We start from the raw sequence: 115,343 nt of genomic DNA, 5'->3' as shown, positions 1-115,343 counted from the left end.
TGCCTGGCGGGCGCCGAGCGGGTCGAGGGCACCTTGTTCGGCAACGGTGAGCGCACCGGCAACGTCGATATCCTGACCCTGGCGATGAACCTCTACACCAGCGGTATCAGCCCGCAGCTGGACTTCTCGGACATCATCCACGTGCAGCGCGAAGTCGAGTTCTGCAACCAGTTGCCGACCCACCCGCGCCACCCGTATGCCGGCGAACTGGTGTTCACGGCGTTTTCCGGCTCGCACCAGGACGCCATCAAGAAAGGCTTCGCCCACCGGCGCAACAACCCCGAGGGCTACTGGCAGATCCCTTACCTGCCGATCGATCCGGCCGACATGGGCCGCAGCTACGAGGCAGTGATCCGGGTCAACAGCCAGTCCGGCAAAGGCGGTGTTGCCTATCTGCTCGAGCAACACGGCATTGTCCTGCCGCGGCGCCTGCAGATGGAGTTCAGTGGCCTGGTGCAACAAGTGGCCGACGAGGCCGGCCAGGAGATCACCAGCGACATGATCCTGTCGTGCTTCACCGACAACTACCTTGAGCAAGGCAAGCCCTACACCCTGCAGCAACCTCGGCTTGCCAGCGAAGACAGCTGCACCTACCTCGATGCCCAGCTGGACATCGCCGGCGCGCGCCTGGCGCTCAGCGGCGAAGGTAACGGGCCGTTGGCGGCGCTGGTCAATGCCTTCGCCCAGCAGGGCCTGAACTTCGATATCGCCGACTATCACGAGCACGCCATTCGTGACGGTGCCCAGGCCGAAGCCATCGCCTATGTCGAAATCCGCGTCAACAGCCAGCTGCTGTTCGGCGTCGGCAAAGACAACAGCATCCTCCAGGCATCGCTCAAGGCCGTGGTCGGTGCCGTGTCGCGGGCCACCCGCCAGGGCTTGCTCAAACCCCTGCACGCCGCCAGCGTTTCTGCCTGAGGAGAAAGGCATGGAACCATTAGCGATGGACTATGAACATGGCGAGGTCGTGGGCAGCCACTGCCATGCCGAGGACCAGTTGATCTACGCTACCAGCGGGGTCATGCGCGTGTGCAGCGACGAAGGCAACTGGGTGATCCCCTGCGGGCACGCCCTCTGGGTGCCGGCAGGGGTCAGCCACGAGGTGCGCATGAGCGGCGAAGTGAGCATGCGCACCTTGTTGCTCAGCGCCCACGTCGACCGCTGTCAGGTGATCGTGGTCTCGGGGCTGCTGCGCGAGCTGATCCTGGCCTCATCACGCATGCAGGAGCAGCGCGACGAGTCGTTGGGCGAGCATGTGCGCGCGCTGATTCACCGCGAGCTGGAGGCGGCCGAACGCATCGAGGCGCATGTGCCGGTGCCGCAGCATCCACGCCTGCGGGCCTGGTGCGAGCGCTTTCTCGAAGACCCCGCGCAAGACCTCACCCTGGAGCAATGCGGCGCGCAGTTGAACATGAGTGCGCGCACCGTGGCGCGATTGTTCCAGCGCGAGGTGGGGATGTCCTACGGTGAATGGCGCACCCGCACGCGCATGATTCTCAGCCAGCAGCGCCTGGCCGGTGGCATGCCGATCCTGCACGTGGCGCTCGAACACGGCTACCAGAGTGCCAGCGCCTTTGCCGCGATGTTCAAGCGCATCCTCGGCTACACCCCACGCGACTGGCAGGTCAGCGCCCTGGAAGGCAGCGCCACGCGCAGCCACTGAGACCCGCAGCGAGGATGGCGGCCACGCCCTCCTCGCTGCCGGGCCAGGTTGTCCCGGTCACGGCCATGGTTGTCCCGCTCGCGGCAGAAGCGCTGCCCTCCCCTCGTTAATCTGGCATCACGACCCTAGATGTGACTTTCGTGATGCGTGCACTTCGATCCCCGCCGTTCCCCGCCAGGCTTCTCGCCGCCACCAGCCTCCTGGCTGTGCTCTGCGCTTGCAGCGGCCAATCCGTAACGACCCCGGCGCCATTGGCACTGCAAGCCGATCCACTGGCCAGCCTGCCCGCCGGCGTCAGCCAGCAGGCCTTGCCCGAGCGCTGGTGGGAGCTGTACCAGGACCCGCAGCTCAACACCTGGGTCCAGCAAGCCCTGGCGCATAACCAGGACCTGGCCCAGGCCGAGGCCAACGTGCAGGCCATGCTCGCCGGTATCGGCGAGTACGACGCCAGACGCTGGCCCTCGACCAGCGTCGAGTTCGGTGCCAGCTACGGCAAAAGTGCCGACGACCAGACCCTGGCCCAGGCCACCGACAGCCATGCGCCGTCGCAATGGGAATTCAACCCGGGCATCGAGCTGGCCTATCAGGTCGATGTCTGGGGCCAGGTGCGGGCTGCCATCGAGCGCGCCCGGGCCCAGGCCGACGCCTCCCGCGAGGCCATGGAGCTGGTGCGTTTGCAGGTGGTGACCCAGACCAGCCGCGCTTACATCGACCAGTGCGTTTACGGCGCGCGCCTGCAGGAAACCGAACAATCCCTGCAGACCCTGGAGCGCAGCGTGCAGCTCAGTGACCGCCAGCGCCAGGCCGGGATCGCCACCGAACTCGATGCGGTGCGCCTGCGCGGGCTGCGCGAGCAGGTCCGCGCGCAACTGCCGATGCTTGAAGCGCGGCGGCAAATGGCGCTGTTCGAACTCAGCGTGCTCAGTGGCCAGCCGCCTGCGGCAATCAGCGCCGGTGCCGCCAGCTGCCGAAGCATCCCGACCCTGAAAGCAGCGTTGCCTGGCGGCGATGGCTGGCAACTGCTGGCCCGCCGCCCGGATGTGCGCAAGGCCGAGCGCGACCTGCGCGCCGCCGACCTTGAAGTCGACATCGTCAAGGCCGACCTGTACCCGAAGGTCAGCTTCGGCGCCTCGCTGACGTCCTCGGACCATCACCTGTCCAACCTCGGTGACAGCCAGGCGGTGATGTTCGCCGTCGGCCCGCTGATCAGCTGGGAGTTCCCCAACATCAAGGCCAACCGCGCCCGGGTCAGCAAGGCCCGGGCCCTGCAGCAAGCGCAGATCGCCCACTACCGCGGCGTGGCCCTGGGCGCGCTCAAGGATGTGCGCCAGGCCCTGGCCGGCTACGACGGCGAACGCCAGCGGGCACGGGCCCTGGATGCGGCCCTGGCGCACAGCCAGCGCGGCTTTGCCCTGGCCCAGGACAACTACCGCGCCGGCACCGTCGATGCCCTCGAGGTACTCGACAGCGAGCGCGACCTGATCAGCGTCCGCGCTCGCCACGTCGAGGCCCAGGGGCGCCTGGCGCGGGCACAAATCAATCTGTTCCGGGCCCTGGGCGGCAGCTGGCAAACGCCACCGGCCGCGGCCGCGACCCTGGTGCAGAGCGCACCTACCGACACTGGAATCCAACCATGAATATTGCCGTTGAAAAACCACCGCTGGCTGCCGATGAGCAGCAGCGCAAAGCCCCTTTGCCCACCCTCACCCGGCGGCGCCTGGCGCTGTACGCCACAGGCGGCCTGAGCGTGGTGGCGGTGCTGGTGTTCGGCGGCTACTGGTTTAGCACCGGGCGCTTTCTGGAGACCACCGATGACGCCTACGTGCGCGCCGACTGGGTGGCCTTGAGCCCGCGCGTGGCCGGCTATATCGCCCAGGTTGAAGTCGATGACGACCAGGCGGTAAAAGCTGGCGACGTGCTGGTACGCCTGCAAAACCGCGACTATCAGGCCCGCCGCGACCAGGCCGAAGCCGGGGTGGCCGAGGCCCAGGCTGCGCTGACCGCCGCCCAGGCCAGCCAGCAGGTGGCAGTGGAGCGCATCAACCAGCAGCAGCAAGCCATCCTCCAGGCCGAATCGGCGGTGCACAGCGCCGAGGCCGAGCGGCGCCGCAGCGAACTGGACATGCAGCGCTACCAGGGCCTGGTGCGCGACAACGCCGCCACCGTGCAGCGCCTGGAATCGGCCAACGCCAATGCCATCCAGGCCCGCGCCGCCTTGCAGAGCGCCCAGGCCCGCCAGCGCGAGCAGCAGTCGCAACTGGCAATGGCCAAGGCCCAGGCGCTGCTGGCCGAGGCGCAGATCAAACAACGTTCGGCAGCCCTGGCCAGCGCCAAGGCCCGCCACGCCCTGGCCGACCAGGACAGCCAGGACACAGTGATCCGCGCGCCCATCGACGGCGTGGTCGGCCAGCGCCGGGTGCGCGCCGGGCAATACGTGGTGCCCGGCCAGCCATTGCTGGCGGTGGTGCCGCTGCACCAGACCTACGTGGTTGCCAACTACAAGGAAACCCAGCTGGCCCACATGCGCCCGGGGCAGCCGGTGGAAATCAGCATCGACAGTTTCTCAAGCCAGCACCTGCGTGGCCGGGTGGCCAGCTTCTCGCCGGCTTCGGGCAATGTCTTCGCCCTGCTGCCCTCGGACAACGCCACCGGCAACTTTACCAAGATCGTCCAGCGCTTTCCCGTGCGCATCCTGCTCGACCCGGCCGAGGACGGCGTGCAGGTGCTGCCGGGAATGTCGGTGGTAACCACCGTCGACACCCGTGGGGAGCCTGCCGATGAGCAGTGAACAGCCGGTCTCGTTGCGGGCCTGGGTGGCCGTGATCGGCGGCTTGTTCGGCTGTTTCATGGCCGGCATGAACGTCCACGTCACCAGCGCTGCGCTGCCGGAAATCCGCGGTTCGCTGGGCGCCAGTTTCGAGGAAGGCTCGTGGATCTCCACCGCCTACCTGGTGGCGGAGATCGTCATGATTCCGCTCACGGCCTGGCTGGTCGAAGTATTCTCCATGCGCCGGGTGATGTGGACCGGCTCGTTCATCTTCCTGCTGGCCTCGATCGCCTGCTCCTGGGCGCCCAACCTCGAGGCGATGATCATCATCCGGGTGATCCAGGGCGCCGCCGGTGCGGTGCTGATCCCGCTGTCGTTCCAGCTGATCATCACCGAACTGCCGGCCAGCAAGATGGCCATGGGCATGGCCCTGTTCAGCCTCGCCAACAGTGTCGCCCAGGCCGCGGGGCCGTCGATTGGCGGCTGGTTGACCGATGCCTATTCCTGGCGCTGGATTTTCTACCTGCAGCTGTTCCCCGGGGTGGCGCTATTGATTGCCATCGCCTGGTCGATCGAGGCCAAGCCGATGAAGCTCGAACTGCTGCGCCGCGGTGACTGGCTGGGGATCTTCGCCATGGTCGTGGGCCTGGGCGGCCTGCAGATCGTGCTCGAGGAAGGCGGGCGCCTGGACTGGTTCGGCTCGGGCTATATCCTCGGCATGTCGGTGGCCGCCGGCATCGCCCTGGTGGTGTTTGTGGTCACCCAGCTGTACGGCAGCCGTGCCTTCATCAACCTGCGCCTGCTCGGGCGCTACAACTTTGGCGTGGCCAGCGTGGCCATGTTCATCTTTGGCGGCGCCACCTTCGGCCTGGTGTTCCTGGTGCCCAACTACCTCTCGCAGTTGCAGGGGTTCAGCGCCCGCGACGTCGGCGTCAGCCTGATCGCCTATGGCCTGGTGCAATTGCTGCTGGCGCCGCTGATGCCGCGGTTGATGGCCTGGACCAGCGCCAAGTTCATGGTTGCCAGCGGCTTTCTGATCATGGCCCTGGGCTGCTGGCTGGGCGCCAGCCTCAACGTCGACAGCGCCGACAACGTCATCATCCCCTCCACCGTGGTTCGCGGCATCGGCCAGCCGTTCATCATGGTAGCGCTGTCGGTGCTGGCGGTGGCGGGCCTGGACAAGCGCGAAGCGGGCTCGGCATCGGCGGTGTTTTCCATGTTGCGCAACCTCGGTGGCGCCATCGGTACCGCCGGGCTGACGCAGATCGTCGCCACCCGTGAGCGCTACCACAGCGAGCGTATTCACGAACATGTCACGGTGTTTTCACCAGGTTTGCAGGAGCGCCTCAACCAGGCGGTGCACACCTGGCTGCCGCAACAGCAGCAGATACTGGAGGGTCTGGCTGCAACCATACGCCGCGAGGCGTACCTGATGGCCTACAGCGATGCGTTTTATGTCGCCTGCCTGGCCCTCATTGGCTGCGCAGTAGCAGCGCTGGTGCTGCGCACCCAACGGGCGGCCTGAAGTTTACATGTAATTAATAGTTATAACGGTATAAGCGAACAGGGAGTTCAATGACATGGCATGCACTAAACCCAATTAAATAGCGATAAAAATCGCTATTAACAGTCTCTTGCCGCTTGGCAACTTCAGCAATGAAGTTGCCTTTTTCGCGTGCCTGCAACTTATTAATCGGCGGATAAATTTTATGTTTGCGAAGTCTTGATTTGTAACTTCTTATGTCTTAGCTTTCCGTTGCCTGGCGCCATAACGGTTCCGGCCACTGCATGACGCAAACGCGCCAACAGGCCAGTTTCTGGCCACCTGTGCGGCTGCCCTAAAAACGATAACGCTGTTTTATATCCCGACAAAAAACCTGATAACCGAGGAAAACATGCACAATCAAAAAGCCGTTCTTGAACACAACAAAACCGAACTTGGCAACCACCCGATCTTCGCTGAAATCGGTTCTTTGCAGGTATTGCGCACGTTCATGGAGACCCATGTTTTTGCGGTCTGGGACTTCATGTCGCTGACCAAGCGCCTGCAGCAGGAGCTGACCTGCACCCGCCTGCCGTGGCTACCACCGCTGGACCCCGCCGCCGCCCACCTGATCAACGAAATCGTCCTCGGTGAAGAGTCCGACCAGAACCTGCAAGGCGGCCACTACAGCCACTTCGAACTGTACCTGCACGCCATGCGCGAGATCGGCGCGAGCACCGACCGTATCGAGCATTTTGTCCGTCTGCTGCGCGGCGGCGTTGAGCTTGACGAAGCCCTGCAGCACTGCCATGCCTCGCCGGCAGCGGTGCGGTTTGTCGGCAACACCCTCGACACCGCCATCAACGCCAAGCCTCATGAAGTTGCCGCAGCCTTTCTGCACGGGCGTGAAAGCGTGATCCCACGGATGTTCCAGACCATTCTCGATGACTGGGACATCGGTACCGACCAGGCCCCGACCTTCCGCTACTACCTGCAGCGCCATATCGACGTCGACTCCGACGACCATGGCCCGGCCGCCGAAAAACTGCTCGATCGCCTGGTCCAGGGCGACCCGCAGCGCCAGCAGGAAGTCTACGCCGCCGCCATTGCCGCAGTCGAAAGCCGCCGCGTGCTGTGGGACGAACTGCGCGCCGAAATGGCCGTGCAGATCGCCGAGTGTGTCGCATGAAGTTCGAAGTCATCGAGCACGACCAGGCCACCTGGCAAGCGGTCAGCAGCGAGCGCGGCATCACCCTCACGGTGTTCAAGGACACCCTCGATGCCAGCACCCGCACCGGTATCCGCACACGCCTGGTGCGCTTTAACCCCGGTGGCGGCACGCGTGAAATCTATACCCATGATTATCACGAAGAAGTGTATCTGATCGAAGGTGATCAAACCGAACAGGCCGCGCCCGGGCGTGCACAAAAGACTTACGGGCAAGGCAGTTACTTCTTTCGCGCGGCGCACACGGAACATGGTCCTTTTCATTCGGACCAAGGCTGCCTGTTATTTGAAGTTCATTACTATTGAACGGTGGGCAAGGTTAAATGAACGCACATGAGTATCAGTCTTTCGCCGACTCCTGGGAGCGGCGAGCGACCATTCGCACGCGTCCGCGACGCACCGTGGAAGATGACGGCAAGTTGATTTACCCGACCAGCCGTCAACCCCTGGTGACCAGCGCCGTCTTTATGGAACAGTGCCCGCACTTGACAGACTTTGCCCTGGTGCAAAGTCTCTACAAGTTCATTAATGACGTGGTGATCTTCGAAACCGAGATTGTCGACAAGACCGCACGCAGCATTGCCAAGGACAGCTTTGCGATCCGCTTTCCGTTTGCCTGCCGCTACGACGCCATGACCGTGGTGGTGGATGAGGACTACCACGCCCTGGTGGCCATGGACTACCTGCAGCAGACCATCGAGCTGACCGGTATCGAGCCCATCGCCCTGCCGCGGGAAATCGAGCTCAGCCGCTCGATCCCCAAAGCCATGGAGATGGCCCCCGAGCACCTGAAAGCGGCGGTCGAGCTAATTTGCGTGGCGGTTGCCGAGAACACCTTGACCAATGATGTCGCCGCCTTCGCCCGCGACGACACGGTCAAGGAATCGGTCAAGGGCCTGATGGCTGACCACCTGGCCGACGAAGGCCGGCATTCGAGCTTCTGGGCGCGGCTGACGCGCATCTACTGGAGTGCGGCGCCGGCTGAAGACCGGCAGATCCTCGCTTCGATCATGCCGGTGTTCCTCAGCCACTACCTGACCAACGACATCCAGAAAGCCTTCGACCTGGCGCTGATCGCCCACCTGGACACCAGTGAGCAGGTCAAGGCAGCGCTGCGCCTGGAAGTTGAAGCCATGGACTTCCCGATCACCCCGGGGCATCCCCTGGTGGGCAACATCATGCGGTTTTTCCGCGCCAGCGCAATGCTCGAAGATCCGGCCGTGCAGTCTTCCCTGGCCGCCTACCTGATCTGACATCAAAGGAATCAATGCCGATGAGACGTCTTGAAATTCTGCTGTGCGGGAGCAGCCGCGGGCTGGCCTGCCTGGCGGACGAGTTGCGGCGAATGGGCCATGGTGCCCATTTGCTCGACACGCCGGCCAGTTACGATCACTGGCAACTCCACGCCTCGGACCTGGTCATCGACGACGCGACCCTGGCGCCGTGGCCGGAAACGGGCAACACCTGGCAAGTCTCGTTGCAGGTCAGCGGCAGCGACCTCAGCGACCCGCTGCAAGACCTGCAACTGCACCTGCTGGGCCGCCAGGGCAGCCAGCCCTGGCAATGCCTGGAACGCCAGGATGTACCTGCAGAGGCCTCGGGCAATGGCGCCGACCTGGTGAACAGGGCCGTGCAGGAACTGGTCGAGGCGGCAGCGGCGCATGTCAGCGGCTACTCGCGCCATGACGACTACTTCAGCCAGTACCGCTTCCAGGCCCTGGGCCAGGTGCCCAGCGCCGGGCTGGGCGTGCTCGACACCCTGGCCTTCGCCCACCGTTGCAACCGCACGGCAGCGCCGGCCATTAGCGAGGCGGCCAGCGTGCCGTTCATCCAGCGCCTGGCCGCCAGCCTGCGCCAGCACCATGACGCCCCGGCCTTGCTGGTCGAAGGCCGCAGCGTCAGCTATGGCGAGCTGCATGCCCTGAGCGTGGCGATCCAGGAGCGCCTGGTGCCGCTGCTGGGTGAAGACCGGCAGCAGCCGGTGGTGGCCATCGCCCTGGGCAAGGGCGTGGCCCTCTACGCCTCGATTCTCGCCGTGCTCGGCTGCGGTGCCCTGTACCTGCCGCTGGACCCCAGCCACCCCGCCGAACGCCGGGCGCTGATCGTCGAACATGCCCGGGCGCGGATCGTCATCCACGACGATAACCTGGCCATCCCTGCCGGCTGCATCGGCCTGGATGTCAGCCACCTGAGCGCCGTGCACCAGGGCGCCGATGGCCACCAGGGCATTGCCCTGGCCCAGCATCAGTCGCTGCTGCGCGGCACCTGGGAAGGTGCGCGGCCGTGCGTGGCGATCTACACCTCGGGCACCACCGGAACGCCCAAAGGCGTGCAGTTGACCGTTGCCAACCTCAGCCACTTCTGTGCCTGGTACGCCGAGCATGTCGAGGTCGGGCCCAAGACCCGCGCCTTGCAGTTCTCGACCATCAACTTCGATGCTTCGCTGCTGGACATCTTCCCGACCCTGCTCGAAGGCGGTTGCCTGGTGGTGCCCAACGAGGACCAGCGCCGCGACCCGCTGGCCCTGGCGCAACTGGTGGTCCAGGCCGAAGTCAGCCATGCCTTCTTGCCACCGGCGCTGCTGAGCATCCTGCCGCTGCACAGCCTGCGCGGCATGACTCACCTGATCACCGGCGGCGATGTGTGCGAGCCGCACGTGATCGACGCCCTGGCCGAGCACTGCCACCTGCACAACATCTACGGCCCCACCGAAACCACGGTGCTGGCCACCAGCCGGGTGATGCGCGCCGGCGACTCGAACCGCCTGCTCGGCCTGCCGATCGCCAATACCCGCCTGTACCTGCTCGACGAACAAGGCCTGCCGGTGTCCGAAGGCCAGAGCGGCGAGATCTACATCGCCGGGCCCGGCGTCGGTGCCGGCTACCTGCACAACCCCGCCGCCAGCGCCGAGCGCTACCTGAACGGCAGCGGCGGCCTGCACGGCGAGCGCCTGTACCGCACCGGCGACCTGGCGCGCTGGGGCCGCGCCGGCGTGGAAATCATCGGCCGCCTGGACAATCAGGTGAAGATCCGCGGCTTTCGGGTCGAGCCCGAAGAGATCGAGCACGTGCTGCGCAGCAGCAACCTGTTCGGCCAGCAGGCCGTGGTAATCGATGAGCAGCGGCGCATCCTGGCGTTCTTCGCCGAACCGCGCAACGGTGATGCGCACAGCGCCACCGAAGCCTTGAAGGCCCATGCCCAGCAGCACTTGCCGGACTACATGCGCCCTGCCCGCTGGCGCCTGCTCGAGACCCTGCCCGCGACCACCAACGGCAAGATCGATCGCAAGGCCCTGCGCCTGATGCCCGACGACAGCCGTCAGCGCCAGGTGCGCGCCCAGCCGCTGAGCGCAGCCACGCAAAGCCTGCTGGCGATCTGGGCCAAGCTGCTGGAAATCGACGCCGACGACATCGGCCTGGACGAGAGCTTCTTCAACCTCGGCGGCCATTCGATCCTTCTCTCGCGCATGCTCATGGACATTCGCGAGACCTTCGCCAAGGGCGTGTCGATCAACCGCTTCATCGAGCAGCCGACGCTGAACAACCTGGCGCGCCTGCTTGAGCAGGACGACACCGCAGATGCCGTGGTCAGCGCCCGGGCCCTGGCCGACGCCAACCTCAGTGTCGACCTTGAGGTGCTGCCGCTCAGCCGCCAGGGTGACGTGCACAAGGTCATCGTCACCGGCGCCAATGGCTTTCTCGGTGTGCACCTGGTCGAGGCCCTGCTCGAACTGGGCTCCAGCGAAGTCGCCTGCCTGGTACGCACATCCCCCGGGCAATCGGCGCAGCAGCGTTTTGCCCAGGCCCTGGTCGACAATCGCCTCGAACACCTGGACATGAGCCGTGTGCGGGTGCTGGCCGCGGACATCAGCCAGCCGCTGCTGGGCCTGAGCGCTGAAGAGTACGAACACCTGGACCGCGACTACGGCGCGCTGATCTACAACGCGGCCAACGTCAACCACGTGCTCGACTACGAGTCGCTGATCAAGGACAACGTGGCGCCGCTGCTTGAATGCCTGAAACTGTGCGAGGGGCGCAGCAAGAAGATCTTCAACTTCATCTCCACCCTGTCGGCCTCCAGCAGCATCGATGCCCAGGGCCGGGTGCTGGAAACCCCGCCCGCGGCGACGCCGCCGATCTACATCCGCAATGGCTACAACCTGTCCAAGTGGGTCGGCGAGCGGATTCTCTGGAACGCCTGCGAGCGTGGCGTGCGAGTCAACATCTATCGCCCCGGGAACATTGCCTTCAATACCCGCACCGGCGTCTGCCAACCGCACCAGAACCGCCTGATGCTGATGCTCAAGGGCTCGCTGCAACTGAAGGAAGTGCCGCAACTGTCGCTGAACTTTGACCTGATGCCGGTGGACTTCCTCGCGCGCTTCATCGGTTTTCATGCCAGCCGCCACACCATCAACCGCGCGGTGTTCAACCTGCACAACCCGACGCCGCTGAGCTGGGACAACTACGTCGAGGCGTTCCGCCACATGGGCCACGACTTCCAGCTGGTGCCGGTCAGCCGCTGGCAGCAGCGGCTGTCGACCATCGGCAGCGACAACGCCTTGTTCGGTGTAGTCGGTTTCTACCTCAACGGTTTTGAGGAAGACATCGGCGACATCTCGATGATCGAGCACGGCAATGCCCGCCACGGCATCGACAACATGGGCGAGGAGTACCCCGCCAAAAGCCCGACCCTGCTGCGCCGGGGTTGTGAATTCCTCAAAGAAATCGACTTCATCTAACCCGTCAAAGGAGCTCGACATGTCACATCTGGAACCCGATACCCTGATCAAAAACCCTGTTGGCGAGCCCGTGGTTGCCACGGTGGCCGTCAATGCCGACGCCCGCAGCGTGTGGAACATCGTCGGCAACTTCGCCGGTTTTCCGGTGTTTATCCCGGCGCTGTCGCACATTGAAATGACCGGCAGCGGCGTGCGCTCGGTGCGCAAGAAGCTGTTCAAGGATGGCAACGTGGTGATGGAGCAACTCAATAGCCATGATGACCAGCAGATGGTCATGACCTGGTCGTTGATCTACACCTCGCTGAACATCGGCAACCTCTGGGCGCGCATGGAGGTCAAGGCCCAGGGCGCCAATCAGTCACTGGCCACCTGGACCATCATTGGCGAGCCGCAGACCGGCGGCGCGCAAGACCTGCCGGCGTTCCAGGCGTTCCTCCAGGGCTTTGCCGATGGCGCCATGAACAACGTCAAGCAGATGTTCGCTTAAGCCGCAGCGCAAGCCCGCTCCCACCGCCCGGTAGGCGCGGGCTTTGCCTCGCGGTTCACTACACAACGCACAAGCGCAGCCGGGCAAATGCCCGCCGATGTCCTACCCTCATAAGCTGGGAGATCAATAACCGAACCGGGCATAACCATGCGCAGTGCTTTGCAGATCATCGGCTTCATTGCCCTCACCCTGCTGCTGTCCAGCCCTCCCGGGCAGGCCGCACAACCCCCTGCGCCAGCACCCGCCAGTGCTGCCGTGCCTGTGGTCAAGGTCACCCAGCAAGACCTGCAAGCCCTGCAACTGCGCCTGGACAGCCTCAAGCAGCAGATTTCCCAGGCCAACAACTACAACCAGCTCGAAGGCCCGCAAGACCGCTTGCAGGCGCTGATCGTCGATATCGACCGGCTGAGCGCGGCGCTGTTGCCCGAACAGGCGCAGTTGCGCGCGCAACTGGAAGTGCTCGGCCCGGCGCCGGTCGAAGCCCTGGTGCCGGGCACCTCGGACATCGCCGCGCAACGCACGGCGCTTACCGAGCAGAAAAACAGCCTCGACACCACTCTCAAGGCCCTGGCGGCGCTCAAGGAAAACGCCAGCAACCTGCTGACGCAGATTTCCGCCATTCGCCGCACCATGCTCGAAAGCGAACTGACCCTGAGCACCCACAGCTTGCTCAACCCGGCATTCTGGTCGCCGGTGCTCGCCCCTTCGGCGGACGACCGCCAGCGCTTGCAGGCGTTCTTCGACGAGGTCAGCGATACCGCCAACGCGGTCTGGCAGCCCGGCCAGCGCTTGGCCACCCTGCTGCTGGTGCTGCTTGCCATACTGGCCTGGACCCTCGGCCGCCGGCTGCTGGAGCGCTGGCTGGCCTGGTTATGCATGAACCGCGTGCCTGAAGGCCGCCTGCGCCGCAGCTCGCTGGCTCTGGCCTCGGTAATGGCCACCCTGCTGGCCACCGGGGTAGCCCTGGAGCTGCTGTTTTACGCCTGCACCCACCACCTGCCGTTGCCGTCGATGCTGGCGACGTTTTCTGAAGAGTTCGAAAAGCTTGCCTATACCTGCGTGCTGATCACCGGCTTGAGCCGCGCACTGCTGTCGACCTCGCATCCGTCCTGGCGGCTGCCGGACATCGCCGACCCGGTGGCGCTGGCCTTGCAGCCCTTCGCCCGCTGGCTGGCCAGTACCTTGCTGGTATTGGTGGCCCTGGTGCAGATCTCCAACGCCGCCGGCATGAGCAGCCAGCTGGTGATCGCCGGGCGGGGAATCGCCGCGCTGGTGATCAGCGCCCTGATCATCGCCCTGTTGGTGCGCACCAGCCGCGCGCGCCGGGTCATGGCCGCCGCCGGCGATGCACCGGAAGCCGCCTCGACCATGGCCGGGCTGATCTACAGCATCGCCAGCATGGCCATGGTCATCTCGGTGATTGCCCTGCTGACCGGCTACGTGTCGCTGGCGCGCTTTGTGACCTACGAGGTGGTCTGGGTGTTCATCCTGCTGGCCGGCTTCTATGTGCTTATTCAGGTGTTCAAGGACGGCTGCGAATATGTCTTCTCACCGCGTCAGGCCAGCGGCAAGGCGCTCAAGGAACTGCTGGGCATCGGCGACCGGCGCCTGGACCAGATCGAGACCCTGGTCTCCGGCTTCGGCCGCGCCGCGCTGTTGCTGCTGGCGGTAATCACCCTGTTCGTTGGCGGCATCGGCACCACCCTGGGGCAGTTGATCAGCAACATCGTCGCGTTCCTGGGCGGCGCCGGCTTGCGCCAGTTCAACATCATCCCCGGGCACCTGTTCAATGCCGTGCTGGCCCTGGTGCTGGGCATCTACCTGATCCGCACGCTGCGCCGCTGGCTGGACAACGAGTTCCTGCCCAAGACCGACATGGACCCGGGCATGTGCGCCTCGCTCAGCACCCTGTTCGCCAACATCGGCTATGCCCTGGTGATCCTCCTGACCCTGTCGTCGCTAGGGGTGAAGTGGACCAACCTGGCCTGGATCGTCAGTGCGCTGTCGGTGGGTATCGGCTTCGGCCTGCAGGAAATCGTCAAGAACTTCGTCTCCGGGCTGATCCTGCTCACCGAGCGCCCGGTCAAGGTCGGCGACCTGATCAGCATCAGCGGGGTCGAGGGTGATATCCGCCGCATCAATGTGCGCGCCACCGAAATCCAGCTCAGCGACCGCTCGATCGTCATCGTGCCCAACTCGCAATTGATCTCGCAGAACCTGCGCAACGTCACCCTCGGTGGCAGCGCCCAGGGCGTGGCGAGCCTGGAGCTGGTGTTCCCGCTGGATATCGACCCCGAGCAGGTGCAGACCTTGCTTTACGATACCTACTGCGAGCACGAAACCATCCTCGACAAACCGGCGCCGTTCGTGCGCTTCAGCAAGCTCACGGCCGACGGCATCACCCTGACCGTGACCGGTTACGTCAGCAGCCCGCGGATTGTCGGTACCACCAAGAGCGACCTGCTGTTCGAGATCCTCAAGCGCCTGGGCGCGGCGGGTATCGAACTGGCCAAGCCGGCCGCGCCGGCAAGCTGAACATTGTGGGAGCAACTGCCTTGGAAGGCTTACAAGTGTTGGGGCGGCCAGGCTGTGTTTGAGTTGATCCATTTGATGATGAGGCGCTGCCGGCGCCTTCCGCCCTTACGGCGGGTCACTTTTGCTTGGCGGCAAAAGTAACCAAAAACGCCCTGTCCCTTCATCGGCCCTGCGCTGCGCTCCGGGTTCCCTCCTTCCACCCTTGCTCCCGTGGGGGCGCGCCGAAGGGCCGTCCCTGGCCCTGCGGCGCTCGCCGGCCATCCATGGCCGTCGCCCCACTACGCAAGGGTTCCACTCGGCCTTCTGCAAGGGACGATCGGTGGCGCCTGCGATTACGTACATCTAGAAGCAAAGCGCTTCTTTGCTTTCGCTTTTCGTGCATCGCCGATCCATTCACCACCACTCGTAGCCCGCCACAAAAGCGTAAAGGTGAGGTGTGAGCAGCGTCGCCAATGGATCCGCTCACGCCTCTCAAGGCCTACGCCACCTGTGGGAACCGGCTTGCCGGCGATGAAACCTGCTAGCGCGCAAGCTGCAGCCTTGACTGCGATCGGTAGCCCAGCGGGCTGGTGCCCAGTTGCCGCTGAAAACTGCGGCGCATGCGTTCTTCGTTACCGAAGCCGGTGGTTTCGGCGATGCGCTTGATCGGTTCCTGGCTGGTTTCGAGCAAGCGGCAGGCAGCTTCAAGCCTCAGGGTTTCGACGGTTTGCGCCGGGGTGCCGCCCGTAGCCGCGGCATAGGCGCGGGCAAAGTGCCGGGGGCTCATGCCGAGTTTTTCGGCCAGGCGTTCAACCCGCAGGTCGCCATTGAGGTTTGCCGCGATCCAGGCATGCAGGCGCACCAGGCGCTGGTCACGGTTGCGGTGCAGCGCTTGGCTCTGCGCCTTGAGTGGCGCGCTGAGCTGGGCCTGCTCGGCCGAGCGCTGCAAAAACACGGTGAAGTAACGCGCCAGGGCCAATGCCGCCTGGGCACCCAGGTCCTGTTCGAGCAGGGCCAGGCCCAGGTCGATGCCGGCCGCGGCGCCGCCGCAGGTCCATAAGCGCTCATCATGCAGGTACAACGCCTGGTGTTCCACGCGCAGCGCCGGGTAGCTGTGTTGCAGAGCCTGGGCAAACTGCCAGTGGGTGACCACCCGGCGTCCGTCCAGCAGCCCGGCGGCGGCCAGGGCGAAGGCGCCGGTGCCGATCGAACACAGGCGCCGCGCCGTCGGCGCCCGGCGTTGCAGCCAGGCGATTGCCTGCTGGTCACGCTCAAGCTCGGCAACCCCCGGCCCACCGATGACGATCAAGGTGTCGATTGCAAGCGCGCTGTCGACCTCGGCCAACGAACGGGTCATCACGCCAATCCCGGAGATCGTCTCGATCTCGCCGCCCTGGGCCGACGCCAGTATCACCCGGTAAGGCGGGTTATCGGCCAGTTCGCCGCCGAGCACCCGCGACGCCGCGGCAAATACTTCAAGGGGCCCGGCGGCGTTGAGCAGCAGCGCGCCGGGAAATGCCAGTACCAGCACCGTCCGGGCACTGTGCATGGCAGAAAAGGTGGGGTGTTTGGCATGGTGGCTGGCAGGTTGCGTCGACATACTCAAGGCACACGTGATTCGAGAGCCCAGACGATGCCGAGAAAGTCCTTCACTGCCAAGCACCTTGTGTTGCTGACCAGCCTGCTGGCCACCTTGCAGGTCTGGGCCGCGCCCGCGCCGGAACTTGAAGTCGGCGACCAGAGCGGCCTGACCCAGGCGCTGCTGGTGGCCGCCGGCCAAGACCAGGGGCTTGCCTACCGCCTCGACTGGCACCCGTTCGGCGCCGGCACCGCGCTGATGGAAGCGCTCAATGCCGCTGCCATCGACGTGGGTGTAGTCGGTAACGCGCCACCGGTGTTTGCCCAGGCCGGCGGCTTTGCGGTGCGCGTGGTCGCCGCGGCTGAAGGTGCACAGAACAACAACGCGCTGCTGGTGCAGGCGGACTCGCCGATTCGCCAGGCGGCCGACCTCAAGGGCAAGCGCATCGCCGTGGCCAAGGGCAGCAGCGGCCACTACCTGCTGCTGGCCACCCTCGCCCGCGCCGGGCTGCGGCTCAGTGACGTCAACGTGGTCTATGCAAGCCCGGTGGATGCGCAGAGCGCCTTTGCCAGCGGCAAGCTCGATGCCTGGGCGGTGTGGTACCCCTTTGTCGGCCAGGCCACCGCGCGCGGTGCGCAAAAACTGCTGGACGGCAGCCAGTGGCCGGAAACCGGGCTGAACTTTACCGTGGCAAGCCTCGCCGCCCTCGACGATCCGCACAAAGCCGAGGCGCTGGGTGATTTCGTCCAGCGCCTGGCTCGCGCCCAGGCCTGGGCCACGGCCAACCCCGAAGCCTGGGCGCAACAATTGGCCAGGGTTACCCGCCTGCCCTTGCCGCTGGTGCGCGACATGCTTGCCCAGCAGCACTTGCAGTACGTGGCCTTGGACGCCCGGGTCATCGGCCTGCAGCAACGCCTGGCCGACAGCTTTGCCCAGGCACGGTTGGTTCCGCGGCCGATCAAGGTCGCCGAGGCCTTCGACGACCGCTACAACCCCCTGCTGCCCTAACCCCCCTGCCCTTGTCGCCATGCCGCAAACGCCGGCAGGGCGGCGTTCATCTGGAGAAATGTGATGCCCACCCTCGATAACACAACCTTGCGCCGCCAAGCCACCGGCCTGCTCGCCGTCGACGCCGAGCGTTCGGCCGGCGGCTACACCCTGTTTGCCCCGCAAACCGCCGGCGGCAAGGTGTTTTTGATCGACCTGCACGGCAAAGAAGTGCACCGCTGGCAACTGCCCCAGCGCCCCGGGCGCGACGCGGTGATCCTCGCCAACGGCAACCTTGGCTACAACGGCAATCACCCGGATTCGCCCGAGCTGTTTCCGGGCTGGTCGGTGTGGCATGGCGGCGCCTTCAGCGAGGTGACGCCCGAGGGTGAAGTAGTCTGGCAGCACACCGATCTCGGCCATCATCATGACGCCCAGTGGCTGGCCAACGGCAACCTGCTGTACACCACCGCCGAGCCGCTGCCGCTGGACATCGCCCGCCGCGTGCAAGGCGGTATCCCCGGCAGCGAAGCGCCTGGCGGGGTGATCTACGGTGATGTGGTCAAGGAAGTCGATCGCGCCGGCAACCTGCTCTGGCAATGGCGCAGCTGGGAACACCTGGCCCCGGAGGACTACCCGCTGCACGCCTGCTTCGAGCGCTATCACTGGCCGATGACCAACAGCGTGACGCCGGGGCGCGACGGCAAGGTCATCCTCAGCCTGCGCAGCGTGTCCTCGGTAATCGCCGTCGACAAAGCCAGCGACCGCGTACTCTGGCGCCTGGGCCATGACCTGGTGGCGCAGCAGCATTGCCCCAGCGAGCTGGCGGACGGCCGTATCCTGGTGTTCGACAACGGCATCTCGCGCCCGCAGGTATCGATGCCGCATTCGCGGGTGATCGAGATCGACCCCGTGCGCCAGCGCATCGAATGGCAATATGCCGATACCCCAGGCTACGCCTTCTTCACCCCGTTCATGGGCGGCGCCCAGCGTTTGCACAACGGCAACACGCTGATCACCGAGGCCAACTTCGGCCGCCTGTTCGAGGTTACCCGTGCTGGCGAGGTGGTCTGGGAATACATCAACCCGCATTTTGCCGCCTACCCCGACGCCGCCTCACAGGCTTACCTGCCGGGTGAAAACAATGCGATCTTCCGTGCGCACCGTTACCAGGCGCAGGATATCGCCTGGCTGCAACGCGACTAGCGTTTTAGATCCGCCAGCCGCCGGCGCCGATCACCGGGTCCTGGCAAGGTAACGGCACCTGGGCGATGCGCGCCTGGCACGCCTCATGGGTCTTGGCGCTGGGGCGCTGGATGTCGTAGCCCTGCTGGCCCAGCGGGTAAGCGCCGACCACCAGAAAGTCCGCGCTGCTGTCGATGCTGCAGTGCCCGGTACCGGCCGGCAGCACCAGCACATCGCCGCGCTTGAGCCCCAGGAGCTGGCCCTGCGCACCGCCGAGCATCACCTGGGCGTGCCCGCAGGCAACGCCCAGGGCTTCGTGGGCGTTGGAGTGATAATGCTGGTAGGCAAAGATGCCCGCGCGCCACAAGGGTGGCCATTGATGGGCGCGGAACAAGGCTTCGAAGCCCGCCGCGGCATCGCTCTGCGGCGCGAGCCGAAGATGATAGAGCAGCACCGGCAAGCGGCTGTTGGGGGTCGCGCCGTCATCCTCGAAATACAACAGCCGGCGATTGCCGAGCATGGTTTGCGGGTCGATCTCACTGAGGTGCGGGTTCATCACGGTTGTCCATCTGACCTGCGCTGCTGGCACCCTTAGCGCTGATTGTCGCGCTCGTGCTCGCGGGCGATGCGCTCTTCGCGCCGTCGGCGCCGGGCCAACGCCGCGCCCCAGGCCAGTACCCCGACCGAGGCGATCAGCATCGCCGCCAACAGCAAGTAGCCCCAGTGAACTTCCATCATGCTGCGACACCTGGGGCCCGAATCAAGCCCTCACTGATCGATACACCTGGGTCCGCGCGACTTCGACCGGTGAGCCAGTACCTGAAGCTCAAGTATAGTCAATGATGGTAATGAGTTTGATCAGCAACAGATGCAGCGGATAGAACCAGTAGCCCCAGCGCCCGACGCGCCATACCTGACGTTGCAGTTGCAGGCGCAACAGCCCGAGGCCGAGCGGGGCCGACAGCAGTGCGGCGCCCAGGGCCATGAGCGAGATCGCCTGCAGCGGATGGGCGCGCAGCCAGAGGTTGCTCAGGTTGGCCGCCACCGCCAGGCCTGCAGGCAGCAGCCACGCTAGCGGCCCCAGGCGCAGGGCCAGCAGGAATGCCGCCGGCAGCAGCACCCCGGCCAGCCCGTACATCAACCCGTCGGCTGCCAGCGTCGCCACCACAGCTGTTGCCAGGGCAACCCACACACTGCTGCGCCGACGGTGATGGTGCAGGCCCCAGGCAATCAACAGGCCCAGCGCCAGGGTCGGCATGATGTTGAGCGTCGGCGACGGGCCATTGAGCCAGCGATACGGCCACTGCGACAGCACGGCAAAAATCACCAGCCCTTGCAGGTAGCGCGCCGTGCCCGCGGTAAAGGCCTGCCCGGGTGGGGCGCGGGCCACGTTGGCGGCAATCGCCAGGCAAAACCAGGGGAACGCCAGGCGGCCGACGACAAACAGCCAATGCTCGGCCGGCCAGATAAAACGCAGGTGATCGGCGATCATGCTGATGATCGCCAGCCACTTGAGCAGGTCCAGACTGATGTGCCGCTGGGCGCCACGCTGCTCGCTCATGTCCGTCCCGGTCGGAAAAAGGTTAGCGAACAATGCCACAGGCACCTGCAGTTTGTCGGCTGGACTGGAAAAAGGTTGTAAACATGGATTACTGTATATGCATACAGCAACAACGAGTAACCATGATGACCGACTACGAAGAAGACTTCGCCGCACCGGATTCACCGACCCTGGTGGAAATGTGGAAGCATCAGGTGGTCCTGATGACCAACGAAGCCGAGTACCTCAACAGCGAACTGCTCAAGGCCCGGCAGAACATTGCCAAGCTGGTGGCGATCAATGCCGAGCTTGCCGCGCAGTTGCGCGGGGTGCGCAGCAGTTAAACATGGCCCGGCTGATCCTCGCGCCGGCGCTGCTGACGCCCCAGCCACCAGCCGCTGCCTGCCCAGCCCAGGGCAATCCCCGCGCCGATGAGCATCGCCAGTTGCGGATGATCGCCCATCACATCCAGGCCGCGCTTGAGCCAGCCACTCACGGCATCGGCACCGCGATAAACCACGGTGTCGGTAAAGTTCTTGGCCTTGTACTTGTGCCCGGGCTCAACCACGGTGTAGAGCATTTCGCGTCCCGGCCGCACCAGCGCGTACTCGCCCACCCGGCGCACCACCATGACCAGCACGAACACGGCAAACAGCGGCGCCAGGGCCAGCCAGATGAACCCCAGCACCATCACCAGCGGCACCGCCACCAGCAACACCCCGACCCCGAGCTTGCGGGCGACATGCCCGGTGACAAACAGCTGGGTGAGGATCGCCAGGGCCTGCACGGCGCTGTCGATCAGGCCGAACACCTGGGTCTGTTCGGTACGGCTGGTGAAGTGCGCGGCCACCAGCCGCGCCTGCTCGAAATACAAGAAGGTGCTGACGCTGGCCAGCAGCACCACGAACAGCGCTATACCCAGCAGGTAGGGCGAACGCAACACCTCGCTGGCACCGGCAAAGGGGTTGCCGCCCAACGCCTGTGAACGCGGATGCTCGGTTTGCGCCGGCAGCGGGTACAGGTCGCGCCAGTGCTGCAGGTACATGGCCGCCACCACACTGGCGAGCAGGCACACCGTGGCCAGCAGCACCAGCCCGGCATGGCCGATCAGGCCCACCAGCAACGTCCCGAGCAATGGCCCGAGCAAGCCACCGCCGCTCGCCCCCGCCGCCAGCAGGCCGAACAGGCGTTTGGCCTGCTCGCTGGAGAACAGGTCGGCGAGCACGCTCCAGGCCAGGGAGATGGTCAACAGGTTGAACATCGACAACCAGATATAGAACGCCCGCGCGCCCCAGAGGTTATCGGGTTGCACGGCGAACAAGGCCGCAAACAGCAACAGGTTGCTGGCCATGAACGCGTAGGTCCAGGGCAGGATGCGCCGGCGCTGTACTTTCGAGGCCAGCCAGCCGAACAGCGGCAAGGCGATCAGGGTGACGACAAAGGTCCCGGTGAACAGCCACTGCAGGTTGTCCACGCCACCGGCCACGCCCATGGTTTCGCGCACCGGGCGCAGCATGAAGTAACCGGCGAACAGCAAAAAGAACAGCGCCAAACCGGCAACCACCGCCGGCGCCTCGCCAGGCCTGACGTTGAACACGCGGGTGCCCAGGCGTTTCATGGCTTCAGGCGAACTGCTTGATCAGGTCGTGTTGCTGCGCGCTGGTGAGCAGTGGCCCGCTACCGGCCTTGAGCTGGTCAAGCTGGCGGTCTGGGCGGCTGGTGGCCGGGATCACTGTGGTCACCGCCGGGTGGCTGATGGCGAACTTGAGAAACAACTGCGCCCAGCTGCCGATCCCCGCCTCGGTCGCCCAGCCGGGCAGCGCCTGGCCCTTGACCCTGGCAAACAGCCGGCCATCGTCGAAGGCGCGGTTGATCAACACCGCCACGCCTTTGTCCTGGGCCAGGGGCAGCACGGTGCGCGCAGCCTTGGGCGAATTGACCGAGTAGTGGATCTGGATGAAGTCCAGGGCTTCACTGCGCAGAATTTGCTCAAGCGCTTCCAGGCCACTGTCAATGTAGTGGGTCACGCCGACATAGCGGGTCAGGCCCTGGGCTTTGAGCTCGCGGGCATAGGGCAACTGGCGTTGCCAGTCGCGCAGGTTGTGAATTTGCAGCAGGTCGACCTTGTCGGTGCGCAGCTTTTGCAGGGTCCCGGCCCACTGCGATTGGGCGTCGGCGCGGCTGTCGGCGGCGATCTTGGTGGCGATAAAGGTTTTGTCCCGCCAGCCGCCCTCCTCCAGCAGCTGGCCAAGGATGGCGTCGGCGCCGCCGTAGTTGGGCGAGGTGTCGATAACCCGGCCGCCACCATTGAAAAACACCTTGAGCACTTGCTTGAGCTGCTGATAATCAGGCAAACCCGCCTCGACCTCGAAACTGCCAGACGTACCGGCACCGATCACTGGCAGCGCCTCACCCGTGGACGGGATCTTGCGGGTGAGCATTGCGCTGCTGGCCTGGGCCAAGGGCAAGCCAGTGAGGGCCAGCCCGGCGGCCAGGGTGGCACTGGCGGCAAGAAAGTGGCGACGGGTGGGCATGGCACACCTCCTGATAAAGCCTGCACTCAAGGGCTAAAAGCTTAGTGCGCGAGAGCGCTTTGCACCGCAGTATTCGTAACTGCATATGTAGTCGCTAGCTGCACTCAATCCCGAGGGCCGTTGTACGCAGGCTCACGCCCGGACCTTGAGCTCGATCCACACCGGCGCATGATCGCTGGCGTGCGCTTCGTTGCGCACCCAGGCATCGACCCCGGCGTTTTTCAGCTGCGTGGCCAGGGCCGGGTTGAGCAGCAGGTGATCGATACGCAGGCCGGCGTTTTTCTGCCAGTGCTGGCGAAAGTAGTCCCAGAAGGTGTAGACCCGCTCATCCGGGTACAGCTGGCGGATGGCATCGGTCCAGCCCTGGGCCAACAGGCGCTGGTAGCAGTCGCGGCTCTCGGGCTGGAGCAAGGCGTCCTTGAGCCAGGAGCGGGTGTTGTAGATGTCGAAATCGGTGGGCACGACATTGAAGTCGCCGGCCAGCAACACCGGGTGATCGTTGCCGACCAGGGTCTTGGCATGGTCGATCAGCCGCTCGAACCAGGCCAGCTTGTAGGCGAACTTCGGCCCCGGTTGCGGGTTGCCGTTGGGCAGGTACAGGCAGGCGATATGAATGCCCTGTACGGCGGCCTCCAGGTAGCGGCTCTGGCTGTCGTCCTCAAGGCCCGGCAGGCCGCGGCGGATCTCCAGCGGCTGGGCCTCGCGGGCAAGAATCGCCACGCCATTCCACGAGGCCTGGCCGTGGTGCAGCGAGCCATAGCCAAGGGCCTCGAAATCGGCGGCCGGAAACGCAGCATCGGCGGCCTTGAGTTCCTGCAGGCAGACCACATCGGGCTGTTCGCGCCGCAGCCAGTCGAGCAGGTTGGGCAGCCGCGCGCGAATGCCGTTGATATTGAAGGTGGCGATCTTCAAGGGGTCTTCCTCTGGCTTGCCAGCAATGGGCTGCAGCGCAGCCCGCAAAGCCTCAGACCACCACCGTCAGCGTTTGATCAACGAGATTTTCGTCCCTTCGATACTCACCCCGGCCATCAGCCCCTGCTGGTCGAATACGAAGGCGTAGGCATCCTGCTTGAGGGTCGAGGTCGAGAGGTTTTTCGCCACGCCCTGGTCAACCAGCACCACGGTCGGCCCAACACCCACTTCCCAGCCTTTGGTGTCCTGCACGTACTTGACCGCCTTGTCGGTCATCAGAAACACCGCATAGGCATAGGACTGCGCCCCGGCCTGCAAGCCCCAGGAGCCGGTGACCGAGTTGTAGTAGCCGGAAACCTTGCTGCCTTTGTACAGCACCCCTTCGCCATAGCTGCCGCCAAACACCAGCCCGGCCTTGACCACTTTCGGGAACACCAGCACGCCCTTGGCCGTGCGCGACATGGTTTCAGCCAGCGGGTGGGCCTTGTAGAGGATTTGCAACGCCTGGCGGGCGTCTTTGTCGAGGTCTTCGGCGGTGGCGGCACTGGCGCTGTTGTTCAGGCCCACGGCGGCCAGGGCGACGAACGAAAGCACGAGGGCGAAGAGAATTCGCAATGGATGGTTCATGGCTGTGCTCCAACACCGGCCGCTGCCGGCATTCAATGGATGACACACCTCAGGCTAAGCGCAATGGGCCAAGCGGTCTGTTCGCTAGCGTACAGACCCCGCCACAACGCGCGCGGCACACTGGAGCTGTCAGCCTCAGCCCATACAAGGACATCATGGACAACCCCTGGCCCCGTGCCCTGATGCTGCTCAAGCGCCTGTCATGGCGATCCGCACCGCGTACTTTCGGCTACGAGGCGCTGCTGCGCGCGGAGCTGCTGAGCGCCGAACAAATGGCCAGCCATGGCACCCTGCTCGCCCGCCAGCACCGGCTGGACCCGACGCCCCGTGCCGATGGCCTTTTAGCCCGCCTGGCCGACAATGAACGGGTCCTGGCCAGCAGTTGCGCACGCTTCATCGACGCCCAGCCCAGCAGCCGGCGAGTGACCCCCGCCGCCGAATGGCTACTGGACAACTACTACCTGGTCGAAGCCCATATCCGCCTGGCCAAGACCCACTTGCCCAAAGGCTACAGCCGCCAGTTGCCGCGCCTGGGCAACGGCCCGTCGACCGGCTTGCCGAGGGTCTACGACATCGCCCTGGAAACCATCAGCCACGGCGATGGCCGGGTCGATGACGAAAGCCTGGGGCGTTTCGTCGAGGCCTACCAGAGCGTCACCGCGCTGACCCTGGGCGAGTTGTGGGCGATTCCGATCATGCTGCGCCTGGCCCTGATCGAGAACCTGCGGCGCATCGCTGCGCGGGTCATGGCCAGCTGGGCTGACCGCAACCTGGCCAATGACTGGGCCGACCGCCTGAGCGAAACCGCTGAACGCGACGTCAAGAGCGTGGTGCTGGTGGTCGCCGACATGGCCCGTTCCGAGCCGCCGATGACCGCCGCCTTCGTTGCTGAACTCACCCGCCGGCTGCAGGGCCAGAGCGCAACCTTGATCCAGCCATTGACCTGGATCGAGCAATCGCTGGGCGAATCCGGCCTGACCATCGAGCGCCTGGTGCACCTGGACGCCCAACAGCAGGCCGCCGACCAGGTGTCGATCAGCAACAGCATCGCCAGCCTGCGGCTGCTCTCGACCAGCGACTGGCGGGCCTTCGTCGAGCGCCTGAGCCAGGTCGAACGGCAGTTGCACAACGACCCGGCAGGCGCCTACGCACGGATGGATTTCGCCAGCCGCGATCACTACCGCCATGTCATCGAGCGCCTGGCGCGGCATAGCCCGCACAGCGAAGAACAGGTCGCGCAAATGGCCGTCAACCTCGCCCAGCAGCGCGGCCAGCCGCCCGCCGCTGACGTCGCCGGGCATGTCGGCTTCTACCTGATCGGCCCGGGCCTTGAGCAACTGGAGCAGCACCTGAATGCCCGCGTGCCGCTGGCCCAGCGCTGGCAACGGCTGTTGCACCGCGCGCCGCTGACGTTCTTTCTGGTCCCGGTAGCGCTGTTGTCGCTGGGCTTCGCCTGGCCGTTCCTGCTCGACGGTTATCACGCCGGCTGGCCGGGCTGGGGCCTGGCACTGCTGGCCGTGGCGCTGCTGCTGATGACCAGCCGCCTGGCCATCGGCCTGATCAACTGGCTGGTGACCCTCACTGTTGCGCCGTGCCAGCTGCCGCGCCTGGACTACCGCGAAGGCCTGCCGGCCGAGGCCCGCACCCTGGTGGTGGTGCCGACGCTGATGGCCAGCAGTGCCGATGTCGAGGAACTGGTCGAAGGGCTTGAGGTGCGTTTTCTCGCCAACCGCGACGAGCAGCTGTACTTCGCCCTGCTCACCGACTTCATGGATAGCCCGGTCGAGGTGCAGGAGCAGGACGCCGGCCTGCTGACCGAGGCCAGCGAGCGCATTGGCGCTTTGAACCGCAAGTACCCGGCGTTGCTTGGCGAGCGGTTTTTGCTGTTGCACCGGCCGCGGCGCTGGAACCCCGCCGAACGCGCCTGGATGGGTTACGAGCGCAAGCGCGGCAAGCTGGCCGAGCTCAATGCGCTGCTGCGCGGGCACGGCGTTGAGCGCTTTGCGCTGATCGTCGGCGATATCGCGGCGTTGCCAGGAGTGCGCTATGTCATCACCCTGGACACCGACACTCAGTTGCCCCGCGATGCTGCCCGCCAGTTCATCGGCGCCATGCAGCACCCGCTCAATCAGCCGCACTTCGACGCCCAGGGGCGGATCCATCGCGGCTACGCCATATTGCAACCGCGGGTCGGCATCAGCCTGCCCAGTGCCGCCCGTTCGCGCTATGCGCGGCTGTTCGGCAGCGATGCCGGGGTCGACCCGTACACCCGCGCGGTGTCCGATGTGTATCAGGACCTGTTCCTGCATGGCTCGTTCATCGGCAAAGGCATTTACGCGGTCGATGCCTTCGAACAGGCACTGGACGGCCGCTTTGCCGAGAACCGCATCCTCAGCCATGACCTGATCGAAGGCTGTTACGCCCATTCCGGGCTACTCAGCGACGTGCAATTGTTCGAGGAATACCCGGCCCGCTACAGCGCCGACGTCAAGCGCCGGCACCGCTGGATTCGCGGCGACTGGCAACTGCTGCCGTGGCTGCTGCCCTGGGCGCCGTGCTGTAGCGGCTTGCAAAGCAACCACCTCAGCGCCCTGGCGCGCTGGAAGCTGTTCGACAACCTGCGCCGCAGCCTGGAGCCGGCGGCGTTCCTCGGTGTGCTGCTGTGCGCCTGGTTGATTGCCCCGCAACCGGGGCTGTGGTCCCTGGCCGTGGTCGCCCTGCTGCTGACTCAGCCGCTGCTGGACAGCTTGCTCGCGCTGCTGGGCAAAACCACCGACGTGCCGCTGGCCGAGCACCTGCTGGCGGTGCTGCACGGCGCCGCCCAGCACGGCATACGCGCCACTTTCAACCTGGCCTGGTTGCCGTTCGAGGCCCATTACAGCCTGGATGCGATTGCCCGCACGCTGTGGCGCATGCTGGTGAGCAAACGGCGCTTGTTGCAATGGAGCCCGTCGCGGGAGGTCGAGCGCACCAGCGTCAACAGCCTGGCGGGGCTGTATCGCACCCTGTGGGTCGCGCCGGCACTGGCCCTGGCGCTGATCGCCGTGCTGGCGCCAACGCCGGGCCTGCTCGCCCTCGCCGCACCGTTTTTGCTGCTGTGGCTGGCTGGCCCGGCCCTGGCCTGGTGGGTCAGCCGCGCCGACAGCGGCGCCAGCCAAGCCATCTCGCCCCAGGGCGTGCAGTTTCTGCGCTTGCTGGCCCGGCGCAACTGGGCCTTTTTCAACCAATACGTCAATGCCGAAGATCGCTGGCTGCCACCGGACAACATCCAGCAAGCGCCTTACGCCAACGTCGCCCACCGCACCTCGCCGACCAACATGGGCATGGCCCTGCTGGCCCACCTCGCCGCCCATGACTTCGGCTACCTGGGCAGCGCGCGCCTGCTGCAGCGCCTGGCAGCGATGCTACAGAGCATGCACAGCCTGGAGCGTCACCAGCAGCACTTCTACAACTGGTACGACACCCGCAGCGGCTTGGCGCTGCACCCCCTGTATGTCTCGACGGTGGACAGCGGCAACCTCGCCGGCCTGCTGCTGACCTTACGCCCCGGCCTGCTGGCTCTGGGCGATGCGCCGCTGCTCGATGGGCGCCTGCGCCAGGGGCTGCTGGACAGCCTCGATGTGCTGCTGCAAGCCTACAAGGCGGCGGGCATTGCCGATGAGCAATGGCAGGTGCTGCGCGCCGAGCTCGAGATCAACCAAGCACCGCAGCAACTGCCGACGCTGCTGCAACAGCTGCTCGACTGCCCGCTGTCGCCAGCCGAGCCCAGCGGCGATTGCGCCTTCTGGCGCGCTGCGCTGCAGGAGCACTGCCAGGACCTGCTCGATGAATTGCGCGCCTTCGAGCTGCCTGCTGGCGACGACCCGGCAGCGCAGCTACCGCTGAGCTGGCGGCAACTGGCGCAGCTCGACGCCCAGCGCTGGCCGCCAGCCGAGCGCGCGCGGGTTAATGCCGTGCGCAACCTCGCTCGCGAGCGTATCGCCAGCGCGGCGCACCTGGCCGAACAGGCTGGCGCCCTGGCCAACATGGATTTCCGCTTTCTCTACGATCTGCAGCGCGACCTTTTCGTGATCGGCTACAACGTCGACGAACAACGCCTGGACAGCGCCTTCTACGACCTGCTGGCCTCGGAAATGCGCCTGACCAACTTCGTCGTCATTGCCCAGGGCCAGGTGCCTCAGGACAGCTGGTTCGCCCTTGGCCGCCTGCTCACCAGCAATGCCGGTGAGCCGGTATTGTTGTCGTGGTCGGGGTCGATGTTCGAGTACCTGATGCCGATGCTGGTGATGCCCTCCTACCCGGGCACGCTGCTGGAGCAGTCCTGCCGCGCGGCGGTCAACCGGCAGATCGCCTACGGCAACCAGCTGGGCATCCCCTGGGGGGTGTCGGAGTCGGCCTACAACAGCCTCGATACCCACTTCAACTACCAGTACCGGGCCTTCGGCGTGCCCGGCCTGGGTCTGAAGCGCGGCTTGGGCGAAGACCGGGTGGTAGCGCCCTATGCCAGTGCCCTGGCGCTGCTGGTGGCGCCCGCGGCGGCCTGCGCCAACCTCCAGCGCCTGGCCGCACAGGGGGTTGCCGGGCGCTTCGGGCTTTATGAGGCGGTGGACTACAGCGAAGCACGGCTGCCGCCCGGGCAGGAGGCGGTGGTGATCAAGTCGTTCATGGCCCACCACCAGGGCATGAGCCTGCTTGCCCTGACCTCATTGCTGCTCGATCGCCCGATGCAGCGGCGTTTCGAGTCCGACCCGCAGTTCCAGGCCAGCGCTCTGCTGCTGCAGGAGCGCGTGCCGAAGACTGCCGCCGCCTACCTGCACGCCGCCCAGGCCCCGGTCAGCGAAGACGCCAGCGCAGGCGAGCAACAGTTGCGGGTGTTCACCGAGCCCAACCGGCGCTGCCCGGCCGTGCAACTGCTGTCCAACGGCCGTTACCACGTGATGGTCAACAACGCTGGCGCCGGTTACAGCCGTTGCAACGACCTGGCCGTGACCCGCTGGCACGAGGATATCGCCAGCGATACTCTCGGCATCTTCTGCTACCTGCGCGATGTTGCCAGCGGTGCGTTCTGGTCCACGGCGCACCAGCCGACCCTGTACCGGCCACAAAGCCAGGAGGCGATCTTCAGTGACGCGCGGGCCGAATTTCGCCTGCGCGAACGCGACATCGACTGCCACAGCGAAATCGTCGTCTCGCCCGAGGACGATGTCGAACTGCGCCGCCTGCACCTGACCAACCATGGCCGCCAGCGCCGCCAACTTGAGCTGACCAGCTACGCCGAGGTGGTGCTGGCCCCGGCGATCAGCGATGCGCTGCACCCGGCGTTCAGCAAGCTGTTCGTGCAAACCGAGCTGCTGCGCCCGCTGCAGGCCATTGTCTGTAGCCGCCGGCCGCGTTCGCAGCAAGAGCCGGTGCCGTGGCTGTGCCACCTGCTGGCCGCCCATGGCGTGGATATCGAAGCCATCTCATATGAAACCGACCGCGCCCGCTTCATCGGCCGTGGCCGTACCCTCAAGGCCCCGGCGGCGTTGATGCCTGAGGTTGAGCAGTTGTCCGACAGCGCCGGGGCGGTGCTCGATCCGATCGTCGCCATTCGCTGCCGGATCAGCCTCGAGCCCGGGCAGAGCGCGACCATCGACCTGGTCACCGGCATTGCCCCGAGCCGCGAGAGCTGCCTGCAGCAGATCCACAAGTACCGCGACCGGCACCTGGCAGACCGGGTCTTTGACCTGGCCTGGACCCACAGCCAGGTGCTGCTGCGCCAGCTCAATGCGTCCCTGGCCGATGCGCGGCTGTTCGAGCAGATGGCCGCCTCGGTGATCTATGCCAACCCGTCGCTACGCAGTGAAAGCGCAGTGCTGGCGAGCAACCGGCGCAACCAGTCCGGGCTCTGGGGCCAGGCGATTTCCGGCGACCTGCCAATCGTGCTGGTGCAGATCAGCGACCCGGCCAACATCGAACTGGTGCGCCAGATGGTCCAGGCCCATGCCTACTGGCGGCAGAAAGGCCTGAGCCTGGACCTGGTGATCTGGAACGAAGACCAGGCCGGCTACCGCCAGCAGCTGCAGGAGCTGATCATGGGCCTGGTGACTTCGGGCAGCGAAGCGGCGCTGCTCGACCGGCCCGGCGGGATCTTCGTGCGTCCGGCCCAGCAGTTGTCCAGCGAAGACCGCACACTGATGCTCAGTGTTGCCCGCCTGGTGCTCAGCGACAGCCGTGGCAGCCTCGCCGAACAGGTGCATCAGCGGCGCAGCGAACACGCCTTGCCGCGCTTCGAGCCCAACCCGGCCAGCCTGGTGCCGGCGCCGGTACGGCCAGCGCCGAGCGTGCAGCCGGGGCTGCTGATGGAAAACCCCTACGGCGGTTTCAGCGCCGATGGCAGCGAGTACATCATCAATCACCGCCCCGGCCAGCCGACGCCGGCGCCCTGGGTCAACGTGCTGGCCAACCCGCAGTTCGGCTCGGTGATCAGCGAAAGCGGCGGCGCCTACACCTTTGGCGACAATGCCCATGAGTTTCGCCTGACGCCCTGGCACAACGACCCGGTCAGCGACCCCAGCGGCGAGGCCCTGTACCTGCGCGACGAAGACAGCGGCCGCTACTGGTCGCCAACCCCGCAGCCGTGCCCTGGCCAGGGCAGCTACCGCACCCGCCACGGCTTTGGCTACAGCGTCTTCGAGCATGACGAGGACGGCCTGCACAGCGAGCTGTGGGTGTTCGTCGCCCTCGATGCGCCGGTGAAGTTCTCGCGCCTGAAGCTGCGCAACACCTCGGGCCGGCCGCGCCGGTTGTCGGTAACCAGCTATGTGGAATGGGTGCTGGGCGACCTGCGCAGCAAGACGGCCATGCACGTGGTCAGTGAGGCCGACCCGTTCAGTGGCGCGCTGTTTGCGCGCAATGCCTACTCCATCGAATTTTCCACCCGGGTGGCGTTCCTCGACAGCGACCTGCCCTACCGCAGCCTCAGTTGCGACCGCCTGGAGTTCATTGGCCGCAACGGCAATCTCGGCGCGCCGGCAGCCATGGGCCGGGCGCGGCTCTCCGGGCGCAGCGGCGGTGGCCTGGACCCTTGCGCAGCGTTGCAGGTGGCCCTGGAGCTGGCCGACGGTGAAAGCCAGGAGGTGGTGTTCCGCCTGGGCGCCGAGCACGACGCCACGGCCGCCACCCGCCGGGTCCAGCAGTACCGCGGGCTGCGCGCGGCGGCGGTCGAACTGGAACGAGTGCGCGCGCACTGGCGCGAGGTACTCGGCGCCATCCGCATCGAAACCCCGGAGCCGGCCCTGAATGTGCTGGTCAATGGCTGGTTGATGTACCAGGTGATTGCCTGCCGCTTCTGGGCGCGCAGTGGTTTTTACCAGTCCGGTGGCGCCTTCGGGTTCCGCGACCAGCTGCAGGACAGCATGGCGATGATCCACGCCGATCCGGCCGCGGCGCGCCAGCACCTGCTGCTGTGTGCCAGCCATCAATACCGCGAAGGCGACGTCCAGCACTGGTGGCACCCGCCGTTGCAGCGCGGCGTGCGCACCCGCTGCTCCGACGACATGCTCTGGCTGCCTCTGGCCACCAGCCGCTATGTGCAGGTGACCGGCGACCTCGGCGTGCTCGATGAACAGGTCGGCTATATCGAAGGCCGCGCGCTGAATCCTGGCGAGGAGTCCTACTACGACCTGCCGAACCGTTCGGCACTCACCGAGAACCTCTACCAGCATTGCCAGCGGGCGCTGCAACACGGCCTGCAGTGCGGCGTGCATGGCCTGCCGCTGATGGGCAGCGGCGACTGGAACGACGGCATGAACCGCGTCGGCGAACAGGGCCTGGGCGAAAGCGTGTGGCTGGGCTTTTTCGGCGTCGAGGTGCTGCAGCAGTTCGCCCGCACCGCCCAGCGCCAGGGTGACGGCCCGTTCGCCGAGGACTGCAACAGGCGCGCCGCCACCCTGCGTGGCAACCTCGAAGCCCATGGCTGGGACGGCGGTTGGTACCGCCGCGCCTATTTCGATGACGGCCAGGTGCTGGGTTCGGCGAGCAATGAAGAATGCCGCATCGACTCCATCGCCCAGAGCTGGGCAGTGCTCTCGGGCGCCGCCGCCCCTGAACGGGGCCGCCTGGCCATGGAGGCGCTGGACCGTTACCTGGTGCGCCGCGACATCGGTATCGTCAAGCTGCTTGATCCACCCTTTGACCAGGGCAGCCTGGACCCTGGCTACATCAAGGGTTACGTGCCCGGCGTGCGTGAGAACGGCGGCCAGTACAGCCATGCCGCCGTCTGGGCGAGCATGGCCTTTGCCCGCCTGGGCGACGGCGCCAGGGCCTGGGAACTGCTGCGCCTGATCAACCCGTTGCGCCAGGGCAGCACCGAGCGTATCGACACCTACAAGGTCGAGCCGTACGTGATGGCCGCCGATGTCTATGGCGCGCCGCCCCATGCCGGGCGCGGCGGCTGGAGCTGGTACACCGGCGCCGCCGGCTGGATGTACCGGCTGATCGTCGAGTCACTGCTGGGCTTGCAGCGCAGCGGCGAGACCTTGAGCCTGCAACCGCTGCTGCCGGCCGAATGGCCGGGTTACCTGCTGCACTATCGTTATGGCGCCAGCCGCTACCGCATCGAGGTGCGCCATGCGGGCGCGGGCGCGTTGAGCCTGAGCCTGGATGGCCAGCCCCTGGCCGACGGCGTGGTCAGGCTCGTGGATGACGGTCAAACCCACCAGATCAGCGCGCATTGCCTGCCGGCCACTGCCAGCCTCCCCTAGCCTGCGTGGATAGGAGTACCCTGAGGCCAGACAGCTCTCGTCTGCCATCGGTGGCTCCGTATGCCCGCATCACCCAAGCCACAGGCCAGGCCACAGGACAATCACCTGCTGGCGGCCCTGCCGACAACCGCGCTGGAGCGCCTGCTGCCACACCTGGAACTGGTCGCCCTGCCGCTGGGCAAGGTGCTTTATGAGTCTGGCGATGCCTTGCGCCACGTGTACTTCCCGACCAACGCCATCGTCTCGCTGCTGTACGTGATGGAAAACGGCGCCTCGGCGGAGATCTCCGTGGTCGGTAACGAAGGCCTGATCGGCGTTGCCGTATTCATGGGCGGCGAAAGCACCCCGAGCCGCGCCATCGTGCAGAGCGCCGGCCACGCCTACCGCCTGCCCGGCCAGCGCCTGAAAGACGAATTCAACCGCCACGGCGAGCTGCTGGTGCTGATGCTGCGCTACACCCAGGCGCTGATCACGCAGATGGCGCAGACCGCGGTGTGCAATCGTCATCACTCGATTGACCAGCAACTGTGCCGCTGGCTGCTGTTGTCGCTGGATCGGCTCAAAGGCAACCAGCTGACCATGACCCAGGAGCTGATCGCCAACATGCTCGGGGTGCGCCGCGAAGGCGTCACCGATGCCGCCGGCAAGCTGCAGCGCCAGGGCGTGATCGAGTACAGCCGCGGGCATATCAAGGTCCTTGATCGGGCGCGCCTGGAGCAGTTGAGTTGCGAGTGCTACGCGGTGGTCAGAAAGGAAACCGAGCGCCTGCTGCCGTATCTACCGACCCGGCCGCAGGCGTGAACCCGGCGTGGGGTACATTTGTACTCCACTAGTGGAACGGGAAGATGTAGTTCATCCACGCCGCCATGCGCAGGAGGATCTTGCGCATGGTGGCGATGTGCGGAAAGTGCTTGCTGTACAGCGCCGCCTGGCCATAGGCGCCGCCGGGCATCTGCGCGCTGTACTGGGCGTACGCCGGGTCGTCGATTTCAATGATGACCGGCACCCGCCCCGCCGGCGGCGAACCGGTGTAGCCGATCAGGGTGCCGGACGGCTGCACCTGGCCCTCGGCGATCACCGCGATGACGTTCTTGACCTTGCCACGGAAGACCTTGCCCGGAATGCCGTCGAAGGCTACTTCCGCCTCATCCCCAGGCACCAGGCGCAGCAGGCTGTTCTGGCGCATCCAGGCAGCAAAGTACTGGCCTTCCTGGGGAATGAACACCATCGATGGGCGCAGCGGCAAGGCGCTCGCGCGCATCCCGGTGCGCAGCGACACATGGGTGACATAACCCTTGCTCGGCGCCCGCACCACGGTGCTGTCGAGTTCGAACTGGGCGTTGTCCAGCTGCGCCTGCAGGTCATCGACCTGGGCGATGGCCGCTTCCTGCTCGCGGCGGGTACCGAAGTTGCGCTTGATCAGTTCGTTGATGCGGTACAGATCGCCCCGGGCCGCAACGATCTGCGCCTTGAGCGAGCGCACCCGGTACTCGAACGGCGCCGGATCGATACGAAACAGCACATCGCCCTTCTCCAGCGGCTGGTTGCCTTTGACCGGCACCTCGATCACCTGGCCGGTAACCGCCGGGATCACCGGCACCGAGACGAAGTAGGAACGCGCCACTTCCGAATACGGATGGTTGTAGTTCATGGTGAAGATCAGCGCGCCGATCATCACGATCCCCCCCAGCACCGCCGTGGGCACTGTCCACTTGTTCAGGGGGATGCGAAACAGCTTGAAGATCGCCACGCAAATGGCCGCGTAAGTGAGGATCAGCAGCAAGTCCATGCTCAGTGCCCTCCGTTGCCATCGTCGTGGCCGGGCGCAGGCTCGGCGGGCGCTACGCCTTCGAGGCGGGCGATGCGTTGCTGCAGCTCGGCGACCTGTTGTTCAAGGCGCACCACGTGGTTTTGCGGCGACTTGCCATCGCGAAAGCCCCAACCGCGATCTTCGCGGTAGAGCATTGCCCAGATCCACAGGAACGGCCACAGCGCGTGCAGGGTGAACAAGCTGACCCAGCCGGTGGCGTGGATCGCATCCTGGTGCGGGTGGTTGCGGTGTACGGCGATTTCATAGGGAATGTCGTGCAGGACGATGATCCCGTAGAACAGCACCAGGCCGACAAAAATCAAAATACCCAACGCGAAGTAATCAAGCATGTTCGCTTTCCACCGCAGCCAGGGGGTCCGTGCCAGCAGTGTAGTTCACCTGTAGTGTTTTCAAGGCCGTGTTGACCGTTGGTCGCGCCAGCCGGCGTGGGCAGAGCACGCTGATCTAGGCTCAGTTCACGCTCGACAGGAGGCCGCTCCATGTCATTGGCTGAAGAACAGAAAATCGCCCGCAGAAAAGAAACGCTGCTGTTCCTGTTTCTGATCGTCTGCCTGTTCCCCTTGATGTCGGTCGCCATCGTTGGCGGCTACGGTTTTCTCGTCTGGTTTTTCCAGTTGCTGTATGGCCCACCCGGCCCTCCCAACGGCTAGCCAACACTGCCGGAGCCCGCCCATGGACGACGTTCTGCACATTGCCAGCCTGGTGGTACATGCCCGCCCCGAACTGTTCGAGGCGGTGAAGGCCAACCTGCTGCTGCTCGACAACCTCGAACTGCATCAGCACAGCCCCGCCGGCAAGCTGGTGGTGGTGCTCGAAGCCCACCATGAACAGCAGATCCTGCAGCGCATCGAGCAGATCAACAACCTGCCCGGGGTGCTCAATGCCGCGCTGATTTACCACGAACTCCTCGCCCCAGAAGGAGACTCACCATGAGCATGACCCGCCGTGAATTTGCCAAGGCCCAGGCCGCCGCCATTGCCGCCGCCGCGGCGGGCCTGCCGATCTTCACCAGCGCCAGCAACCTGGTGACCGAAGCCGACCTGGTGACCCTGAACTGGAACAAGGCGCCCTGCCGCTTTTGCGGCACCGGTTGCAGCGTCATGGTGGCGACGCGCGACAACCGCGTGGTGGCCACCCACGGCGACGTCAAGGCCGAGGTCAATCGCGGCCTGAACTGCGTCAAAGGCTATTTCCTGTCGAAAATCATGTACGGCAATGACCGCCTGACCCAACCGCTGCTGCGCATGCGTAAAGGCCAGTACCACAAGCAGGGCGAATTCCAGCCGATCAGCTGGGAAAAAGCCTTCGACATCATGGCCGAAAAGTACAAGCAAGCGCTGCACAACAAAGGCCCGGAATCGATCGGCATGTTTGGCTCCGGGCAATGGACGGTGTGGGAAGGCTACGCCGCCAACAAACTGATGAAGGCCGGCTTTCGCAGCAACAACATCGACCCCAATGCCCGCCACTGCATGGCTTCGGCGGTGATGGGCTTCATGCGCACCTTCGGCATGGATGAACCCATGGGCTGCTACGACGACATCGAGGCCACCGATGCCTTTGTGCTGTGGGGCTCGAACATGGCCGAAATGCACCCGATCCTCTGGAGCCGGGTCACCGACCGGCGCCTGAGCCAGCCGCAGGTCAAGGTTGCGGTGCTGTCCACCTTCGAACACCGCAGCTTCGACCTGGCCGACATTCCCATGGTGTTCAAGCCGCAAACCGACCTGCTGATCCTCAACTACATCGCCAACCACATCATCGAAAGCGGCGCGGTGAACAAGGACTTCATCAGCAAGCACACACGCTTCGCCCTCGGCGCCGATGACATCGGCTACGGCCTGCGCGCCGACGATCCACGCGAAGCCAAGGCCAGGAACGCCGACAAGGCCAACACCTGGAGCGACATCGATTTCGAGCAGTTCGCCGCCTTTGTGCGGCCCTACACCCTTGAGCGCGCAGCCACCGAATCGGGCGTGCCGCAAGAGCGCCTCAAGGCGCTGGCCGAGCTGTATGCCGACCCCAAGCGCAAGGTGGTGTCGTTCTGGACCATGGGCTTCAACCAGCATACCCGCGGGGTGTGGGCCAACAACCTGATCTACAACATCCACCTGCTCACCGGCAAGATCAGCGAGCCGGGCAACAGCCCCTTCTCGCTCACCGGTCAGCCCTCGGCCTGTGGCACCGCCCGCGAGGTCGGGACCTTCTCGCACCGCTTGCCGGCCGACCTGGTGGTGACCAACCCCAAGCACCGCGCCAGCGCCGAAAAAATCTGGAAGCTGCCCGCCGGCACTATCCAGGAGAAAGTCGGCTTTCATGCCGTGCAACAGAGCCGCATGCTCAAGGACGGGGTGCTCAACGTCTACTGGACCCAGGCCAGCAATAACATGCACGCCGGGCCCAATATCATGCAGGAAGTCCTGCCGGGCTGGCGCAAGCCGGACAATTTCGTGATTGTCTCGGACGTTTACCCCACGGTGTCGGCCCAGGCTGCCGACCTGATCCTGCCCAGCGCCATGTGGGTAGAAAAGGAAGGCGCCTATGGCAATGCCGAGCGCCGCACCCAGTTCTGGCATCAGTTGGTGACCGCCCCGGGCGAAGCACGTTCAGACCTGTGGCAACTGATGGAGTTTTCCAAGCGTTTCACCACCGACGAGGTCTGGCCTGCCGAGTTGCTGGCCAAGGCCCCCGAATACAAAGGCAAGACCCTGTTTGAGGTGCTGTACAAGAATGGTCAGGTCGACCAGTTCCCGGTCGAGCAGTTGCAAGCCGGTTACCACAACGATGAAGCCAAGGCCTTTGGCTTCTACCCGCAAAAGGGCTTGTTCGAAGAGTACGCACAGTTCGGCCGGGGCCATGGTCACGACCTGGCCGCGTTTGATCGCTACCACAGCGAGCGCGGCCTGCGCTGGCCGGTGGTCGACGGCCAGGAAACCCGCTGGCGCTACCGCGAAGGCCTCGACCCGTACGTGGAGAAAGGCAGTGAAGTGCAGTTTTACGGTTACCCGGACAAAAAGGCGATCATCTTCGCCCTGCCCTACGAGCCGCCGGCCGAAGCACCGGATGCCGACTACCCGTTCTGGCTGAGTACCGGCCGGGTGCTGGAGCATTGGCACACCGGGAGCATGACCCAGCGCGTTGAAGAGTTGTACAAAGCAGTGCCCGATGCCCTGGTGTACATGCACCCTGACGATGCCAAGGCCCTGAATGCACGGCGCGGCAGCGAAGTGAAACTGATCAGCCGGCGCGGCGAGATTCGCGCGCGCATCGAAACCCGCGGGCGCAACAAGCCACCGCGCGGCCTGGTGTTCGTGCCGTTTTTCGATGCCAACAAGCTGATCAACAAAGTCACCCTGGACGCCACCGACCCGATCTCCAAGCAAACCGATTACAAGAAATGCGCCATACGCATCGAGCTGATCAGCGCGGCCTGAGGAGAACCGTCATGCCCATTCGCAGCCTGCCTTTGCTGCTGTTCGCGGTCATCGGCCTGGTGGTCGCCGCCGAAGTCGATTACCCCCTCGATGCCCCCGGCCCCGATGGCCGGCGCCCGGGCGGCACCCTGACCCAGAGTTTGCCGGCGCCGCCGCTGGCCAACGACGAGAACAAGGACCTCAAGCGCGAACGCAATTACCCCGACCAGCCGCCGACCATCCCCCACACGATTCGCGGCTATCAGGTCGACCTCAACGGCAACAAGTGCCTGTCCTGCCACAGCCGCGCCAACAGTGCGCGCAGCCAGGCGACCATGATCAGCATCACCCACTACATGGACCGCGATGGCCAGGCGTTGGCGGCGGTATCGCCACGGCGCTACTTCTGCACCCAGTGTCATGTGCCGCAAAAAGAGGTGCAGCCACTGGTGGGCAACAGCTTCGAAACCATCGACAAGCTGCTGCAAGACGACGCCAACGCCGCGCAAAAACCCTGAGGAGGCGCCATGCGAGCACTGTTCGGGCTACTCAAGCAATACTGGGGCATTCTCTGGCGGCCCAGTGTCTACTACAGCCTGGGCTTTCTGACCCTCGGCGGGTTCGTCGCCGGGATCATCTTCTGGGGCGGCTTCAACACCGCTCTGGAGGTGACCAACACCGAGAAGTTCTGCACCTCCTGCCATGAGATGCGCGACAACGTCTTTGTCGAACTCAAGGAGACCATCCACTACAGCAACCGCTCAGGCGTGCGTGCCAGTTGCCCGGACTGCCATGTGCCGCACGAATGGACGCACAAGATCGCGCGCAAGATGCAGGCCTCCAAGGAAGTCTGGGGCAAGATTTTCGGCACCATCGACACCCGCGACAAATTCCTCGCGCACCGCCGTGAACTGGCCGAGCACGAATGGGCGCGGCTCAAGGCCAACGATTCGCGCGAATGTCGCAACTGCCACAACTTCGAGTTCATGGATTTCACCCGCCAGAGCAAGCGCGCCGCAGCCATGCACTCGACCTCGCTGGCCAGCGGGCAGGCGACCTGTATCGATTGCCACAAGGGCATCGCCCACAAACTGCCGGACATGCGCGGGGTGCCGGGTTGGTAGCCGCTGCACCGGCCTCATCGCGGGTCAAGTCGGGTCGCCGCACCGCCGCTCCTACAGTGGAACTGTGTACACCGGACCTGTGGGAGCGGGCTTGACCCGCGATGAGGCCGGTGCAGCCAGCTCCTGCAGTGGGTAAAAAATCCGAAGCCCCGCGCCAGCGCCGACTATATTGAGCTAGTCCCCGCCCGCAGCCAGAGCGCGCGCCATGCTGGATACCCATCAGTTGATCATCTGCGAACATTGCGACTGCGTGTACCAGAAAGTCAGCCTCGGCAAACATCAGAAGGCCCTGTGTCAGTGCTGCGGCGCCGTGCTGCAGCGCTATAACGGCCTGAGCGTGCAGCAACGCCTGGCCCTGAGTGTCACCGCGCTGATCCTCTGGGTGTTCGCCAATTTCTACCCGATCATGAGCATCAGCCTCAAAGGCCTGCACAACAGCGCCACCCTGTGGGACTCGGTGCGAGCCCTGGCCAATGGGCCGATCACCTTTATCGCCCTGGTGGCGGCGATTTCGATCATCATCGCCCCGGTGTTCCAGTTGCTGCTGTTGATCTGGGTGCTCGGTTTTGCCCTGGCCGGCGGCCGCGCCCCGGGCTTCAGCCTGTGCATGCGCTGGCTGGAAACCCTGCGCCCGTGGAGCATGCTCGAAGTCTGCCTGCTCGGCGCCATGGTCGCGGTGTTCAAGCTGGCCGGCATGCTTGATGTGCTGCCGGGCATCGGCCTGCTGGCACTGGCGGCCCTGAGCCTGTTGATTCTGCGCATCGCCGGGCGCGACATCCGCGAGCTCTGGGACGTGCTGCCATGAGCCGCCCACCACGCGCCGCCGAGCTCAACCTGGTGCTCTGCCATGCCTGCGGCATGGCCTGCGACAACACTCATCAGCCGCACGAATGCGAACGCTGCGGCGCGCCGCTGCATGCGCACAAGCCCGATTCGCTGACCCGCACCTGGGCCTACCTGGTCGCCTCGCTGGTGCTCTATATCCCCGCCAACCTGCTGCCGGTGATGAACACCACGCTGTTCGGCAGCGGCGCCGACAGCACCATCATGAGCGGCGTCATGGAGTTCTGGGAGCATGGCGCCTGGGACATCGCCCTGATCATCTTCATCGCCAGCATCGCTGTACCGGCGACCAAATTCGTTGCCCTGGCCCTGCTGCTGATCACCGTGCAGCGGCGCAGCACCTGGGCGCAGACGCAACGGGCGCGCCTGTACCGCTTCGTCGAGCTGATCGGCTACTGGTCGATGCTCGATGTGCTGGTGGTCGCTCTGGTGGCGGCGCTGGTCAAGTTCCAGGCCCTGGGCGATATCGAACCGCGCCCGGGCATTCTGTTCTTCGGCATGGTGGTGGTGCTGACCATGCTTGCGGCAATGAGCTTCGACCCTAGACTGATCTGGCAGCACGACAAGGAGCAGGCCGATGACTGATACCCGCCAAGACAGCCCCCAACCCGGCCAGCCCGGGGTCAAGACCCGGCGCTTCAGCATCTCGCTGGTGTGGATCGTGCCGCTGGTGGCGGTGCTGGTGGGCTTGTCGCTGGTGGTCCACAACGTCATGCAGCAAGGCCCGACCATCGAGATCACCTTCAAGACCGGCCAGGGCCTGGAGGCCAACAAGACCGCGGTCAAGTACCGTAACGTGGTGATCGGCCAGGTCACCGCAGTGGAGTTGAGCAAGGACCAGAAGAGCGTCACCGCCACGGTCAAGCTGGTCAAGCAGGCCGACAATTTTACCCGCGAGGACTCCAAGTTCTGGGTAGTGCGCGCGCGCATCGGCGCCGGCGGCGTGTCGGGCATCGACACCCTGCTGTCCGGCGACTTCATCGGCGCCGATTCCGGCGAATCGAACACCCGCGCCAAGGCTTTCGTCGGCCTCGAATCGCCGCCGCCGATCACCTACGGCGAGCCCGGCAAGCGCTTCTTCCTGCACGCCAGCGACCTCGGCTCGCTGGGGGTCGGTTCGCCGGTCTACTACCGCAAGATCCCGGTCGGCCAGGTGGTCGCCTATAACCTCGACGAGAACGGCAAAGGGGTGAGTATCGAGGTGTTCATCAACTCGCCCAACGATGCCTTCGTCACCGACAACACGCGGTTCTGGAACGCCAGCGGCGTCGATGTCGAGGTCGGCGCCAACGGCTTTGCCTTTCGTACCGAATCGCTGTCGTCGGTGATTGTCGGCGGCATTGCCTTTCGCGCCCCCGACTACAGCCCCGATGACCAGGTGGCCGCCGAAGACCGCCAGTTCGAACTGTTCGACGATCGCGCCCGGGCCCTGTCGCCGCCGCATGGCAAGGCGCAGTACCTGAGCCTGCGTTTCGACCAGGCGCTGCGCGGCCTCAAGGTCGGAGCGCCGGTGGAGTTCCTCGGCGTCGAGATCGGCTCGGTGGTGTCGGTCAACCTCGATTTCGACGTCGACAAGCGTACCTTCCCGGTCAATGTCGGCATCGTCATCTACCCGCAACGCCTGGGCCGCGCCCACACCAAGCTGCTCAAGGCGCTGAACCACGACCCCGACGACGAAAAAGCCGCCGCGCAGTTGCTCGGCACCTTCGTCGACAACGGCCTGCGGGCCCAGGCGCGCAGCGGCAACCTGCTCACCGGGCAGTTGTACATCGCCCTGGATTTCGACCCCAAGGCGCCGAAAGTGGTGTTCGACCCGAGCGCCCGGCCGATTACCATCCCCACCGTACCGGGTAGCCTGGAGCAACTGCAGGAGCAGTTCCAGGCCATGGTCGAGAAGCTCAACCGCCTGCCGATCGAGCGCATCGCCAACAACCTCGACGCCAACCTGGTGGAACTGCGCAAGGGCCTGCAGCAGTTCAACAGCCGTACCTTGCCGGGCGTCCAGGGCACCTTGCAGGAGGTCAGCAAGACCCTGCAGTCGGCCAACTCGACCCTGGCCGAGGATTCGCCGCAACGCGAGCAACTGACCCAGACCCTCGACGAGCTGGGGCGCATGTCGCGCTCGCTCCGGGAGCTGGCCGACTACCTGGGGCGTAACCCCGAGTCGCTGTTGCGTGGCCGGCCCAAGGATGCACCCGCTGACGCTTTGAAACCTTCGTCGCGCAACTGACCGCAGGAGCACACCCATGGCGCATGCCTTCAAGATTGCCGTGTTAAGCCTGGCCTTGCTGCTGGCCGCTTGCCGCAGCGACCCGATCCACTACCACACGCTGATCCCGCAACAGCCGGCCGCAGCCAGCAGTGCCGATGTGCTACTGGAACAGGTCAGCGTGCCGCCGCAGGTCGATCGCCCGCAGGTGGTGATTCGTCAGGGAAACAGCAGCCTGGCGATCCTTGAGACCGAATGGTGGGGCGCAAGCCTCGCCGACGAGCTGCGCAACGCCCTGGTCAACCAGTTCGCCAGCAGCAGCGCCCAGCCACGCCTGGGCCTGCGCGTGGAAGTCCAGCGCTTTGACTCGGTGCCTGGGCAGTACGCCCTGTTCGATGCCCGCTGGCGTCTGCGGGCCGGCAACGGCGGCGCTACGCTTAACTGCCGCAGCGTGATCCAGACCCCGGCCGGCGCCAGCATCGACGCGCTGGTGCTGGCCCACCAGCAGAACCTCAAGCGCTTCACCGAACTGGTCAGCCAGGCGGCCAGCGGCGGCGCCAATCGCTGCCCGGCGCTGCGCTAAAGCGCCGATTGCCCGCCCAAGGAGACGCCGATGGCCAACAACCGCCCCCTGCACCTGGGCACCGCCCGCGAACTGCTGGATGTGCTGATCCGCGCTGGCCTGATCGCGGTGCTGGTGATGTTCTGCTTCGAGATCTTCCGGCCGTTTTTGAGCCTGATGCTCTGGGCGGTGATCCTGGCGATCACCCTCTACCCGCTCAACCAGCGCCTGGGCAGCTGGCTGGGTGGCCGCCCTGGCTGGGCCGCAGTGGTGCTGGTGATTATCGGCCTGGCCTGCCTGATCGGGCCGTTGAGCCTGCTCGGCACCTCGGTGGCCGACACCGTGCAGCAAGGCATCCACGGCTTCGAGGACCAGCGCATCGAAATCCCGCCGCCGCCGGACAACGTGCGTGACTGGCCGCTGATCGGCGCACCGCTGTACGGTATCTGGGCCCATGCCAGCAGCGACCTGAGCTGGGCGTTGTCGCAGGTGGCCCCGCACCTCAAGGGCGTGAGCAAGACCTTGCTGACGCAACTGGCCGGGATCGGCTCGGGCATCCTGGTGTTCGTGGTTGCCCTGGTGGTCGCCGGGGTGATCATGGCCAAGGGCGACAATGGTCAGCGCACCGCCGAGGCCATTGCCATGCGCATTTCCGGGCCACAGCGCGGCGAGCAACTGGCCGCGCTGTGCACCGCGACCATTCGCGCCGTGGCCCAGGGCGTGGTCGGCATCGCCTTCGTGCAGATGCTGCTGGTGGGCATCGGCCTGGTGGTCATGGGCGTGCCCGCGGCCGGGGTGCTGGCGCTACTGGTGTTGCTGCTGGGCATCACCCAGCTGCCGGTGCTGCTGGTGACCTTCCCGGTGGTGATCTACGTGCTTGCCCATGACGGAGTCAGTGCCAGCACGGTGATCTTCGCCATCTGGACCCTGCTCGCCGGGCTATGCGACAACGTCCTCAAGCCACTGCTGCTGGGCCGCGGGGTAGCCGTGCCGATGCCGGTAGTGCTGATCGGCGCGCTCGGCGGCATGTTGACCAACGGCATCATCGGCCTGTTCATCGGCCCGGTGGTGCTGGCCGTGGGTTACGAGCTGTTCATGAGCTGGGTGGCGCAGCCGCTGGCCGCCGACAGCCCGGCCGAAGAGCCTGCACTGGAGCAGCCGGGCGCTTCGCGCAGCACCATGGACTAGACTTCAAGCACGGGGGGCTGGCAACACAACGCTACCGGAGGTGCCCCATGAGCCAGTACCAACGCCTGTTCCTGATGGTAGGTTCCGACCTGCGCCACACCCCGGCGCTGGAGCGCGCCGCTGCCCTGGCCCACGCCACCGGCGCCACCTTGCATATCTGCGCCTTTGTCGACGAAATCGATACCCTCGGGCTGATGAGCGGTGACGAACACCGCCTCGATACCCTGCTGCAGGACAACCGCCAGTGGCTGGCCGATGAAGCGACCTTGCTACACGAAAACGGCATTCGCGTCAGTACCGAAGTGATCCTGGCCCGTGACGTGCTTCAAGCAGCCTTGACCCAGGTCACCGAGATCGACCCGGACCTGCTGATCAAGGACGTGCAGCACGAGCCGCTGCTCAAGCGCCTGGTGGTCGCGCCGCTGGACTGGCAACTGCTGCGCGAATGCCCGTGCCCGGTGCACCTGGTAACCGACGTGCATTGCCCGCTGCCGCGCATCGTGATTGCCGCTGTCGACCCGACCCACCCCGAACACCCGCATGACGATCTCAACGAAAGCGTGATCGACGCCGCGGCGGACCTCGCCCGCCAGTGCAACGCCGAGCTGCACCTGTTGCACGTGTGCGACAGCACCCACACCCACATGGCCGACTTCGGCGCCGGCACCGTGACCATGCCGGGCTTTGGCAGTGACGTGCGCAAGTCGATCCACAAGGCTTTCGAGCAAATGGCCGCGCGCCATGGCGTATCGGTTGAGCGCCAGCACTTTTTGTCGGCGCCGATCACCCGCAGCATCGCCGAGTTCATCGCCCACAGCCGCGCCGACGTGCTGGTGATGGGCAACCACCCGCGCAAACTGCTCGAACGCTTGACCGGTAGCACCACCGAGCATGTGCTGGAACAGCGCTTGTGCAATGTTTTGGCGATCAGGGCCGCGGCGTGAGACAGCCTCAGCCTAGGCGCAGCCAGTCGATAAAACGCGCGAACAGCTCGGACTGGGAGTTGATCTCAAGCTTCAGATAGAGGTTCTTGCGGTGCATGCGCACGGTTTCTGGCGATATGCCCATTTCGCCGGCGGTGGACTTCACCGAGTGGCCGCGCAGGATCATCTGCGCCACCTGCCGTTCGCGCTCGGTCAGTTTGTTGCAGCCGAAGCTGTCGAAGGCGGCCTGGACGCTGCCCTGGCTGGCCGCTTCACTGCCGGGCTCAAGGCCATGCTGGGCAAAGCGGCGGATCAGTTCGCGGACCATCGGCTCGACCGCCTGCAACACGTGCAGTTGCTCGACGCTCAGGCTGCTGCCGCCACAGCCCTGGAACAGGCTCAGGGATATTTTGCTGTGCGGGTCGATGTCGACGATGTAGTAGCTGTCTTCGCTGCAGCCGGTGCCCAGGTAGTAGGTCTTGTAGTAGTCGCTGTCGAAGAAGTGGTCCGGGGCGATGTCCTGCAGGTGGTAAAAACCCTGGGCCAGGCCTTTTTCTACCGCCAGGCAGAACGGGTCGAGCAGGTAGCCGGCACTGAAGTAACGGTTGAGGATGGCGTCGCGGTGACGCTCGGGGATGCCCTGCTGGTACAACAGTTGCGGTGGCTGGCCTTGGCGCTCGAGGCTGATCATCATCGACTCGACCGCCACCAGTTGGCTCAGGGCGGCGGCGAGGCTTGCCAGGGCGTCGGCCTCGCCGCTGCGGGCAATGGCATGCTGCAGCGCCGCATGCCATTGCTGCAGGGCTGAGAACGACAGGCAGATCGGGGTGTCGGCAGTGGCTCGGGTCATGCCCGGCAGTCTAACCCGCCGGGGGGCTGCGATGCAGCCCATCGCCGGCAAGGCCGGCTCCCGCAAGCGCTTGTCATGCACCCGCGTACAACCCTTCGCGGCGCAGTTCTTCAGCGGTTTCGATGATGCACTGGCGCAGGGTTTCAACGATCTCGTCGACCTGCGCGCGGGTGATGATCAGCGGCGGCGACATCACGTTCAGGTGCATGATCGGCCGCACCAGCAAGCCTTTGGCCTGGGCCCGGCGGTGGATGCGCTCGCCGATGTTCACCTCATCGGCAAACAGTGCCTTGGTGCGCTTGTCGGCGACGAACTCGACGCAGGCCATCAGCTTCATGCAGCGCACCTCGCCGACCAGCGGCAGCCCGGCCAGGCTCTGCAGACGCTGCTCCAGATAACCACCCACCTCATCGACATGGGCCAGAAGCTGCTCGCGCTCGATGATTTCGATGTTCTTCAGCGCCGCCGTGCAGCACACCGGATGGCCGCTGTAGGTAAAGCCATGGGTGAAGCAGCGGCCCTTGCCCGGCTCGGCGATGACCTTCCAGATGCGCGCCGAGAAGATGCACGCGCCCAGCGGCAGGTACGCCGAAGTCAGGCCCTTGGCGGTGGTGATGATGTCCGGCTGCACGCCGAACAGCGCCTCGCTGGCGAAGAATTTGCCCAGGCGGCCAAATGAGGTCACCACCTCGTCGGCCACGAAGAGGATGTCGTAGGTCTGGCACACCTGCCACATGCGCAGGAAGTAGTCCTTGGGCGGGATGATCACCCCGCCCGAGCCCATGATCGGCTCGGCAAAGAACGCCGCGACGTTGTCGGCGCCGAGCGAGAGGATCTTGTCTTCGAACTCGGCCACCAGAAAGTCGAGAAACTCTGCTTCGTCCATGTCATCCGGCGCCCGGTACGGATTGGGGTTGGAGACGTGGTGGATCAGCTCGTTGGCATAGTCGAACTCGGGCACGCGGTCGGCGGCCTTGTTGCCGATCGACATGGTCAGGCAGGTCGAGCCGTGGTAGGCGTTGTAGCGGGCGATCACGTGCTTTTTATCCGGCTTGCCACGGCAGTTCTGGTAGTACTGGATCAGCCGGTAGGCGGTATCGACCGCGGTCGAGCCGCCAGTGGTGAGGAACACGTGATCGAGATCGCCCGGGGCCAGGCTGGCCAGTTTTGCGCAAAGCTCGATGGCGACGTTGTTGGCCATGTCCGAAAACGGGTTGGAATAGGCCAGCTGGCGTACCTGGTCGGCGATGACCAGGGCCATCTCTTCGCGGCCCAGGCCGATGTTGGTGCACCACATGCCGCCGACAGCGTCGAGAAAGCGGTTGCCCTCGGTGTCGTAGATATAGGCGCCCTCGCCTTCGACGATGTTCAGCGCGCCTTGCTCGGCATGCTCGTCGAACACGTGGTATCCGTGCATGTAGTGGGCTTTGTCGGCGGCCACCAGGGCATCGTTGGCAGCATTTGTTGGCAAGGCTTGGTTTGGCGTGGCCATGGCAGTGTCCTTGGCGAAGGGAAATTGAAATGTCAGCTACCGCTCTTGACCGTGCTCCAGACCCGGGTGATGGCGCGCATGTCCTTGCCGCTCTGGGTTTTCTGCGCGAACAGGCGCTGGCGGGTGGCGGCGTCCGGGTAGATCGCCGGGTCGTCGCGAATCTCGGCCTGCACCAAGGGCGTGGCAGCGGCGTTGCTGTTGGCGTAGTGGATGTAGTTGCTGACCTTGGCGATGTTCTGCGGCTGCAGGAGGAATTCGATGAAACGGTGGGCGTTGGCCGGGTGCGGCGCGTCGCTGGGCAGGTAAAGGTTGTCGAACCAGATCAGCGAGCCTTCCTGCGGGATGAAGAACGACAGCTTGATGTTGTTCTTCGCCTCCTCGGCCCGCGCCTGGGCGGTGGCGTAGTCGCCGGACCAGGTCAATGCCAGGCAGGTATCACCGTTGGGCAGGCTGGTCAGGTAGTTGACCGAGTCGAATTTGTTGATGAACGGCCGCACGCCGAGCAGCAACTGCTGGGCCGCCTTGAGGTCATCGGCGCTGGCGCTGTTGGGGTCGCGCCCCAGGTACTTGAGGGCCAGCGGGATGACTTCGCTGGGTGCATCCATCAAGGTCACGCCGCAGTCGGCGAAGCGCGAGACGATCTTCGGGTCGAACAGCATGGCCAGCGAGCCGATGGGCGCATCGGGCATGCGTGCCTTGATCTTGTCGACGTTGTAGGTCACCCCCGAGCTGCCCCAGGTGTAGGGCGCCGAATACGCAAGGCCCGGGTCGTAGCCTTGCAGGGTGCTGAGCACCTGCGGGTCGAGGTTGTTCCAGCTGGGCAGCTGCTTTTTGTCCAGCGGCTGGAATACCCGGGCCTTGATCAGCGGCGGCACCAGGGAGGCGTTGAGCACCACCAGGTCGTAGCCCGAGCGCCCGGTCAGCAGTTTGGTCTGCACCGTTTCGTAGCCGTCGAAGGTGTCGTAGATGACCTTGATGCCGGTGGCTTGTTCAAAGTCGGCGAGGGTCGTTTCGCCGATGTAGTCCGTCCAGTTGTACAGCCTGAGTGTGTTGCCCGCCCCGTCGTCGGCGGCAAGGGCCGCCGCTGCCAGGGGCGCGAGCAACAGACTGGAAATCACCTTCAGTGTCTTTCGCATAGCCACTCCGTCGTGTCACCAGATCTGCTCGGTGTGAGCCGACGGAGTTACTATCGCGGGAGCCGTTGATGGCGACCATACCCCGAATGGGTAGGTGTCGTTTTTATCGCGGGTCAAGCCAACGGATACAACGCCTCATCAAACTGCGCCAGGCGCGGAAACACCAGCGGCTGGTCATCGGACAGATGCTCCAGGCGCTGCTGATAGCTGCGCAAAAAGTCCTTGCGCGCCTCGTCGCTGATATACGGCACGTGCCAGGCCACGAACGGCTCCAGCACCTCGAAGCCGACGTAGGCCAGGGTGCCGCGCAGGATCGGTCGCAGCATGTCCTCCAGCGGCCCGTGAATCGCCCCTTCGCCGAACATGTGCTCGCGCCCGCCGAGGGTCACGGTGACCAGCGCCTTCTTGCCCGCCAGCCCGCCCTGGTCATAAAAGCGCTTGCCGCCGTAGCACACCCCGGACACCAGCACACGGTCGATCCAGCCCTTGAGCATGGCCGGTGCCGAGAACCAGAAGATCGGGAAATTCAGCACCACAAGGTCCGCCCACAGCAGCTTGTCGAGCTCCTGCTGGATGTCGGCGGCAATCGACTGACTTTTGACTCCCAGGCGCTGCTCCAGGGCATACACCAGGTAATCGGGGTTCTCGCGGCTGACGAAGTCAGCGGCGCTGGCCACCGGGTTCCAGTTCATCGCATACAGGTCGCTGACCTGCACCTGGTGACCCTGGGCGGTGAAGGTTGCAACGGCCTGGTCGCGCAGGGCGGCAGTGAAGGATTGCGGCTCGGGGTGAGCGTGAACGATCAGTACATTCATGAGGGGTCCTTAAACGGTTTGCACAGGGGAAATCAGCGCCCGCTTGGCCAGCAGGCGGTCGAGCCAGTCCGGGTCCATTTCCGGCTCGCTGGAGAACAACAAGCCGGTGTAGTCGCGGTGCGGTGGGGTAAAGATCGCCTCGCGGCTGCCGTGATCGACCACCTGCCCGCGCTGCATCACCAGCACCTCGTCGGCGATGGCGCGCACGGTGGCGACGTCGTGGGTGATGAACAGATAAGCCACGCCCAGTTGCTGCTGGATGCGGGTGAGCAGCTTCAGAACGCCTTCGGCCACCAGTTGATCGAGGGCCGAGGTAACTTCGTCGCAGATGATCAGCTGCGGCTCGGCCGCCAGCGCCCGAGCGATGCAGATGCGCTGCTTCTGCCCGCCGGACAGCTCGCGGGGCTGGCGGTCCATGTAGCGCGCCGGGTCGAGCTCGATCATCTCCAGCAGTTCGGCGACCCGCTGGCGCAGGGCCTGGCCTTTGAGGCCGAGGTAGAAGCTCAGCGGCCGGCCGATGATGTCGACGATGCGCTGGCGCGGGTTGAGGGCGGTGTCGGGGATCTGGTAGATCATCTGCACCCGGCGCAGTTGCTCCTTGCTGCGCTGGCGATAATCGGCCGGCAGCGCTTCACCGTCATACAACACCTGGCCTGAAGTCGGCGGCAACAGGCCGGTGATCAGCCGCGCGGTTGAGCTCTTGCCGCTGCCCGACTCACCGATCACCGCCAGGGTCTGGCCGCGATGGAGCGTGAGCGAGACCTCATGCAGCACCGGCTGGTGGCCGTAACTGGCACTGGCCTTGCGCACCTCCAGCAGCGGCGTCGCCTGCGCCGGGTACGGCTTGGGTTCGGTACGAAAGCTGCGTACCGCCCACAGCGACTTGGTGTAATCCTGCTGAGGGGTGTCGAGCATGGTCCGGGTGTCGGCCTCTTCCACCAGCTTGCCGTGGCGCAGGACCATGATGCGGTCGGCCATCTGCGCCACCACCGCCAGGTCGTGGCTGATGTACAGGGCGGCGCTGTCGTAGGTTTTCAGCGCCTCGCGAATCGCCGCCAGCACTTCGATCTGGGTGGTGACGTCCAGCGCCGTGGTCGGTTCGTCGAAGATGATCAAGTCCGGGTGGCAGGCCATAGCCATGGCGGTCATGACCCGTTGCAACTGGCCGCCGGAGACCTGGTGGGGGTAACGCTGGCCGATCTGTTCGGGGTTGGGCAGGCGCAGCACGCGGTACAGCTCGACCGCTTCGGCTTGCGCCTTGGCACGGTCGATACCGCCGTTCTTCACCGCGGTCTCGACATGCTGGTCGATCAGCCGGTGTGCCGGGTTGAACGAGGCCGCCGCGCTTTGCGCAACATAGGCGATACGCAGGCCGCGCAACTTGCGCAGGGCTTCGGGCTTGGCGCCGACCAGCTCCCGGCCGTCGAAGCGCACCGAGCCACCGGTGATGCGGCAACCGTCGCGCACATAGCCCATGGCGGCCAGCCCCAGGGTCGACTTGCCCGCCCCCGATTCACCAATCAGACCCAGTACTTCGCCGCGTTGCAGGCTTAGGTCGATGCCCTTGATCAGTGGGTGCCAGGTGTCCTGGTAATGGCCTTCGATGCGCAGGTCGCGGATGTCCAGCAGCGGCTTGTCAGTTGAATGTACGCTCATGCTCAGCACTCCTTCAGGCCACTGGATTGATGCAGCACCCAGTCCACGACAAAGTTGACGCTGACGGTGATCAGCGCCACCGCCAGGGCCGGCAGCAACGGGCTGATATCGCCGAAAGTAATCAGCACGGCGTTGTCGCGGACCATGCTGCCCCAGTCGGCGGTTGGCGGCTGGATGCCCAGGCCCAGGAACGACAGCGCACTGATGAACAAAAACACAAAGCAAAAGCGCAGGCCGAACTCGGCAATCAGCGGCGCAGCGGCATTGGGCAGCACCTCGCGGCTGACCAGCCACCACAGCCCCTCGCCACGAAGCCGGGCGGCCTCGACGAAGTCCTGGACCACCACGGTCATCGCCACCGCCCGCGACAGGCGAAACACCCGGGTAGCATCGAGCAGCGCGATCACCAGCACCAGCGAGGTGGCATTGGTGCCAACCACGCTGAGGATCAGCAAGGCGAAGATCAGCTGCGGGATGGCCATGAGGATATCCACCAGGCGCGACAGGCCCTGGTCGATCCAGCCGCCCCTGATCGCCGCCACCAGGCCGCAGAAACCGCCGACGGCAAAGGCCAGCAAGGTGGTCAGGAAGGCGATCCCCAGGGTGTTGCGCGCGCCATACACCAGGCGGCTGAACATGTCGCGGCCAAGGTTATCGGTGCCCAGCAGGAACTGCCCGCCCCAGGGTGCGAAGCCCTCGCCAACCACTTCGGTCTCGCCAAACGGCGCCAGCACCGGCGCGAACATCGCCACCAGAATGTAGGCAACAATCACCAACAGGCCGAACTGGGCGCTCAACGGCGCCCGCAACAACGCTTTGATCAGGCTCATGGCTTACCCCTTCGGATGCATCAGGCGTGGGTTGCTGGCAATCGACAGCACGTCGGCCGTGGTATTGAGCAGAATGTAGGTGGCGGCGAAGATCAGGCTGCAGGCCTGCACCACCGGGATGTCGCGCTTGGACACCGAATCGACCAGCAGCTGGCCGAGCCCCGGGTAGACGAACACCACCTCGACCACCACCACGCCAACCACCAGGTAGGCCAGGTTCAGCGCCACCACGTTGATGATCGGTGCCAGGGCATTGGGCAAGGCGTGGTGGAAGATGATCCGCGCCTGGCTGATGCCCTTGAGCCGGGCCATCTCGATATACGGGCTGGCCAGCAGGTTGATCAAGGCCGCGCGGGTCATGCGCATCATCTGTGCGATCACCACCAGGCTCAGGGTCAGCACCGGCAGCAGCGACCGCTCCAGCACCTCGGCGAAGGACGCACCCGGGGCCAGGTTGGAGATGCTCGGCAACCAGTTGAGCTTGACCGCGAACACCAGGATCAGGATGTAGGCGACGAAAAACTCCGGGAACGACACCGCACTCAGGGCGCTGGTGTTGAGCAGCCGGTCGAACCAGCTGTTGCGGTACAGCGCCGCGAGCATGCCCAGCAGCAAAGCCACCGGCACCGACACCAGCGCCGCCAGCAAGGCCAGGGTAAAGGTGTTGCCCAGGCGCGTGCCGATCAGCTCGGCAATCGGCCGCTGGTTGGCCAGCGACAGGCCAAGGTCACCGTGCAGCAGTTGCCAGGCCCAGTGGCCGAAGCGGGTCAGCGCCGGCAGGTCCAGGCCCAGTTGGGCGCGAAAGGCGGCGACGGTCTCGGGGGTTGCCGCCTGGCCGAGCATGGCCTGGGCGACGTCGCCCGGGAGCATGCCAACGGCCAGGAAGATGATCACCGACACCGCCAACAGCGCCAGCAGGCCCAGGGCCAGGCGCTGGAGCAGCAGTTTGCAAAGACTATTCACCGTACAGCTCCTCGAACAGGCTCAACGAAAGAAGGTGCAAGCAACGTGTCGGGCTTACGCCTGCCACCAGCGCTCGATCAACCGCAGGCCGTCGAGCTCGCCGTAAGGCGCGGTCAGCCCACCGTGGGCCACCCGTTTGGAGCGCGCGGCCACGGAGTTTGCGAACAGCGGCACGATCGCCCCGCCCTCGTCGCGGCACAGGGCCTGCATTTCGTTGTACATCTCCTGGCGCAGCGGCGCGTTCATCTCGCCGCGGGCGGCGTTGAGCAACTGGTTGAAGCGGGCGTTGTCCCAGTGCGTCTCGTTCCAGGCCGCGCCCTTGGCGTAGCCGATGCTGAACATGCGGTCGGCGGTCAGGCTGCTGTACCAGAACGAGGTGGTGAACGGCTGCTTCATCCACACATTGGAGAAAAAGCCGTCGGCAGGTTCGCGCACCACGTCGATGTCGATGCCAGCCTGGCGCGCCTGTTCCTTGAACAGCACCGAGGCGTCGACCGCGCCGGTGTAGGCGGCGTCGGAGGCCTGCAGGCGCACCTTGAGCGAATCGACCCCAGCCTGGCGCAGATAGAACCGCGCCTTGTCCGGGTCATAGCCGCGCTGCTCCAGGGCGCTATTGATGAAGCGGCTGCCGGGCTGGATCGGGTGGTCGTTGCCGATCTGGCCGTAGCCGTAGAGCACCGAGGCCAGCAGGGTTTCACGGTTGATCGCATGCTTGAGCGCCAGGCGGATGTTGTTGTCCTGGAACTGCTGGCTGTCGGTGAGCATCGGGAAGGTGTAATGCTGGGCGCCCTTGGTCTCTTCGATGACCAGGTTGGGATTACGCTTGAGCAGAGCGACGGTCTTCAGGTCGACCTTGTTGATCACATCGACTTGCCCTGTGACCAGGGCGTTGACCCGCGCCGCGCCATCGGCGATGGCCAGCAGTTCGGCGCTGGCGAAATGCGCGCGGCCGGCTTTCCAGTAATCCGGGCTGCGTTCAAGGTCCATGCGTACGCCGGGCTCGAAGCCCTTGAGGCGATAGCCACCGGTGCCGACCCCGGCCTGCCAGTCGGCGGCGCCGTCCTTGGCCGGCATGATCACCAGATGATAGTCGGCCACCACGTAGGCGAAGTCGGCATTGCCCGAGTGCAGCTCGAACACCACGGTGTCGGTGCCCTGGGCGCTGACCTTGGCGACATCGCCGAGCACGGTCTTGGCCGCCGAGGTGGACTTGTCACCCAGATGGTGCTGGATCGAGGCGACCACGTCGCCGGCATCGAGGGTCTTGCCGTTATGGAAGGTCACGCCCTGGCGCAGGGTGAAGGTCCAGACACGCGCGTCGGGGCTGGACTCCCAGCGCTCGGCAAGCTCGGGAATCGCCGTGCCGTCGACGCTGATTTCACTCAAGGTGTTGTAGACCGCAGAGAAACCGACAAAGGTGAAGGTGTCGCTCCATGAGCCCGGGTCGCGGGAGTCGGTGGTGCTGCCACCGGCCAGGCCCATGCGCAGTACGCCACCGGCTTTCGGGGTGGCCTCCTCGGCCCGGCCGTGCAGCGGCAAACCCAGGGAAAGCACCCCGGCCACGGCCGCCGCAGCGGCGCTGTACTTGAGAAAATCCCGACGCGGCAGGCCGCTGTCGTGCATCGCTTGAGTAATCTTGTTGTTGTTATCGCTCATGGCATTGCCCCTGTAGAACTGCAGAGAAAAGGATTCAGCCAACCTCGCACGCATCGATGCAAATATTTGTAATTGTCATCGTAACAAATACATTAAACTCAAAAACACGTCGCTGCCAATCCCCTTCCTCTGTAGGAGCGGGCTTGCCCCGCGATAGGTTTTTTTCAGTCACATCGATTCGCGGGGCAAGCCCGCTCCCACAGACAAGGGACTTCGCCAGATGAGCCAGTCGACCCGCCTGATCACCGCCTCGTACATCCTCTCGTTCGTGGCCGCCAATGCGCCGCAAAAGCTGCGCACCGAGACCATCGCCAAGTGGGTCAAGACCCACCCCACGCGGGTGCGCAGCCTGGTCTCGCTGATGGTCAAGGCCAATATCCTCAAGTCCTGGCGTGGCGCCCATGGCGGCTTGACCCTGGCCCGCCCGGCCAGCGAGATCACCCTGCGCGAGGTCTATGACGCGGTGCAGGAGAGCTCGCTGATCGCCGAGAAAATCGACAACCCGTTTTCCGGCATGGAAGATCATTGCAAAGTGTTCGAGGTGTTCACCCGCCTGTTCGCCATGCTCGAAGCCAACATGCGTCTGGACCTGGGGGCCATCACCGCCGACCAGTTGTTCGTCGCCTTCGACAAGCCGCAGGACAACATCGGGCAGGCCTGAGCCTGCCCGACACTTCAGAGCTGAATGGCCTTGGTCTCGACGAACTCGGCCAGGCCCTCCTCGCCCCATTCGCGGCCATTGCCCGAGGTCTTGTAGCCGCCGAACGGCGCCTGGTAGTTGAACGCCGCGCCATTGATAAAGCACTGCCCGGCGCGCAGTTGCCGGCCCAGGTGCAGGGCCCGCTCGCGGTCGGCCGCCCACACTGCGCTGGACAAACCAAAGGGCGAGTCATTGGCGATGGCCAGCGCTTGCGCCTCATCGGCATAGGGGATCAGGCACAGCACCGGGCCGAAGATCTCTTCCTGGGCGATACGCATGCGGTTGTCGACGTCAGCGAACAGCGTTGGCGCCACGTAGAAGCCACGCTCGAAACCTGGCGCCGTGTCGCCGCCACACAACAGCCGTGCGCCCTCCTCCTGGCCGATGCGGATGTAGTCCAGCACGGTGCGCCGCTGCGCTGCCGAACACATCGGGCCGAGGAAGCTGCCGGGGTCTTGCGGGTCGCCCATGACCAGGCTGCGGGTTTCATCCACGGCGATTGCCAGAGCCTCTTCATAACGGCTGGCCGGCAACAGCATGCGCGTCAGTGCCGTGCAGGTCTGCCCGGAATTGATCATTACGTCCTGCACGCCATAGCGCACCGCGGCTTCCAGGTCGGCGTCGGCGGTGATCAACAACGGCGACTTTCCGCCCAGTTCCAAGCACACGCGCTTGACCGACGGCGCCGCCGCCTGGGCCACGCGCACACCGGCGCCGGTAGAGCCGGTGAACGACACCATGTCGACTTGCGGGTGGCGGGCCAGCGCCTCGCCGACCTTGGCGCCGGGGCCGCTGACCAGGTTGAAGACCCCGGCCGGCAAGCCGATGGCATCGATCATCTCGGCCAGCAAAAAGGCATGCAGCGGGGTTTCCTGGCTCGGCTTGAGCACCACCGTGCAACCGGCGGCCAGGGCCGGGGCGAGCTTGCCGATCAACTGGTGCAGCGGGTAGTTCCAGGGGTTGATGAAGGCGCACACACCGACGGCCTCGCGCACCACCAGCGAGTTGCCGACCTCGCGCACCTCATCCATCAGCCCGGCCAGTTCGATGTACTGCTCAAGGCCGACAATCGGCCCGTCGACCTGCACCGCCCGGCACCATTGCACCGGCATGCCCAGCTCGCTGGTGATCACGGCGGCCATCTCATCGGCGCGGGCCTTGAGCTGCTCGGCCAGGGCGCGGATGAAACCTGCGCGCACGCTGGACGGGGTTTGCGACCAACTGCCAAAGGCATGGCGCGCAGCTGCCACCGCGCGGTTGACGTCGTGCTCGTCGCCCAGCGGCACCCTGCCTGCCACGGTTTCGGTGGCCGGATTGATCACCTCGGCCAGGCCCTGCCCCGACGGCAGTTGCCAGCTGCCATCGATAAACAGCCGCGAATAGTCAGCCATGGGCCTTGCCCTCCATCAGTTCGGCGGCGCAGCGGGCAATACGCTGGCAAGCCTCGCGCAGCGGTTCGGCGCCGAGCACCAGGCCCAGGCGGATATGCCCGGCGGCGCTGGGGCCGAACGCTTCGCCGGCAAGTACCGAGACGCCATGGTGATCGAGCAGGCGATAGGAGAACGCCTGGGCGCTAAGGCCGGTTTCGCGGATATCGACCATCACGAACATGCCGCCATCGGGCTTGAGCGCACGCAAGCCCGGGCAATCGGCCAGGCACTCGCAGACCAGGTCACGGCGCTGGCGGTAGGCTTCGCGCATGGCCGCAAGCTCCGGCAGTTGTTGCTCCAGAGCCACCACGGCGGCGTCCTGGATGAAGTCCGGCGAGCCGTAGAGCATGCACAGTGCGAGGTTTTCCAGGTGCGTGGCCAAAGCCTGCGAGCCGACCACCCAGCCCACCCGCCAGCCAGTCATGGCATGGGACTTGGACAAACTGTTCAAGGTTGCGGTGCGCTCGGCCATGCCCGGCAGGCTGCCGGGGCTGATGTGCTCGCCGTCGTACAGCAGCTCGCTGTAGACCTCATCGGAAATCAGCCACAGGTCATGGGCAATGCACAATTCGGCCAGGGCCTCCCAGGTGCTGCGCGGCAGGCTGGCGCCGGAGGGGTTGTGCGGGCTGTTGAGGGCCAGGGCGCGGGTCTTGGGGGTGATGCGCGCGGCGACATCTTCAGCCTGGACCCGAAAGCCGTTCTCCGGGCGCACCGGCACCGGGATCACCGTGGCGCCACAGGCGCCGAACACCGCTTCGTAAGTAACGTACATCGGCTCGGCGACAATCACCTCATCACCGGGGTTGAGCAGGCACTGGGCCACGCAGAACAGCGCGCATTGAGCGCCGGCCAGCACCGTCACCTGATCGGCGCCGGTCGGCTGGCCGCTGCGTTGCTGATGGCGGCGGGCAATGGCCTGGCGCAGGGCCAGTTTGCCGCGCACATCGGAGTAATGGGTGTGGCCGTTGCGCAGGCTGTCGATGGCGGCCTCAACGATCGGCGCCGGGGTGTCGAAATCCGGGTCGCCGACCGACAGCAGCAACACGTCCTGGCCTTTTTCCAGCAGCTCAAGGGCGCGATAGTGAATCTCCCAGGCAGCGGCACCGTCACCGGCGATACGTTGGGTCAGAGCGGAAAAACGCATGGCAGTCTCCCAAAAAGGCAGTTGAAGCTCAGCGCGCGCAGGCGTGCTTGAGCTCGATCAGGGTCACGCCATTGCGGGCAAAGCCGCTGCGCAGTTCCCGTTGCAGGTCATCCAGGCTGTGTGGCTGCGCCACGTTGCAACCAAAGGCCCGGGCCAGGCCGATGAAGTCCGGGTTGCGCGGCAGCACGCCGATTGGCTCGATATCCAGGCCGAGCATGTCGTCGCGAATCTGCCCCAGGGCATCGTTGTTCCACAGCAGGACCACCAGCGGCCGGTCCAGTTCTTCGACCGCAGTGGCCAGTTCCTGGGCGGTGTAGAGGAACCCGCCATCACCGACCAGCACCAGGCCCGGGCGGTCAGCCGTGGCGAACATGGCGCCGATACCGGCAGGCAAGCCGTAACCGAGGGTGCCGTAGCCGGTGGGGTGCAGCCAGCTACGGGGCGCGCGGCTGGCATAGACATAGTTGCCGGTGTAGGCCAGCTGGGTCATGTCGGTGCTGATAAAGGCGTTGGCCGGAAGCGCTGCGGCAACCCGGTCCAGGATTGCCTGGTGGATTGCCTGCAGCGGGCCATGGCTGGCCTTGACCGCCTGGCGCAGGCTGGCGACCGCAGCACTGGCGGCAGCGGCATCACGCGGTGCTGGCGGCAAACGTTCGAGCAACGCCGCGACGGTCTGCCGGGCATCGCCCTGCAAGGCCACGGCACAGGGGTAGAAGTCGTTGAACTTGCGCGGATCGATATCCACCCGCAGCAACTCGCCATTGAGTTGCAACCGTTCACGCCAGAAGTCGGTGTCGGCCATTTCGGTGCCGACCGCAAGGATCACATCGGCCTCGGCGATCAGTTGCCAGCCTGGCTCCACGCACAACGCTGAGCCGGCATTGAGCGGCGCATCGGGTGGCAGCAGGCCTTTGCCGGCAACGCTGGTGAACAGCGGCGCGGCCAGGCGGGTGCTCAGTTGTTGCAGCTCCTGGGCCGCGGCCAGGGCACCGCCACCGGCGATGATCATCGGCCGTTTGGCGCCGGCCAATTTGCCTGCGGCCTGATCCAGCGCGCTGCTGGCCGGCACGCCCCGGCCCGGGCGGCGCACCACTTCATTGCTCCAGTCGCGGGCGACCGGTGCGGCCAGCACATCCAGCGGCACCGAAATATGCACCGGGCGCGGGCGTTCGCTGTCGAACACTGCGTAAGCCCGGGCGATCAGCTCGGGCAGGTCCTCGGCGCTCAGGGCCACCGCAGAAAACGCTGTGATCGGCGCGGTCATGGCGCGCTGGTCCTGGGTTTCGTGCAGGCAACCCCAGCCTTTGCCGAGGCTCGCGGTATGGTTGACGCTGGAAATCACCAGCATCGGAATCGAATCGGCGTACGCCTGGCCGATGGCGGTGGCGGCGTTGGTAACCCCGGGGCCGGTGATGACGAAACACACCCCCGGCTTGCCGCTGACCCGCGCATAACCGTCGGCCATGAAGCCTGCGCCCTGCTCGTGGCGGGTCAGCACGTGGCGGATGCCGCTGCCGGGCAGGCCGCGGTAGAGCTCCAGGGTGTGTACCCCGGGAATGCCGAACACGGTATCGACGCCGTAGTTGGCCAACAGGCGCACCAGGGCCTGGCCACCGGTCAATGGGCTGTTGTGCATGTTCATCTCCTTACACCTGGCCGAGGCGAATCAACGCATCGACCGCGGTGGTGCCCTGGGCACCGACCATTAATGGGTTGACATCCAGTTCGAGCAATTGCGCGGCGTTCTCACAGGCGTAGTCGGCCACCGCACGAATCGCCGCCACCAGCGCCTCGAGGTCGGCCGCTTCACGGCCGCGAAAGCCCTGGAGCAAGGCGGCGCTGCGCAGGCCGAGCACGGCCTTGCGGATGGCGCCGTCGGTGGTCGGCAGCAGCAGGCTGGTGCTGTCCTTGAGCAACTCGACGAGGATGCCGCCCGCGCCGATCACCAGCGCCAGGCCGAAGTCGTTCTCGCGCTTGATGCCGACGATCAGCTCGGCCAGCGGCGCGCTGGCCATGGGTTCGAGCAGCACCTGGTCGAACACTACACCCGGCGCATAGGCCGCGATCCGCGTACGCATCTGTTCCAGGGCCGCGCCCAGGGCCTGCGGGTCACGCAGGTTGAGAGCAACGGCACCGGCTTCGGTCTTGTGCGGCAGTTGCGCACTGACCGCTTTGAGCACCAAGGGATAGCCGACCGTTTCAGCATCCTTGAGGGCTTGCTCAGGGCTGCTCAACACGCCCTTGGGCACCGCCAGGCCGAACGCCTGCAAGGCTTGCTTGGACTGCCACTCGGTGAGCAGCTCGCCCTCGCCATGCAGTGCCTGCGGGCACAACGGCGCCAATGCCGACTCGCCCAGATCAAGCAGCACCTGGCGCCTGGCCTGGTACGCGGCAATTCGCCCCCAGGCCGCCAGGCCATCCTCGACGCCCTGCAGCGCGGCAATGCCGTGGCCATGCAGGCGCTCGCGGGCAACGGCCGGCAGCAGCTCGGGCAAGGCCGAGGTGACAAAACCGCTCTTGCCGTGGCGTTTGAGCGCCGCGCAGTACAGCTCCAGCAGCAGGTCGCACTCCTTGCGCTCGCCGGTGAACTCGGCCGGGTAGTCGAGCACCAGCATGGCCGCATCGGCCTCGGTGCGCAGGGCACTGTCGAGCATGCGCTCAAGCGCGCAGGCGTCGCCCCAAATCGCCGTGGTGAAGTCCAGCGGGTTGACCAGGTTGGCATAGCTTGGCAACACCTGGGCCAGCTCGCCGACCTGGCCGTCATCCAGCTTCGGCAGGCTCAGCGCGTTGCGTTCGGCATAGTCGGCAATCAGCCCGGCGTCACCACCGGAGCAGGCCAGGGCAATCAGCCTGCCGCCCTTGGGCAGCTGGCCGCAGGCGGCGGCCTTGAGGGTTTCGACAAAGCTCACCGGGCCGCTGACGCGGATCACCCCGAGGCGCTCGAACAGGCTGTCGTACAAGGCATCGGAGCCGGACAGCGAGCTGGTGTGGCTCAGCGCCAGTTGCGCGCCGATCTGCGACACCCCGGTTTTCAGGGCGATGATCGGGATGCCCTTTTCCAGTGCCTTGTGCGCGGCGCGGGCAAAGCCCGGCACGTTCTTCAGGCCTTCCAGGTGCAGGCCGATGGCGGTCACCCGCGGCTCATCGAGCAGCGCGTCCATCAGTTCGGCGATACCGATCTGCGCCTGGTTGCCCACCGAGGCCATGTAGGCCACCGGCAGCGAGCGGTCGCTCATCGACAGGTTGTAGGCAAAGTTGCCGCTCTGGGTCAGCACCGCCACGCCCTTCTCCACCGCCTTGCCGCCATGGGCCACCGGCCACAGCGCCGAGCTGTGCAGGTAGTCGAGCAAGCCATAGCAGTTGGGGCCCAGCAGCGCCATGTCGCCGGCGGCCTTGAGCAGTTGCTGTTGCAGGGCCAGGCCTTCGGCGCCGGTTTCGGCAAAGCCCGAGGCGTAGCAAATGGCCCCGCCGGCGCCCTTGGCGGCCAGCTCGGCCACGCAGGTCAGGGTCAGTTCGCGGTTGGTGGCGATGAACACCGCATCCGGCGCACAGGGCAGTTCGGCGACGCTGCGCACACACGGCACGCCATCGAGGCTGTCGTGCTGCGGGTTGACCAGCCACATCTGCCCTGGGTAGCCGCCTTCGGCGCAGCGCTTGAAGGCCCGGGCCATGCTGCGCCCGCCGACGAAGGCCAGGTGGCGCGGGGCGAGCAGGCGTTTGAGGTTGTCTCGTAACATGAGCAGGCTCCTGGTCAGCGCAGCAGCGGGCGCAGCAGTTCACGGGAAATGATGTGCCGCTGGATCTCCGAGGTGCCCTCCCAGACCCGCTCGATGCGCGCATTGCGCCAGATCCGCTCGACCGGCCCTTCGTCCATCAGGCCCATGCCGCCATAGATCTGCACCGCCTCATCGGCGACCTTGCCGAGCACTTCACTGGCAAACAGCTTGGCCATGCCCGCCTCGCCGTCGGTCATCGTGCCCTGGTCCATTTTCCAGGCAGTGTGCAGGGTCAATAGCTCAGCGGCGCGGATTTGCGTGGCCATGTCGGCGAGCTTGAACGAAATGCCCTGGTAGGTGCCGATCGGCTGGCCGAACTGCTTGCGGTCGGCCGCCCATTGCAGCGACACATCCAGGGCGCGCTGGGCCTGGCCAACACAGTTGGCGGCAACCATCACCCGCCCGGCGGTCAGCCAGGCGTTGGCCACTTCCCAGCCCTTGCCGACCTCACCGAGCACCTTGCTGGCCGGCACCTTGCAGTCATCGAAGAACAGCTCGAAGGTGTGATAGCCGCGATTGCTCACGCATTTAGGCCCGCGGCGGATGGTCATGCCCGGGGTGCCGCGGTCGACCAGGAAGGCGGTCACCGCATTGCGCGTCTTGCCGTTGTGCTGGTAGGTGTCGGTGACGGCAAAGACAATGGCGAAATCGGCATGCCCGGCATGACTGATAAAGTGCTTGCTGCCGTTGAGCACAAAGTTGTCGCCCTCGCGCACGGCGCGGGTCTTGATCGCATTGGCATCGGAGCCGGCGCCAGGCTCGGTGAGGGCAAAGCAGTCGGTCTTCTCGCCCTGGATGCACGGCAGCAGGTAATCGTTGATCTGTTCGTCCTTGCAAGCCATGAGGATCTTCGACGGCCGCGCGACAAACACGTGCAGGGCCCACGACACCTTCGACAGCTCGCGTTCGATCAGCGCCTGGGACAGGTAGTCGAGGCCGCCACCGCCGACTTCCTCGGGCATGTTGAAGGCATAGAAGCCGGCGGCGATGGCCTTGCCGCGAATCTGCGCGGCAAGCTCTGGCGAGACCTCGTCGGCGCGGTCGACGGCCTCTTCATGGGGCAGTAACTCCTTGGCGACAAAACTGCGTACCGCTTCCACCAACATTTGTTGTTCTTGGGTCAGTTGGAAATTCATGAGTCGATCCTGAAGAAGTGCTTGTAAGTGTTTATTTACCAACGAAATTAGCAGTGCGCTTCTCGACGGCGGCGCGCAACGCTTCGGCGCCGTCTGCGCTGCGCCCGCACAGCAGCCCGGCGGCAAGCTCAGCCTGTAGCTGCTCGCCCAGGGTGCGCTGGGCGCCGTCGCGGATCAGCTGCTTGGTCTGGGCGAAGGCGAAGGTCGGGCCCTTGGCCAGGCGCCCGGCAAGGTCTGCGGTCACCGCCTGCAACTGCTCATCGGCGCACACCTCGCCGACCAGCCCGGCCGCCAGGGCCCGCTCGGCGCCCCACAGCTCATCGAGAAACAGCAGGCGCTTGGCCTGTTCGCTGCCGATCAGCCGTGGCAGGTGCCAGCTGGCGCCGGCATCCGGGCTGTAGGCCATGCTGGTGTAGCCAGCCTTGAACCGCGCCGAGGCCGCTGCAATACGCAGGTCGCAGCACAGGGTCAGGTCCATGCCGGCGCCGACGGCGGTGCCGTTGATGGCGGCGATGGTGGGCTTGTCGAGGCTGTGCAGGCGCTGCATCAGGGCATGGGCGGTTTCGGTCCAGCCGTAGCTTTCCAGCGCGCCGCGGGATTCGGCCTCGGCCCATTCGGCAAGGTCGGCGCCGGCGCAGAAGCTGCGACCCGTGCCGGTCAGCACCACCACACGCACGGCCGGGTCGGCGTTATGGGCGTCGAGCAAGGCATGCAGGTTTTTCAGGCTGGGGATGTCCAGCGCGTTGCGCTGGTCGGGGCGGTTGAGGGTGATCCAGGCAATGCCGGCTTCGACCTGGCTGAGCAGCGACGCAGGAGGGGTCATGGGTGGCCTCGAATTATTGTGGTTGCCGTGAGAGGTATGACGTGAGGCCATACTAAACGAGTGTTCAACAAGGAGACAATCGGCTGGATAACTTGCTGTAACAGATGAAGTTACAGAGCTAATTGCTTGTTTTTATGAGATTTAAATACTTACACTGAGAAGTAATGGCCGCGCCTGTTACAACTTTGTACAACCTATCGCGGGGCAAGCCGCTCCTACATTTACAGGTAGGAGCGGCTTGCCCCGCGATGGGTTTACACCGACGGCGCCAACACCGCCTGGCGCTTGCGGTGGATGATGAAGTACGCCGCGTAACACACGGCGATGAAACCAAAACCCCAGTACAGCGACGGCCGCTGGGTTTCGTCCAGGGCCAGGAACACGAACAGCGAACTGCACAGGGTGATGCACAGCAGCGGCACCAGCGGGAACAGCGGCGCGCGGTACTTAAGGTCGGCCAGCTTGCCGCCATCGCGCAGGTACGCACGGCGGAACTTGTACTGGGCCAGGGCAATGACGATCCAGGTCACGGTGCCGGACATGCCGCTCACCGCCATCAGCACCATGAACAAGGTGTCGGCGGCAACGAAGCTGGTCATCAGCGACACCAGGGCAAAGCACAGGGTGATGCTCAGGGCCCGCAGCGGCACGCCGCGCTTGCTCAAGGGCGACAGGCTCTTGGGCGCCATGCCGGTCTTGGACATGGCCCAGAGGATGCGCGTCGAGGCATACAGGCCGGAGTTGCCCACCGACAGGATCGCGGTAAGGATGACGAAGTTCATCAGGTCGGCGGCGTAGGGAATGCCGACCATGTCGAACACCTGCACGAACGGGCTCTCCATCAGCCCGGCCTGCTGCCACGGCACGATGGCCGAAAGCACGACGATGGCCAGCACGTAGAAGATCAGTACGCGGAACACCACGTTGCGCACCGCCCGCGGGATGCTCTTTTCTGGCTGGTCGGTTTCACCGGCGGCCACGCCCATGATCTCGCACCCCTGGAAGGCATAGACCACGGTCATCATCACTGCGAACACCGCCGACAGGCCGTTGGGGAACATCGAGTCGCCAATCAGGTTGTTCATCATCGGCGCCGGCTCGCCGCTGGTCAGCGGGATCGCGCCGAAGATCACCAGCACGCCGACGATGATAAACCCGAGGATCGCCGCCACCTTGATCCCCGAGAACCAGTACTCGGCTTCGCCAAAAGCGCGGGTGGCCAGGGCATTGAGGCCGAACAGCACCACCACGAACAGCGCCGACCAGTACCAGATCGGCACCTCGGGGAACCAGCGCACCATCAGCATGCCGGCCGCGGTGAACTCAAGGCCGACGGTGGTGGCCCAGCTCATCCAGTACACCCAGCCGATCATGAAGCCGGTGGCCGGGCCGATGAATTTGGTCGCGTGGGTCTGGAACGAGCCGGACACCGGCATCTGCACCGACAGCTCGCCCAGGCAGACCATCACCAGGTACATCAGAAAACCGGCCACCAGGTAGGCGAGGATCGCGCCCATGGGCCCGCCCTGGTTGATGGTCACCCCCGAGCCCATGAACAGCCCGGTACCGATCACCCCGCCCAGCGACAGCATGAAGATGTGCCGGCTTTTCAGCGCACGGGTCAGGTGGATGCCTTTACGGTCAGTAGAGTCAGTCATGTCGGCACCTCAACAGTGGTTGAAGCGCGGGAGGGACAGGCGATGGTGCGGGGACGGCTGAGCTTTACGGCAGTTCATTATTATTATCTCCAATAAGCTTCGAAGACCGCGTGCAGCGGTTGCCGTCGATTATTGGAAAGCGATGTAAGCTGGCGTTGTACCTGAAGATCGAAGATGTAAAAAGTCGTAAGGTTTTTGTACGTCAGCTCTGGATCAACTGTTTGAGGGTCTGTGCGGCCAGGCGCAACTGCTCGGTCAAGGGTACTTGCAGTGCATTCAAGGCCGCCTGGTGCTTACCCAGCGCTGCTGCCTCGAGCCCGCGCAGTACCGTCGCCAGGCCGCTAAAACCCAGGGAGTCGCTGCTGCCGGCGAGGCGATGGGCCAGGTGTGCGACCTCGGTGCAGTCACCGGCCTTGAGCGCCTCGGCCAGCGCGCCTTGGTGCTGTTCGAGGGCATCGCGCAGCACCGTCAGCAAACCCTGGACTTTCTGTTCGCCGAGCAGGCTGCGATGGGTGTCGAGCAGCGCCCAGTCCATGCCCTGCCCGGCCGTCGCCGCCTCGACCACCACCCCCTGTTGCGCCAGCGCCTGGCGCAGGCTGTCGAGCTTCAGCGGCTTGGCGAGGATGCCCTGCATGCCCGCCGCAAGAAATCCGCGCACCAGCGCCGGTTGCACGCTGGCGGTCAGCGCCAGTATCCGGCAAGCGCGGTTCGGCCCGGGAATGCGGCGGATCTGCCGGCACAGCTCGACGCCACTGATACCCGGCAGGTGCACGTCGAGCAGGATCAGCTCGAAGCGCCGCTGGGCGCAGAGCTCCAGCGCCTGTTCACCGTCTTCGGCCATCCACAAGCGGTGGCCGTCACGCTGCAGCAGGCCGCGCACCACCTCGCGGTTGAGCTCGACGTCTTCGACCACAAGAATATCCAGGGCCTGCACCGCTGCCGCCGGCAGCAGCGCCGGGGCCTCGGCGGCCGCCGCTTGCAGCTGCAGTTCGAACCAGAAACAACTGCCCTGGCCCTCAACGCTTTCAAGACCGATGCGCCCACCGAGCAGCTCGACCAGGTGCTTGCAGATCGCCAGGCCCAGGCCGGTGCCGCCGTAACGCCGGGCCACGGCGTCGCTGGCCTGGACGAAGCGATCGAAAATCCGCCCCTGCACCGGCGCAGCGATGCCGATGCCGTTGTCGCGCACGCTGACCCGCAACTGTTGGCGGCCTTGCGCCTGGTCCAGCACCTGGACATCGACACTCACCTCGCCGGCCTCGGTGAACTTGATGGCGTTGGCCAGCAAGTTGCTAAGCACCTGACGCAAAAACTGCTCGGCGCCGTGCTGGCGAGGCGCCAACTGGCTATCGATGCGACAGCGCAGCACCGTATCGTTGTTCAGCGCTCGCGGCTCGAGCAGGGTCATGACCTCATCGCATAATTGGCGCAGGGAGAAGTCCACCGGCTCCGGGTGGCTTTCGCCCTCTTCCAGGCGGGCGAAATACAGCACTTCGTTAAGGATGGTCAGCAAACCTTCGCCGGCTTTGTACAGGGCATCCAGGCGCTTGCGGTCACGGGCGTCGAGGTGCGCTTCGCGCAGCAGTTCGGCCATGCCGAGGATGCCGTTGAGCGGGGTGCGCAGTTCATGGCTCATGGTTGCCAGGAAGCGCGACTTGGCCAGGTTCGCCGCCTCGGCCTCCTCCTTGGCATGCATCAGGCTGGCGGTGCGGCGCTCGACCATCTTCTGCAGTTCGTCGCGTTTGTCCTGCAGGGCCAGGCGGTCGATTTCACGGCGATCGATATCGCTGAGAATATTGCGCCGCATGTCGTCCAGGGCGTGGGCCACGGTATCGATTTCGTCTTCGCGGCTGGAGCGCCGCTTGTCCAGGCGCAGCGGCTCCTGCAAATCGCCGGCGCCTATACGGCGGGCAAACTCGGCCATCACCTGCAGGTGGCGGGTGACCAGGCGGTAGAACAACCCCGACAGGGCCACGGCCAGGCCGCAGAGGAACACGCTCATCCACAACAGGCTGGTCAGCCCGGTGGCGAACAGGCGCCGGTGCACCGCGCCCAGGTCGATGCTGACTTCCAGCTCGCCCAAATGGCGTGGCGGCCCTGACGGCGGCTGGTAGTCGAGGGCGAAACGCTCGATGCGCAGCGGCCCTTGCGGCGCGGCCTCGCCCTGCAGCAAGTCGAAATCAGCGCTGCTCAGGCGCACCCGCGCCACATCGGAAAAGTCCACCAGGCCGCGCAATTGCACGTTCAGTTGCTCCTGGTTGAGGTCCCAGAGGCTGCGCTCAAGGCTTGCCAGGTAGCCGGCGCGAATCAGCGCCATGCGCGAATCGATGTCGCGCATCTCGCGGCGGTACTCGAAATACAACTGCACGGTGCTGGCCAGCACGGTAAAGCACAGGCTGAACAACAGGATGAACAGCAGCAGGCGCCGCAGCAGGCCACCGGGTTGCAGGCGCATCAACGGGCGTCCGCCGGCAGGTTGACCATGTCGCGGTAGGTGACTTCGCTTTGTTCCAGCCAGCGCTGGATCTCACCGTTGTCGGTCATGCGCTGCAACTGCTCATCGATTTGCGCCATGTGCTGGCTCAAGGGTGAATGACGCGACACCGCCACCCGCAGGTAGTCGACGCTCAGCGCGGTGGGCAAGGCCTGGATGTCCTGGGCGCCAGGCAGGTGTTCGACGAACAACTGGCCGGTGCGCCGCTCCTGGATGACGAAATCGATGCGCCCGCGAATCAGCTTGCCGAAATTCTGCTGGCTGTCGGAGACCCACTCGATGTTCTGGTGGCGGGCGACGAAGCGGTCGAAGTCAGGGCCGTAGCTTTCGCCGAACAACAGCCCGCCGCGGTAGCTGGCAAGGTCCTCAAGGCGCTCGAATTTCACCGGCCGCTGGCGGTTGAAAAACACCGCCACCTCTTCGCGCAGCACTGGCACCGTGGAAAAACGCATGCCCTGGTCGCGCTGGTCGCTGTTGTAGGCCAACACCACGTCGACCCGGCCTTCGGCGGCATCGAGCAGGCAGCGCTTCCAGTTGCCGAGCACGACGATCTCCACCTCATAGCCCAGGCGCGCGAACAACTGGCGTACCACGGTCGGCGCCAGGCCGCGCACCTGCTTGCCGTCACTCCAGGAGACCGGCGGGTACACCGGGTAGTCGCAATAGCGGATGCGCTCGGCGCCCTGGGCCTGGGCGCCGAGCACCAGCAGGGCGAGCCAGAACAGCCGCCACATGCGCTCAGGCCGCCACGCTGGCGGTAAACAGGTAACCGGCGCCGTGAATGGTGATGATCAGCTGCGGTTCGGCCGGGTCATCGTGCAGCTTGCGCCGCAAGCGGCCGACCAGCACATCGATGGAACGGTCGTTGGGCACCCATTCGCGGTTGCGGATCTGGTCCATCAACTGGTCGCGGCTGAGGGTATGGCCGCTGTTGCGCAGGAACACGCTGAGCAGCTGGAACTCGCCATGGGTCAGCAGGGTTTCGCCGCCCTGGGGGTCGATCAGGCGCCGGCGGTCGGTGTCCAGGGCCCAGTCGGCAAACTGCTTGAGCGGATGATTGGCGCCACTGGGCGGCTTGCCGGCCTGGGCATGGCGCACCCGGCGCACCAGGTTCTTGGCCCGCGACACCAGCTCGCGCGGGTTCAGCGGTTTGATCACGTAGTCGTCGGCGCCGCATTCCAGGCCAACGATGCGGTCGATGTCGTCGTTGCGGCCAGTGATGAGGATGATGCCGACTTCCGAGCGCACCCGCAGTTCGCGGGTCAGGGTCAGGCCATCCTTGCCCGGCAGACGGATGTCGAGCATGACCAGGTCGACGGCCTGCTCGCCAAGAAAATGCTCGGCCTGCTCCGCCGTGGCGGCGCAGTGCACGTCGTAGCCTTCCTGGGACAGGTAGGCGTGCAGCAAGTCGCGAATCAGCGGATCGTCATCGACGACCAGTACCCGAGGCGTCATTGCGTGTTGTCTCTTATAGGAATTGTTGTATGACTCACGACAGCAGCGTACCCATTACTGAACGACCGATCAACAGCCCTCGATCAGGGTGAAGCGCCGGCGCCCACCGGCTTGCAAACCATCGACCCAGGCCTCGCAGATCTGCACGCCCTGCTCCGGGGTGAAGGTCCCGGGGTTGAGCCCCGATTCCAGCCACAGGCCGTCGAGCAAGGCGCTCAGGCTGATGGCCGCGAGGTCGGCGTTGAACGCCTGCCAGCCCTCCTCTGTGGCCAGGTCCGCCAGCAGCCGGCCCAGTTCGTTGCGGTACTCGCCGTAGGAATGATCGTGCACCTGGTTGATCGCCTCGGCGGTTTTCACCGCGCCCCAGAACGCCAGCCAGGCATCGAGCAGTTGCGGGTCGAGCAATTCGGCGCAGAACGAGGCGCGAAAGAACGCCGACAGCCGTTCGCGGGCATTGGGCGCGGCCTGGGCCATGGCTTCGCGGATCAGCCCCATGACCCGGCCGGTGACCGCCATGTAGGCCTCGGCGACCAGTTCGTCCTTGCCCGAATAGTGATGGCTGATCAACCCCACCGAGACGCCGGCCTCGGCGGAGATCTTGCGGATCGAGGCGCCCTGGAAGCCGTGGCGTTTCAGGCACACCAGGGTCGCTTCGACCAGGTTGGCCTTGCGCAACTCCGGGACCATACGGCTGTAACGGGCTTCCTGAGACATAGGGTTTCTCGAACAGAGTGAGTTGCAGGAACCCGGTGGGAGCGGGCCTTGCCCCGCGATCGAGCGCGAAGCGGTCGTAAAAGCGGCCAATGCGGTGTGTCTGTTTGCACCGTGTCGACAGGTTTTACTGCTGCTTCGCAGCAGATCGCGGGGCAAGGCCCGCTCCCACAGGATTGCGTATTGAACGACTGTACAACAACTGCTGATCAGTCGCGATAGCCCGGCGCCACCCGATCGAGCAGACGCAGCAATGCCGACCAGGCCAGTTGCATGCCGTCCGGATCGCTTAGCTCACCTTCCTTCAGCGGCCGCGCCGGTTCGTTGAACTGGCGTTCGGTGTGGGCACAGACTTCTTCCGACGGCAGCACCAGCTCGCCGGCCGCCATCGCCGTGAGCTGGATCTCGCAGGCTTTTTCCAGGTAGTACATGCGCAGGAACGCCTCGCTGACACTGCGCCCGACACTGAGCAAGCCATGGTTGCGCAAAATCAGCACCGCCTTGTCACCCAGGTCATCGACCAGGCGCGCTTGTTCGGCCATGTCCAGGGCGATGCCTTCGTAGTCGTGGTAGGCAACCTTGCCGTGGAATTCCATGGAAATCTGGTTGACCGCCAGCAACCCGCACTTGAGCGCCGCCAGCGCGCAGCCAGCCTTGGTGTGAGTGTGCAGCACGCACTGGGCGTCTTCGCGGGCACCGTGGATGGCACTGTGAATGACAAAACCGGCCGGGTTCACCGGGTACGGCGAAGCCTCCACCGCCCTGCCCGCCAGGTCGATCTTGACCAGGTTAGAGGCGCTGATTTCATCGAACATCAAACCATAGGGGTTGATCAGAAAATGATGCTCGGGGCCGGGAATGCGCACCGAGATATGGGTGAAGATCAGATCGGTCATGCGAAAGTGCGCGATCAATCGATAGCAGGCGGCCAGTTCCTGGCGCAGGCGGATTTCGGTCTCGGTCATTATTGTTGTCCTCAGGCGAAAAACTGGCCAGACAATAGGGCTGGACACCGTACGATGTCCAGCCACAGGGGTTAGCGACTGGCCCAAGCGTTGAAGCGCTCTTCCAGCTCATCGCCGTGATCGACCCAGAACTCGACGTTCATCGACAGTGCGCCCTCAAGGTTCTGCCTGGACGTCGGCACCCAGCTCGCCAGCTTCGGATCAAGCTCGGCGGCAGCCTGGGTGTTGGTCGGCCCGTAGGGGATTTGCTTGACGTAGCGCACCTGGGTGTCGGGCTGGTTGGCGAAGGCGATCAGGCGCTTGGCCTGGTCGACATGCCTGGAGCCCTTGATGATCGCCCAGTAGTCCATGCCGTACAGGCTGCCCGGCCACACCAGGGCCAGCGGGCTGCCCTCCTGGGCGGCGACGGCGACCCGACCGCTGTAGGTCGAGGTCATGACCACGTCGCCGGCGCTCAGCCACTGCGCCGGTTGCGCGCCGGCTTCCCACCACTGGATATAGGGCTTGAGCTCGCTGAGCTTGTTGAAGGCGCGGTCGACACCCTCGGGGGTGGCCAGGACCTTGTAGACGTCCTCGACCTTGACCCCGTCGGCCATCAGCGCGAACTCCAGGTTGTACACCGCACGCTTGCGCAGGCCGCGCTTGCCGGGGATTTTCTTGACGTCCCAGAAATCCGCCCACGAGGCCGGCGCCTGGGCCAGCTTGTTGCGGTCGTAGGCAATCGCCACGCTCCACACCAGCACCGCCGAGCCGCACTCCTGGGCGGCGTCGGGTATCAGTTGCTCGGCACGCCCGAGCTGGGTCCAGTCGAGGCGCTCGTACATGCCCTCGTCGCAGCCGCGCATCAGGTCCGGGCCTTCGATCTGCACCAGGTCCCAGTCGACGTTGCCGGTATCGACCATGACCTTGATCCGGGCCATTTCGCCGTTGTATTCACTCTGGATCAACGTGCTGCCGTCCTGGGCACTGAAAGGCTTGAAGATCGCCGCATCCTGGGCTTTCTGGCCGGCGCCGCCATAGGCGACCACGACCATGTCCGGTGCTGCCTGGGCGCCGCCGACTGCAAGGGCAAGCAACCAGGGAGAGAGCTTGAGCAGGTTCGATTTCATCAATGCTTCCTCTTGCCGGTACCACGTGATGCGTGGCCCGTTTTCTTGTTGTTGTGAGGTGTGCCCCAGGACCCGGGGTGATGTGCAAACTAGTCAAAGGCCAGTAAAAAAACAAGTTGATTTTTTACTGGCGGTACACTTCTATAGAAAAATAATAACAACACCCCGCTGGAGCCTGACCCGCATGTCGACCTTCGCGCACCTGTTCGAACCGCTGCACATCCGTGGCAAACGCCTGAAGAACCGCATCATGTCCAGCGGCCACGACACCTCGATGCCCACCGACAACCTGGTCAACGAGCGCCTGATTGCCTACCACCAGGCCCGTGCCGCCGGCGGCGTCGGCCTGATCGTACTGCAGGTGGCCGGGGTGCACGACAGTGCGCGCTACACCTCGCACGTGCTGATGGCCACCGACGATGCCTGCATCGACGGCTACCGCCAACTGGCCGAGACCTGCCATGCCCACGGCACCGTGGTGCTGTCGCAGATCTTCCACCCCGGGCGGGAAATCATGGAGTCCAGCGACGGCTTGCTGGCCGTGGCCTACTCGGCCTCGGCGGTGCCCAACGAGCGTTTTCGGGTGATGCCACGGGCGCTGGACCAGGCCATGATCGACGAGATCATTGCTGGCTATGCCGCTGCTGCCCGGCGCCTGCACCAGGCCGGCATCGATGGCGTCGAGGTGGTGGCCAGCCACGGCTACCTGCCGGCGCAGTTCATCAACCCACGGGTCAACCGCCGCAGCGATGGCTACAACGGTGAGCTGCAGCAACGCCTGCGCTTTGTCCGTGAAGTAATCGCCGCAGTGCGGGCGGCGACGGCAGACGACTTCATCATCGGCCTGCGCATCAGCGCCGATGAGCGCGACGCCGAGGGCCTGACCGAGGATGAATCGCTGGCGGCGGTGAAGCTGCTTCAAGCAGAACTGGACTACGTGCATATCGTCGCCGGCACCTCGGCCTCGCTCGGCGGCGCCGTGCACATCGTCCCGCCCATGGCTATCGAGGCGGCGTACCTGGCGCGCGAGGCCGGGACCTTCAAGGCGCAACTGAGCATTCCGCTGTTCGTTACCGGGCGCATCAACCAGCCCCAGGAAGCCGAACTGATCCTCGCCCGTGGCCAGGCCGATGTCTGCGGCATGACCCGCGCGCTGATCTGCGACCCGCAAATGCCCAACAAGACCCGCACTGAGCGCGTCGAAGATGTACGCGCCTGCATCGCCTGCAACCAGGCCTGCATCGGCCACTTTCACAAGGGCCTGCCGATCTCGTGCATCCAGCATCCGGAAACCGGGCGTGAGCAGCAGTTCGGCAGCTTGCAGCCGGCAGTTGTGCGCAAGCGCATCATGATCGCCGGTGGCGGCCCGGCCGGCATGAAGGCGGCGGCAGTGGCGGCAGCGCGCGGCCACGACGTGACTTTGTACGAAGCCAGCACACAGCTGGGCGGCCAGGTGCTGCTCGCGCAATTGCTGCCGCGCCGGGCCGAATTCGGCGGCGCCAGCACCAACCTGCAACGGGAGATGCAGCTGGCCGGGGTCAAGGTGGTGCGCAACACGCGCGTGGATCGCGCCCTGGTCGAACGCGAACAGCCCGACCTGGTGATCGTCGCCACCGGCGCCGAACCCTACTGGCCGGCCTTCGAGCGCGGTGGCGAACTGCAGGTGCTCGATGCCTGGCAGATCCTGCGTGGCGAGGCCCGGCCCGGGCGCTCGGTGCTGGTGGTCGACTGGCGCTGCGACTGGATCGGCCCGGGCATCGCCGAGCGCCTGGTGCGTGAAGGCCACCAGGTGCAACTGGCGGTCAATGGCACCCACTGCGGCGAAAGCCTGCCGCTGTACGTGCGCGACCAGATGGCCGGCGAACTGCACAAGCTGGGTATCCCGATCACCCCCTATGCGCGCCTGTACGGCTGCGACGACACCACCGTGTACCTGCAACACACCGCCAGCGGCGAGCCGATGATCTTCGAAGACATCGACACCCTGGTGCTGTGCCAGGGCCATCAGCCGGTCGATAGCCTGGCCGCCGAGCTGCACGGCCTGGTCGAGGTAAAACGCATCGGCGACTGCCTGGCCCCGCGCACGGTGGAAGAAGCCGTCTACGACGGTTTGAAGGTCGCCTGGAGCCTGTAAGCCTGTTTATACTCCGGGGCTTTGACAGTGCGGTTCGGAGCACGCCATGAGCAACAGCAGCAAGACGCCGCCCGCCGCCAGCCAGGAAGGCACCAGCACCGCGCATTTTCTCGGCACCCGTATCCGCGGCCTGCGCAAGCGCCGCGGCATGACCCTGGCCGAGCTTGCCGAGCAGAGCGAGCTGACCGCCGGCTACATCAGCCAGCTGGAGCGCAACCTCTCCTACCCGTCGATCCCGGCGCTGTTCAACATCGCCCGCAGCCTGGGCGTGACCATCCAGTGGTTTTTCGCCAGCGAGGCCAGCACCGCTCCGGAGGACAACGGCTACGTGGTGCGCAAGCACAGCCGCCTGAGCGTGCACTACGAAGACGGCATCGTCGACCAGTTACTGACCCCGCAACCCAACCGCCAGCTGGAAATCCTCCACTCGCGCTTCCCGCCGGGCACCTACAGCCAGCAAAGCTACAGCCATGACGGCGAAGAAGCCGGCTACCTGCTGTCCGGCAGTTTCGAGCTGTGGGTTGGCGAGCGCTATTTTCAGCTCGGCGAAGGCGACAGCTTCAGTTTTTCCAGCCAGGAGCCGCACCGTTACGGCAACCCCGGCGAAGTGGATGCGGTGGTGATCTGGGTGATCACCCCGCCGACGTTCTGATACCTACAACAACACAGGCACGCCATGAACGAACTGATCACCCGCGAACTGCACCAGGGCCTGCTGACCCTGACCTTCAACCGCCCGGACAAGCTCAATGCGTTGAGCAACGCCATGTACAGCCAGCTGGGCGAGCTATTGCTGGCGGCCCAGGAGGATGCTCAGGTCGAGGTCATCCTCCTGACCGGCGGCGTGCAATGCTTCAGCGCCGGCAACGACCTCAAGGACTTCCTCGACAACCCACCCAGCGACATGGACAGCCCGGTGTTTCGCCTGATGCGCGTGGTGCTGGCACTGGACAAGCCGCTGATCGCAGCGGTTGCCGGCGCCGCCATCGGCATCGGCGCCACCTTGCTGCTGCACTGCGACCAGGTACTGGTCAGCCGTTGCACTAAACTGCGCATGCCGTTCGTGCCGCTGGGGGTGTGCCCGGAGTTTGGCTCCAGCCTGCTATTGCCACGCCTGCTCGGTCATGCCCGGGCCGCGCGCTTGTTGCTGTGCAATGAACTGCTCACAGGCGAACAGGCCGTTGAATGGGGCCTGGCCAATGAGCTGCATGAAGATGGCGAACAGTGCCTGGCGGCGGCGCGCAAGCTGGCGGCACGGCTACAGGCCCTGCCCCAGGATGCACTGCGCATCAGCAAGCGCCTGCTCAAGGATGCCCACCGCCAGGAACTGGCCGACACTGTTCAGCGTGAAGGCCTGCTGTTTATCGAACGGCTGCAAACACCACAGGCGAAGGCGGCGTTGCGGGCGTTGGTCAAGGATTGACGCTGGCGGCCTCATCGCGGGTCAAGCCCGCTCCCACAGGTTCAACGCCACCGGGTGGGAGCGGGCTTGCCCCGCGATCCAGGCAACGCCGAATCAGTCTTTGACCACCCTCAACTCAATCCCATCCAACAACGCATCCACCAGCGCCCTGGCCAGCTCTACCGACTGCTGGGCCGACCAGACAAACTCTCGTCCTTCCTCACTGCAGTGCTGCACCGCCTGGCCAATAGTGGCGCTGGCACATTTGAGGTACAGCAAGGCATGCACCAGCGCGTCTTCGGCGCTGACACCTGCACACACGCTGAATAGCGGCGGATGCTCCGGGCAACTTCTGACAGGGGTTTCAACGGTTTCAGCGAGGTGCAGGCTTGGGGGATCGGGGACGAGCTTTTTCATGGTCAACTCCTAACTTGTGGAGCCGCCACGCTTTCGTCGCCAAACAAAATGGGTGGCAGCTGTACGCGGGTTGGCGAACCGGTAAGTTAGGAACCCGGCAGGGCCGAAGCCCTCCCGCGCACAGCCACCATAGAGAGTCATGGTGATGTCTTAACTTGTCCGGGTCGCCAAACCCGGTCACCGAACATTCAGTGACCGAGCGAGCCTAGTGTGCAGACCTTCCCCGGGCAAGCTTGTGAGATCGACAGATCTGCGTAGGATAGGTCCTAGGACCTGAAATTGGCTAGCGCTTTGCCGGCCTCATCGCTGGCAAGCCAGCTCCCACAGTGGCCGGCGTGACGCTGAACTTGTGGGAGCTGGCCTTGCCAGCGATCGAGTGCGAAGCGCTCGTAAACCCAGGCAACGCCGACTTTAAATCAACACCTCAACTCATACCGCAACCGCGCATTCGCCCCAGCCGCCGACGCCACCCGCCTGAACCCCAGCCCCTCCACCAGGCGCTGGCACGCAACATTGGCCGGCGACGTGGTCAGCCACAACAGCGAACCTTCGAGCATTGGCAACAGCGTTTCCAGCGCCTCGGTCATCAAGCCCTGCCGGGCATGGGCCTCGGCGATCCAGTAACCCAGGCCGACCTTGCCCTGGGCATCCGGGCGCACACCGAGGCAACCGATCAGCTCACCACTGGCGAGGAACAGGTAGTAGCGTTTTTCACCCTGGGGCGCTGCCCAGTTCTGCCGGGCCTGGAGCAGGCTTTGGCGCGCCTGCTCCAGGGTCCAGTCGTCACGGGCCCAGGGCAGAAACTCACGGTGAAAATCGAAGTTGGCGTTGAGCACCGCCTGCAGTTGCGCAGCGAAGGTCAGTTCCGGGGCGTGGAGTTTCAGCTGTTTGCTGCGCAAGCGGCGGGGCAGGTCCATTGCGGGGTCCAGGGGTGGTAAGGATTGACCAGTATTGCATAGTCAAAATCATTGCGAGCGCTTTGCGCTCGACACACTCAAGGGGTAATCGCCACCTTCATCACCCCATCCCGCTGATGGGCAAACAACTCATACGCCGCCTCAATGTCATCGAGCTTGAAGTGATGGGTCACCAGCGGCTTGAGGTCCACCTGGCCGCTGCCTACCACTTCCATCAGCCGGCGCATGCGCTCCTTGCCGCCGGGGCACAGGGTGCTGACGATGCGGTAGTCGCCAAGCCCTGCGGCAAAGGCGTCCAGCGGCAAGCGCAAGTCGCTTGAGTACACGCCCAGGCTCGACAAGGTGCCGCCGGGGCGCAGCACCCGCAACGCTGATTCGAAGGTCGATTGCGTGCCCAGCGCCTCGATGGCGACGTCAACCCCACGGCCATCGGTGAGCTGCATGATCTGCTGGACCACATCGCCCTGGTTGAAATCCACCACATGGGTTGCACCGAGCTTGTGCGCCACTTCAATCCGCGCCGCGACGGTATCGACGCCAATGATCGTGGTCGCGCCCTTGAGCCGCGCGCCGGCGACGGCACACAGGCCAATCGGGCCGAGGGCAAAGACCACGACCGTGTCGCCTATCTGCACCTCGCCACGCTCGGCGCCAGAAAACCCGGTAGACATGATGTCCGGGCACATCAGCACCTGCTCGTCGCTCAGGTGATCGGGAATGGCGCAGAGGTTGGCGGTGGCATCGGGCACCAGCAGGTACTCGGCCTGGCTGCCGTCGATGCTGTTGCCGAATTTCCAGCCGCCCGCCGCACGAAAGCCGTGGCGGGTATCCGGGCCGTCCTGGGCGCCGCAACCGCACAGGCAGGCAAAGCTGTGGCCGCTTGGGGTGATGGCGCCGGCGATCACCCGCTGGCCTTCGACAAAACCCTGTACCTGGGAGCCGAGCTTTTCGATCACCCCCACCGGCTCGTGGCCGATGGTCAAGCCCTTGGCCACCGGGTACTCACCGCGCAGAATGTGCACGTCGGTGCCGCACAAGGTTGTGGTGGTGATGCGGATCAGCGCATCCAGCGGGCCTACTTCGGGGATCGGCTTTTCGTCCAGCACGATGCGGTTCTTTTCAACGAAAATCGCAGCTTTCATCTTGGCCATGGCGGTGTCCTCGACGGGGCGGTAGTGATTGTCCACCCTGCGCCCGACAGGCCAGGGTGCGCTTGACCGGGGTCAATGAACTGGCGGCCAGGCCAAGAGCTGCTAGCGTTGTTCAGGCGATCAATTCCCCGTCCCGTGCGGTCATTGCCAAGGATACGAACGTCGATGAAACCCACCTTGCGCTCCACCCTGCTCTGCTCTGCCCTTATCGTCCTTGCCGGTTGCTCCAGCAGCCAGGTCGACCCCAGCCAGTACTCCGGGTTTCTCAAGGACTATAGCCGCCTCAAGCCCGCCGAAAGCAGCTCCGGCCAGCCGGTGATGCGCTGGATCGACCCACAAGTGAAGGCCGCGCGCTTTACCCAGGTGTTTATCGAGCCCAGCCAGTTCTACCCCAAGCCCCAGCCTACCGCGGCGATTTCGCCGCAAATCCTCAGCCAGATCACCCAGTACTACAACACCGCGCTCAAGCGTGAACTGGGCGCCGAATTGCCCTTGGCCCAGGGCCCGGGCCCCGGCGTGCTGGTGGTGCGCCCGGCGATCACCGCGGTATCGACCAAGACCGAAGGCCTGAAACCCTACGAAGTGATCCCCATCGCCCTGGTGGCCGCTGCGGTCAATACCGCCGCCGGCGGCCGCGACCAGGAAGTCGACATCGCCACCGAGGCGGCCTTCCTCGACGGCGGCAATAACAAGGTGATTGCCCAGGTGGTGCGCAAAGGCACCGGCGAGGCCCTGGAAAACGACACCTCAAAGCTGGCCCTGGAGAACGTCAAGCCGGTGCTGGACGGTTGGGCCAGTGACCTGCGCAAAAGCTTCGCCAAGCTCAAGAGCGAGTCGCGCTAGCCGCTGACCACGCGCCGAGATCACAGGCTGATCTCGGCGCGCGATCGCCTGGTTGAGAATTCACAACAGCGAGGGTTCCGGGAGCAGATTGCGCTTATGCAAAAAGCTGCAAAACTCCTCACTTTGCAGCTCATGCTGATACTGCTGTTCGATGTCCTGCAACAGCGCATTGGCCTGCTGCAGCAGCGCCGATGAGTCATGAAGGCGGTGCAGATGACGGCCCAGGCATTGCTCGATGGCGTCGAGGATGGGCCGAGGGTCGATACGCTCGAGCTTCTGATCCAGCGACATCAGCTCGCTGTTGCAGAGGTTGCGCTCGATGCGCTCGTGGTCGAGGTTGCCGTCCTCGTCCGTGGCCCCATACATATAGGAATGCTCGTACTCCGGGTTCGACATGATGGATTGGATAATCGCAAACTCCTGGTGCTCGACAAACTCCTGCAGATGAGTGAACAGGTGACGGGCGGTCAGTTGCTGAAGGTCTTGCCCGAATTCCTCGAGTGCTTGCGCATCGAACTTCAACGCCTCGAGGGCTTCGGCCTCCTCCAGCAACTCCAGCACCTTCGGCTTGTGCAAAGAAAGCTGGTCATTGAGCGAGTGGACCAGGCTCCAAAGCCTGAACAGCAGCGCTTCATCCTTCACATCGGCAAAGTCGTCGGTGCCATACAACTCATCGAACAGTTCCTCGACCAGGGTATGCGGCGCACTGGCCTGGCCTATTTTCGATAGCAGCCGGTACAGCGCAACGCGATCGCGGCATTCAGGCGCCAGGCAAATGTAGCCGCTCAGGCCTTTCAATGCCGCGCGCAGTTGCAGGGCCTGGGCGACATGGCTGGCGGCGGTGTCGATCTTCACCCCCTCGATCAGCGCATCGGCATAGGCCTGGGCAGCGCTGCGCCGATAGATGCGCTGACAGAGCATGCGATCATCCAGCACGCGGTCAAACAAGGCATTGGCGCAGGCATTGCCAGGATCTTCGATGCGCACCAGGGCTTCATGAAAGCGATTGAAGTAGAGCTTGTCTTCGATCCCGTTGAAGTAGGGTTCGGCAGCACCCGAAAGGTTCTGCGAACCAAGAAAGCTCACCCCGCGATAGCTGAGCAGCTTGATGTGGCAAGCGCCATGCACAAACAGCTCGATGCCCGATTGCGGATCGAAATGCCTGAACAGCTTGCGGATCTGGCCGGCAAGCGCCTCGGAACCGATACTGTCAATGTTCGACAGGCCGATCATCACCCGGCAGGAGCCTTTGGCGCGTCGCAGGAAGGTGTTGTGCAGGTACTTGACCATCGACGCCAGATTGCCTGCCACGCCGTAGGTGATGATCCGCAGATCGTGCAACTCTTTTTCGGCCAGCGCCTGGGCAAAGGCGTGTTCACCATAGTGACGGTGCAGCACCGTGGCGCTGAGCTTGGCGATGGTTTTCATGCAGGTCCCTTGCGACTGAATGCTGGCTATAGGCTATAGCCAGCATATCAGAGGGGAACGTCAGGCAAAAAACGAAAACAGAATCGCCGACAGGGTAATCAGGCCAATCAGCACCACAAACACGTTCGAGGCCTTGCCCGAGTATTTGCGCAGCGCCGGCACCTTGTGGATGGCGTACATCGGCATCAGGAACAGCAGGCAGGCGATGATCGGCCCGCCGAGGTTCTCGATCATGCCGAGGATGCTCGGGTTGAGGGTCGCCACGGCCCAGCAGGTGATGACTATGAACAACGCGGTCATCTGTTCCAGGCGCTTGCTTGAGACCTGTTTGCCACGGCTGCGCAGGCTTTTCACGATCATGCCCTGGAAGCCTTCGCTGGCACCGATGTAGTGGCCGAGGAACGACTTGGTGATTGCCACCAGGGCGATCAGCGGCGCGACAAAGGCGATCACCGGGGTCTGGAAGTGGTTGGCCAGGTACGACAGGATCGAGATGTTTTGCTGTTTGGCAGCGGCCAGGTCCGCCGGGCTCAGGGCCAGCACGCAACTGAAGCAGAAGAACATCACCGTCAGCACCATCATCACATGGGCGCTGGCGAGGATCTTGCCGCTCCTGGCGTCGGCCTGCTCGCCGTAGCGGTGCTTCTGGTCAACGGCAAAGGCGGAGATGATCGGCGAGTGGTTGAACGAGAACACCATCACCGGGATGGCCAGCCACAGGGTCTTGAAGAACAGCTCCAGGGGCATGCCCTCGCTGGCCTGGGCGAAGAAGGCGCCGTTCCAGTTGGGGATCAGGCTCACCGCCAGCAGCAACAGCGCGGCCACGAACGGGTAGACCAGCAGGCTCATGACCTTGACGATAATGCCCTGGCCGCTGCGCACCACGATCATCAGCCCGCAAATCAGCAGCAAGGCCAGCAGCGCCCGCGGCGGCGGGGTCATGTGCAGCTGGTGCTCCATGAAATTGCCCAGGGTGTTGGTCAGGGCGACGCTGTACACCAGCAGGATCGGGAAGATGGCAAAGAAGTACAGCAAGGTGATGAGCTTGCCGGCGCCGACGCCGAAGTGCTCTTCGACCACTTCGGTGATGTCTTCGCTGGCGCCGCGCTTGCCGGAAAGCACGAAGCGGGTCAGGCCGCGGTGGGCGTAGAAGGTCATCGGGAAGGCCAGTACCGCCAGTACCAGCAGCGGCCAGAAGCCCCCTACCCCGGCGTTGATCGGCAGGAACAGGGTGCCGGCGCCGATGGCGGTGCCGTACAGGCCCAGGACCCAGGTGGTGTCGTGACGGCTCCAGGCACGGCTTTGCGCAGGCGCGGCCGAGTCCACACGAACGGTCGTGGTGCTATTTACATCAGTCATCGATATTGCCTTGTAGTTGTTTTTGTTGCTTATGAACGAACTGCTTTGTTGCTGGGTAAAACCTGGGGCTGCTGTGCAGCCCATCGCCGGCAAGACCGGCTCCCACAGGAATGGTGCAATCCCTGTGGGAGCTGGCTTGCCAGCGAAGCCTTGCTTTTTAAACGATCAACACTCGACGAAGGCGACCGCCAGGCCGCCGCGTGACGTCTCCTTGTAGTTGGCATGCATGTCGGCGCCGGTGTCGCGCATGGTGCGGATCACCCGGTCGAGGGAGATGAAGTGCTCGCCATCGCCACGCAAGGCCATCTGCACGGCGTTGATGGCCTTGACTGCAGCAATCGCGTTGCGCTCGATGCACGGCACCTGGACCAGGCCGCCGACCGGGTCGCAGGTCAGCCCGAGGTTGTGCTCAAGGGCGATTTCGGCGGCGTTTTCCACTTGCATGGGCGTTGCCCCCAGCACGTCGGCAAGGCCGGCCGCGGCCATGGCGCAGGCCGAACCGACCTCGCCCTGGCAGCCGACTTCGGCGCCGGAGATCGAGGCGTTCTTTTTGCACAGGATGCCCACCGCAGCGGCGCTGAGGAGGAAGTCGACGACGTCGTTGTCGCAGGCCTCGGGGTTGAATTTCATGTAGTAGTGCAGCACCGCCGGGATGATGCCGGCGGCGCCATTGGTCGGTGCGGTGACCATGCGCCCGCCGGCGGCGTTTTCTTCGTTGACCGCCAGGGCGAACAGGTTGACCCACTCCATGGCGCTCAGGGTCGAACCGATGACGTTGGGCTTGCCCAGCTCCTGCAGGCTGCGGTGCAGCTTGGCGGCGCGGCGCTTGACCTTGAGCCCGCCCGGCAAGATGCCCTCGTTGCGCAGGCCGTTGTCGACGCACTCGCGCATCGCCGCCCAGAGTTTCAGCAGGCCGCTGCGCACCTGGGCTTCCTCGCGCCAGGCCAGCTCGTTGGCCATCATCACCTGGCTGACCCGCAGCTTGTGCTGCTTGCACAGCGCCAGCAACTGGGCGGCGCTGTCGAAGTCATAGGGCAGTTGCACCTGCTCGGCGCTGGTGCCGGCCGTGCCCACTTGCGCGGCCTCGACGATAAAACCGCCACCGACCGAATAGTAGGTTTGCTGCAGCAACGAACCCGATGCGCTGCTGGCTTCCAGGGTCATGGCGTTGGGGTGATACGGCAGGCTTTCATCGAGCAGCAGCAAGTCGCTGGCGCAGTCGAATGCAATCGCCTGCGTGCCGTCGAGCATCAGTACCTGGCTCTGCTGCAGTTGCGCGATCAGCGGCTCGATGCTTTGCGGGTCGATCTGGTCCGGCCATTCGCCCATCAGCCCGAGCAGGCAGGCGCGGTCGGTGGCGTGGCCGACGCCGGTGGCCGACAACGAGCCGTACAGGCGCACCTCGACCCGGCTGACCTGCTCCAGCAGGCCTTGCTCACGCAGGGCCTGGGCAAAGGTTGCCGCCGCACGCATGGGGCCTACGGTGTGGGAGCTGGAGGGGCCGATGCCAATCTTGAAAAGGTCGAAAACACTGATAGCCATGCTAATGCCTGACCGAGGCAACAATCCATGTCACGCAACGGCACTGTTAAAAAATTGATGGGTGTCGCGAAGTTGCGCGATACTGCCCGGTCACTTGCGTGTTGACCAACGAAACTTTCTAAGCAAGCCTTTAGCAGAGCTAAACGATGAAGCGACAAATGAATGGCCAGATGTATGTCTGGCTGCATGTGTTTGCCTGTGCGGCGCGGCACCTGTCGTTCACCCGCTGCGCCGAAGAACTGCACATCACCCCCGGCGCGGTCAGCCAGCAGATCCGCCAACTGGAAGAGCGCCTGGGCTTTCGCCTGTTCCTGCGCCGCGCCCGCGGTGTGGAGCTGACCGCCGAAGGCCAGCGCCTGGCGCAGACCGTCGGCGAAGCCTATGGCAGCATCGATGCCGAGTTGCGCCGCCTGGACGCTGGCGAAATCCGCGGCACCCTGCGCCTGCGCTCGATCCCGTCGTTTCTGGCCAAGTGGCTGACCCCGCGCCTGCCGCGCCTGCAGCAACGCTACCCGGACATCCAGCTGCGCCTGGTGGCCGAAGACAGCAGCCAGGCCTTGCACGAAGGCGACTTCGACCTGGCCATCGACCTCAACGACGGCAGCTACCCGGGCATGCATTCCACACCGCTACTCGACGAACAGATCTTCCCGGTCTGCGCCCCTTCCCTGCTGCGCGGCCGCCCGCCGCTGCACGGCCCGGCGGACCTGGCGCACTACCCGCTGCTGCACGACATCACCGCCTGGCGCGGCAGTTCGGAATACGCCGAATGGGAGTTTTACCTCGAGGGGATTGGCGCCAGTGGCCTGGACGTGCGCCGTGGGCACACCTTCAACCGCAACCACCTGACCATCGAGGCGGCGATTGCCGGCATCGGCGTGGCCATTGCCCGGCGAACCCTGCTCAATGACGAGCTGGAACGCGGCGCGCTGATCGTACCGTTCGGCCTGCCGATCGCCAACCACAAGCGTTATGTGTTGCTGTACCCGCCCGGTGGCCTGGCGCACCCGGGGGCGCGGGCGGTGCATGACTGGCTGGTGGAAGAAGCCGAAAGCTTTCGCGCGTTGCATGCCCAGGACGCCGGTGCGCTTGCCTTGCGCCGATAGTGCAGCGACGCAAGGCAAGGCCGTTCAGGCCGCTTAGCTTTCGCTGCTGCGGGTCAGTTCGAGGATGAGGCCGTGCTCGGCCGCAGCGCTGAGCTCTTTCAACTGGCGTTGAGCCGTGAGGTAACGCCCCTCCGACAGTGGCAAACGTTGCAAATGCCCTTGGCCGTCAACGCCAGCGTCCGGCAGGATCTGTTGCACGGCGCTGCGCACCTCTGGGGCCAGCGGCCCTTCAAAATCGTGCCAGTCGTTCAGGCAGTGCAACAGGTACTGTTCTGCGGCTTGCCATTTTTGCTCGAGCGTCTTGAAGCGTTGCCCGTGAAGTTCGCGCAAATAGAGTTTCCAGCCTGGTTGCAACGCCATCCACTCCTGCCGTGCTGGCACTTGTGCGCTCAACCGCTGAACCTCATGCTCGACGTTCTTCACCACACGCCGATCAACGCCCGCCCGGTGCGCGAAAAGCATGCCGCTGGACGGTTCGGGGAAGTCGAGCTTGGCGGCCAACTCCTGGCGCAACTTCAGACGGATCTCGACCGGATCGGACTCATGATCCAGATCCTGATCAGTGAGGTTGTCCAGCGGGTCGAAGGCGGGAAGCGGCTGGGTGCCGGCGCGAATGCCGTTACGACGCAGGTCACGGGCCAGGCCGATACGCTGGGCCAGGGAATTGACCAGGTCGCGGCGGTAGAGCTGCTTGTACAACCCCACCACTGCCCTCGTGCGCTGCAGCGGGTCAAGCGCCTCCTGGCTCTGGCGATAGACCAGGAGTTCGACTTCCAGGGCACTGAAGCCGTCGGCCCCTGCGTCGCCACAGGTTGGCGGAAAATCTACAGCAATCGCATTCAAATCACTGAACAGCCGATCAGCGTCTTTCGCGGCGCGCAGTAACCGCCATACCCTGGCGGATATGTTAGCGAAATCGAAGCGCGCTTCGCTGGACTCCAGCGCCCGGTCAAGTACCAGCAACAGGGAACGGTCGGCGACATCGTCAGTGAACAGGTCGTCCCACAACTGCTGTTGATCAGCACTCGCCTCACGCAGCCAGCCTGTGGCCAGGCCACTGGCATTACGACTGAAAGGCACGCCCAGGTCGCGCCGCAAGTGATTTGCCGCGGCGGGACTAAGTGGGTTCTGGTTCAACCAGATCCAGCGGCTTTGCTGGCCGTCAGCGCGCAGGTCAGCACCAAAGGCTGTAGTCGCCAGGTCCGGAAGCTCGGTCAGTTCGTTGCTCCCCAGGTCCACCGTGCGCAACCGGTAACCCGGCGGCTGCATCAATTGCAATAGCCCTTCAGGCCAGCCTTCGAGCTGACAGCCCCGCAGACTCAAATGTTCCAGAACCCTCAGGGTAGCCAGCTGTGGCGCTCGACCCAGGGGGTTGTTAGCCAAGGTGAGAGTACGCAACTGTACCAGGCCGGCAAAGGTTGCGGCCCCTGCCTCGTCCAGCTGGATGTTGTTGTTGGCAAGGTCCAGCTGCTGCAACGGAATCTCCGCCAGCGCTTGCAGTTGCTCGGTATCGAGGGTCGCAGCATTGGCACGCAAGCTCAGGGTGGTCAAGCTATCGAGCTTGCCGAGCGCATTGATGGCTTCAACCGGCAGCGTGGCCATCTGGTTGCCTTTGAGGCTGAGCCCACGCAAGGCCCGCAGGGCTTGCAGCGGGTCGAACATCCGGGCATTGGCGCTGATCTGGTTGTACTCAAGGCTGAGCAAACGCAGCTTGGTCCTGGTGCCGAGCGCAGCGGGAATTTCAGTCAGCTGGTTATGGTCCAGGTTCAGCTCCCTGAGCTGCGAAAACGCCGATAGAAAAGGCTCTGGCACTGCCGTCAGTTCCATCCGGTTCAGGAACAGACGAGTGATATGGCCCAGGCGCGCATTGATAGCCGGCAAGCCGCCCGGTGCCCAGGACGAGAGGTCCAGTACGTGTTTGTGATCGCCACCCACACGGCGCCAGGCAGCCTTGAGCCGGTCACGCAGCATCTCTCGATCGACCCGCGCGCGGGTGCTGGGACGTTGCGCCACCCAGTTGTCGAGGCTTTGGCCGAACTGTCGATACTCGTCTTCCAGGCGCTGGATGGCGGCGCCGAGGTCGTCGTTCTCGATTCTCAGACGGTTCTTGATTTCGCTGATTTCGTTGGCGCGCAATTCAGGATACAAGGCGCTCAAACGACGATACTCGCTGGAGCGCAACGTCCCCACTGCGCCACCCAGCGGGTAACCGCTGCGCCCGTCGGCCAGACGCAGCGGTGACTGCAGCCAGGGCCGCGAGGGTTGCTGGCCGATCAGGGTCGAACAGCGGGCGCGATTGCCCAGGGCTTGCTGGGTCAGACGCTGGCGCAGTTGCGCGGGCTCGTAGATCTCTACCCCAAGCGACTGGCGCAGGCTGTCGGGCAGTGCGCGTAACAGCGCAGCAAAAAAGTCGTCGCTCAGCCCCAGTTCATTACCGCGGGCATCGAAAACGCGATAGCCACCCTCGTACTTGAGTATCGAGCGCAGCGCTGCCTCGCTGTCACCGACGCTGGCCAGCACCGCGCTGGCCAGCGTCTGTTGGTGTAGCTCAAGGCGAATATCGCTGTTCCAGCCCGGCAAATCGGCGAGCAGTTGCAGCGCCAGGCGCTCGCTGTCCAGGGCCATTCGTGCAGGGAACACCAACCCTTCAAGGGCACGATTGAGGCGCAGCTGGCGTTGATAGGCCCGGGCCTCTTCGGCTAGACGCCTAGGCACGCGCGCTGGCTCGCCAAGCAGTTGCCCACGCTCCTGGGCAGTGGCGTGCCGCACAATTTCCTCGGCAAGCGAATCCGGCAGCGAGGCGAAGTCACGCTGCAAGGTCTTGGCGCCCAGGCCGGGGGCGCTTTCGATACTGGCGTACAGACTGTCGAACACCGCGCTGCGCTTGCGCTCTGCCAGATCGGCCAATTGCTCGCGCAAGGCCGGCAAGCGTGCCTGCTCGGGCAAATGCTCACCCAGCAGCTCGCTGCGTTGCGCCTCACTCAAGGCCTGCAACATCACCTGGGCGAGCTTGCCGCTGCGCACATCGGCGGCCAGCACCTTGAAGGCGTGACCCTGGGGCCAGCGCTCCAGGCCATAGGTCTGCGATTCACCCCACAGCTCCGGCCCCCTGAACACCTGCAGTACCCGGTTGGCCGGCCATTTGGGCAACTCGACCAGCAACGCCAGCGGATAGGTCATGCCCGCCTCCAGCGCCGCACCACTGCGGATATCGGCGACCATCCGGGTAATGCGCCGGTCCAGTTGCAGGCGCTGCAAGGTATCGGCCAGCAGCGGTGCAAGCGGCCCCTGCTCGACATGCATGTGGCGCAGCACGTCGTCGTCGACCCCGCTGATCTCGGCAGCCTGTGCCAGGCTGGCATCGTCCAGGCCCTCGGCCAGAACGCCGATGCGCCGCAGCAACTGGCCACGCTCCCAATGCAGCGGCTGTTCACCCTGGAACTGCCAGGCGCCGTTACCGTAGTGCTTGAGCGGCGGCTCGAAGGCGTCGTTGTTGTCCGGGTGGCTGATTCGCCATTGTTGAAGACCGGCATCATAGCGTTGCTGGTACAGCTTGCCATCCAGGCGGATGTACAACTGATCGTTCAGCGCGTACTGCCCCAGGGCATTGGGCGCCAGGCCCTCGGGTAGTTGCACCGGGCTTGCATAACCGCTCAGGTCGGGCTTCCACAAGCGCACTTGGCCATTGGCCAATTCGACACGCTCCAGACCATCGACAAACAGCGACGGTTCGGCGGCGCTGCCGGCTACCCCCAGCCCTGCGATCAACCCCAGGTTGACCACCAGCGACTCGACCTGCGCCAGGGCTTCGGCGGTTTCCCCGGCTTCCCAGGCCTCGACGCCATGGAACACGTTGCCCATCAGTTGCGCGCCGGTCACCGCCAGCATCAACGGATTGAGCGCCGGGACTACAAACGCCGCAGCGTTGAGCACATTCAGGCCGATATCCAGCCAATGCTGCAAACGCGCCAGGCGCGCGGCGCGGTCTTCATCGGCGGTCGGCACCGCCAGTACCCGGGCATTGGCCTTGAGCCTGCGCACCTGCAGGCGCTGCAAGCGGCTCCACAGCTCGCCGTCGAGCGCATGTTCCTCGACCTTCAGGCGCGGATTGCGGATCGGTTGGCGGATCTTTTCTTCGCCCTCAAAGCGTTCGACGTACAGCGCCTGATTCAAGGCGCGCACAAATGCCGGGCGCTCGGCCTGGGGCACACATTTGAGTATTGCCTGGCGGTAATCGTCAGTTTGCAGGCTGGTAGCCAGGTCGTGGGCAAAGGCGCTGGTCGAGGAATACTCCTTGATCGGGTACAGCGGCGCGCCGGCGATCCAGGCCACACAGCGTTCAGTGACAGTGCTCGCCGCCGGATCCGGGCCGATCAACAGCGCTCCGTCCAGCACGCTGCCCAGCACGCTGATCTGCCGACAGACCACGGCTTTGCCATCGAGCCGGGGCGCAGCGCCATTGGCCAGCAGCAACAACGCGGCCTGTACTGCGTCGGTGATTTCACCGTAGCTTCGCGCCCGCTGCACTTGCGCGACGAAGTCGGCCCGGGTCGCTGCCGTCATGCTGGCGGCCCTGACGGGGTCCTGCAGCACCTCGGCCAGGTGCTGCTGATACTGCCGACCCAGGTCGAGTTCGCGGCACAGGGCGACGAAACGCTCACAGCTCAGGCTCACGGTTTGACCTTGCGCGTCAGCCAGGTAGCTGAAAGGGCCCAGGTCTTCGTTGGCGCTGAAATTCTGCAGCGCCGCCTCAAGCAGGCTGCTGTGGGTCGCGCCCTTGGGCAAGGTACGCCCGCCAAGGGTTTCAAAACCGACCTGGTGCAGTTGCGCCTTGAGCACATCCACTTCCACCCCATGGGCCTCACGTAATGAACGGGCCAACAGTGGTGCACAGAACTGGCTGATGCCCTTGAGCGCGGCAAGCTGCACTGCCAGCGCCTGGCGTGCAGCCCTCGAAGCCTTGAGCGCAGCCTGTAGCTGCGGCTCTATCGCCGACGGCAGTTGCTGGCTCTGCAGCAGGGTTTGAAAGTCTTTGGCCGCCAGATGGCTGACCCAGGCAGGAATCGCCGCGCCGATCAAGGTGCGGTGGAAAATCAACGCAGGGTTTGGCTTTGCAGGTGTCATTGGAAAAGTTCCTGACAGTGAGGGGCTGTCAGGAGAGCAGCACCGCCGTTGACGGCGGAGCTAGATAAATAGTGCCTTCACCCGCTCAATCCGCCTGGCCCACCGGCATCTGCGCATTCGGCAAGGCCGCCCCCGGGGTCACCACTTCGCTCAGGTCAATATGCTTGAACACCGGCTTGGCCCCCAGCCGCGCATTGAAGCGGGTATTGAAGCTGAACGGGTCGTCGCTCGGCACCACCAGCGAGCGCCCGTACACCGCGGCGATGCCGGCCGGGTCGTAGCCGAGCAGCTGCAGCAAGGTGGGGAAGATGTTGTAGTGGCTGGAGCGGTCCTTGTTGGTTGCCAGTTGCGCCTGCCAGTCAAGGGTTTGCAGGCCCTGGCCCTGGATCACCACCAGCGGCACCAGGCCCTCCTCCTCCACCGGGTTGCTGTCGCAGTGGGTGTTGAGCCCCGGGTTGCCGCGCTCGTGCAGGTCCTGGCCGTGGTCGGAGGTGTAGATGAGCACCGCCTGGCTGAGGTCGGCCTTGGCGAACAGGCGGTTGAAGAACTCGCCGACGTTCCACAGCAGGCTGTTCATGTACGAATTGCGGTACAGCACCCAGTCTTCGGGCTGGCCATTGAATCCGTCGCGCCGGCCGGTGTCGGTGATGTCGGTGTACTGCCCGCGCGGCAAGGCCGGGCGGTAGGTCATGAAGTCGTCGGGGTATTTGTCGTGCACCGGGAAATGCACGCCGACCTTGTTGATCACGATCAGTTGCGCTTTGCCGTCGGCCAGCAGCTCGGTGAGCTTGGCCACAGCGGCCATGTCGCGATCACGCACCGGGGTGCTGTCGAACTGGATGAACTGGTCGATGTCGCGTTTTTCCGCCGCGTTCATCAGGTTCTGCAGGTTGCCGCCGGTGCGCTGGGCGTCGATGTACACGGTGCCCAGGCCGGCGGCCTTGGCGTACTGCCAGATCGACGGCAGGGTCGAGTTGATGCGCAGGTAGTCGTCGCGGGTGCCGCCATAACGCAGGGTGACGTTGGTGTCGGAGCTGCAGTTGGCGATCGAGGCGGCGTAGCCATAATTGAAAATGCCCACCCCGGGCCGGGCCTGGTTGAGCTGGCTGCGCACGCCATGGGCGGTGTTCAGGTCCAGGTAATTGCCCGAGACGCTTTCGTCGATGATCAGCACGATGTCGCGGGCCAGGGCCGGGCCGCTGCGTGCCAGGGTCACCGGCTCACGGGGGCCGACGCTGTCGTGCAGCGACTCGTAGAGCATCAGGTTGGCATAGGCCAGCGGCGTGTACATGATCGGCAGGCCGCGCGCGCCTTCACCGGCGCGCACGAACAGAATCGCCGTGAGCAAGGCAATGCCCAGCAGCGGCGCCGCCCACGGCAGCGCCCCGGGCCCGGGCACAGGGTGGCGTGGCTTGAGCCCCAGGCCCAGCAGCAACAGCAGTGAACTGCCCAGTACCCGGAGGATCACGCTGTGGTACTGCTCGATGGCCTCGCCGATAAAACCACCGGAATACACCATTGAGATAAAACCGCTGTAGGTCAGGTAGTCAGCGGTAATGCGCGTGTAGGCATCGAAGAACACCGCGCTGGCGCTGAACACCAGGGCAAAGCCCCACCGCAGCCAGGCCTGGCGGATGTTGGCGCACAGCAGCAAGGCCAGCACCAGCAGCACCAGGACGCCGAGGTACAACAGCAACGCCGGGCTCAGGCCGATGGCCTGCAAGCGCTCCAGGTAATAGGGGTAGTTGCTCAGCAGGTACAGCGCCAGCAGCAGTTCCTTGACGTATTTGAACATCTTCCCCTCGCCCAATTTTGACCTTGCAAGCACCCGGACATTGACACGTTAGCAGTCGCCACCCAAAGCGCAAACCGGAACAACGTCAGTTTTTTGACCTAACTTGGCGGCGCCAATTCTGACAGTTCAAAAACGCGAAAGCGTTGCATTCGTGAAACATCCACATCCATAAACGCCTTGTTTATCGCGGACTTCGACCGTTCATCGTTTTGCGATGCGGCAATTGGCCAGTGCTCACCAATGCTAACCCCCGGATTTAGAACGGCTTGATAGCAAAAAGCCCAAATCACAGCGAGTGTAAATCCGACGAAACATGCCATTTGATTGACACGACTTCCCACGGGTGGGCTATACCGAAATCACACCACTGTTTCATCCTCATTACTCCATACGAGGCACGCCGACATGGACGTGAGCGTATTTGGCACCGGCTATGTCGGTCTTGTGCAAGCTGCGGCCCTCGCAGACGTAGGACACCGGGTTTTGTGCGTCGATGTCGATGCGCACAAGATCAGTCAACTGCGTCAGGGCGTACCGCCGATCAGCGAGCCGGGGCTTTCGGCCATGCTCGAAGAAAACATCAAGGAAGGCCGCCTGCTGTTCAGCACCCAGGCCAGTGATGCGGTCAGTCACGCCGAACTGATCTTCATCGCCGTCGGTACGCCGCCGGATGAAGACGGCTCGGCCGACCTCTCCCATGTCCTGGGGGTGACCCGGCAGATCGCCGGGCTGATGGAAGCCGATCGCACCCTGATCATCAAGTCCACCGTCCCGGTCGGCACCGCTGACAAGGTCGCCGCCCTGGCCGGCGAAGAACTGCAGCGCCTGGGCAAGGGCGCACTCAAGGTGCGGGTGGTGTCCAACCCCGAATTCCTTAAAGAAGGCAGCGCCCTGGCCGACTGCATGCGTCCGGACCGGATCATCGTCGGCACCGCCGATGACCAGGCCCACGACCAGCTCGCCGAGCTCTACGCGCCCTTCTGCCGCAACCATGAAAAGCTCATGTTCATGGACAACCGCAGCGCCGAGCTGACCAAGTACGCGGCCAACGCCATGCTCGCCACGCGCATCAGTTTCATGAACGAGCTGGCCAACCTCACCGAGCACCTGGGCGCCGACATCGAAGCGGTGCGCAAAGGCATCGGCTCCGACCCGCGCATCGGCTACCACTTCATCTACCCCGGCTGCGGCTTTGGCGGCTCGTGCTTTCCCAAGGACCTGCGCGCCCTGCTGCACACCGCCGAACGCAGCGGCATGCCGCTGCGCCTGCTGCAAAGCGTCAGTGAAGTCAACGACAGCCAGCGTCAGATCCTCTTCGCCAAGCTCAAGCAGCGCTTTCCTGGCAGCCTGGCCGGCAAGTCGATTGCGGTCTGGGGCCTGGCCTTCAAGCCCAACACCGACGACATGCGCGAAGCCCCCAGCCGCTACCTGATGGAAGCGCTGTGGGCCGAAGGCGCTACCGTGTGCGCCTTTGACCCTGAGGCGATGTCCGAATGCCGGCGCATCTACGGCTACCGCAAAGACCTGCAGCTGTGCGCCACCCGCGACGACACCCTGGAAGACGCCGACGCCCTGGTGATCTGCACCGAGTGGAAAAACTTTCGCGTGGTCGACTTCGCCCTGCTGGCCAAGAAGCTGCGCAGCCGCCTGATCATTGACGGGCGCAACCTGTACAACCCCGACCAGGTCGCCACTTTCGGCCTGAGCTACAGTGGCATCGGCCTGCGCCAGGTGCAGCCGGAGGTACCGGCGCCATGAAGATCCTGGTCACCGGCGCCGCCGGTTTCATTGGTGCCCATTGCAGCCTGCGGCTGTTGCGCGACGGCCACCAGGTGATCGGCCTGGACAACTTCAACGACTACTACGACCCGGCGCTCAAGCACGCGCGGGTGCGCTGGGTCGAAGCTGAGGCCAGAGCCTTTACCCTCTACCGCCTCGACCTCAACGATGCCGCCGGCATCGCCGAGCTGTTTGCCAGCGAGCAACCCGAGGTAGTGATTCACCTGGCGGCGCAAGCCGGGGTGCGCTACTCGCTGGAAAACCCGCGGGCCTACATCGACAGCAACCTCAGCGGCTTTCTGAACATTCTCGAAGGCTGCCGCCGCCATCCGGTGCAGCACCTGCTGTATGCCTCGTCGAGCTCAGTGTACGGCGCCAACCAGCACACCCCGTACCGGGTCGAGGATGCCGTCGACCACCCGCTGTCGCTGTACGCGGCGACCAAAAAAGCCAACGAGGCCATGGCCCACAGCTACAGCCACCTGTTCGGCATCCCCACCAGCGGCCTGCGCTTTTTTACCGTGTACGGCCCCTGGGGCCGCCCGGACATGTCGCCGATCCAGTTCGCCCGGGCGATTGCCGAAGGCCGGCCGATCCAGCTGTTCAACTACGGCCAGCACCAGCGCGACTTCACCTACATCGATGACATCGTCGAAAGCCTGGTACGCCTGATCCCGCTGGCGCCAACCGCCAACCCGGCCTGGGACCGCGAGCATCCGGACCCGGCCAGCAGCCACGCGCCGTGGCGCCTGTTCAACATCGGCGGCCAGCGACCGGTGGAACTCACCGACTACGTGGCCTTGCTGGAAAAACACTTGCAACGCAGCGCCAGCATCGAGCTGCTGCCCTTGCAACCGGGTGATGTGCTGGCCACCTGTGCCGATGCCAGCGCCCTGGAACAGGTCACCGGCTTCACCCCCCAGGTTTCGCTGGATGAAGGGCTCGGGCGTTTTATTGCCTGGTTTCATCAGTACTACCCGCAACTTGACCGGGACGCGGTGCGGGTCAACGGGCACTTGCCCGCGCAGCAACGGAGAACGGTATGACAGGACAACCTAAAAGTGCGCAACTGCAGGCACTGTATCAAGACAAGCGCATGGACCCCGCGCACCGCCAGCGCATCGACGCGGCGATTCACATGCAAGGCCGTGGCTGGCTGACCGGCCGTGCCGGCGGGCGCCCCTGGACCCTGTCGCGCACCAACCGGGTGGTCGCCTGCTTTGGTGCCTTGTGCATTCTGGCGATCATTTCGCCACTGCTGCTGGGCCTGGCCGTGCTGGTCAAGTTCAGCAGCCCCGGCCCGGTGTTCTTCGTGCAAAAACGCACCGGCTATCGCGGCCGCGCCTTCGGCATGTACAAGTTCCGCACCATGGTCGCCAACGCCGAGGCCTTGAAGGACTCGGTGCGCCACCTCAACAAGCACGGCGCCGATGCCATCGATTTCAAGATCGACAAAGACCCGCGCGTCACCCCGATCGGCCAGTGGCTGCGGCGCAGCAGCCTGGACGAGTTGCCCAACCTGTTCAACGTGGTGCTCGGTGACATGCGCCTGGTCGGCCCGCGCCCTACCTCGTTCAACGCCTATCGCTACAAAGACAACCACCTCGCCCGCCTGAGCATCTACCCCGGCATGACCGGCCTGTGGCAGATCTCCGGACGCAGCGACATAGACTTCGACCAGCGAGTCGAACTGGACCTGAGCTACATCAACGAACAGAGCTTGATGCTGGATCTGAAGATCCTCTTCAAGACTCCCTTCAAAGTCTTCAGCGGCCACGGAGCAAGTTGAATGGACGGTTCTACTTCAAGAAGTCTGACGATCGCCACCCCGAGCGAAACCAACCTGACCTCCACGGTGCTCGATGAAGACCAGCGCATCCTGCTGCTAACCGCTGCCAACACCGGCAGCGGCACCAGTACCAGCGCCCTGGCCTTTGCCAGCCAGTTGGCGTTGATGAGCGGCGGCCCGGTCTTGCTGGTCGACAGCAGCCCCAGCGGCAACAACCTCAGCCAGCAGTTGAGCCTGCACAAGTTGCGCGGTTTCAACGACCTGATGTTCGACCAGGACACCCCGCCGTTGATGCAGGACTGCATCGTGCGCCTGTCCGACCAGCCGTTCGACGTGCTGCCGGCCGGCACCTACAAGCGCGGCAAGGAGCGTCTGAACCCCGATCTGCTGCGGGTGCTGCTCAAGCACATGGGCGAGCACTACCGCTTCGTGGTGATCGACGGCGAGGCGGTGTACGCCAGCGCCGACAGCCTGATCATCGGCACCCTGGTCGATGGCGTGATTCTCGTCGTGTGCGCCGAGGAAACCCGCTGGGAAGTGGCCCAGGCCGCCGCCCAGCGCCTGACCCAGGCCGGCGCCAGGCTGATCGGCAGCGTCTTCAACCGGCGCAAGTACTACATGCCCAAGTGGCTGTACAACAACCTTTAGGCCAGCAGACCAGGAGCCTCACATGAAATACACGACGTTCGCGCTGTGCCTGCTGACCCTGGCCGGCTGCGCCAATCAGGACACCCGGCAGATGCCGGTACAGATCATGACCGCCAATGCCGCCAACGCCCAGGACGCCGAACTGCCGCGCAGCGAACAGGTGCTGCGCCCGCAGGACGTGCTCGATGTGATCTTCCACATCAGCACCAGCGGCTCGGCGTCGTACCGTATCCAGTCCGGCGACACCGTCGGCCTGGCCTTCCCGGCAGCCAGCTCGCTCAACGGCAACCAGCTGGTGCTGCCCGACGGCACCATCGAACTGCCGCGGGCCAACACCTCGGTCAACGTTGCCGGGCAAACCCCGGACGAAGCCCGGCGCACCATCCAGCAGGCCTACCGCAACAAGCGTCTGTTCCAGCCCGGGCGCGACAACGTCACCGTGCAGGTGATCAGCCCGCTGACCAACGAGCAGAACCTCAAGAGCGCGCTCAACCACCCGGCCACCGGCATGAGCCGCGAAATCACCGTCGGCAGCGACGGCCAGGCGAGCTTCCCGGAAATCGGTTCGGTGCCGCTGCAGGGCATGACCGTCACCCAGCTGCAGACCTACCTGAACAAGCGCTACGCCGACCTGCCGGGGCGCATGACCGTGGACGTGATGCTCAAGTCCACCGCCGTCAACGAGATCTACGTACTGGGTGAAGTCGGCCAGCCCGGCGCCTACCCGATCCGCCGCCCGGTGTCGGTGCTTGAAGCCCTGACCCTGGCCCGTGGCCCGAACGTCAAGGCGCGGCTCGACTCGGTGGTGATCATGCGCCGCAACGGCAACCAGGTGCAGGCCGTGCCCTACAACGTCGACAAGGCCCTGGATGCCAGCGCCGCGCAAGTCGCCTACCTGCAGCCGGACGACATGCTCTACGTGCCCAAGACCAAGCTCGCCAGCGCCGGCGACCTGGCCCGGCAACTGGCTGACGTGGTGCTGTTCCAGGGGGTCGGCTTCAGCTTCGGTTATCGCGTTGACAACAAAGACAGCGACAACAACTAATTCCAGGCGGGTATCCGAGCATGAATACAAAAGAAAACTACCTGCATGAATTCTTCAGGATCTTCTTTGCCAACCGCCAGTTGGTCAAACGGGTGTTCCTGGTCTTCGCAGTGATCGCCTTGCTGTTGCCGCTGGTGCTCAAGCAGAGCTTCGACATTACCGCCGAAGTGATCGTGCAGTCGAAAAAACTGTCCCAGAGCGACACCAACACCACCCTCGCCCAGGAGACCGACAAGTTCATCCCGCCGTCGCTGGCCGACATGGAGACCGAGAGCAATATCCTGCGTTCGCCGACCCTGATCCGCGAAACCATCAGCCAGCTGCGCGCCGAGGGCAAGTACGAGATCCCGCCCAGCTTCATGCAGCGGGTGGTGTTCGGGCCGATCCGCAGCGGCATCATCAACCCGTTGCGCGAGTACGTGGTCAACCCGGTGCGCTCGCTGTTCGGCCTCGAGGTCGACCCGGTGCGCGACCCCCAGCTCGACACCCTCACCGACGACGCCATCAAGGACCTCAAGGTCGAAACCCTGCCCGGCTCCAACGTGGTCTCGGTGACGTATAGCTTTCCCGACCCGAAACTGGGCACGCTGTTCGTCAGCCGCCTGCTCGACAACTACCTGCGCAACCGCCAGAACCTGCAGTCCAACGAGCTGCCCGAGCAGTTCTACGAGCAGAAGAAACTGCAGTACCAGGTGCGCATGGATGACCTCGAAGGCAAGCGCCTGGGCATGCTCGAAAGCATCGGCTCCTCGGACCCCAAAGAAGAGATCACCTTCCGCCTCAACGCCATCAACACCGAAGAACAGGCGCTGAACCAGTACCGCGACCGCCTGCTGCAAAGCCAGCAGTGGCTGGACTACCTGAAAACCAGCCTGGCCGCGGCCAGCAACGCCAACATGCGCGATTTCGCCTTCCCCTACACCTTCACCACCACGGTCGACAACGTGGCCTTTGAAGACCGCGAAATCAAGCAGCTCGGTGAACAGCTGACCACCCTGGTGCTGACCTACGTCAGCGACCTGGCGGTGTTCCAGCCCGGCAGCGAGCAAATGCTGTTGCAACGCGAACAGATCGCCAAGACCCGCCAGCAGTTCTTGAAGATCGTCGCCAACCGCATCAAGGAGCGCGAGAAAGACCTGGCCGTGGTCCAGGACGTGATCGCCCAGAAGACCGCGCGCATCGCCGACTTCAAAGGCCGCGTGCACCAGTTGCAAGAAACCCAGAGCAAGGCGCGCCAGCTCGACACCGAGATCGACGCCCTGCACAAGGCCTACTTCACCTACACCCAGCGCTACGAAGAATCGCGCGGCGCCGACCTGCTCAACGGCCTGTCCAACGCGCGCATCCTCAGCGCCCCGTACGAGCCTGCGGAGCCGGCGTTTCCCAAGCCGCTGCTGATCGTGCCGTTCGGCATGCTCACCGGCCTGCTGCTGGCGATTGCCCTGGTGTACGTCAAAGAGTTCTTTGACCGGCGCTTCAAGCACCCGGCGCAAATCAGCCATCAACTGGACCTGCCGGTACTGCTGGTGATCAACGACCAGACCCCGGAAACCCCCAACCCTTACAAGGGCTGGTCGCTGCCGCGGCTGGTGCACTGGGTGCGCAATTGAACGCAGCCCTGAACCCGCCACGGCCGATCCTGCACCTGCTCAGCAGTGGCGGCTTCTACGGCGCCGAGCGGATGCTGCTGGACCACTGCCAGGCCACCCCGGGGCAGCACCAGGTGCTGTTTCTCGGGGCCCCGGAGCAACTGGTGGCGCGTTTTCGCGCCGCCGGCGTGGCCTGCCAGACCTGCGACGGGGTCGGCGAGCTGCTGGCTGAACTGCGTCGGCGCCACGACCAGCAGCCGCTGATCAACAGCCACAACTTCAAGGGCCTGCTGTTCGGCTGGCTGGGCGCGCAGTTGTGGCGCCTGCCGATGGTCGCCACCCAGCACGGCTTTACCCCCAGCAGCCGCAAGCAGCGCCTGTATACCTGGATCAGCCTGCAGCTGTGCCGCACCGCCACCATCGAGCGGGTGGTCTGCGTGGCCGAGAGCATCAAGCGCATCCATCGCCAGGCCGGGGTCGCCGAGCACAAGCTGCAGGTGATCCCCAACGGCTTGCCCGAGGCCGACGCCCTGCCCGCACGCCACCCTGGCGCTGGCCGCTGGCTGGCCGGCTATGTTGGCCGCTTGAGCTGCGAGAAAGGCCCGGACCTGTTCCTCGATACGCTGATCCCGCTGTGCCAGCGTCACCCGCAACTCGACGCGGTGATGCTCGGCGATGGCCCGGAGCAAGAGGCGCTGCAAGCGCGCATCGACGCCGCCGGCCTGACCCAGCGCATCCGCCTGCCCGGCTTTCAGGCCGACATGCGCCAGTGGATGGGGCGCCTGGATGCCCTGGTGATCAGCTCGCGCACCGAAGGCACGCCAATGATCCTGCTCGAAGCCATGCAGGATGGCGTGCCGGTGGTGGCCTTTGCGGTCGGCGGTATCCCCGATGTGATCGAGCACGGGCGCAGCGGCCTGCTGGCCCGGCCCCTGGCGGTGCAAGAGCTGGCCGCCCAGCTTGAGGCGCTGATGCTCGACCCGGCCCAGGCCGGCGAGCTGATCGCCCAGGCGCGGCGCACCCAACGCGAACGTTATCACCTGCCGACGCTGGCGCAACGCTGGGCCCGGGTTTACCTGGGCGCGGCCACGGAGACCTGCGCATGATCATTCCCCTGTCCCTGATCGGCCTGCTGGCCATCGCCTGCGTGGCATTGCTGGCCAGCCCCTACCCGTTTCTCGCCCCCGGCGCGGTAATCGGCCTGGCCGGCCTGCTGGCGCTGTACAAACGCCCGGCCTGGGGACTGCTGGCAATTATCACCCTGGTGCCGCTGGAAGGCCTGTTCAAGGACAGCGAGCTGACCGCCTCGAAAATGATCGGCGCGGCCCTGGCCCTGGTGCTGGTGCTGCAACTGGCGGTCAAGCAACTGCCCGCCGAGCGTCTGCGCAGCAGCATGTGGCGGCTGCTGCTGGGGTTTATGGCGCTGTACCTGCTGAGTTTCTGGGCCAGCGACAGCAGCGAGATGTCCCTGGGGCACTTTCGCGAGCTGGCCGTGGGCCTGCTGTTGTTCGGCATCACCCTGCTGGTTGGCCGCGACCTCGACCTGGCGATGATGTACCGGCTGGTGACCCTCAGTGTCAGCCTGACCTGCATCATGGCCATGGCCTCGGCCAAGTACCAGGACGAAGGCCGCGCCGCCGGCCTGCTGGAAGACCCCAACGTGTTCGCCATGCTCATCGCCATCGCCGTGCCCATGGCCTTGTGGCTGGTGTTTAACAGCCCGCGGCGGCTGTACAAGCTGTTCTGGATCGCCTGCTGCATCCTGCTGCTGGCGGGCATGACCAAGACCAACTCGCGCTCGGGCCTAGTGGTGCTGTTGATCAGCCTGGGCATCGTGCTGGTGCACTACCGCACCCAGGTCGCCCACCTGCGCCCGCGACACCTGGGCTTTGCCATGCTTGGCCTGGCCATTCTGCTGCCGACCCTGGTGGCGCTGATGCCGGCCAGCTACGTTGCGCGCATCCAGTCGCTGGCGCTGCTCAAGTCCGGGGTCAATGCCTTCCAGGACGATTCCCTGGGCCGGCGCTCGTCGTACATCGTGGTCGGCAGCAAGATGATCCGCGAACACCCGGTGCTCGGCACCGGCCCCGGCACCTTCCCCCTGCACTACGCCACCACCGGCTACGCCAAGGCGTTTTCGGCCAACCGCAAGGTCGGCGACCTGTACCGCCGCGCGCACAACACCTACCTGGAGATCTTCAGCGAGGTCGGCATACCGGCCGGCATCCTCTTTGTCAGCATGGTCTTGCTGGCCCTGTACAACGTCTGGTACGCCCGGCGCCTGTGGCTGCGCCAGGGTGAGCAGGGCCAGGCCGACCTGCTCACCCACCTGTGCATGAGCATGCTCGCCATCAGCCTGTTCCTGATGTTCCTCAGCGCGCCCAACCACAAGTACCTGTGGATCATGCTGGCGCTGTCCAGCGTGCTGCGGCTCAAGGCCGAACAGGCGCAACCGGCGCAGGTGAAGGCATGAAGGTCAGTGTCGTGGTGCCGATGTTCAACGAAGCCCGGCACATCGCCCGGACCCTGCAGTCGGCGTTGAACGCCGCCGCCGATGCCGGCCTTGACTGCGAGCTGGTGGTGGTCGACAACGGCTCCAGCGACGACGGCCCGCAGATCGCCCGCAGCCTCGGCGCCCAGGTGCTGAGCCTGCCCGGGCTGACCATCGGCGCCTTGCGCAACCGTGGCGTACAGGCCAGCAGCGGTGAGTGGCTGGCGTTTCTCGATGCCGACATCGAAGTGCCCGAGCACTGGCTGAGCCTGCTGCTCAAGCTGCATGGCGAAGGTCGTGGCGACGTCTTCGCGCTGGACTGCGACACCCCGCGCCAGGCGCCCTGGTTCGCCCGCGCCTGGCAACGCCGGACCCTGCGTGCAGGCTTGCCGGCACTGCACCCGATGCAGTGGCTGCCGACCCCCAACCTGCTGATGCAGCGCCACTGGTTCGATCAGGTGGGCGGCTTCAACGAAACCCTGCGCACCGGCGAAGACAAGGACTTTACCTGGCACCTGAACAAGGCCGGCGCGCGGCTTTTGGCCCTGCGCGAGCCGGTGGTGCTGCACTGGGGTTTTGAGGGCAGCTGGCGCGAGTGGCTGGGCAAGGAGCTGTGGCGCCAGGGCAGCAACCTGCAACTGCTGCGCAGCAACGGCCCGAGCCTGCGCCTGCTGCGCTTTCCGCTGCTGTCGCTGGGCGCCTGGCTGCTCGACTTCATGGCTTTGTCGGCGCTGCTCGACGGTTACCCGCACCTGGCGCTGTTGTTGCTGCTGGTCACCAGCTTGCCCGCGCTGGCCCTGAGCCTGCGCCAGAGCCTGAAACACCGCGACCTGTTGTTCGCCCTGCAGCTTTGGGGCCTGCACTGGATTCGCCTGCACCTGGCCGGCGCGGCCTTCGTGCTCAGCCTGTTCAACTGGAACGCAAGGAGGCCCGCCCGTGGCTGAGTTCATCTTTTGGTTGTGCTTGTTGCTACCGTTCTATGCCTGGCTGGGCTACCCGCTGCTGCTGACCCTGGTGGGGCCGCTGTTCCCCCGTCACCGCCCCGCGCCGCTGGCGCCGCAGCGGGTCAGCGTGGTGGTGGCCGCGCACAACGAAGAACGCAATATCGACAACAAGCTGCGCAACCTGCTGGCCCAGGATTACCAGGCCCAGAGCCTGCAGATCGTCGTCGCCAGCGATGGCTCCACGGATAGCACCGTGGCCCTGGCGCGCAGCTTTGACGACCCGCGCATCCAGGTCCTCGACCTGCCGCGCATGGGCAAGAACAGCGTGCTCAACGTCGCCGTCACCCAGTGTACGGGCGACATCGTGGTGTTCACCGACGCCGATGTGCACTGGATTGACGGCACCCTCGCCGCCTTGCTGGCACCCTTTGCCGACCCTGAAGTGGGCGGCACGGTGGGCAAGATGATCATCCCCGAGGCCGGCAAGGGCCTGAGCCTGGGCGAAAGCCTGTACCGCCACTACGAAGCCTGGCTGCGCCGGGTGGAGAGCCGCACCGGCTGCACGGTGTCGGCCGATGGCGCCCTGCAGGCACTGCGCCGCGAGCTGTACCAGCCGATTCCGGCGCGGGTCAACGACGACTTCTACATCAACACCTGCGCACCGGTGGCCGGCAAACGGGTGGTCTACGTTGACGAAGCCCAGGTGCTCGACCAGGGCGTGGACGAGGCCGACCGCCAGTTCAGCCGCCGCCAGCGCGTCACCGTCGGCGGCCTGATCAGCCTGGCCGCCCGCCGCGAATTGCTCAACCCGTTGCGCCACGGCCTGTACGCCATTGCCCTGATCAGCCACAAACTGATCCGCCGCCTGGCGCCGGTGCTGCTGTTGCCCCTGCTGCTGGCCAACCTGTGGTTGCTCGACGGCCACGGCTTTTACCAACTGACCCTGGCCGCGCAACTGCTCGGCTATGCCATCGCCATCGCCGGCCTGCTGGACGTGCGCCAGCGCCTGCCCAAACCGTTTCGCCTGGCGGCCTTCGTGCTGGTGACCCTGGCCGGCATGAGCGTCGGCCTGTGGCAGTTTTTACGCGGGCACAGCTACAACCAATGGAACCCCGACCAGACTCGATGAGCACCTGACATGCCGATAAAAACCAGTATCAAGCGTGCCAGCGGTTGGCTGTACCTCAACTCCCCCAAGGGCCGCAGCCAGTTGCGCGGCGCCGGGGTGATCCTCATGCTGCACCGGGTGCTGGCCGACGACGACAGTGCCGCCCTGCCGCACCGCAATGAACTGTGCGTCGGCCCCCAGGCCTTCGAACGCCTGCTGCGCTGGTTGCAACGCCACTTTGACTGCGTACACCTGATGGACCTGCTCAAGGCCCACGAACACCCGCGCACCGGCAACCGTCCGAAAGTGGCCCTGACCTTCGACGACGGCTGGCGCGACAACGCCCTCAATGCCTTCCCGCTGCTGCAGCAATACCAGGTGCCGGCGAGCATCTTTTTGTCCACCGACTACATCGGCAGCCGCCAGCGCTTCTGGTGGGAGAGCCTGGGCGAAACCCTGTGGGGCACCCATGGCGAAATCTCCCGCCGGGCGCTGATCGAGCAACTGCGCAAGATCGGCCGGCCACTGCCGGCCGCCTACTTCATGAACGAGCGCCCACACGCGCGCAGCCAGGCCCTGGGCAAATACCTGCAAAGCCTGAAAAGCCTCAGCCCGATGGCCCTGCATCACCTTACCGACGCCTGCCCGGCTGAATCCCTGCCCCAGGCCCTGGACTGGAACCAGGTACGCCACCTGGAAAACTCCGGGCTGATCAGCTTCGGCCCCCACGGCGCCAGCCACGCGCTGCTGCCGGGCCTGGACGACCAGCGCCTGGAAGAAGAACTGAGCCGCAGCCACTACGCCCTGCAACAGGGCTGCAAACAGCCGCTGCCGGTGTACTGCTACCCCAACGGCGACCACGACGCGCGGGTGCGCGAGCGCCTGGCCGCGCACCGCTACCCCTTTGCCCTGAGCACCCGCGCCGGGATCTGCCAGGGCCATGACGACCCCTTGGCCCTGCCGCGTATCAGTGTCAGCCAGCGCAGCGCCAGCCGCCCTTCGCTGTTGGCCTGGCGCATCAGCCGCGGAGGCCGCCCATGAGCCGCAGCCACTACGTGCGCCACCTGCTGCTGAGCATGGGCACGCGCCTGGCGATGATCGCCCTGCGGCTGATGCGCAACGTGCTGCTGGCGCGCATCCTGGGCCCCAGCGAGCGCGGCCTGTTCGCCCTGCTCAGCACCCTGCCCGACCTGATCAGCGCCGCCACCAGCGGCGGGCTCAACACCGCCGTCGGTTACCAGGCGGCCAAGCAGCGCAGCATGGGCCTGCTGCTCAGCCAGGTGCTGATCTACGGCTGCCTGGTGGCCGGCGCCCTGACCCTGGTCTGCGTGGCCCTGGCCCGGGAGTTCGGCACAGAACTGGAAGTGACCACCCAGCTGGGCCTGCTGGCCTGGCTGTTGCTGCTGGCGGTGCCGCTGACGGTGCTTAAAAGCGGCCTGCTGACCCTGCACAACGCCACCGGCGGCGTCGGCGCCTTCAACGCCCTGCGCCTGACCGAGTCGCTGGTGCCGCTGCTGCTGTTTGTCGGCCTGTTCTGGATGTGGCAGCACGCGGCCCTGGAAGCGGCGCTGATCAGCTGGCTGCTGGGCCTGAGCCTAGTGGTCATGCTCGGTTTGTACTGGCTCGGCCGGCAGCACTCGATCCGCCTGTGCTGGGACCGCAGCGGCCAGCGCGAGCTGCTCTCCTATAGCGCCAAGAGCCACCCGGACTTATTGTTCCAGCAGGTGATTCTGCGCTCCGACTACCTGTTCATCAGCGCCATGCTCGGCAGCGCCGCGCTGGGCCATTACGCCATGGCCAGCGCCGCCGCCGAACTGCTGCTGATCGTCCCTGAGGCGGTGACCACACCGCTGATGAAACGCCTGCTGCAGCAGGACGCCGGCATGGACAAGCTCACCCCGCTGGCCCTGCGCCTGACCGCCACGGTGATGCTCGGCGCCTGCCTGAGCATGGCGCTGATTGGCGAGTGGCTGATCGTCACCCTGTTCGGCGCGGAGTACCAACCGGCCTATCCGGCGCTGCTGGCCTTGCTGCCGGGGCTGTTCGGCCTGTGCTATGCGAGCATCCTGCGCCTCGACCTGCTGGGCAAGAACCGCCCCGGCACGGTATCGCTGATGATGGGCCTGGGCGCAGCGCTGAACCTGCTGCTCAACGTGCTGTTGATCCCCACCTATGGCATCGTCGGCGCTGCGGCGGCCTCATCCATCGCCTACCTGGCGGTGACCCTGGCGATGCTGCTGTTGTACTGCAAGCTCAGCGGCGTGCCGTTCTGGCAAACCCTGCTGGTACTGCCCAGCGACCTCGCGCCGCTTCGGCAGATGCTGCAACGGCGGCCGGCATGAAAGCCCTGGCCCTGGTGGTGAGCGGCGTGCTGGTGAGCGCCACGCTACAGGCTGCGCCCCTGCAATGGGGCGACTTGCGCGATGGCAGCCTGTACCTGCAAGCGAGCAAGGCCGACACCGTCACGGTCAGCTGGCAACCGGCCTGGCAGGCCGAGGCCAACCCCGAGCGCATCTTTTTGCTCGACGGCCAGGGCCACTTGCAGGCCGAGCGCGCGATCAAGGCCAATGAAAGCCGAGGCCGGGTGCAATGGCCGCTGGCGGCGAGCGGCAGCGACTACCAGGTGGAAATCCCCGGCTACAGCTTTCGCCGTTACCGCATCGAGCATGCCGACAGCACCCGGGCGCTGTTCGCCCCGGCCAAGGTGCACTTCAGCGCCGAAGTCGGGCCCAATGTCGAGCTGTACTTCAAAGTGCCCGCGGGCGAGAAAGCCACCCTGGCCGGCAAATATCATGGCGGCGTACGCAGCCTGCAGGTGCAGCGCCTGGGCGACAGCCAGCAACTGAGCCTGGCGCTCAAGCCCTACCCCGCCTATTGGCAGTTCGATCGCCTGGCGCTGCCGCAGTCGAGTAAAGAGCAGACCTTCCGCCTGCAACTGCAAGGCCGTGGCAAGGTGGCGTTCTGGCTCGACGGCAGCGCCAACCTGTTCGCCCAGCAGCCCGGGCAACTACGCCCGCTACACAACAGCGACGGCAAGGTCGCGCTCAGCCTTGGCCACACCGTACTGGGCCGCACCCCGGACCTGGGCGTCAACCTGCCCTATGTACTGCCGCCGCCATCAAGCTACGCCGTGCTCGATGCCCTGCAACCGCAAGCAGCCGGCTACTACAGCTTCGCCGACCTGCTGGCACGCAAGCCCGGCTATGAAACGGCCTTTCGCAGCTTTTACCAGCAACGCTACAACATCAAACAGGACATCACCCTGCTGGCCGGCACCGGCCGCGAATCGGTACTGGCCGCCGACCGCATCCGCAACGACGGCCTCGACGACTGGCTGAACACCACCCGCACGCTGGGCGGCAACAGCCTGCACTACCTGGCCTTCGCCGACGAACCGAACCTCAACTACAGCGACTACCCCACCTTCAGCCGCTACTTCCAGGCCATGGCCGAGCGCGTACAACGCAGCCCCGGCGCCCGCGAAGCCGGGGTGCGCATCGCCATGCCGGCAAGCTCGCGACTGGTCAACGGCCCGCTGCACAGCGACAGCGAAAAGCGCATCGGCCTTGACTGGGCACAGCGCCTGCTCAAGGAGCACGGTGCGCAGATCGACGCCCTGGCCTGGCACGAATGGATGGTCCGCGACCTGCTGGCCACCCGCAGCTACCGCGACTCGGTGCGCCAGGCCGCCAGGCTGGTCGGCCTCGATGCCCAGGGGCGGCCGAACAAGGCGCTGCTGCTGGACCAGACCAACCTCTCCAGCGGCTCGAGCCTGAGCCCCTACGACCAGGAAACCCACTTCACCGCCCTGTGGTGGGCCTCGGTGGTGATCAACGCCTCCCAGGACGGCCTGCTCGACATGCTCAACTGGTTCCACGTCGCCGACGAGCCCGAATGGCCCAAGGGCATGGTCCGGGTGCTGGGCGAAAACCGTTTTGAACTCAAGCCCGTGGGCCTGGCCCAGCAGTTCATCCAGCAGCACTGGCTCGACCAGGTGCTGGCTCTGGACAACGACGCCTTCGAAGTCGACGCCCTGGCCATGGCCCGTGGCAAGCAGCGCAGCCTGTTGGGGGTGAACAAGGGCGAGCGCCTGCAACAGGTGACCCTGGCCACCGAACAACGCTGCGCTGCAGGCGCCCTGAGCTTTTTCGGCCCCGACAACAGCACACGCCGCGCGCAGTTTGTCTGCGAGCAAGGCCGTATCCATTTTCAATTGCCAGGGCAAACCTTGTTCGCCCTGACCTGGAGCGCGTCATGAGCGCGCACCTCACCTGCCAGAAACAGGAGGCACCATGAGTGCTTTGAGCAAGATCCAGGATCGCATCCAGCGCAAAGGACTGCGTAATACCATCAACGCTGGGGTCAAGCGCTACCTGTTCTACCATTGGCAGCTGCTGTGGATGGAGCGCGACCTGGTCAGCCCCGTGCCGCCGCACAAACTCAAACCCTACCCGCCGCTGCGGGTCGAGCCGATCACCGTGCACAACGTGCGGGCTTTCGCCAAACACTTTGGCGACCGCATCGAGACCATGCGCGAGCTGGCCGCCGAGGGCCACACCGGGCTGATGTTCCTCGATGACGCGGGTGACGTGGTGGCATTCATCTGGGGCAGCCTGCGCCACTACCACGACCGCCACTTCTACGGCTGCTGGTTCCCGGTCGAGCCCGGGCAGTTCTTTGAATTTGGCGGCGAGCTGGCGCGCAAGTACTGGGGCACCGAGCTTTCGGTCGACCTGCAGCTGGAGCTGTGGAAGGCCATGGCCGCCCAGGGCTGCGACACCGTGGTGGACGTGTGTGAAAGCCACAACATCCCGGCGCTCAAGCTGCACCTGCGCATGGGCTATAAGGAACAAGGACGGGTGATGAATGTGTACTGCCTGTTCGGCCGCTGGAAGTTCTACCGCGAAACCCGCTACAGCGAATCGCGCCTGGAGCCCCTGCGCAAACCTGAAGCCAGCCCCGCCCCGGCCACGGTGACCTGAACCCATGAGCCTTGAACTGCAGTGGTACCCGTCGCTGGCGGCGGCGGACTTCCCCGCCGCCGACTACGAACAACTGCGCCAGCAACTGGCCGACAGCGCGCCGTTCAACCACCTGGGCTGGCTGCTGGCGGCCGAAGCGGCACTGACGGCCGGGCAACAACTGCAGGTGCTGGTGGGCCGCGACCAGGGCCGGTTGTGCCTGTGCCTGCCGCTGGTGCGCGGCACTGAGCGCTTCGGCCCATTGACCGCGCAGGTGGTGCGCCACCTGGGCTACCCGCTCAGCGACCGCATCGCCCTGCTCTGCGACCTGCCGGCCAAAGCGGCCGCGCAGGTGTTACGGGCGATCCGCAAGCAACTGCCCCATGCCCTGCTGCAACTGGACGAAGTGCCCGACGACGCGGCAACCCACAGCCTGCTCAGCCGCTGGGCAAGGCGCAGCTCTACCCATGAGCAGCGCCTGAACTGCCGGGTGCCGGTGCACCGCATCGTGCCCGAAGACCGTCAGGAAATCAGCGGCGACCCGCGCTACAAACTGCGCCGCGCGCGTAAGCGCATTGCCGCCTGCGGCGCCCAGGTACGCAGGGTTACCCCGAATGCAAACACCATCACGCCACTGCTCGATGCCATCAGCGCCGTCGAAGAGCTCAGCTGGAAAGGCGACGACGAGGTCGGCATCTTCTCTGGCCGCCTGCGCCGCCAATGGATGTACCAGGCTTTCACCGCCCTGGCGGCCCAGGGCCTGGTGCGCATGGTACTGCTGGAGCTCGATGGCCGCTGCATCAGCTACCGCCTGGGGGTGTTCGAGCGCGGCCGGGTGTACGACTACAACCTGGCCTTCGTGCCCGCCTATGCCGAGCTTGGCAGCGGCCGGGTGCTGCTCGAAGAATGGATTCACTGGGGCCTGGACGACGGCTGGGAGTGGGTCGACGCCTCGCGGGTGAGCCTGCACAACTCCAGCCACCAACTGCACGAACGCATGAGCGGCGCCGTTGAACACCAGCGGCAAAGCTTCTACAGCTGGCGCCCCAGCGGCCTGGCCCTGGGCCTGGCCTTGCGCCTGTGGCAACGCTTCAAGCCACAGTTGCAACGCCTGCGCCAAAAAACCTCGGCCACAGCCGCCGAGCCCGACTCGCCACAGGAGAACCCGGATGCCCTCACAGGTCATAGTCAACGCTGACGACTTCGGCCTCAGCGCCCACACCAACGCGGTCATCCTGCATGCCTTCCAGGCCGGACTGATCAGCTCGGCCACGGCCATGGCCAATATGCCGGCCTTCAGCGCCGCCTGCAGCCTGGCGCAACTGCCGGCCTTGCGCGGGCGTATCGGCCTGCACTTCAACCTCACCTACGGCCGGCCGCTGAGCCAAGCCATTCGCCAGCAGCCACGCTTCTGCGCGCCCAACGGCGAATTCGACCTGCGCCTGAAACAACGCACCCTGCGCCTGAGCCGCGCCGAGCGCGAGGCAGTCGAGCAGGAACTGCAGGCGCAGTGGCAACACTGCCTGAACCAGGGCCTGATGCCCAGCCACCTGGACTCGCACCAGCACGTGCACAACATCTGGCCGATCGGCGTGATTGTCGCCCGCTTTGCGGCACGTGAAGGCGTTGCGGTGCGGCTGGCGCGCAACCTCGGGCACAACATCGGGCCGCTGAAGCGGGTGTTCAAAACGTTGCTTAATCGGCGCTTGAAGCAGTTGGCGGGGGCGACGGCGGATTATGTATGTACGCCGGCGGATTTACGCGCGGGGTTGGCGCCGGCGGATGGGTTGCTGGAGGTGGTGGCGCACCCGAGTGCGTTGGGGGGGCATGATTTTGGGGATGCTTATTTGGGCAGTGGGGAGTCGTTGAAGGCGTTGGTGGAGTTAAGGTTGGGGGGGGTGCCTAGGGTTGGGTATGGGGTGCTTACCGGGGGACGAACTGTGCTGGCCCCCTCTTAAAATATTTGAGCGTAAACGGTCAGCGAATAGATTTTGCGCTGATTGGTTTGTACCCCCGGTGAGACGTCCAGTCACTGAAAGCGAGTGTCTTTCATCCTTATAGAGCAGGATCCAAGACATTCTCGCTTTCAGCCATTGCTCAGACCTTTAGCTGTCGAGCTTCGACTCCATCTAGCAATGCGTCCATCAGAGCGCTGGCCATTTCAACAGAGTGTTGCGAAGACCATACAAAAGCACGTCCTTCATTATCTGTATGCTTAACGACCTGCGAAATCGTTGCGCTCGCACATTTCAGGTATAGGACTGCATGCACTAGAGCATCTTCTGCACAGATCCCGGCTCGCACATTGAAAAGTGGTGGATGATCCGGACAACTTTTGACACTAGTCTCTAAGGTCTCGACAAGATGAAGTGATGGCGGATCAGGTACTGGTTTTTTCATCGATAGGCTCCTGGTTGAGTTGACTGGAGCTACCACGCACTCGTCGCCAAACGAGATAAGGTGGCAGCTGTACGCGGGTTGGCGAACCGGATCAACGCAGGAAACCCCGGCAGGGCATAAGCCCTCCCGCATACAGCCACCATAAAGGACAAACGGACACTAAAACGCCCGCCCTTCATTCAGGGGCATATCTGCATATAGATTCCGGGTCGCCAAACCCGATCACCAAGTTTTCAGTGACCGAGCGAGCCTAGTTTGAATATACAGAGCAAGCAAGAGAATGAAGGTGACAGAAAGCGTAGGATAATTCCTAAGAACCATTTCAACTAGCTTAAAATGTCGTGAGGAAGGAATTTTCAAGTAGAACTGTGAATTTTTCTTATTTCCAACAGCAAAGATTTCAGCCGATTCACAGAGAGCAGACACTCCGAAACCAGTGAGAGTGAGAGTTGAAGCCTATCTGCCTAATTTTTCTAAATAAAAAAGTTGCAGCCTAGCAAATTGTGACTCAGCTTCGAGCCGAAGACTCTCGACGTCATCCTCAGCAAGCCTTCCTTTCGAATCGCTATATCTACGCATAGAATTCATAGCATTCAGATATAAGGTTTGGTCACTCAATAACTGAATCGCATCATACGGATCTATGGCCGGTGCTCTGTCGTTTCGCATTTCTTCTACTCCGCCCAGGCTACATGTAGATCGAGTATAGAAAAAGGCGAGTGAATTGCTACCGCATGTCACCCGATATTCAATTCCTTTGAACTCATCGAACCAAAATGCTGAGATCCACCTTTTTTGATTCCAACCAGCTATCAAACTCGGCCACCGGCATCGGCCGGCCCATCCAGAAGCCCTGGCCCTGATCACACCCGGCATTGCGCAAAAACGCGTACTGCTCGGCGGTTTCGATGCCTTCGGCGGTGATCTTGAAGCCCAGGGCGTGGCCCAGGTCGATGATCGCCCGGGTAATGGCGGCGCCGTCGTCGTCTTCGGGCAGGTCCTTGATAAAGGCGCGGTCGATCTTCAGGTGGTCGATCGGCAGCATCTTCAAGTACGCCAGCGACGAATATCCGGTGCCGAAGTCGTCCACGGCGGTGGTCACGCCCAGTTCCTGCAACTGCGCCAGGACTGCGCAGGCGTGCTGCTGGCTTTCCATCAGCAGGCTTTCGGTGATCTCGACTTCCAGCAGGGTCGGCGCCAGGTCATAGCGTTTGAGGCTACGCCTGAGGCTGGCGACATAGTCGCTGCGCTCGATCTGCAGGGCCGCGACGTTGATTGCCACCGGCCCCGGCAGGCGGTCGGCGGCGCGCCAGGCGGCGATCTGCGCGCAGGCAAGATCCAGCACTTTCTCGCCCAGGGGGATGATCAGCCCGGTGCGCTCGGCCAGCGGGATGAACTGCGCCGGCGACACCAGCCCGTGCTCGGGGTCACGCCAGCGCAGCAGCGCCTCGGCGCCTTCGACGCGGCCGCTGAACAGGTCGATCTTGGGCTGGTACCAGAGCTCGAATTCATTGTGCTTGAGCGCCCGGCGCAGGTTGTGCTCCAGGTCCAGGCGCTGCTGCAGGCGCTGGGTCATTTCCGGCTGGTACAGGCGGTAGGCATTGCGCCCGCTCTCCTTGGCCGCGTACATCGCGGTGTCGGCGTGGCGCAACAGGCGGTCGGCGCTCTGCCCGTGTTCCGGGCACCAGGCCAGGCCGATGCTGCCGGTCACCAGCGCGGCGTTGCCCTTGAGGTCAAACGGCAATTGCAGGGTTTGCAGCAGGGCCTGGATACGCTCGATGCAACGGTCATCCGACCCTTTGAGAACAAAGGCAAATTCGTCGCCACCCAGGCGGCACAGGCAATCCTCAGGCTCGATGATCTGCATGAAGCGCGCCGTGGCCTGCTGCAGCAACAGGTCGCCCATGGCGTGGCCGAGGCTGTCGTTGATCTGCTTGAAGCCGTCGATATCGAGCACCAGCACGGCCAGGCGCTGGCCCTGGCTGATGGCTTCGAGCAACTGCTGCTGAAAGCGCAGGCGGTTGGGCAGCCCGGTAATGGCATCGAAATGCGCCAGGCGCTCCAGTTGCGCCTGGGACTGCTTGAGTTCTAGGTTGCGCAGGTTGATCAGGTGGTTGCTGCGGTTGAGCTGGGCGACGAACACGCTGAACAGCCCGGTGCAGGTCAGGGCAAACAAAAACAGCGGCGAGGCGAACAGGCTCATCGACGGCCAGCCGCCCAGGGGGCTGGCCGCCAGTTGCCAGAGCCCGCCGGGCACATCGACATTGACCGTCACCGGGTGCTGTTCGAACAACTGCGGGTCACCCCAGATCACCGCGCCCGCCGGGCCCTGGCCATCGGCGCCGCGCAGGGCCAGCTCGAAGCCCGGGTCCAGATCAAGCCCGGCGGTGCTGAGCAAGCGGTCGATATCGGCAACAATCGAGACATTGCCCCAGTACAGGTTGACGCCCTTGTGGCCCTTGAGGAACACCGGGCGCCGGTAGATCAGCCCGCGCCCGCCCTGCAGCAACTGCACCGGGCCTGCCAGCACCGGGCTGTAGTTGTCGCGGGCACGCTGCAGCAGCGGGTACTGGTCGGGCAGCCGGCGGTAGTCCATGCCCAGCACGCCCTGATTGCCATTGAGCGGGTAGACGTCGGCGATCACATCGTTGGGCGCCAGGGAAACATGGCGGATGTGCGGCACCGAGGCGATGGCCTGGCGGGCCATGTCGTGAAAATGCTCGGGGCTGATTTCGCCATCGGCACTCAGCAGTTGGGCAATGCCTTCGGTCTCGCCGAACGCCGAGCGCAACTGCGCCTCGATGCTGGCGCGCACGCCCGACAGGCGCGCGCTGGCATTGGCGATCACCTCGGCTTCCTGGCGCTGCACGTCCAGGCGCCCGAGCACCACCGACAGGCCGATGCCGATCAGGGCAAAACCTACGGGCAGCAGGCGATTGAGGGTGGTGCGCAGGTTCTTCGACAGGACCGGATTGTCATCAAGGGCGAGGATTCTTGTGCTCATAGGTCCGTAGTTCGCATCGCATTACTGCTTTATCGGCGCCGGCGGCGCATTGTTTAGCCAGGCTGGCTTTTTTTAGCGCGCTGGCGTTATGCTCAAACTGAAACGTTTCACCCATTACAGAAAAAGAGGTGCTGCGCCCATGGACCGTCTGCTCGATTCGCTGTTTCCCACCGCCAACGAGATCCCTGAGGCGTACCGCCTGGGTGAGCCGCTGGTGCAACGCGAGTACCTGGTCAACGGCCAGTTGCAGCAATGGGACGGGCCGCTGGCCACGGTGCGCAGCCCGGTGTGGCTCAAGGAGGGCAATGAAGAACGCCAGGTGATCCTCGGCAACACGCCACTGCTGGACGCCGACACCGCCCTCACCGCCCTGGACGCCGCCGTGCAGGCCTACGACAAGGGCCGCGGCGCCTGGCCCACCATGCGCGTGGCCGAGCGTATCCAGCATGTCGAAACCTTCCTGGCCAAGATGCGCGAACAGCGCGCGGCGGTGGTCAAGCTGCTGATGTGGGAAATCGGCAAGAACCTCAAGGACTCGGAAAAAGAGTTCGACCGCACCTGCGACTACATCGTCGACACCATCGGCGCCCTCAAAGAGCTGGACCGCCGCTCCAGCCGCTTCGAGCTGGAGCAGGACACCCTCGGCCAGATCCGCCGCGCGCCGCTGGGCGTGGCTTTGTGCATGGGCCCCTACAACTACCCGCTGAACGAGACCTTCACCACCCTGATCCCGGCGCTGATCATGGGCAACACCGTGGTGTTCAAGCCGGCCAAGTTCGGCGTGCTGTTGATCCGTCCGCTGCTTGAGGCCTTCCGCGACAGTTTCCCGGCCGGGGTCATCAACGTTATCTACGGCCGTGGCCGCGAGACCGTCAGCGCGCTGATGGCCAGCGGCAAGATCGACGTGTTCGCCTTCATCGGCACCAACAAGGCCGCCAGCGACCTGAAAAAACTCCACCCGCGCCCGCATCGCCTGCGCGCAGCCCTGGGCCTGGATGCCAAGAACCCGGGCATCGTGCTGCCCGAGGTTGACCTGGACAACGCGGTGAACGAGGCGGTCACCGGTGCGCTGTCGTTCAACGGCCAGCGCTGCACGGCGCTGAAAATCCTCTTCGTCCATGAAGACGTGGTCGATGAATTCCTCGATAAATTCCAGCGCAAGCTGGCCGCGCTCAAGCCGGGCATGCCCTGGGAGCCTGGCGTGGCCCTGACGCCGTTGCCCGAGGCCGGCAAGATCGATTACCTCAATGGCCTGGTGGCCGATGCCGTCGACAAAGGCGCCAGGGTCATCAACGAAGGCGGTGGCGCCAGCCGTGGCTCGTTCTTCTACCCCGCCCTGCTATACCCGGTGAACGCGCAGATGCGCGTGTACCAGGAGGAGCAATTCGGCCCGGTGGTGCCGGTGGTGCCCTATCGCGACCTGCAGACGGTGATCGACTACGTGCTCGATTCCGACTTCGGCCAGCAACTGAGCATCTTCGGTACGAACTCGGCCGAGGTCGGCAGGCTGGTCGATACCTTCGCCAACCAGGTCGGGCGCATCAACCTCAACGCCCAGTGCCAGCGCGGCCCCGACACCTATCCGTTCAACGGGCGCAAGAACTCGGCCGAGGGCACCCTCTCGGTACACGACGCCCTGCGGGTGTTCTCGATCCGTACGCTGGTGGCGACCAAGTTCCAGGACAGCAACAAGCAGTTGATCAGCGACATCATCCGTAACCGCGAGTCGAGCTTCCTGACCACCGATTACATTTTCTGACTGCCGCTCGTCCAGCGCCGCGACTTTTGATTTGCCCAATCGCCGAAACTGTATAAATATACAGTTTCGCGCCATTCACCCTGCGGCGCCTTAAAGGAGGATCAATAAAATGGCAGTCAAACCAATCCCCGAAGGACAGCACAGCATTACCCCCTACCTGGGCATCAAGGATGCCGCCAAGGCCATCGAGTTCTACAAGAAGGCCTTCGGCGCGCTCGAGATGTTCCGCCTCGACGGCCCCGACGGGCGCGTCGGCCATGCCGAGCTGAAAATCGGCGATTCCTCGCTGATGCTTGCCGACCCGTGCGATCAGTCTGGCGGGCTGGTCAGCAGCCAGTCGCTCAATGGCACGGCCGTTGGCCTGCACCTGTATGTCGAGGACGCCGATGCCACCTATGCCCAGGCCCTCGCCGCCGGTGCCAGCCAGGTTACCGAGGTCAAAGACCAGTTCTACGGCGACCGTAGCGGCACCCTGAAAGACCCGTTCGGCAACCTCTGGTTCGTCTCCACCCACAAGGAAGACCTGAGCGTGGAAGAGATCCGCGAGCGCGCCGCCAAGCTGTTTGGCGGCCAGTAGGGCCAGGTTCGGCTGGCGGGCATGTTCGCCAGCCGGGCTTTGCATTAAGGTGGCAGGCACAGGAAGGCAGGCCAGGATTGTCCATGCGAATCATCGAAAAAAACGCCGCGCTGGTGCGCACCCTCACCCCTGCTGAAGACGAGCTGTTG

Annotated in this window: 93 protein-coding genes (2 of these 93 running past the window's edge); 52 read left to right on the top strand and 41 right to left on the bottom strand. The window is 64.8% G+C overall.

Annotated features, from left to right (window positions below; all coding sequences use genetic code 11):
- The 11 genes from leuA to ACIOVF_RS15120 form a co-directional block, all read left to right on the top strand.
- Nucleotides 1–918: the 3' portion of a 2-isopropylmalate synthase gene (leuA, locus tag ACIOVF_RS15170; RefSeq protein WP_045198894.1), read on the top strand. Its footprint begins 780 nt before the window's first position; only the last 918 of its 1,698 coding nucleotides appear in the window; its start codon lies off the left edge, out of view; its stop codon occupies nt 916–918.
- A gap of 10 nt (nt 919–928) precedes the next feature.
- The gene (locus tag ACIOVF_RS15165; RefSeq protein WP_045198892.1) at nt 929–1,663 is read left to right on the top strand and encodes a helix-turn-helix transcriptional regulator; all 735 of its coding nucleotides are present in this window, start codon (nt 929–931) and stop codon (nt 1,661–1,663) included.
- A 143-nt stretch (nt 1,664–1,806) separates the two neighbouring features.
- Nucleotides 1,807–3,300, top strand: a complete 1,494-nt coding sequence (locus ACIOVF_RS15160; protein ID WP_401290482.1) for an efflux transporter outer membrane subunit — start codon at nt 1,807–1,809, stop codon at nt 3,298–3,300.
- A complete protein-coding gene (locus tag ACIOVF_RS15155) occupies nt 3,297–4,451 on the top strand; it encodes an HlyD family secretion protein (RefSeq protein WP_401290479.1) in 1,155 nt (384 codons plus the stop codon). Before ACIOVF_RS15160 ends, ACIOVF_RS15155 begins: the two co-directional genes overlap by 4 nt.
- On the top strand, nt 4,441–5,955 hold the full coding sequence (locus ACIOVF_RS15150) for a DHA2 family efflux MFS transporter permease subunit (protein WP_045198886.1): 1,515 nt from the start codon (nt 4,441–4,443) through the stop codon (nt 5,953–5,955). The genes ACIOVF_RS15155 and ACIOVF_RS15150 overlap by 11 nt, the downstream gene beginning before the upstream one ends.
- Nucleotides 5,956–6,325: 370 nt before the next feature.
- Nucleotides 6,326–7,102: a DUF3050 domain-containing protein gene (locus ACIOVF_RS15145; RefSeq protein ID WP_401290476.1), complete on the top strand. Its 777-nt coding sequence runs from the start codon at nt 6,326–6,328 to the stop codon at nt 7,100–7,102.
- The gene (locus ACIOVF_RS15140; RefSeq protein WP_401290473.1) at nt 7,099–7,446 is read left to right on the top strand and encodes a DUF4437 domain-containing protein; all 348 of its coding nucleotides are present in this window, start codon (nt 7,099–7,101) and stop codon (nt 7,444–7,446) included. The genes ACIOVF_RS15145 and ACIOVF_RS15140 overlap by 4 nt, the downstream gene beginning before the upstream one ends.
- Nucleotides 7,447–7,463: 17 nt before the next feature.
- Entirely contained in the window at nt 7,464–8,393 is a 930-nt protein-coding gene (locus ACIOVF_RS15135; RefSeq protein WP_045198880.1) for a diiron oxygenase, read from the top strand.
- Nucleotides 8,394–8,413: 20 nt separating this feature from the next.
- Complete coding sequence (locus tag ACIOVF_RS15130) at nt 8,414–11,881, top strand: amino acid adenylation domain-containing protein (RefSeq protein WP_401290470.1); 3,468 nt, start codon at nt 8,414–8,416, stop codon at nt 11,879–11,881.
- A 19-nt stretch (nt 11,882–11,900) separates the two neighbouring features.
- Nucleotides 11,901–12,368 (top strand): SRPBCC family protein, encoded by a 468-nt coding sequence (locus ACIOVF_RS15125; RefSeq protein WP_093383132.1) that lies wholly within the window; start codon nt 11,901–11,903, stop codon nt 12,366–12,368.
- A gap of 147 nt (nt 12,369–12,515) precedes the next feature.
- A complete protein-coding gene (locus ACIOVF_RS15120; protein ID WP_401290467.1) occupies nt 12,516–14,903 on the top strand; it encodes a DUF3772 domain-containing protein in 2,388 nt (795 codons plus the stop codon).
- A 520-nt stretch (nt 14,904–15,423) separates the two neighbouring features.
- Here ACIOVF_RS15120 and ACIOVF_RS15115 read toward each other — a convergent pair.
- Nucleotides 15,424–16,482, bottom strand: coding sequence for a GlxA family transcriptional regulator (locus ACIOVF_RS15115; protein WP_401290464.1), 1,059 nt, complete (start codon nt 16,480–16,482; stop codon nt 15,424–15,426).
- Between the two features lie 33 nt (nt 16,483–16,515).
- On the opposite strand from ACIOVF_RS15115, the gene ACIOVF_RS15110 reads away from it, so the two are divergent.
- Nucleotides 16,516–17,469 carry an ABC transporter substrate-binding protein gene (locus ACIOVF_RS15110; protein ID WP_045198871.1) on the top strand — a complete coding sequence of 318 codons (954 nt, stop codon included), beginning with the start codon at nt 16,516–16,518 and terminating at the stop codon, nt 17,467–17,469.
- A gap of 63 nt (nt 17,470–17,532) precedes the next feature.
- A complete protein-coding gene (locus ACIOVF_RS15105; RefSeq protein WP_401290461.1) occupies nt 17,533–18,654 on the top strand; it encodes an aryl-sulfate sulfotransferase in 1,122 nt (373 codons plus the stop codon).
- A gap of 4 nt (nt 18,655–18,658) precedes the next feature.
- Here the strand turns inward: ACIOVF_RS15105 and ACIOVF_RS15100 are convergent, their stop codons facing one another.
- From ACIOVF_RS15100 to ACIOVF_RS15090, 3 genes are all read right to left on the bottom strand, one after another.
- Nucleotides 18,659–19,189: a cupin gene (locus ACIOVF_RS15100; RefSeq protein ID WP_401290458.1), complete on the bottom strand. Its 531-nt coding sequence runs from the start codon at nt 19,187–19,189 to the stop codon at nt 18,659–18,661.
- 35 nt (nt 19,190–19,224) lie between these two features.
- On the bottom strand, nt 19,225–19,371 hold the full coding sequence (locus ACIOVF_RS15095) for a hypothetical protein (RefSeq protein ID WP_156160215.1): 147 nt from the start codon (nt 19,369–19,371) through the stop codon (nt 19,225–19,227).
- A gap of 88 nt (nt 19,372–19,459) precedes the next feature.
- Nucleotides 19,460–20,194 carry a TraX family protein gene (locus ACIOVF_RS15090; RefSeq protein ID WP_045198865.1) on the bottom strand — a complete coding sequence of 245 codons (735 nt, stop codon included), beginning with the start codon at nt 20,192–20,194 and terminating at the stop codon, nt 19,460–19,462.
- Between the two features lie 125 nt (nt 20,195–20,319).
- On the opposite strand from ACIOVF_RS15090, the gene ACIOVF_RS15085 reads away from it, so the two are divergent.
- Nucleotides 20,320–20,517 (top strand): hypothetical protein, encoded by a 198-nt coding sequence (locus tag ACIOVF_RS15085; protein WP_143013287.1) that lies wholly within the window; start codon nt 20,320–20,322, stop codon nt 20,515–20,517.
- Here the strand turns inward: ACIOVF_RS15085 and ACIOVF_RS15080 are convergent.
- From ACIOVF_RS15080 to ACIOVF_RS15065, 4 genes are all read right to left on the bottom strand, one after another.
- Entirely contained in the window at nt 20,514–21,791 is a 1,278-nt protein-coding gene (locus tag ACIOVF_RS15080; RefSeq protein ID WP_093383149.1) for an NTP/NDP exchange transporter, read from the bottom strand. The genes ACIOVF_RS15085 and ACIOVF_RS15080 overlap by 4 nt on opposite strands.
- Nucleotides 21,792–21,795: 4 nt before the next feature.
- Nucleotides 21,796–22,707, bottom strand: a complete 912-nt coding sequence (locus ACIOVF_RS15075; RefSeq protein WP_401290454.1) for an aldo/keto reductase — start codon at nt 22,705–22,707, stop codon at nt 21,796–21,798.
- A 132-nt stretch (nt 22,708–22,839) separates the two neighbouring features.
- Nucleotides 22,840–23,619, bottom strand: coding sequence for an exodeoxyribonuclease III (xth, locus tag ACIOVF_RS15070; RefSeq protein ID WP_401290451.1), 780 nt, complete (start codon nt 23,617–23,619; stop codon nt 22,840–22,842).
- 66 nt (nt 23,620–23,685) lie between these two features.
- On the bottom strand, nt 23,686–24,246 hold the full coding sequence (locus ACIOVF_RS15065; protein WP_045198856.1) for a YSC84-related protein: 561 nt from the start codon (nt 24,244–24,246) through the stop codon (nt 23,686–23,688).
- Nucleotides 24,247–24,401: 155 nt separating this feature from the next.
- Here ACIOVF_RS15065 and ACIOVF_RS15060 point away from each other — a divergent pair, with 155 nt between their 5' ends.
- Nucleotides 24,402–32,990: a GH36-type glycosyl hydrolase domain-containing protein gene (locus ACIOVF_RS15060; RefSeq protein WP_401290448.1), complete on the top strand. Its 8,589-nt coding sequence runs from the start codon at nt 24,402–24,404 to the stop codon at nt 32,988–32,990.
- Between the two features lie 60 nt (nt 32,991–33,050).
- Nucleotides 33,051–33,791 carry a Crp/Fnr family transcriptional regulator gene (locus ACIOVF_RS15055; RefSeq protein WP_401290445.1) on the top strand — a complete coding sequence of 247 codons (741 nt, stop codon included), beginning with the start codon at nt 33,051–33,053 and terminating at the stop codon, nt 33,789–33,791.
- A gap of 28 nt (nt 33,792–33,819) precedes the next feature.
- Here the strand turns inward: ACIOVF_RS15055 and ACIOVF_RS15050 are convergent, their stop codons facing one another.
- Both ACIOVF_RS15050 and ACIOVF_RS15045 read right to left on the bottom strand, forming a co-directional pair.
- Nucleotides 33,820–34,779, bottom strand: a complete 960-nt coding sequence (locus ACIOVF_RS15050; protein ID WP_123566821.1) for an HlyD family secretion protein — start codon at nt 34,777–34,779, stop codon at nt 33,820–33,822.
- A gap of 2 nt (nt 34,780–34,781) precedes the next feature.
- Entirely contained in the window at nt 34,782–35,150 is a 369-nt protein-coding gene (locus tag ACIOVF_RS15045) for a DUF3302 domain-containing protein (RefSeq protein WP_045198848.1), read from the bottom strand.
- Between the two features lie 150 nt (nt 35,151–35,300).
- On the opposite strand from ACIOVF_RS15045, the gene napE reads away from it, so the two are divergent.
- From napE to ACIOVF_RS14990, 11 genes are all read left to right on the top strand, one after another.
- A complete protein-coding gene (gene napE, locus ACIOVF_RS15040) occupies nt 35,301–35,471 on the top strand; it encodes a periplasmic nitrate reductase, NapE protein (protein WP_045198846.1) in 171 nt (56 codons plus the stop codon).
- A gap of 22 nt (nt 35,472–35,493) precedes the next feature.
- Nucleotides 35,494–35,754 carry a chaperone NapD gene (locus tag ACIOVF_RS15035; protein WP_045198844.1) on the top strand — a complete coding sequence of 87 codons (261 nt, stop codon included), beginning with the start codon at nt 35,494–35,496 and terminating at the stop codon, nt 35,752–35,754.
- Nucleotides 35,751–38,255 (top strand): nitrate reductase catalytic subunit NapA, encoded by a 2,505-nt coding sequence (gene napA, locus ACIOVF_RS15030; protein WP_401290440.1) that lies wholly within the window; start codon nt 35,751–35,753, stop codon nt 38,253–38,255. Before ACIOVF_RS15035 ends, napA begins: the two co-directional genes overlap by 4 nt.
- A gap of 11 nt (nt 38,256–38,266) precedes the next feature.
- The gene (locus ACIOVF_RS15025; protein WP_093383174.1) at nt 38,267–38,752 is read left to right on the top strand and encodes a nitrate reductase cytochrome c-type subunit; all 486 of its coding nucleotides are present in this window, start codon (nt 38,267–38,269) and stop codon (nt 38,750–38,752) included.
- A gap of 9 nt (nt 38,753–38,761) precedes the next feature.
- Nucleotides 38,762–39,358, top strand: a complete 597-nt coding sequence (locus ACIOVF_RS15020; RefSeq protein ID WP_045198838.1) for a cytochrome c3 family protein — start codon at nt 38,762–38,764, stop codon at nt 39,356–39,358.
- A gap of 205 nt (nt 39,359–39,563) precedes the next feature.
- A complete protein-coding gene (locus ACIOVF_RS15015; protein WP_093383177.1) occupies nt 39,564–40,163 on the top strand; it encodes a paraquat-inducible protein A in 600 nt (199 codons plus the stop codon).
- Nucleotides 40,160–40,786, top strand: coding sequence for a paraquat-inducible protein A (locus ACIOVF_RS15010; protein WP_045198835.1), 627 nt, complete (start codon nt 40,160–40,162; stop codon nt 40,784–40,786). The genes ACIOVF_RS15015 and ACIOVF_RS15010 overlap by 4 nt, the downstream gene beginning before the upstream one ends.
- Nucleotides 40,779–42,431: an intermembrane transport protein PqiB gene (locus ACIOVF_RS15005; protein ID WP_045198833.1), complete on the top strand. Its 1,653-nt coding sequence runs from the start codon at nt 40,779–40,781 to the stop codon at nt 42,429–42,431. Before ACIOVF_RS15010 ends, ACIOVF_RS15005 begins: the two co-directional genes overlap by 8 nt.
- A gap of 16 nt (nt 42,432–42,447) precedes the next feature.
- Complete coding sequence (locus tag ACIOVF_RS15000) at nt 42,448–42,993, top strand: PqiC family protein (protein WP_401290436.1); 546 nt, start codon at nt 42,448–42,450, stop codon at nt 42,991–42,993.
- A 30-nt stretch (nt 42,994–43,023) separates the two neighbouring features.
- Complete coding sequence (locus ACIOVF_RS14995; RefSeq protein ID WP_401290433.1) at nt 43,024–44,160, top strand: AI-2E family transporter; 1,137 nt, start codon at nt 43,024–43,026, stop codon at nt 44,158–44,160.
- Nucleotides 44,161–44,207: 47 nt separating this feature from the next.
- Nucleotides 44,208–45,104, top strand: coding sequence for a universal stress protein (locus ACIOVF_RS14990; RefSeq protein ID WP_401290430.1), 897 nt, complete (start codon nt 44,208–44,210; stop codon nt 45,102–45,104).
- Between the two features lie 7 nt (nt 45,105–45,111).
- On the opposite strand, the gene ACIOVF_RS14985 is transcribed toward ACIOVF_RS14990, so the two are convergent.
- From ACIOVF_RS14985 to ACIOVF_RS14950, 8 genes are all read right to left on the bottom strand, one after another.
- The gene (locus ACIOVF_RS14985; protein WP_045198827.1) at nt 45,112–45,933 is read right to left on the bottom strand and encodes a helix-turn-helix transcriptional regulator; all 822 of its coding nucleotides are present in this window, start codon (nt 45,931–45,933) and stop codon (nt 45,112–45,114) included.
- 73 nt (nt 45,934–46,006) lie between these two features.
- Entirely contained in the window at nt 46,007–47,425 is a 1,419-nt protein-coding gene (locus ACIOVF_RS14980; protein WP_045198825.1) for an aminotransferase, read from the bottom strand.
- Between the two features lie 32 nt (nt 47,426–47,457).
- On the bottom strand, nt 47,458–48,561 hold the full coding sequence (locus tag ACIOVF_RS14975; protein ID WP_045198823.1) for a polyamine ABC transporter substrate-binding protein: 1,104 nt from the start codon (nt 48,559–48,561) through the stop codon (nt 47,458–47,460).
- Between the two features lie 113 nt (nt 48,562–48,674).
- A complete protein-coding gene (locus ACIOVF_RS14970; protein WP_045198821.1) occupies nt 48,675–49,376 on the bottom strand; it encodes an NAD(P)H-dependent oxidoreductase in 702 nt (233 codons plus the stop codon).
- Between the two features lie 9 nt (nt 49,377–49,385).
- Nucleotides 49,386–51,032, bottom strand: a complete 1,647-nt coding sequence (locus tag ACIOVF_RS14965) for an ABC transporter ATP-binding protein (RefSeq protein ID WP_093383201.1) — start codon at nt 51,030–51,032, stop codon at nt 49,386–49,388.
- Between the two features lie 2 nt (nt 51,033–51,034).
- On the bottom strand, nt 51,035–51,862 hold the full coding sequence (locus ACIOVF_RS14960) for an ABC transporter permease (protein WP_195883948.1): 828 nt from the start codon (nt 51,860–51,862) through the stop codon (nt 51,035–51,037).
- 3 nt (nt 51,863–51,865) lie between these two features.
- The gene (locus ACIOVF_RS14955) at nt 51,866–52,825 is read right to left on the bottom strand and encodes an ABC transporter permease (RefSeq protein ID WP_401290424.1); all 960 of its coding nucleotides are present in this window, start codon (nt 52,823–52,825) and stop codon (nt 51,866–51,868) included.
- A 54-nt stretch (nt 52,826–52,879) separates the two neighbouring features.
- Nucleotides 52,880–54,481 (bottom strand): ABC transporter substrate-binding protein, encoded by a 1,602-nt coding sequence (locus ACIOVF_RS14950; RefSeq protein ID WP_401290422.1) that lies wholly within the window; start codon nt 54,479–54,481, stop codon nt 52,880–52,882.
- Between the two features lie 220 nt (nt 54,482–54,701).
- Between ACIOVF_RS14950 and ACIOVF_RS14945 the strand changes: the two genes are divergently transcribed.
- A complete protein-coding gene (locus ACIOVF_RS14945) occupies nt 54,702–55,142 on the top strand; it encodes an Rrf2 family transcriptional regulator (RefSeq protein ID WP_093383213.1) in 441 nt (146 codons plus the stop codon).
- 14 nt (nt 55,143–55,156) lie between these two features.
- Here the strand turns inward: ACIOVF_RS14945 and ACIOVF_RS14940 are convergent, their stop codons facing one another.
- The 13 genes from ACIOVF_RS14940 to ACIOVF_RS14880 form a co-directional block, all read right to left on the bottom strand.
- The gene (locus ACIOVF_RS14940; RefSeq protein WP_401290419.1) at nt 55,157–56,572 is read right to left on the bottom strand and encodes an aldehyde dehydrogenase family protein; all 1,416 of its coding nucleotides are present in this window, start codon (nt 56,570–56,572) and stop codon (nt 55,157–55,159) included.
- Nucleotides 56,565–57,755: a pyridoxal phosphate-dependent aminotransferase gene (locus ACIOVF_RS14935; RefSeq protein ID WP_401290417.1), complete on the bottom strand. Its 1,191-nt coding sequence runs from the start codon at nt 57,753–57,755 to the stop codon at nt 56,565–56,567. Before ACIOVF_RS14935 ends, ACIOVF_RS14940 begins: the two co-directional genes overlap by 8 nt.
- Nucleotides 57,756–57,783: 28 nt before the next feature.
- Nucleotides 57,784–59,391: a 5-guanidino-2-oxopentanoate decarboxylase gene (locus ACIOVF_RS14930; protein WP_401290414.1), complete on the bottom strand. Its 1,608-nt coding sequence runs from the start codon at nt 59,389–59,391 to the stop codon at nt 57,784–57,786.
- 10 nt (nt 59,392–59,401) lie between these two features.
- Nucleotides 59,402–61,492, bottom strand: a complete 2,091-nt coding sequence (locus ACIOVF_RS14925) for an acetate--CoA ligase family protein (protein ID WP_045198813.1) — start codon at nt 61,490–61,492, stop codon at nt 59,402–59,404.
- A 14-nt stretch (nt 61,493–61,506) separates the two neighbouring features.
- The gene (locus ACIOVF_RS14920) at nt 61,507–62,667 is read right to left on the bottom strand and encodes an acyl-CoA dehydrogenase family protein (RefSeq protein WP_045198812.1); all 1,161 of its coding nucleotides are present in this window, start codon (nt 62,665–62,667) and stop codon (nt 61,507–61,509) included.
- Nucleotides 62,668–62,698: 31 nt separating this feature from the next.
- The gene (locus ACIOVF_RS14915) at nt 62,699–63,490 is read right to left on the bottom strand and encodes an enoyl-CoA hydratase/isomerase family protein (protein WP_401290409.1); all 792 of its coding nucleotides are present in this window, start codon (nt 63,488–63,490) and stop codon (nt 62,699–62,701) included.
- A 254-nt stretch (nt 63,491–63,744) separates the two neighbouring features.
- The gene (locus ACIOVF_RS14910) at nt 63,745–65,148 is read right to left on the bottom strand and encodes an amino acid permease (RefSeq protein WP_045198808.1); all 1,404 of its coding nucleotides are present in this window, start codon (nt 65,146–65,148) and stop codon (nt 63,745–63,747) included.
- A 202-nt stretch (nt 65,149–65,350) separates the two neighbouring features.
- Nucleotides 65,351–67,606 carry an ATP-binding protein gene (locus ACIOVF_RS14905; protein ID WP_401290406.1) on the bottom strand — a complete coding sequence of 752 codons (2,256 nt, stop codon included), beginning with the start codon at nt 67,604–67,606 and terminating at the stop codon, nt 65,351–65,353.
- A complete protein-coding gene (locus ACIOVF_RS14900; RefSeq protein ID WP_045198805.1) occupies nt 67,603–68,376 on the bottom strand; it encodes an ABC transporter substrate-binding protein in 774 nt (257 codons plus the stop codon). The genes ACIOVF_RS14905 and ACIOVF_RS14900 overlap by 4 nt, the downstream gene beginning before the upstream one ends.
- Before the next feature lie 4 nt (nt 68,377–68,380).
- Nucleotides 68,381–69,097: a response regulator gene (locus ACIOVF_RS14895; RefSeq protein ID WP_045198803.1), complete on the bottom strand. Its 717-nt coding sequence runs from the start codon at nt 69,095–69,097 to the stop codon at nt 68,381–68,383.
- A 69-nt stretch (nt 69,098–69,166) separates the two neighbouring features.
- Complete coding sequence (locus ACIOVF_RS14890) at nt 69,167–69,811, bottom strand: TetR family transcriptional regulator C-terminal domain-containing protein (RefSeq protein WP_093383240.1); 645 nt, start codon at nt 69,809–69,811, stop codon at nt 69,167–69,169.
- A 206-nt stretch (nt 69,812–70,017) separates the two neighbouring features.
- Nucleotides 70,018–70,773, bottom strand: coding sequence for a class II aldolase/adducin family protein (locus ACIOVF_RS14885; protein WP_045198799.1), 756 nt, complete (start codon nt 70,771–70,773; stop codon nt 70,018–70,020).
- A 71-nt stretch (nt 70,774–70,844) separates the two neighbouring features.
- Entirely contained in the window at nt 70,845–71,882 is a 1,038-nt protein-coding gene (locus ACIOVF_RS14880; protein ID WP_045198796.1) for an ABC transporter substrate-binding protein, read from the bottom strand.
- 184 nt (nt 71,883–72,066) lie between these two features.
- Between ACIOVF_RS14880 and ACIOVF_RS14875 the strand changes: the two genes are divergently transcribed.
- The 3 genes from ACIOVF_RS14875 to ACIOVF_RS14865 are packed head-to-tail and all read left to right on the top strand — an operon-like array spanning nt 72,067 to nt 75,439.
- Nucleotides 72,067–74,016 (top strand): FAD-dependent oxidoreductase, encoded by a 1,950-nt coding sequence (locus ACIOVF_RS14875; RefSeq protein ID WP_045198794.1) that lies wholly within the window; start codon nt 72,067–72,069, stop codon nt 74,014–74,016.
- 46 nt (nt 74,017–74,062) lie between these two features.
- On the top strand, nt 74,063–74,668 hold the full coding sequence (locus ACIOVF_RS14870; protein ID WP_045198793.1) for a helix-turn-helix domain-containing protein: 606 nt from the start codon (nt 74,063–74,065) through the stop codon (nt 74,666–74,668).
- Nucleotides 74,669–74,692: 24 nt separating this feature from the next.
- Nucleotides 74,693–75,439, top strand: coding sequence for an enoyl-CoA hydratase-related protein (locus tag ACIOVF_RS14865; protein WP_401290400.1), 747 nt, complete (start codon nt 74,693–74,695; stop codon nt 75,437–75,439).
- Between the two features lie 93 nt (nt 75,440–75,532).
- Here ACIOVF_RS14865 and ACIOVF_RS14860 read toward each other — a convergent pair whose 3' ends face one another.
- The 3 genes from ACIOVF_RS14860 to ACIOVF_RS14850 form a co-directional block, all read right to left on the bottom strand.
- Entirely contained in the window at nt 75,533–75,835 is a 303-nt protein-coding gene (locus tag ACIOVF_RS14860; protein WP_258717046.1) for a DUF3077 domain-containing protein, read from the bottom strand.
- 416 nt (nt 75,836–76,251) lie between these two features.
- A complete protein-coding gene (locus ACIOVF_RS14855) occupies nt 76,252–76,752 on the bottom strand; it encodes a GNAT family N-acetyltransferase (protein WP_045198789.1) in 501 nt (166 codons plus the stop codon).
- A gap of 77 nt (nt 76,753–76,829) precedes the next feature.
- Nucleotides 76,830–77,903: an NAD(P)-dependent alcohol dehydrogenase gene (locus ACIOVF_RS14850; RefSeq protein ID WP_045198787.1), complete on the bottom strand. Its 1,074-nt coding sequence runs from the start codon at nt 77,901–77,903 to the stop codon at nt 76,830–76,832.
- Nucleotides 77,904–78,068: 165 nt separating this feature from the next.
- Between ACIOVF_RS14850 and ACIOVF_RS14845 the strand changes: the two genes are divergently transcribed.
- Entirely contained in the window at nt 78,069–78,746 is a 678-nt protein-coding gene (locus ACIOVF_RS14845; RefSeq protein ID WP_045198785.1) for a DUF3313 domain-containing protein, read from the top strand.
- Nucleotides 78,747–78,806: 60 nt separating this feature from the next.
- On the opposite strand, the gene ACIOVF_RS14840 is transcribed toward ACIOVF_RS14845, so the two are convergent.
- From ACIOVF_RS14840 to ACIOVF_RS14830, 3 genes are all read right to left on the bottom strand, one after another.
- Nucleotides 78,807–80,174, bottom strand: a complete 1,368-nt coding sequence (locus ACIOVF_RS14840; protein WP_401290395.1) for a hypothetical protein — start codon at nt 80,172–80,174, stop codon at nt 78,807–78,809.
- Between the two features lie 60 nt (nt 80,175–80,234).
- Nucleotides 80,235–81,533 (bottom strand): serine/threonine transporter, encoded by a 1,299-nt coding sequence (locus ACIOVF_RS14835; RefSeq protein WP_401290392.1) that lies wholly within the window; start codon nt 81,531–81,533, stop codon nt 80,235–80,237.
- A gap of 165 nt (nt 81,534–81,698) precedes the next feature.
- Entirely contained in the window at nt 81,699–83,075 is a 1,377-nt protein-coding gene (locus ACIOVF_RS14830; protein WP_401290390.1) for an L-serine ammonia-lyase, read from the bottom strand.
- A gap of 146 nt (nt 83,076–83,221) precedes the next feature.
- Here ACIOVF_RS14830 and ACIOVF_RS14825 point away from each other — a divergent pair, with 146 nt between their 5' ends.
- The gene (locus ACIOVF_RS14825) at nt 83,222–84,181 is read left to right on the top strand and encodes a LysR substrate-binding domain-containing protein (RefSeq protein WP_045198779.1); all 960 of its coding nucleotides are present in this window, start codon (nt 83,222–83,224) and stop codon (nt 84,179–84,181) included.
- Between the two features lie 33 nt (nt 84,182–84,214).
- On the opposite strand, the gene ACIOVF_RS14820 is transcribed toward ACIOVF_RS14825, so the two are convergent.
- Entirely contained in the window at nt 84,215–89,305 is a 5,091-nt protein-coding gene (locus ACIOVF_RS14820; RefSeq protein ID WP_401290388.1) for a dermonecrotic toxin domain-containing protein, read from the bottom strand.
- An 85-nt stretch (nt 89,306–89,390) separates the two neighbouring features.
- Nucleotides 89,391–91,100 carry a sulfatase-like hydrolase/transferase gene (locus tag ACIOVF_RS14815; RefSeq protein WP_401290385.1) on the bottom strand — a complete coding sequence of 570 codons (1,710 nt, stop codon included), beginning with the start codon at nt 91,098–91,100 and terminating at the stop codon, nt 89,391–89,393.
- Nucleotides 91,101–91,505: 405 nt separating this feature from the next.
- On the opposite strand from ACIOVF_RS14815, the gene ACIOVF_RS14810 reads away from it, so the two are divergent.
- Genes ACIOVF_RS14810 through ACIOVF_RS14735 form a run of 16 tightly spaced genes read left to right on the top strand, consistent with a single transcriptional unit; the run spans nt 91,506 to nt 109,412 of the window.
- On the top strand, nt 91,506–92,858 hold the full coding sequence (locus ACIOVF_RS14810; protein WP_258597630.1) for a UDP-glucose/GDP-mannose dehydrogenase family protein: 1,353 nt from the start codon (nt 91,506–91,508) through the stop codon (nt 92,856–92,858).
- Nucleotides 92,855–93,925 (top strand): NAD-dependent epimerase, encoded by a 1,071-nt coding sequence (locus tag ACIOVF_RS14805; RefSeq protein WP_093383288.1) that lies wholly within the window; start codon nt 92,855–92,857, stop codon nt 93,923–93,925. The genes ACIOVF_RS14810 and ACIOVF_RS14805 overlap by 4 nt, the downstream gene beginning before the upstream one ends.
- Nucleotides 93,922–94,668, top strand: coding sequence for a sugar transferase (locus ACIOVF_RS14800; RefSeq protein WP_045198774.1), 747 nt, complete (start codon nt 93,922–93,924; stop codon nt 94,666–94,668). Before ACIOVF_RS14805 ends, ACIOVF_RS14800 begins: the two co-directional genes overlap by 4 nt.
- Nucleotides 94,669–95,316 carry a CpsD/CapB family tyrosine-protein kinase gene (locus tag ACIOVF_RS14795; RefSeq protein ID WP_045198772.1) on the top strand — a complete coding sequence of 216 codons (648 nt, stop codon included), beginning with the start codon at nt 94,669–94,671 and terminating at the stop codon, nt 95,314–95,316.
- Between the two features lie 22 nt (nt 95,317–95,338).
- The gene (locus tag ACIOVF_RS14790; protein ID WP_123566862.1) at nt 95,339–96,361 is read left to right on the top strand and encodes a polysaccharide biosynthesis/export family protein; all 1,023 of its coding nucleotides are present in this window, start codon (nt 95,339–95,341) and stop codon (nt 96,359–96,361) included.
- A 20-nt stretch (nt 96,362–96,381) separates the two neighbouring features.
- Entirely contained in the window at nt 96,382–97,971 is a 1,590-nt protein-coding gene (locus ACIOVF_RS14785; protein ID WP_401290380.1) for a GumC family protein, read from the top strand.
- Nucleotides 97,968–99,056, top strand: coding sequence for a glycosyltransferase family 4 protein (locus ACIOVF_RS14780; RefSeq protein WP_401290377.1), 1,089 nt, complete (start codon nt 97,968–97,970; stop codon nt 99,054–99,056). The genes ACIOVF_RS14785 and ACIOVF_RS14780 overlap by 4 nt, the downstream gene beginning before the upstream one ends.
- Nucleotides 99,053–100,423: an O-antigen ligase family protein gene (locus tag ACIOVF_RS14775; RefSeq protein WP_401290374.1), complete on the top strand. Its 1,371-nt coding sequence runs from the start codon at nt 99,053–99,055 to the stop codon at nt 100,421–100,423. Before ACIOVF_RS14780 ends, ACIOVF_RS14775 begins: the two co-directional genes overlap by 4 nt.
- Nucleotides 100,420–101,385 (top strand): glycosyltransferase family 2 protein, encoded by a 966-nt coding sequence (locus tag ACIOVF_RS14770; RefSeq protein WP_093383294.1) that lies wholly within the window; start codon nt 100,420–100,422, stop codon nt 101,383–101,385. The genes ACIOVF_RS14775 and ACIOVF_RS14770 overlap by 4 nt, the downstream gene beginning before the upstream one ends.
- Nucleotides 101,378–102,514, top strand: a complete 1,137-nt coding sequence (locus ACIOVF_RS14765) for a glycosyltransferase family 2 protein (RefSeq protein ID WP_401290371.1) — start codon at nt 101,378–101,380, stop codon at nt 102,512–102,514. The genes ACIOVF_RS14770 and ACIOVF_RS14765 overlap by 8 nt, the downstream gene beginning before the upstream one ends.
- Nucleotides 102,515–102,523: 9 nt before the next feature.
- Nucleotides 102,524–103,534: a polysaccharide deacetylase family protein gene (locus tag ACIOVF_RS14760; protein ID WP_045198758.1), complete on the top strand. Its 1,011-nt coding sequence runs from the start codon at nt 102,524–102,526 to the stop codon at nt 103,532–103,534.
- Entirely contained in the window at nt 103,531–104,835 is a 1,305-nt protein-coding gene (locus tag ACIOVF_RS14755) for an oligosaccharide flippase family protein (RefSeq protein ID WP_045198756.1), read from the top strand. The genes ACIOVF_RS14760 and ACIOVF_RS14755 overlap by 4 nt, the downstream gene beginning before the upstream one ends.
- Nucleotides 104,832–106,751: a hypothetical protein gene (locus tag ACIOVF_RS14750; protein ID WP_401290367.1), complete on the top strand. Its 1,920-nt coding sequence runs from the start codon at nt 104,832–104,834 to the stop codon at nt 106,749–106,751. The genes ACIOVF_RS14755 and ACIOVF_RS14750 overlap by 4 nt, the downstream gene beginning before the upstream one ends.
- 34 nt (nt 106,752–106,785) lie before the next feature.
- A complete protein-coding gene (locus tag ACIOVF_RS14745; RefSeq protein WP_093383306.1) occupies nt 106,786–107,475 on the top strand; it encodes an N-acetyltransferase in 690 nt (229 codons plus the stop codon).
- A gap of 4 nt (nt 107,476–107,479) precedes the next feature.
- A complete protein-coding gene (locus tag ACIOVF_RS14740) occupies nt 107,480–108,652 on the top strand; it encodes a GNAT family N-acetyltransferase (RefSeq protein ID WP_401290364.1) in 1,173 nt (390 codons plus the stop codon).
- Nucleotides 108,624–109,412: a carbohydrate deacetylase gene (locus tag ACIOVF_RS14735; RefSeq protein ID WP_045198749.1), complete on the top strand. Its 789-nt coding sequence runs from the start codon at nt 108,624–108,626 to the stop codon at nt 109,410–109,412. Before ACIOVF_RS14740 ends, ACIOVF_RS14735 begins: the two co-directional genes overlap by 29 nt.
- A gap of 139 nt (nt 109,413–109,551) precedes the next feature.
- On the opposite strand, the gene ACIOVF_RS14730 is transcribed toward ACIOVF_RS14735, so the two are convergent.
- Nucleotides 109,552–109,854 carry a DUF6124 family protein gene (locus ACIOVF_RS14730; RefSeq protein ID WP_082075459.1) on the bottom strand — a complete coding sequence of 101 codons (303 nt, stop codon included), beginning with the start codon at nt 109,852–109,854 and terminating at the stop codon, nt 109,552–109,554.
- 763 nt (nt 109,855–110,617) lie between these two features.
- Nucleotides 110,618–112,858: a putative bifunctional diguanylate cyclase/phosphodiesterase gene (locus tag ACIOVF_RS14725; protein ID WP_401290361.1), complete on the bottom strand. Its 2,241-nt coding sequence runs from the start codon at nt 112,856–112,858 to the stop codon at nt 110,618–110,620.
- A gap of 139 nt (nt 112,859–112,997) precedes the next feature.
- Here ACIOVF_RS14725 and ACIOVF_RS14720 point away from each other — a divergent pair, with 139 nt between their 5' ends.
- The 3 genes from ACIOVF_RS14720 to ACIOVF_RS14710 form a co-directional block, all read left to right on the top strand.
- Complete coding sequence (locus tag ACIOVF_RS14720) at nt 112,998–114,617, top strand: NADP-dependent glyceraldehyde-3-phosphate dehydrogenase (protein WP_401290358.1); 1,620 nt, start codon at nt 112,998–113,000, stop codon at nt 114,615–114,617.
- A 109-nt stretch (nt 114,618–114,726) separates the two neighbouring features.
- The gene (locus ACIOVF_RS14715) at nt 114,727–115,194 is read left to right on the top strand and encodes a VOC family protein (RefSeq protein ID WP_093383327.1); all 468 of its coding nucleotides are present in this window, start codon (nt 114,727–114,729) and stop codon (nt 115,192–115,194) included.
- Between the two features lie 83 nt (nt 115,195–115,277).
- Nucleotides 115,278–115,343: the beginning of a hypothetical protein gene (locus tag ACIOVF_RS14710; protein WP_401290355.1), read on the top strand. The gene runs 1,128 nt beyond the window's last position; 66 of the gene's 1,194 nt are visible here — the first part of the coding sequence; its start codon is at nt 115,278–115,280; its stop codon lies off the right edge, out of view.

Origin of the sequence: Pseudomonas sp. NPDC087612 (assembly GCF_044743505.1) — a bacterium.
Lineage (GTDB): Bacteria > Pseudomonadota > Gammaproteobacteria > Pseudomonadales > Pseudomonadaceae > Aquipseudomonas.
This window is presented reverse-complemented; position numbering and strand designations above follow the sequence as displayed.

Bases quoted from the DNA above. Each gene is read 5' to 3' on its own strand.
- ACIOVF_RS14970 (WP_045198821.1), bottom strand. From the start codon at position 49,376: ATGAATGTACTGATCGTTCACGCTCACCCCGAGCCGCAATCCTTCACT.
- ACIOVF_RS14925 (WP_045198813.1), bottom strand. From the start codon at position 61,492: ATGTTACGAGACAACCTCAAACGCCTGCTCGCCCCGCGCCACCTGGCC.
- ACIOVF_RS15150 (WP_045198886.1), top strand. From the start codon at position 4,441: ATGAGCAGTGAACAGCCGGTCTCGTTGCGGGCCTGGGTGGCCGTGATC.
- ACIOVF_RS15005 (WP_045198833.1), top strand. From the start codon at position 40,779: ATGACTGATACCCGCCAAGACAGCCCCCAACCCGGCCAGCCCGGGGTC.
- ACIOVF_RS14845 (WP_045198785.1), top strand. From the start codon at position 78,069: ATGAAACCCACCTTGCGCTCCACCCTGCTCTGCTCTGCCCTTATCGTC.
- ACIOVF_RS14980 (WP_045198825.1), bottom strand. From the start codon at position 47,425: ATGGCCACGCCAAACCAAGCCTTGCCAACAAATGCTGCCAACGATGCC.
- ACIOVF_RS15045 (WP_045198848.1), bottom strand. From the start codon at position 35,150: ATGCTTGATTACTTCGCGTTGGGTATTTTGATTTTTGTCGGCCTGGTG.
- ACIOVF_RS14900 (WP_045198805.1), bottom strand. From the start codon at position 68,376: ATGTGGCGGCTGTTCTGGCTCGCCCTGCTGGTGCTCGGCGCCCAGGCC.
- ACIOVF_RS14775 (WP_401290374.1), top strand. From the start codon at position 99,053: ATGATCATTCCCCTGTCCCTGATCGGCCTGCTGGCCATCGCCTGCGTG.
- ACIOVF_RS14850 (WP_045198787.1), bottom strand. From the start codon at position 77,903: ATGGCCAAGATGAAAGCTGCGATTTTCGTTGAAAAGAACCGCATCGTG.
- ACIOVF_RS14740 (WP_401290364.1), top strand. From the start codon at position 107,480: ATGAGCCTTGAACTGCAGTGGTACCCGTCGCTGGCGGCGGCGGACTTC.
- ACIOVF_RS14965 (WP_093383201.1), bottom strand. From the start codon at position 51,032: ATGAGCGTACATTCAACTGACAAGCCGCTGCTGGACATCCGCGACCTG.
- ACIOVF_RS14795 (WP_045198772.1), top strand. From the start codon at position 94,669: ATGGACGGTTCTACTTCAAGAAGTCTGACGATCGCCACCCCGAGCGAA.
- ACIOVF_RS15155 (WP_401290479.1), top strand. From the start codon at position 3,297: ATGAATATTGCCGTTGAAAAACCACCGCTGGCTGCCGATGAGCAGCAG.
- ACIOVF_RS15065 (WP_045198856.1), bottom strand. From the start codon at position 24,246: ATGAACCATCCATTGCGAATTCTCTTCGCCCTCGTGCTTTCGTTCGTC.
- ACIOVF_RS14895 (WP_045198803.1), bottom strand. From the start codon at position 69,097: ATGACGCCTCGGGTACTGGTCGTCGATGACGATCCGCTGATTCGCGAC.
- ACIOVF_RS15010 (WP_045198835.1), top strand. From the start codon at position 40,160: ATGAGCCGCCCACCACGCGCCGCCGAGCTCAACCTGGTGCTCTGCCAT.
- ACIOVF_RS15050 (WP_123566821.1), bottom strand. From the start codon at position 34,779: ATGGACTTGCTGCTGATCCTCACTTACGCGGCCATTTGCGTGGCGATC.
- ACIOVF_RS14880 (WP_045198796.1), bottom strand. From the start codon at position 71,882: ATGAAATCGAACCTGCTCAAGCTCTCTCCCTGGTTGCTTGCCCTTGCA.
- ACIOVF_RS15020 (WP_045198838.1), top strand. From the start codon at position 38,762: ATGCGAGCACTGTTCGGGCTACTCAAGCAATACTGGGGCATTCTCTGG.
- ACIOVF_RS15075 (WP_401290454.1), bottom strand. From the start codon at position 22,707: ATGCCCACCCGTCGCCACTTTCTTGCCGCCAGTGCCACCCTGGCCGCC.
- ACIOVF_RS15115 (WP_401290464.1), bottom strand. From the start codon at position 16,482: ATGTCGACGCAACCTGCCAGCCACCATGCCAAACACCCCACCTTTTCT.
- ACIOVF_RS15110 (WP_045198871.1), top strand. From the start codon at position 16,516: ATGCCGAGAAAGTCCTTCACTGCCAAGCACCTTGTGTTGCTGACCAGC.
- ACIOVF_RS14760 (WP_045198758.1), top strand. From the start codon at position 102,524: ATGCCGATAAAAACCAGTATCAAGCGTGCCAGCGGTTGGCTGTACCTC.
- ACIOVF_RS15160 (WP_401290482.1), top strand. From the start codon at position 1,807: ATGCGTGCACTTCGATCCCCGCCGTTCCCCGCCAGGCTTCTCGCCGCC.
- ACIOVF_RS14995 (WP_401290433.1), top strand. From the start codon at position 43,024: ATGGCCAACAACCGCCCCCTGCACCTGGGCACCGCCCGCGAACTGCTG.
- ACIOVF_RS15140 (WP_401290473.1), top strand. From the start codon at position 7,099: ATGAAGTTCGAAGTCATCGAGCACGACCAGGCCACCTGGCAAGCGGTC.
- ACIOVF_RS14715 (WP_093383327.1), top strand. From the start codon at position 114,727: ATGGCAGTCAAACCAATCCCCGAAGGACAGCACAGCATTACCCCCTAC.
- ACIOVF_RS14825 (WP_045198779.1), top strand. From the start codon at position 83,222: ATGAAGCGACAAATGAATGGCCAGATGTATGTCTGGCTGCATGTGTTT.
- ACIOVF_RS15120 (WP_401290467.1), top strand. From the start codon at position 12,516: ATGCGCAGTGCTTTGCAGATCATCGGCTTCATTGCCCTCACCCTGCTG.
- ACIOVF_RS14865 (WP_401290400.1), top strand. From the start codon at position 74,693: ATGAACGAACTGATCACCCGCGAACTGCACCAGGGCCTGCTGACCCTG.
- ACIOVF_RS14830 (WP_401290390.1), bottom strand. From the start codon at position 83,075: ATGGCTATCAGTGTTTTCGACCTTTTCAAGATTGGCATCGGCCCCTCC.
- napE (WP_045198846.1), top strand. From the start codon at position 35,301: ATGTCATTGGCTGAAGAACAGAAAATCGCCCGCAGAAAAGAAACGCTG.
- ACIOVF_RS15100 (WP_401290458.1), bottom strand. From the start codon at position 19,189: ATGAACCCGCACCTCAGTGAGATCGACCCGCAAACCATGCTCGGCAAT.
- ACIOVF_RS14915 (WP_401290409.1), bottom strand. From the start codon at position 63,490: ATGACCCCTCCTGCGTCGCTGCTCAGCCAGGTCGAAGCCGGCATTGCC.
- ACIOVF_RS14835 (WP_401290392.1), bottom strand. From the start codon at position 81,533: ATGACTGATGTAAATAGCACCACGACCGTTCGTGTGGACTCGGCCGCG.
- ACIOVF_RS15130 (WP_401290470.1), top strand. From the start codon at position 8,414: ATGAGACGTCTTGAAATTCTGCTGTGCGGGAGCAGCCGCGGGCTGGCC.
- ACIOVF_RS14840 (WP_401290395.1), bottom strand. From the start codon at position 80,174: ATGAAAACCATCGCCAAGCTCAGCGCCACGGTGCTGCACCGTCACTAT.
- ACIOVF_RS14935 (WP_401290417.1), bottom strand. From the start codon at position 57,755: ATGCGTTTTTCCGCTCTGACCCAACGTATCGCCGGTGACGGTGCCGCT.
- ACIOVF_RS15080 (WP_093383149.1), bottom strand. From the start codon at position 21,791: ATGAAACGCCTGGGCACCCGCGTGTTCAACGTCAGGCCTGGCGAGGCG.
- ACIOVF_RS14810 (WP_258597630.1), top strand. From the start codon at position 91,506: ATGGACGTGAGCGTATTTGGCACCGGCTATGTCGGTCTTGTGCAAGCT.
- ACIOVF_RS15125 (WP_093383132.1), top strand. From the start codon at position 11,901: ATGTCACATCTGGAACCCGATACCCTGATCAAAAACCCTGTTGGCGAG.
- ACIOVF_RS14755 (WP_045198756.1), top strand. From the start codon at position 103,531: ATGAGCCGCAGCCACTACGTGCGCCACCTGCTGCTGAGCATGGGCACG.
- ACIOVF_RS15135 (WP_045198880.1), top strand. From the start codon at position 7,464: ATGAACGCACATGAGTATCAGTCTTTCGCCGACTCCTGGGAGCGGCGA.
- ACIOVF_RS15095 (WP_156160215.1), bottom strand. From the start codon at position 19,371: ATGATGGAAGTTCACTGGGGCTACTTGCTGTTGGCGGCGATGCTGATC.
- ACIOVF_RS15165 (WP_045198892.1), top strand. From the start codon at position 929: ATGGAACCATTAGCGATGGACTATGAACATGGCGAGGTCGTGGGCAGC.
- ACIOVF_RS14855 (WP_045198789.1), bottom strand. From the start codon at position 76,752: ATGGACCTGCCCCGCCGCTTGCGCAGCAAACAGCTGAAACTCCACGCC.
- ACIOVF_RS14735 (WP_045198749.1), top strand. From the start codon at position 108,624: ATGCCCTCACAGGTCATAGTCAACGCTGACGACTTCGGCCTCAGCGCC.
- ACIOVF_RS14875 (WP_045198794.1), top strand. From the start codon at position 72,067: ATGTCGACCTTCGCGCACCTGTTCGAACCGCTGCACATCCGTGGCAAA.
- ACIOVF_RS14805 (WP_093383288.1), top strand. From the start codon at position 92,855: ATGAAGATCCTGGTCACCGGCGCCGCCGGTTTCATTGGTGCCCATTGC.
- ACIOVF_RS15145 (WP_401290476.1), top strand. From the start codon at position 6,326: ATGCACAATCAAAAAGCCGTTCTTGAACACAACAAAACCGAACTTGGC.
- ACIOVF_RS14945 (WP_093383213.1), top strand. From the start codon at position 54,702: ATGAGCCAGTCGACCCGCCTGATCACCGCCTCGTACATCCTCTCGTTC.
- ACIOVF_RS14745 (WP_093383306.1), top strand. From the start codon at position 106,786: ATGAGTGCTTTGAGCAAGATCCAGGATCGCATCCAGCGCAAAGGACTG.
- ACIOVF_RS14890 (WP_093383240.1), bottom strand. From the start codon at position 69,811: ATGTCTCAGGAAGCCCGTTACAGCCGTATGGTCCCGGAGTTGCGCAAG.
- ACIOVF_RS14820 (WP_401290388.1), bottom strand. From the start codon at position 89,305: ATGACACCTGCAAAGCCAAACCCTGCGTTGATTTTCCACCGCACCTTG.
- ACIOVF_RS14800 (WP_045198774.1), top strand. From the start codon at position 93,922: ATGACAGGACAACCTAAAAGTGCGCAACTGCAGGCACTGTATCAAGAC.
- ACIOVF_RS15015 (WP_093383177.1), top strand. From the start codon at position 39,564: ATGCTGGATACCCATCAGTTGATCATCTGCGAACATTGCGACTGCGTG.
- ACIOVF_RS14815 (WP_401290385.1), bottom strand. From the start codon at position 91,100: ATGTTCAAATACGTCAAGGAACTGCTGCTGGCGCTGTACCTGCTGAGC.
- ACIOVF_RS14730 (WP_082075459.1), bottom strand. From the start codon at position 109,854: ATGAAAAAACCAGTACCTGATCCGCCATCACTTCATCTTGTCGAGACC.
- napA (WP_401290440.1), top strand. From the start codon at position 35,751: ATGAGCATGACCCGCCGTGAATTTGCCAAGGCCCAGGCCGCCGCCATT.
- ACIOVF_RS14770 (WP_093383294.1), top strand. From the start codon at position 100,420: ATGAAGGTCAGTGTCGTGGTGCCGATGTTCAACGAAGCCCGGCACATC.
- ACIOVF_RS14920 (WP_045198812.1), bottom strand. From the start codon at position 62,667: ATGAATTTCCAACTGACCCAAGAACAACAAATGTTGGTGGAAGCGGTA.
- ACIOVF_RS15025 (WP_093383174.1), top strand. From the start codon at position 38,267: ATGCCCATTCGCAGCCTGCCTTTGCTGCTGTTCGCGGTCATCGGCCTG.
- ACIOVF_RS14940 (WP_401290419.1), bottom strand. From the start codon at position 56,572: ATGGCTGACTATTCGCGGCTGTTTATCGATGGCAGCTGGCAACTGCCG.
- ACIOVF_RS15055 (WP_401290445.1), top strand. From the start codon at position 33,051: ATGCCCGCATCACCCAAGCCACAGGCCAGGCCACAGGACAATCACCTG.
- ACIOVF_RS14785 (WP_401290380.1), top strand. From the start codon at position 96,382: ATGAATACAAAAGAAAACTACCTGCATGAATTCTTCAGGATCTTCTTT.
- ACIOVF_RS14910 (WP_045198808.1), bottom strand. From the start codon at position 65,148: ATGACTGACTCTACTGACCGTAAAGGCATCCACCTGACCCGTGCGCTG.
- ACIOVF_RS14930 (WP_401290414.1), bottom strand. From the start codon at position 59,391: ATGCACAACAGCCCATTGACCGGTGGCCAGGCCCTGGTGCGCCTGTTG.
- ACIOVF_RS14790 (WP_123566862.1), top strand. From the start codon at position 95,339: ATGAAATACACGACGTTCGCGCTGTGCCTGCTGACCCTGGCCGGCTGC.
- ACIOVF_RS15085 (WP_143013287.1), top strand. From the start codon at position 20,320: ATGACCGACTACGAAGAAGACTTCGCCGCACCGGATTCACCGACCCTG.
- ACIOVF_RS14870 (WP_045198793.1), top strand. From the start codon at position 74,063: ATGAGCAACAGCAGCAAGACGCCGCCCGCCGCCAGCCAGGAAGGCACC.
- ACIOVF_RS14950 (WP_401290422.1), bottom strand. From the start codon at position 54,481: ATGAGCGATAACAACAACAAGATTACTCAAGCGATGCACGACAGCGGC.
- ACIOVF_RS14975 (WP_045198823.1), bottom strand. From the start codon at position 48,561: ATGCGAAAGACACTGAAGGTGATTTCCAGTCTGTTGCTCGCGCCCCTG.
- ACIOVF_RS14960 (WP_195883948.1), bottom strand. From the start codon at position 51,862: ATGAGCCTGATCAAAGCGTTGTTGCGGGCGCCGTTGAGCGCCCAGTTC.
- ACIOVF_RS15090 (WP_045198865.1), bottom strand. From the start codon at position 20,194: ATGAGCGAGCAGCGTGGCGCCCAGCGGCACATCAGTCTGGACCTGCTC.
- ACIOVF_RS14750 (WP_401290367.1), top strand. From the start codon at position 104,832: ATGAAAGCCCTGGCCCTGGTGGTGAGCGGCGTGCTGGTGAGCGCCACG.
- ACIOVF_RS15060 (WP_401290448.1), top strand. From the start codon at position 24,402: ATGGACAACCCCTGGCCCCGTGCCCTGATGCTGCTCAAGCGCCTGTCA.
- ACIOVF_RS14725 (WP_401290361.1), bottom strand. From the start codon at position 112,858: ATGAGCACAAGAATCCTCGCCCTTGATGACAATCCGGTCCTGTCGAAG.
- ACIOVF_RS15035 (WP_045198844.1), top strand. From the start codon at position 35,494: ATGGACGACGTTCTGCACATTGCCAGCCTGGTGGTACATGCCCGCCCC.
- ACIOVF_RS14990 (WP_401290430.1), top strand. From the start codon at position 44,208: ATGAGCCAGTACCAACGCCTGTTCCTGATGGTAGGTTCCGACCTGCGC.
- ACIOVF_RS14720 (WP_401290358.1), top strand. From the start codon at position 112,998: ATGGACCGTCTGCTCGATTCGCTGTTTCCCACCGCCAACGAGATCCCT.
- ACIOVF_RS14985 (WP_045198827.1), bottom strand. From the start codon at position 45,933: ATGACCCGAGCCACTGCCGACACCCCGATCTGCCTGTCGTTCTCAGCC.
- ACIOVF_RS14860 (WP_258717046.1), bottom strand. From the start codon at position 75,835: ATGAAAAAGCTCGTCCCCGATCCCCCAAGCCTGCACCTCGCTGAAACC.
- ACIOVF_RS14885 (WP_045198799.1), bottom strand. From the start codon at position 70,773: ATGACCGAGACCGAAATCCGCCTGCGCCAGGAACTGGCCGCCTGCTAT.
- ACIOVF_RS15000 (WP_401290436.1), top strand. From the start codon at position 42,448: ATGGCGCATGCCTTCAAGATTGCCGTGTTAAGCCTGGCCTTGCTGCTG.
- ACIOVF_RS15105 (WP_401290461.1), top strand. From the start codon at position 17,533: ATGCCCACCCTCGATAACACAACCTTGCGCCGCCAAGCCACCGGCCTG.